This window comes from Streptomyces sp. NPDC051909, assembly GCF_040681095.1.
GTDB lineage: Bacteria > Actinomycetota > Actinomycetes > Streptomycetales > Streptomycetaceae > Streptomyces.
In genome coordinates this window covers 1-95,251 of record NZ_JBFAYA010000024.1, presented here as the reverse complement: position 1 = coordinate 95,251, position 95,251 = coordinate 1, and the positions used below count along the sequence as shown (strand labels likewise).

Here is a 95,251-nt window from a genome sequence, read left to right as displayed (position 1 = left end):
CCCGTCGTCTTCGACTGGCCACCGCGCGGGGGCCCTTCGCCGTGCTCGACACCGTTCCCGAGGGACCCCGGCACGGCTTCCGATCTGGTGGCCCGGGTCAGGCGGCCGGCGGCGGGGGCGCGGGCGGGTCGGAGGGGCCCGCCGGGCCCTCGTCCTTGTGGGCGAGGCGGTCGATGGCGTGCTTCGCCTTGCCGGTGCCCGACTCGATCTTGTCGCTGTACTTGCCCTTGGTCTTCTCGTCGACCTTCCTGGCAGCCTTCTCCAGGCCGTGCTCCACCTTGTCTCCGTGCTTCTCGGCGAGGCCGGAGACCTGACCGGAGACCTTGTCCTTGGCCGGGCCGAGCTTGGCCTTCAGTGAATCCAGGAGACCCATGGGGTCACCGTCCCTCCGCGTTCCTCGTGCCCTCTTCGGGGCCTACTTGCGGGCGCCTTCGCCGGCCGCCCCGCTGTCCGCGGCCTCCTCCGCCGACTGCTGCTTCGGGATCTCCACCGTCCCGTCCTTCACCATCGGGGCGGGGTCCTCGGAGGCCGCGTCGGACACCTCGGCGGCGGGCTCCGGCGCCTCGGCCCCGGCCTCCGCCGTCTCCTCGGCCGCCTCCGTCTGCGTCTCCTCCGTCACGGATACGTTCTCCGCGGCGTCCTTGCTCTTACGGCGAAACAGTGCGAAAACGCCCATATCTGCTCCCTAGCCTACTCAGGGTCGTCACTTCGCAACAGGCAACGAAGCCGGGCGAGGGCCGTCACGTCGCTCATTCGGGGACACGCCCCGAGGTTTGCGAGACTGGGGCGGTGAGAAGTGCAGCTCCCGCCTCGCGGGTCATCGCCGTCGTCGGCCCCACCGCGGCCGGAAAGTCCGATCTGGGCGTCTTCCTCGCCCAGGAGCTCGGCGGCGAGGTCGTCAACGCCGATTCCATGCAGCTCTACCGGGGGATGGACATCGGCACCGCCAAGCTGACGACGGAGGAGCGCGGCGGCGTCCCGCACCACCTCCTCGACATCTGGGAGGTGACCGAGGCCGCCAGCGTCGCCGAGTACCAGCGGCTCGCCCGCGCCGAGATCGACCGGCTGCTCGCCGAGGGCAAGGTGCCGATCCTGGTCGGCGGCTCCGGCCTGTACGTGCGCGGGGCCCTGGACGTCATGGAGTTCCCCGGCACCGACCCCGAGCTCCGGGCCCGCCTGGAGGCCGAGCTGGAGGAGCGCGGCTCCGGCGTGCTGCACGCGCGCCTCGCCGCCGCCGACCCCGAGGCGGCCCGCGCGATCCTGCCCAGCAACGGGCGGCGGATCGTCCGTGCCCTGGAGGTCATCGAGATCACCGGCAAGCCCTTCACGGCCAACCTGCCGGGCCACGACTCCGTCTACGACACCGTGCAGATCGGCGTCGACGTCGCCCGCCCCGAGCTCGACGAGCGGATCGCCACCCGGGTGGACCGCATGTGGGAGGCCGGACTCGTCGACGAGGTGCGCGCCCTGGAGGCGCTCGGTCTGCGCGAGGGGCGCACGGCGGCCCGCGCGCTCGGCTACCAGCAGGTGCTCGCGGCGCTCGCGGGGGACTGCACCGAGGAGGAGGCCCGGGCCGAGACCGTGCGTGCCACCAAGCGCTTCGCACGTCGTCAGGACTCGTGGTTCCGGCGTGATCCCCGGGTGCACTGGCTCAGCGGGGCCGCCGAGGACCGCGGGGAACTCCCGGGGCGGGCCGTGACGTTGGTCGAACGAGCGGTCACAGCCTGATCACGTGATGGCATCGGGACGTCATGCGCGTCATTCCGGGGGTGCGGAGCGTGCCATCATCGAGCATCGATCGACCAAGTGGAGTCCGAGTTGGGAGGGCGCGTGGCGATGGAGGCCGGCCCTCGCGACACCGATCAGCAGGCCGCCGTCCGGGGTGAAGTCCCCGGTGAGGCGCCCGGTCTGACGCCGGACGGTCCGGACGAGGCCGAGGGCAGCGCCGTCGAGGTGGACGCCGCCGAGGTCGAGGTGGAACTGCGCCCGCAGCGCCGCCTGAGGATCTGGCAGCTCGCCCCGATCGTCGCGCTCGCGGCCGTCGGCTCGCTGATGTTCGCCTTCCCGCTCGCCTTCGGCTCGGGCGACGGCGGCGCCGTCGTCGCCATGCTCGGGCTGCTGATCAGTTCCTGCGCGGCCGGCTGGGGCATGATGGCGGCCCGCCGGGTCGGCTACACCTGGCCGGGCCTTCCGGTGCGGGGCTCCGGCGAGCGCCCGAACTGGCGCGCCCTCGCCCTGTACGTGCTCCTCAGCGGCGTCCTGGTCGCCCTGGCCGTCTGGCGCGTCGCCCGGCTCCGCTGAGCCCCCCCGGTCGCACACGGGACGGTTCGCCGCCCCGGGCCCCGCCCCCCCGCGCCGTACCGCATGCCGGGCCGTCCGGGCCCCTCGCCGTACCCGCCCCGTACAGTTGATCTCATGACCAGCGCGCAGACCTCGCCGCTCGCCTTCCTCAAGGGCCACGGCACCGAGAACGACTTCGTGATCGTCCCCGACGCCGACAACGCCGTCGACCTGCCCCCCGCCGCCGTCGCGCGGCTGTGCGACCGGCGGGCCGGGATCGGCGGGGACGGGGTGCTGCACGTCGTGCGCAGCGCCGCGCACCCCGAGGCGCGGGAGATGGCCGGCGAGGCCGAGTGGTTCATGGACTACCGCAACGCCGACGGCTCGGTCGCCGAGATGTGCGGCAACGGCGTCCGGGTCTTCGCCCGCTACCTCCAGCACGCCGGACACGTCACCGCCGGCGAGGTCGCCGTCGCCACCCGCGGCGGGATCAAGCGGGTGCACCTCGACAAGGACGGCTCCGTGACCGTCCGCATGGGCAGGGCCCTGCTGCCCGCGGACGGCGTCACCGTGACCGTGGACGGGCGCAGCTGGCCCGCCCGCAACGTGAACATGGGCAACCCGCACGCGGTCGCCTTCGTCGAGTCCCTCGACCACGCCGGCAACCTCTACGACGAGCCGCCGTACGAGCCCGCCGCCGTCTTCCCGGACGGCGTCAACATCGAGTTCGTCGCCGACCGCGGCCCCCGGCACGTCGCCATGCGCGTCCACGAGCGCGGCGCCGCCGAGACCCGCTCCTGCGGCACCGGCGCCTGCGCCGTGGCCGTCGCCACCGCCCGCCGGGACGGTGTCGACCCGGCCGAGACCGGCGCCCCCGTCACGTACACCGTGGACGTCCTCGGCGGCACCCTGGTGATCACCGAGCACCCCGACGGGGAGATCGAGATGACCGGCCCCGCGGTGATCGTCGCCGAGGGCACCGTCGAGCCCGAGTGGTTCGCCGGCTCCTGACGCCCGCCGCCCGCCGCCCGACGGGATGGACCCGAAGGGTGATCCGTTCCTTCTGAGACGGTTGGAATCGAAACCGTCAACGACTGATTCGTCCCTCGAATGGGTGATCCCGTTCACGCTCGGCGAGAGCGGGACTGCGCCACGTGGTGGGGTCGGTAGCATCAAGCACCGGCCCGCCGGGCACGCCTTGCCCGGCCTCCGCCGGTCGACGCCGCCGGAGGTGCCCCATGAGCGCAGAGGCCGCCAACCCCGTGAGCGACGCCGAGGCCGCCGGCCCGGACGCTCCCGGGCGCAGACGAGCCCGCCCCAGGATCGATCTGCGCCGCCTCGGCCGCGCCGCGCTGCTCGGCGCGACCGCCGGACCGGCCGCCCGCGACCGCCTGCCCGACGCCATCGGGCATGTCGCCGAGGCCCACCGCGCCCACCACCCGGACGCCGACCTGGCCGTGCTGCGCCGCGCCTACGTGCTCGCCGAGTCCTCGCACCGGGGCCAGTTCCGCAAGAGCGGCGAGCCGTACATCACCCACCCGCTCGCGGTCACCCTGATCCTCGCCGAACTCGGCGCCGAGACCACCACGCTGACCGCCGCGCTGCTCCACGACACCGTCGAGGACACCGAGGTGACGCTCGACCAGGTGCGCCGCGAGTTCGGCGACGAGGTCGCCTATCTCGTCGACGGCGTCACCAAACTGGAGAAGGTCGACTACGGCGCCGCCGCCGAGCCCGAGACCTTCCGCAAGATGCTCGTCGCCACCGGCAACGACGTGCGCGTGATGTCGATCAAACTCGCCGACCGGCTGCACAACATGCGCACCCTCGGCGTGATGCGCCCCGAGAAACAGGCCCGCATCGCCAAGGTCACCCGCGACGTCCTCATCCCGCTCGCCGAACGCCTCGGCGTCCAGGCCCTCAAGACCGAGCTGGAGGACCTGGTCTTCGCCATCCTCCACCCCGAGGAGTACGAGACCACCCGCGCCCTCATCGCCGGCACCCCCGGCGCCGCCGACGCCCTCGCCGGCATCGCCGAACAGGTCTCCGGCGTGCTGCGCGAGGCCGACATCGGCGCCGAAGTCCTCGTCCGGCCCCGGCACTTCGTCTCCGTCCACCGGGTCCGCCTCAAGCGCGGCGAACTGCGCGGCAGCGACTTCGGCCGGCTCCTCGTCCTGGTCGCCGAGGACGCCGACTGCTACGCCGTCCTCGGCGAGCTGCACACCTGCTTCACCCCGGTGGTCTCCGAGTTCAAGGACTTCATCGCCGCCCCCAAGTTCAACCTCTACCAGTCGCTGCACACCGCCGTCGCCGCCCCCGACGGCGCCGTCGCCGAGGTCCTCATCCGCACCCACCGGATGCACAAGGTCGCCGAGGCCGGCGTGGTCGCCCTCGGCAACCCGTACAGCGGGCCGGAGCCGGGCGAGCCCGCCGAGGACGGCGAGCGCGTCGACCCCACCCGCCCCGGCTGGCTCTCCCGGCTCCTCGACTGGCAGCAGTCCGCACCCGACCCCGACACCTTCTGGACCTCGCTGCGCGCCGACCTCGCCCAGGACCACGAGATCACCGTGTTCCGCACCGACGGCGGCACCCTGGGCCTGCCCGCCGGCGCCACCTGCGTCGACGCCGCCTACGCCGAGCACGGCGAGGCCGCCCACAGCTGTCTCGGCGCCCGCGTCAACGGCCGGCTCGCCCCGCTGAGCACCGTCCTCCACGACGGCGACACCGTCCAGCTGCTGCTCGCCCAGGACTCCACCTCCGGGCCCTCCCCGCAGTGGCTCGACCACGCCCGCACCCCCGCCGCCCGGATCGCCATCACCGGCTGGCTCCAGGCCCACCCCGAGGCCGCCAAGGTGCCCGCCGCCGCGCCCCGCCCGCCCGTCAGCGTCACCGCCGACCGGCGCACCGGCAGCCGGCTGCGCGCCGAGCTGCCCGGCGGACCGGACGGCGCCGCGCCCCCCGCCGTACGCCCCGCGGGCTGCTGCACCCCCGTACCCCCGGACGAGATCACCGGCTTCGTGGTCCGCGGCGGCGCCGTCACCGTGCACCGCACCGGCTGCGCCTCCGCCGACACCATGAGAGGCCTCGGCCGCGAACCCGTCACCGTGCACTGGGGCGACACCGCCGAATGCCGGGTCACCCTCGTCGCCGAGTCCTTCGGCCGCCCCCGGCTGCTCGCCGACCTCACCGAGGCCATCGCGGCGGAGGGCGTCGGCGTCGTCGCCGCCACCGTCGAACCGCCCAGCGAACAGCGGGTCCGCCACACCTACACCCTCCAGCTCCCCGACGCCGCCGGGCTGCCCGCCCTCATGCGGGCCATGCGCGACGTGCCCGGGGTCTACGACGTGAGCCGCGCCCAGCACCCCGCCACGCCCCAGATGTGAAGGCCGGCGGAGGCCCGCCGGGGATGACACCTTCGGGTGGCGTCCGCGCGCGCCGTACCGGGGAGCGGCCCCGGCCCTGGTAGCGGTAGCGCATGTCGCTCCCCTCCCGTGCCGTCCCCGCCCCGCAGCCGCCGCCCCCACGCGCGCGTGCGCCACGACCGGTCCCCCGACGGGCGCCACGCGCGCGTGCGCTGCGCTCCGCCGTGCTCGTCGCCCTCTCCGCGGGCCTGGTCGCCGCCGCCCTGCCCGCCCCCGCACCGCTCGGCATCGGCGACCCGCTCTTCCCGCAGCTGGGCAATCCCGGCTACGACGTCCTGTCGTACGACATCGCGCTGAACTACCCCGGCCGGAACGACCGGCCGCTCGCCGGAACCACCACCATCGAGGCGCTGGCCACCGACGAGCTGGAACGGATCAACCTCGACTTCACCCACGGCACCGTCTCCGCCGTCACCGTCGACGGCGAGCCCGCCGAGTTCGCGAGCAGCGGCGAGGACCTGGTGATCACCCCGGCCCGCCCGGTGGAGCCCGGCGAGGCGGTCGAGATCGCCGTCACCCACACCAGCGACCCCCGCGGCCCGGCCGACTCCGGCGGCTGGGTCCGCACCGGCGACGGCCTCGCGATGGCCAACCAGGCCGACGCCGCCCACCGGGTCTTCCCGTCCAACGACCACCCCTCCGACAAGGCGTACTTCACCTTCCGGATCACCGTCCCCGACCGCCTCACCGCCGTCGCCAACGGCCTGCCCCAGAGCCGGGAGCGGCACGACGGCAGCACCACCTGGACCTATCGCACCGTCCACCCCATGGCCACCGAGCTCGCCCAGGTCTCCATCGGCGAGTCGACCGTCGTGCACCGCCACGGCCCGCACGGCCTGTCCGTCCGCGACGTGGTCCCCGCCGCCGACAAGGAGCGCCTGGAACCCTGGCTGGCGCGCACCCCCGGACACCTGGAGTGGCTGGAGAGCCGGGTCGGCCCGTACCCCTTCGAGAACTACGGGGTGCTGATCGCCGACGCCGACACCGGCTTCGAGCTGGAGACCCAGACCCTGTCGCTCTTCGAGCGCCGCCTGTTCACCCAGCCCGGCTTCCCCGAGTGGTACGTCGAGTCCGTCATGGTCCACGAGCTCGCCCACCAGTGGTTCGGCGACAGCGTCTCCCCGCGCGCGTGGTCCGACCTGTGGCTCAACGAGGGGCACGCCACCTGGTACGAGGCCCTGTACGCGGAGGAGAACGGCGGACCCACCCTGGACCGGCGCATGAAGTCCGCCTACGCCGCCTCCGACCAGTGGCGCGCCGACGGCGGCCCGCCCGCCGCGCCGAAGCCGCCCGCCCCCGGCGAGAAGATCAGCCTCTTCCGCCCCGTCGTCTACGACGGCGCCGCCCTGGCCCTCTACGCGCTGCGCGAGGAGATCGGCACCGAGGCCTTCGACCTCCTCCAGCGCCGCTGGGTGGCCCAGCACAAGGACGGCACCGCCACCACCGCCGACTTCACCGCGCTGGCCGGCGAGGTCGCCGGGCGCGACCTGAGCGCCTTCCTGCACGCCTGGCTGTACGCGGCGAAGACCCCGCCCATGCCAGGGCACCCCGACTGGAAGGCGCGGCAGCCGATCTCCGAGCGGCCGCCGAAGGCGGCGAAACCGGGGTGACGGGCCCCCTCCGGCCGTGTCACCATCGTCGGGTCGGCGACGCGGCCGGACGGGCGGGAATTCTCCCGCCGTGTCACGCGTTGTGACCGGCACAACGGATTTCTCTTCGACGTAAGGATCAAATGACCTCCTCTTCATCCCCTTCCCAGGACAAGCAGAGCTTCGCGGACACCCGCCGCACCGAGAGCCTTCGGGCCGATGCCCTGATGGAAGAGGACGTCGCCTGGAGCCACGAGATCGACGGAGAGCGGGACGGCGAGCAGTTCGACCGCTCCGAGCGCGCGGCCCTCCGCCGTGTCGCGGGCCTCTCCACCGAGCTCGAGGACGTCACCGAGGTCGAGTACCGGCAGCTGCGCCTGGAGCGCGTCGTGCTCGTCGGTGTGTGGACCTCGGGGACGGTGCAGGACGCGGAGAACTCGCTCGCCGAGCTCGCGGCCCTCGCCGAGACGGCGGGCGCCCTCGTGCTCGACGGCGTCATCCAGCGCCGTGACAAGCCGGACCCGGCCACCTTCATCGGCTCGGGCAAGGCCCAGGAGCTGCGGGACATCGTGCTGGAGACCGGCGCCGACACCGTCGTCTGCGACGGCGAGCTCAGCCCCGGCCAGCTCATCGCCCTCGAGGACGTCGTCAAGGTGAAGGTGGTCGACCGGACCGCCCTCATCCTCGACATCTTCGCCCAGCACGCCAAGTCGCGAGAGGGCAAGGCCCAGGTCGCCCTCGCGCAGATGCAGTACATGCTGCCGCGACTGCGCGGCTGGGGTCAGTCGCTGTCCCGTCAGATGGGTGGCGGCGGCGGTGGCGGCATGGCCACCCGTGGTCCCGGTGAGACCAAGATCGAGACGGACCGGCGACGGATCCGCGAGAAGATGGCGAAGATGCGCCGGGAGATCGCGGAGATGAAGACCGGCCGCGACGTCAAGCGCCAGGAGCGCCGGCGCAACAAGGTGCCCTCGGTCGCCATCGCCGGATACACCAACGCCGGCAAGTCGTCCCTGCTCAACCGCCTCACGGGCGCGGGCGTGCTGGTGGAGAACGCGCTGTTCGCCACCCTCGACCCGACCGTGCGCCGGGCCGAGACGCCGACCGGCCGGGTCTACACCCTGGCCGACACCGTCGGCTTCGTCCGGCACCTGCCCCACCACCTGGTCGAGGCCTTCCGCTCCACCATGGAGGAGGTCGCCGACTCCGACCTCATCGTGCACGTGGTGGACGGCTCGCACCCGGCCCCCGAGGAGCAGCTCGCCGCCGTGCGCGAGGTGTTCCGCGAGGTCGGCGCGGTCGACGTGCCGGAGATCGTGGTGATCAACAAGGCGGACGCGGCGGACCCGCTCGTCCTCCAGCGGCTGCTGCGGATCGAGAAGCACTCGATGGCCGTCTCCGCCCGCACGGGCGAGGGCATCCCCGAGCTGCTCGCGCTGATCGACGCCGAGCTGCCGCGCCCGCAGATCGAGATCGAGGCCCTCGTGCCGTACACGCAGGGCGGTCTGGTCTCGCGGGTGCACAGCGAGGGCGAGGTGATCTCCGAGGAGCACACCGCGGAGGGCACCCTGATCAAGGCCCGGGTGCACGAGGAACTGGCGGCGCACCTCGCGTCGTACGTTCCCGCCGCGCACTGAGCGGACAGACACGAAGAAGGCGCCGGCCGCCTCCCGCGAGGGAGACGGCCGGCGCCTTCGTCATGCCGGGCACGCGCGAATCAGCGTGCCGATCAGCGGGCGAACTTCTTGCTGACCATCTCGTGGGCGTTCTTGGCGCCCTTGCCCAGCTGCGGTCCGGCCAGCCAGCCGTTGCCGCCCGCCGGGCCGATCGAGGTGTTCGACACCAGCGCCGTGGTGCCGTTGGGCAGCACCCGGAACCAGCCGCCGCCCGAGGAACCACCGGTCATCGTGCAGCCGATCCGGTACATCACCGGAGTGACCGGCGCCGTGGTCAGCCGCGTGGCCCGGTCCAGGCACTTGTGCATGATCATGCCGTTGTACGGGGGCGCGGCCGGGTAGCCCCAGGCGCCGATGGTGCCGGCCTGCGCGGGCTGCGGCGCGGAGAAGTCGATCGGCAGCGCGGCGCCGACGGTCTCCTCCAGGGACTTGCGGCCGTTCTGCGGCTGCACGTGCAGCACCGCGTAGTCGTACGGCCAGGCCTGGTTGGTGCCGCCGCCCTGGATCCACTCGCCGGAGGTCACGGCCCAGTCGGCCCAGTACTGGCCGTACGGGTAGACCTGCTGCGCCGTCGCGTTGCGCAGCGCGGCCGGGGACTTGCCCAGGTCGTTGAAGGCCGGCGCGAACATGATGTTGCGGTACCAGCCGCCCTTCTTGCCGGCGTGCACGCAGTGGCCGGCCGTCCACACCAGGTTGGACTTCCCGGGGTGGCGCGGGTCCTTCACGATCGTGCCGGAGCAGACCATGGAGCCCTGCGGCGCGTCGAAGAAGATCTTGCCGACGGGGGCCGCGTAGCGGTGGTACGGGGTCTTCTCGCGCTGCGCGGTGACCGGCCGGGGCGTGGGGTCGCTGCCCCCGGTGGTCGCCTGCGTCTCGACGGTCTGGTCGGGGCTCGTGGCGGACTGCGCCCGGGACGGGGTCCAGAGGTCCTCGATCACCGGGTTGACGAAGTCCTCGGCCTCACGGAGCCAGGTGTCCTGGTTCCAGTTCTTCCACTCGCCGCCCTTCCACTTGTCCAGGTCGACGCCGTGCTTCTTCAGCTTGTCGGCGAGGTCCTTGGGAAGGCCGGACGTGGAACCGGAGTCGGAGCCGCCGTCGGACGGGCTCGCGCTCGCGGTCTGGTCGGCGGGCTTGTCGGCCGCCGGAGTCTCCGTCGGGCCGCAGGCCGTGGCGGTCAGCGCCAGCGCGAGCGCGGCCGCGACGCCGCCGGCGGCGGGCAGGAGTCGTATGGAACGCATGAAGTGGTGTCCCCCTGGGATGTCCGGCGCGTCCGGCCGGGAGGGCGCGGCCGGTCGCCGCTGCCGCCCTGTCGCCATGGACGCGTCACATTGCGGTGCACAGTATGCCCGTGGATGCCCTTGGAGCCGGGCGGGACCGAGGGCCCCGCCCGACTTCGCACAAGGTCTTACTGGTTCGCGTACTTCTTGCTCACACCGTCGTACAGCGCCTTGGCCTCGGCGCCCAGCCGCGGACCGGCCAGCCAGCCCGCCGTCACCGGACCGATCGACGTGTTCGACACCAGCGCCGGCTTGCCGTCCTTGCCGGTGGCCACCCAGCCGCCGCCGGACGAACCGCCCGTCATCGTGCAGCCGATGCGGTACATCGTCGGCTGCTCGGCCTTGATGGACAGCCGGCCCGGCTTGTCCGCGCACTGGAACATCTTCTGCCCGTCGAAGGGCTTGCCCGCCGGGTAGCCGGTCGCCGTCATGCTCGCGATCTTCGGCACCGCCGGCGCGTTGAACTCCACCGGGAGCGCCGAACCGACCGTCTCCTCAAGAGACTTGCCGTTCCCGCCCTTCTCCGGCGTCACGTGCAGCACCGCGAAGTCGTACGGCGCGCCCTTGCCGCCGGTCTGGCCGCCCTCGTCGATCCACTGCTGCGAGGTCTGCGCCCAGTCGCTCCACCACACGCCGTAGGGAGCGATCTCCTCGCGAGTGGCGTTCTCCAGCGCGGAGGTCGGCTTGCCGGCGTTGTTGTACGACGGCACGAAGGCGATGTTGCGGTACCAGCCGCCCTTCTGCCCGGCGTGCACACAATGCCCGGCCGTCCAGACCATGTTGGACTTCCCCGGGTGCGCCGGGTCCTGCACGACCGTCGCCGAGCAGACCATCGAGCCCTCGGGGCCGTCGAAGAACACCTTGCCGGAGGCCGGGGAGTTCTCGTGGTACGGCGGCCGCACGGCCTTCGCGGGCACCTTGGCCGGCGTCGGGTCGGTCACGCCCTTGTCGCCCGAGATGTCCTCCTCCTCGACCGGCTTGTCGGGGCGCTCGGCGTCCCGCATCCGGTCCGGGTCCCAGAGGTCCTCGATGATCGGGTTGACGAAGTCCTTCGCCTCGCGCAGCCACTTGTCGCGGTCCCAGTTCTTCCACTCGCCGCCGCGCCACTTGTCGACGTCGATCCCGTGCTCCTTCAGACGGTCCTTCAGGTCGTCCGGAATCGTGATCTTGCCGTCGGCGGAAGGCGTCACGGCGCTGGGCTTGTCACCCCCCGCGTTGTCCTCGGTCGGACCGCAGGCGGTGGCCGTCAGCGTCAGCGCCGCGACGGCGGACGCTGCGGCCAGCAGCGGACGAATCGATCGCATCTCGTGATCCCCCTGGGACTACGTCAACTTGTGCATCAGTGAACAGCGGCGGCACGGACGGGAACGGACGTGCGACAGACGTGCCGCGTGAAGCCCCCACTATGCCGGTGCCGGAGGGGACGGTACGACGCAGGTCCGCGGTTCCGGCACCGGCACGGCCGTTGCCGTGCCGTGATCCGGGACACGCCAAGGAACTTGGGTCCGGCCCGTGATCCCCGGCAGGCACCGTCGTTGGTACGTACGGGGGACACACCGGCAGCCTTCAGGACGCCCTTTCCGGGCCGCCCCGCACCGTGCCGATGTGCAACGCAACCGTTACAGCGGGAGGACACCGAGCCGTGGCCGTGACCGAACCAGCTCCGGCCGTGGGGCCGGGCGCACGGAGCCGTGAGGAGCAGCGCGCGACCGGTGAGGGGGGCGCCCACGAGGGCATCCTGCGCCGCCAGGCGCAGCGCGAATCCGCCGCGCGCACCTATGCGCGGTCGCTGCCGATCGTCCCCGTCCGGGCCCGGGGGCTCACCATCGAGGGCGCCGACGGGCGCCGTTACCTCGACTGCCTGTCCGGCGCGGGCACCCTCGCCCTCGGGCACAACCACCCGGTGGTCCTGGAGGCCGTCCGCAAGGTCCTCGACTCCGGCGCGCCGCTGCACGTCCTGGACCTCGCCACCCCGGTCAAGGACGCCTTCGTCACCGAGCTGTTCGCCACCCTGCCGGCCAAGCTCGCCGCCGACGCCCGCATCCAGTTCTGCGGCCCGGCCGGCACCGACGCCGTCGAGGCCGCGCTCAAACTCGTCCGCACCGCCACCGGCCGGCGCGGCCTCCTCGCCTTCAGCGGCGCCTACCACGGCATGACGGCCGGCGCCCTCGACGTCTCCGGCGGCGCCGACGACGTCCGGGTCGCCCGGCTGCCCTACCCGCGCGACTACCGCTGCCCGTTCGGCGTCGGCGGCGAGCGCGGCGCCGAACTCGCCGCCCGCTGGACCGAGACGGTCCTCGACGATCCGAAGAGCGGCATCCCCGACCCCGCCGGGATGATCCTCGAACCCGTCCAGGGCGAGGGCGGCGTCATCCCCGCGCCGGACGCCTGGCTGCGCCGGATGCGCGAGCTCACCGAGGCCCGCTCGATCCCGCTGATCGCCGACGAGATCCAGACCGGCGTCGGCCGCACCGGCGCCTTCTGGGCGGTCGACCACGCCGGCGTCGTCCCCGACGTGATGGTCCTGTCCAAGGCCATCGGCGGCTCCCTCCCGCTCGCCGTCGTCGTCTATCGCGCGGAGCTCGACGCCTGGGAACCGGGCGCCCACGCCGGCACCTTCCGCGGCAACCAGCTCGCCATGGCCGCGGGCGCCGCCACCCTCGCGTACGTCCGGGAGAACGGTCTCGCCGAGCGCGCCGGCCTGCTCGGCGCCCGTCTGATCGGACGCCTCCAGGGCCTCGCCGCCGCCCACCCGTGCGTCGGAGACGTACGGGGCCGCGGGCTGATGCTCGGCGTCGAACTCGTCGACCCGGAGTACGGGACCGGGCCCGGGGGCGGTGGCGGTGCGGGGGGCGCCGGGGCTGCCGGTCCCGGGTCGTACGGTTCCGGTGCGTACGGCTCCGGGAGCGCCGGCCCGGGGGGCGCGGGTCCTGGGATCGCGGGTCCCGGGGTCGAGAGGCCTGGGACCAACGGTCCCGGGTCCGGGGACGCGTGGGTCACCGGCCCCCGTACCACCGGCCCCCGTACCACCGGCGCCTCCGACCTCACCCCGCCGCCCGACCCGGCGCTCGCCGCCGAGGTGCAGCGCCAGTGCCTCGACCGGGGCCTGATCGTCGAACTCGGCGGCCGGCACAACGCCGTCGTCCGGCTGCTGCCCCCGCTCACCCTCACCGACGAGCAGGCAGAAGCCGTCCTCGACCGCTTCGCCGACGCCCTGGCCGCGGCCGAACGCGCCCACCGCTCCCGCCCGTCCGGACCGTCCCGCTGAACACCGGACCGATTCCCGCCCGGTCCCCTCCCCCTCCCGAGGAAGTCCCGTGAACCCCACCACGACCCCCACGTCCGCCCCGAGCACCGGCTCCGCGACCGCGACCGTCGACGGACCGCCGAGCACCGCCACGGTGCCGATCCCGCACCAGTTCCCGCACCAGTTCCCGGGCCCGCACCCCGGCCCGTACACCGGCGGGCAGACCGACCCGCAGACCGACCCGCTGGACGACGCCGACCCCGTGCGCGCCGCCGACGCCGCGGCCGTCGAGAACCTGCTGCGCTGCTGGGTGCGGGAGAAGAACCTGCCGGCGCCGGAGCCCGGCGCCGGCGACACCCTGCGCATCCCGCTCGACGCCAGCGGCACCACCCTCCTCGTCCCGGTCCGCCACTGGTCGCCCACCGGCTGGCACCGCTTCGGCGCGCCCGCCCTGGAAGGCCTCCCCGGCACCGCGCCCGCCGTCGACGCCGTCACCCTCGCCGCCCTGCTCGGCCGCGAGACCGGCGGCTCGGGCGGCACCGAGGCCACCGAACTCGTCGGCCGGGTCGCCGACTCCGCCCGCCGCACCGCCGAGTTCATCGCCGAACGGCGCCGCGACCCCCGCCCCGCCCCCGGCGCCGACCTGTTCCTCACCGCCGAGCAGTCCCTGCTGCTCGGCCACCCCCTCCACCCCACTCCCAAGAGCCGCGAGGGACTCTCCGAGGCCGAGGCCCGGCTCTACTCGCCCGAACTGCACGGCTCCTTCCCGTTGCACTGGATGGCCGTCGACACCGCCGTCCTGGCCACCGACTCCGCCTGGACCGAGCAGGGCCGCCCGGTCGCCGCCGCCCAGCTCACCGCGGGCCTCGCCGAAGGGCTCGACCTCCCGGCCGGTACCACCGCCCTGCCGCTGCACCCCTGGCAGGCCCGCGAGCTGCGGCACCGCCCCGCCGTCGCCGCCCTCCTCGACGCCGGACTGCTCCACGACCTCGGCCCGTACGGGGACCCTTGGTACCCCACCTCCTCGGTGCGCACCGTGCACCGACCCGGCGCCCGCGCCATGCTCAAGCTCTCCCTCGGCGTCCGCATCACCAACTCCCGCCGCGAGAACCTCCGCAAGGAACTGCACCGCGGCGTCGAGGTCCACCGGCTCCTGCGCACCGGGCTCGTCGACCGCTGGCAGGCCGCCCACCCCGGCTTCGACATCGTCCGCGACCCGGCGTGGCTCGCCGTCGACACCCCCGACGGGCAGCCGCTGCCCGGCCTCGACGTGATGATCCGGCACAACCCCTTCGGCCCCGCCGACGACGCCGTCTGCCTCGCCGGGCTCACCGCCCCGCGACCCTGGCCCGGCTCGTCCCGGATGCGCTCCCGCCTCGCCGACCTCGTCCTGCGGCTCGCCGCCCGCACCGGCCGTCCCACCACGGCCGTCGCGACCGAATGGTTCCTGCGCTACCTCGACCTCGTGGTCCGCCCGATCCTGTGGCTCGACGGGCACGCCGGCATCGCCCTGGAGGCCCACCAGCAGAACACCCTGGTCCTCCTCGACGCCGAGGGCTGGCCCACCGGCGGCCGCTACCGCGACAACCAGGGCTACTACTTCCGCGAGTCCCACCGCGACGAACTGGAGAGCCGGCTGCCCGGCATCGGCTCCGTCAGCGACACCTTCGTCTCCGACCAGGTCACCGACGAACGCTTCGCCTACTACCTCGGCATCAACAACGTCCTCGGCCTGATCGGCGCCTTCGGCTCCCAGCACCTCGCCGACGAACGCGTGCTGCTCGCCGCCCTGCGCCGCTTCCTCACCGGCGCCACCGGCCTCGGCTCCCCGCTGCCGCACCGGCTCCTGGAAGCCGCCACCCTGCGCTGCAAGGCCAACCTGCTCACCCGGCTGCACGGCCTCGACGAGCTCGTCGGTCCCGTCGACACCCAGTCCGTCTACGTCACCGTGACCAACCCGCTGCGCGCCTGACCGGTCCCCCCCCCCGCCGCCCACCCCGACCGCCGACAGGAGAGCGCCCCGTGCCTCCCACCGAAGCGCGCCCCGGCACCGCGAACCCGCCCGGTGCCGCGCCGCCACCCGTCACCGGGCCGAGCCCGGACGACACCCTCGACCTGCACCTGCCCGAGGACTTCCTCGCCCTCCTCGCCGCCGGCGAGCGGTTCCCGGCCGCCCCCGGCGACGACGACCTGCTCGACCACGTCGCCGACTGGCGGCCCGCCGACACCCCGGCCGGGCGCTTCGCGCTCGTCCCCGTACGGCTCGACCACGACCTGCCGCTCGTCGCGGGCTGGATGAACGACCCGGCGGTGGCCGCCTTCTGGGAGCTCCAGGGCCCCGAGAGCACGACCGCCGACCACATCCGCGCCCAACTCGACGGCGACGGACGCAGCGTGCCCTGCCTCGGCGTCCTCGACGGCACCCCCATGAGCTACTTCGAGATCTACCGCGCCGACCTCGACCCGCTCGCCCGCCACTATCCGGCGCGCCCGCACGACACCGGCGTCCACCTGCTCATCGGCGGCGCCCGCGACCGCGGCCGCGGCATCGGCACCACCCTGCTGCGCGCCGTCGCCGACCTCGTCCTCGACCACCGGCCCCGGTGCACCCGGGTCCTCGCCGAACCCGACCTGCGCAACACCCCGTCCGTCGCCGCCTTCCTCGGCGCCGGATTCCGGCTGTCCGCGGAGGTCGACCTGCCCGACAAGCGCGCCGCGCTCATGGTCCGCGACCGGGACCTGCGCCACGCGCTGTGACACCCCACGCAGGTCCGTGACCGGGACCTGCGCCGTGCCCACGCCTCAGCCCCACCGCGCGACCCACCGCGGTGCCCACCCCGAGGAGTCCTCGTGTCGACGTCCCCTGCACCCCACGACTCCGCCCCGCCGGCCCTGCTCAGCCCCCCGGAACTGACCGCCGGGGCCTGGGCGCGGGCCGGCGCCCGGCTGCTCGCCAAGACCGTGGCCGAGTTCGCGTACGAGGGCATCGTCCAGCCCGTGCCGGTACGGCCCGGACCGGACGGCCACTACGCCCTCGCCCTCGACGACGGCGCCGTGCTCGCGTTCACGGCCCGCCGCGGCGCGTACGACAGCTGGCGGATCACGCCCGGCTCGCTCACCCTCGACGGCACGCCGGCCACCGACCCGCTCGACTTCCTGGTCCGGGCCCGCCGTCTGCTCGACCTCGACGGCGCCACCCTCGGCCACCTCATCCGCGAGCTCACCACCACCCTGGCCGCCGACACCCGGCTCGACCACACCGCGCTGCCCGCCGCCCGGCTCGCCGAGCTCGGATACGCGGAACTCGAAGGCCACCAGACCGGGCACCCCTGGCTCGTCCTCAACAAGGGCCGGATCGGTTTCTCCGCCGGCGACGCCGCCCACTGGGCCCCCGAGGCCCGCCGCCCCGCCCGGCTCCCGTGGATCGCCGTCAGCAGCCGGATGGCCGCCTACCGGGGCGTGGCCGGCCTCGACACCCCCGACCGGCTGTACGAGCGCGAGCTCGACCCCGAGGTCCGCGCCGCCTTCCACGGGGCGCTGCGCGAGCGCGGCCTCGACCCCGACGGCTACCTCCTGCTGCCCGTCCACCCCTGGCAGTGGGACGAGATCCTGCTGCCGCTGTTCGCCCCCGCCATCGCCTCCGGAGCGGTCGTCCCGCTCCCCGCCGACGGCGACCTCCGGCTGCCGCAGCAGTCGATCCGTACCTTCCTCAACACCAGCCGCCCCGACCGCCACACGGTCAAACTTCCGCTCTCCGTCCTCAACACCCTGGTCTGGCGCGGACTGCCCACCGAGCGGACCCTCGCCGCCCCCGCCGTCACCACCTGGGTGCACGGACTGCGCGACGCCGACCCCTTCCTGCGTGAGGAATGCGGCGTGATCCTCCTCGGCGAGGTCGCCTCCGTCACCGTCGAGCACCCGCTCTACGACCGGCTGCCGGAAGTGCCGTACCAGTACAAGGAACTCCTCGGCGCGATCTGGCGCGAACCCCTCAAGCTGCCCCCGGGCGAACGCGCCCGCACCCTCGCGTCCCTGCTGCACACCGACCCCGACGGCAGGGCCTTCGCCGCCGAGCTCGTCGAGCGCTCCGGCCTCGCCCCGCGGGCCTGGCTCCAGCGCCTCTTCGCCGCCCTGCTGCCGCCGCTGCTCCACTTCCTCTACCGGTACGGCACGGTCTTCTCCCCGCACGGCGAGAACGCGATCGTGGTCTACGACGAGCAGGACGTGCCTGTCCGCCTCGCGATCAAGGACTTCGTCGACGACGTCAACGTCAGCGCCGTGCCCCTGCCCGAGCACGCCACCATGCCCGACGACGTACGGGCCGTGCTGCTCACCGAGGAGCCCGACTTCCTCACCCAGTTCATCCATTCGGGCCTTTTCGTGGGCGTCTTCCGCTACCTGGCGCCGCTGTGCGAGGAGCAACTCGGCGTCCCGGAGGAGGAGTTCTGGACCCTGGTGCGCGCCGAGATCCTGCGCCACCAGGGCCGCTTCCCGGAGCTCAAGGAGCGCTTCGAGCTGTTCGATCTCCTGGTGCCGCGGATCGAGCGGCTCTGTCTCAACCGCAACCGGCTGCACCTCGACGGCTACCGCGACCGCCCCGAGCGGCCGCACGCGGCCGTCGACGGCAGCGTCCCGAACCCGCTCGCCTGAGGGCCGGGAGGGACCGCGGTGTCAGTGCCGCCCCGTAGGGTGGAAGGGCTATGACGAAGCCATCCCTCCCCGATCTCCTCCACGCCGCCGTCTCCGCCGTCGGCGGTGTGGAGCGCCCCGGCCAGGTCACCATGGCCGAGGCCGTGGCCGAGGCCATCGACGACGGTTCCCACCTCCTCGTCCAGGCCGGCACCGGCACCGGCAAGTCCCTCGGCTATCTCGTGCCGGCCCTCGCCCACGGGGAGCGCGTGGTGGTCGCCACGGCCACGCTGGCGCTCCAGCGCCAGCTGGTCGAGCGCGACCTGCCGCGGACGGTCGAGTCGCTGCACCCGCAGCTGCGCCGCCGCCCGGAGTTCGCCATGCTCAAGGGCCGGTCGAACTATCTGTGTCTGCACCGGCTCCACGAGGGCGTGCCGCAGGACGAGGAGGAGGGCCTCTTCGACCCGTTCGAGGCGGCGGCCCCCACCAGCAAGCTCGGCCAGGACCTGCTGCGGCTGCGCGACTGGTCGGACGAGACGGAGACCGGCGACCGGGACGACCTGACGCCGGGCGTCTCCGACCGGGCCTGGGCCCAGGTCTCGGTCTCCTCGCGGGAGTGTCTGGGCGCGAGCAAGTGCGCGTACGGCGCGGAGTGCTTCGCCGAGGCGGCCCGCGAGCGCGCCAAGCTCGCCGAGGTCGTCGTCACCAACCACGCGCTGCTCGCCATCGACGCCATCGAGGGCGCCCCGGTGCTGCCGCAGCACGAGGTGCTGATCGTCGACGAGGCGCACGAGCTGGTCTCCCGGGTCACCGGGGTGGCCACCGGCGAGCTCACCCCGGGACAGGTGAACCGGGCGGTGCGCCGGGCGGCCAAGCTGGTCGACGAGAAGGTCGCCGACCAGCTCCAGACCGCCGCCGAGGGCTTCGAGAAGCTGATGGAGCTGGCTCTGCCGGGCCGGCTGGAGGAGATCCCGGAGGACCTGGGCTACGCCCTGATGGCGCTGCGGGACGCCTCCCGCGCGGTGATCACCGCGCTCGGCTCCACCCGCGACCGCTCCGTGCAGGACGAGGACGCCGTGCGCAAGCAGGCGCTCGCCTCGGTGGAGACGGTGCACGGGGTCGCGGAGCGGATCACCCAGGGCTCGGAGTGGGACGTCGTCTGGTACGAGCGCCATGACCCCCGCGGCGGAGCCGCACATCGATACAGTGGGGCCTCCCTGCGGGTCGCGCCGCTGAGCGTCTCCGGGCTGCTCCGGGAGAAGCTGTTCGCGGACCGCTCGGTGGTGCTGACCTCCGCCACCCTCAAGCTCGGCGGCGACTTCAACGGGGTGGGCGCCTCGCTGGGCCTCGCCCCCGAGGGCACCCAGGGCGAGGACGTGCCGGTGTGGAAGGGCATCGACGTCGGCTCGCCGTTCGACTATCCCAAGCAGGGCATCCTCTATGTCGCCAAGCATCTGAACCGGCCCGCCCGGGACGGCGAGCGCGGCGACATGCTGACCGAGCTGACCGAGCTGATCGCGGCCGCCGGCGGACGCACGCTCGGCCTGTTCTCCTCGATGCGCGCGGCCCAGCAGGCGGCGGAGGAGCTGCGCACCCGGATCCCCGAGCTGCCGATCCTGCTCCAGGGCGAGGACACCCTCGGCGAGCTGATCAAGAACTTCGCGGCGGACCCGAAGACCTGTCTGTTCGGCACGCTCTCCCTCTGGCAGGGCGTGGACGTGCCGGGGCCGAACTGCCAGCTGGTCGTCATGGACAAGATCCCCTTCCCGCGCCCGGACGACCCGCTGATGAGCGCCCGGCAGAAGGCGGTCGAGGACACCGGGGGCAACGGCTTCATGGCGGTCGCGGCGACGCACGCGGCGCTGCTCATGGCGCAGGGCGCCGGCCGTCTCGTACGGGCGACGGGGGACCGGGGCGTGGTCGCGGTGCTCGACCCGCGCCTCGCGACCGCCCGCTACGGCAGCTATCTGAAGGCCTCGCTGCCGGACTTCTGGTACACGACGGACCGTAATCAGGTCCGTAAGAGCCTGGCCGCGATCGACGCGGCGGCCACCAAGGCGGCTGCCGAACCGCGCCCCTGAAAACAGCAGGGCCCCGGGACCGGCGCAGTGGGTCCCGGGGCCCGGTTCAGGGCCGACGAGGCGGGGTCACACCCGTCGCAGCACGGCGACGACCTTGCCGAGGATGGTGGCCTCGTCGCCGGGGATCGGCTGGTAAGCCGAGTTGTGGGGGAGCAGCCAGACGTGCCCGTCCTCGCGCTTGAAGCGCTTGACGGTGGCCTCGCCGTCGAGCATGGCGGCGACGATGTCGCCGTTCTCGGCGACGGGCTGGCGGCGGACCGTGACCCAGTCGCCGTCACAGATCGCGGCCTCGATCATGGAGTCGCCGACCACCTTGAGGACGAACAGCTCACCGTCGCCGACCAGCTGCCGGGGGAGCGGGAAGACGTCCTCGACGGACTCCTCGGCCAGGATGGGCCCACCGGCCGCGATGCGGCCGACCAGGGGGACGTAGGAGGCGGCGGGCTTGCCGGTGGTGTCGGTGGGCTGGGTGCTGGGCTGGTCCGAGCCGCGCACCTCGTACGCACGGGGGCGGTGCGGGTCGCGGCGCAGGAAGCCCTTGCGCTCCAGGGCCATCAGCTGGTGCGCCACGGAGGAGGTGCTGGAGAGGCCGACGGCCTGGCCGATCTCGCGCATCGACGGCGGGTAGCCGCGGCGCTGGACGGAGTCGCGGATGACCTCGATCACCCGGCGCTGGCGGTCGGTGAGGCCGGAGCTGTCGGCCCGGATGCCTGGAGGTCGTCCGGGGAGCGAGCGCGCGGGTCGACCCGGCTCCTCCCCGCTCATGGCGGCGTCATTCATCGCATGCACCGTCTCGAGTCGGCCCTGGGAGCGGCCCTGGGCAGTGATGGTGGCACTGTCTGCGGTGGTGGTCACGTCGTCGGCCCCTCTCGAATGTTCTCCCTGGCTGGCACAACGGTAGTGGCTTTCGAAAGGTTGCGCCAAACACACGTTCGAGTGAAAATTCGCAGTTCGCCTTACGTATGTACGAGGGCGGGTGTATACGCAGATCCGGACGCCTTCTCGAATCTGCCTCAATCGGTCATTACGGTAACCTTCGCCGTCGGGCCGAAGGGGCCTCCGGCACCCCTCTGCGCCCCGCTGTGCGGGTCCGGGAGCCGGCTGCACAGTCTGGCACCGGCGACCCCGGGAACGGCGCCGCCGCGCCCTTCCCGTACCCTCTTGGCCGGTCGCGTGAGGGCTCGCGGAGCCCCTCCGGCGCACGACACGCGCAGGGCGCCGAAATGCCGACCGACCCAAGATCTAGTGGTTGTATGGCATCAGCCACCCACAAGTAGTGGTCCCCGGTCTGTCGGGGCAGCTCGGATCGCCTATGCTGGTGGTCGCTTCGCAGGGCCTTGACGGGCCGGGCGGGGCTATTCAGTCGTGCCTTGAGGGAGGGTCGGAACCACATGCACTGCCCCTTCTGCAGGCACCCCGACAGCCGCGTCGTCGACAGTCGCACCACCGACGACGGGACGTCGATCCGCCGCCGTCGCCAGTGTCCGGACTGCTCCCGTCGTTTCACGACGGTGGAGACCTGTTCGCTCATGGTGGTGAAGCGGTCCGGGGTCACCGAACCCTTCAGCCGTACCAAGGTCATCTCCGGCGTGCGCAAGGCCTGCCAGGGGCGGCCCGTCACCGAGGACGCCCTCGCCAAGCTCGGCCAGCGGGTCGAGGAGGCGGTGCGCGCCACCGGAAGCGCCGAGCTGACCACCCACGACGTGGGCCTGGCCATCCTCGGCCCGCTGCAGGAGCTCGACCTCGTCGCGTACCTGCGCTTCGCGTCCGTGTACAAGGCTTTCGACAGCCTCGAAGACTTCGAGGCCGCCATCGCGGAACTCCGCGAGCGGCCTCCCGCCGGGAACGGCGAGCACGGGGCTGCCCCCGCGGTCCCCGTTCCCGCCCACGCCGCCGACTGAGCGGCGCGCCGGACCCCGACGGTCCGGCTGCCGGCCGCCGCGCGGCCGGACGGAAGACCTGCCCCGAGCGGTCCGTGAGGCGCTCGTGGCAATTGCACTACATAACGCAGTACAGAAGACGGCGCCCTGGAATTTTCTGGGCGCTCCAGGGTGTTTTGCCCGTATATGGGAGGCGGCATGACAGAGACGGCGAGCGGTCCGGCACGTGGTTCCCGCACCAAGGGAGCCAAGGCGGCGAGCAAGGGCCTGCGTATCGAGCGCATCCACACCACCCCCGGCGTGCATCCGTACGACGAGGTGAACTGGGAGCGCCGTGACGTCGTCATGACCAACTGGCGCGACGGCTCGATCAACTTCGAGCAGCGTGGCGTCGAGTTCCCCGACTTCTGGTCGGTGAACGCGGTCAACATCGTCACCAGCAAGTACTTCCGCGGGGCCGTCGGCACCCCGCAGCGCGAGACCGGTCTCAAGCAGCTCATCGACCGGATCGTGAAGACCTACACCAAGGCCGGCGAGGAGCACGGCTACTTCGCCTCGCCCGCCGACTCCGAGATCTTCGAGCACGAGCTGGCCTACGCCCTCCTGCACCAGATCTTCAGCTTCAACAGCCCGGTGTGGTTCAACGTCGGCACCCCGCAGCCCCAGCAGGTCTCCGCCTGCTTCATCCTGTCCGTCGACGACTCCATGGAGTCGATCCTCGACTGGTACAAGGAAGAGGGCATGATCTTCAAGGGCGGCTCCGGCGCCGGCCTGAACCTCTCCCGCATCCGCTCCTCCAAGGAGCTGCTCTCCTCCGGCGGCAACGCCTCCGGCCCGGTCTCCTTCATGCGCGGCGCCGACGCCTCCGCGGGAACGATCAAGTCGGGCGGTGCCACCCGCCGCGCCGCCAAGATGGTCATCCTCGACGTCGACCACCCGGACATCGAGGACTTCATCGAGACCAAGGTCAAGGAGGAGGAGAAGATCCGCGCCCTCCGTGACGCGGGCTTCGACATGGACCTGGGCGGCGACGACATCACGTCCGTCCAGTACCAGAACGCCAACAACTCCGTCCGCGTGAACGACGAGTTCATGAAGGCCGTCGAGTCCGGCGGGAAGTTCGGTCTGCGCGCCCGCATGACCGGCGAGGTCATCGAGGAGGTCGACGCCAAGGCGCTCTTCCGCAAGATGGCCGAGGCCGCGTGGGCCTGCGCCGACCCGGGCATCCAGTACGACGACACGATCAACCGCTGGCACACCTGCCCCGAGTCCGGCCGCATCAACGGCTCGAACCCGTGCAGCGAGTACATGCACCTGGACAACACGTCCTGCAACCTCGCCTCGCTGAACCTGATGAAGTTCCTCAAGGACGACGGCAAGGGCAACCAGTCCTTCGACGTCGAGCGCTTCGCCAAGGTCGTCGAGCTCGTCATCACCGCGATGGACATCTCCATCTGCTTCGCCGACTTCCCCACCCAGAAGATCGGCGAGAACACCCGCGCCTTCCGCCAGCTCGGCATCGGCTACGCCAACCTCGGCGCCCTGCTGATGGCGACCGGTCACGCGTACGACTCCGACGGAGGCCGCGCCCTCGCCGGTGCCATCACCTCCCTGATGACCGGCACCTCGTACAAGCGCTCCGCCGAGCTCGCCGCGGTCGTCGGCGCGTACGACGGCTACGCCCGCAACGCCGAGCCGCACCAGCGCGTCATGAAGCAGCACGCCGACGCCAACGAGACCGCCGTCCGCATGGACGACCTCGACTCGCCGATCTGGGCCGCCGCCACGGAGGCCTGGCAGGACGTGATCCGCCTCGGCGCCAAGAACGGCTTCCGCAACGCGCAGGCCTCGGTCATCGCCCCGACCGGCACCATCGGTCTCGCGATGTCCTGCGACACCACCGGCCTCGAGCCCGACCTCGCCCTGGTCAAGTTCAAGAAGCTGGTCGGCGGCGGCTCGATGCAGATCGTCAACGGCACCGTCCCGCAGGCCCTGCGCCGCCTGGGTTACCAGGAGGAGCAGATCGAGGCGATCGTCGCCCACATCGCCGAGCACGGCAACGTGATCGACGCCCCCGGCCTGAAGACCGAGCACTACGAGGTCTTCGACTGCGCCATGGGCGAGCGTTCCATCTCCGCGATGGGCCACGTCCGCATGATGGCCGCCATCCAGCCCTGGATCTCCGGCGCCCTCTCCAAGACCGTCAACCTGCCGGAGACGGCCACGGTCGAGGACGTCGAGGAGGTCTACTTCGAGGCCTGGAAGATGGGCGTCAAGGCGCTCGCCATCTACCGCGACAACTGCAAGGTCGGCCAGCCGCTCTCCGCCAAGAAGAAGGAGGACGAGAAGGCCGAGGTCACCGCGAAGTCCGAGGCGACGATCCGCGAGGCCGTCGAGAAGGTCGTCGAGTACCGCCCGGTCCGCAAGCGCCTCCCGAAGGGCCGCCCGGGGATCACCACCTCCTTCACCGTGGGTGGCGCCGAGGGCTACATGACCGCCAACTCCTACCCGGACGACGGTCTCGGCGAGGTCTTCCTGAAGATGTCGAAGCAGGGCTCGACCCTCGCGGGCATGATGGACGCGTTCTCCATCGCCGTCTCCGTGGGTCTGCAGTACGGCGTGCCGCTGGAGACGTACGTCTCGAAGTTCACCAACATGCGCTTCGAGCCGGCCGGCATGACGGACGACCCGGACGTGCGGATGGCGCAGTCGATCGTCGACTACATCTTCCGCCGCCTGGCGCTCGACTTCCTGCCCTTCGAGACCCGCTCCGCCCTCGGCATCCACTCCGCCGAGGAGCGCCAGCGCCACCTGGAGACCGGCTCGTACGAGGCATCCATCGACGATGCCGAGGTCGATGTCGAGGGCCTGGCCCAGTCGGCCCCGCGCGCCCAGGAGCTGAAGGCCGTCGCCGCCCCCGCCGCCGTCAAGGCCGAGGTCCCGGCCCCGAAGCAGGCGCACACCTCCGCGGAGCTCGTCGAGATGCAGCTCGGCATCAGCGCCGACGCCCCGCTCTGCTTCTCCTGCGGCACCAAGATGCAGCGCGCCGGCTCCTGCTACATCTGCGAGGGCTGCGGCTCGACCAGCGGCTGCAGCTGACACGGGGCGGAATTGCGTCTGATGCAACATTGAGCACCTCCTGCTGAGGGCGCTGATCTGCACTTGAGGGAGGGTGCCGGCCATTGGCCGGCACCCTCTGTGGCGTCTCGGATCTGCGGAGATTCAAGCCGTCGCGTAACCGTTGCATCGATGTTGCGTTGAATGCATCGTGACGAGAGCAGCTGATTTGCCGGGGTCGGCGTCCTTGGTGCTGGCCGCCGGCGTTTTACACATCGATCCCGAACCGGCCGTGTTCAAGGCGATGCTCGATGGCTGGGCTATGCAGCAGCGGACTCGTTTTCTGAAGGCGCAGACGATCCAGTCCCGCGTCGACCTGGTACGACGCTTCGCGGCCTTCACAAACGAGTACCCGTGGCAGTGGCAGGCCTCAGAGGTCGAAGCGTTCATCTACCACCTGCGGTCGGGACAGCGGCCCATCGTGGTCTCGACCGCCCGCGGCTACCAGAACGCCCTACGGCTGTTCATGGAGTACGTCACCGACGCCCGATATGCGTGGCCGCGGGAGTGCGAGGAGAAGTTCGGCCAAGCGCCCGTACAGATCCTGCATGAGTGGAACACGGTCGCCCACGTTGCGGAGTACGAAGGCGATCCCCGACGGCGCCCATTGACCTATGACGAGGTTCAGGCCCTGTTTGACGCGGCGGACGCGCGCGTGGAGGAGATCAGGGCCCGGCGACGCAAAGGTGCGCTCGCTGCGATACGCGATGCCGTGCTCTTGAAGACGGTTTACGCCTACGGGCTACGCCGTCGCGAGGCGTGGGGTCTGGACCTGGCCGACCTACGGCATAACCCGAAGGCGAAGCAGTACGGGCGATTCGGTGCCCTATATGTCCGCTGGGGGAAGTCGTCAAAGGGCAGCCCGCCCAAGCGTCGAACCGTGCTCACCGTCCCGGAAATGGACTGGATCGTGCCCGCCCTGGAGCAATGGCTCGATGAGATTCGCCCTGCCGTCATCCCCGGGCGGCTCTCGGCCCTGTGGGTGACCGAGCGCCAAAGCCGTCTTTCGCGGCGGTCGGTGAACGAGGCATTCGAGGCAGCACGCGACGCGGCCGGTTTGCCGGCGGAACTCGATTTGCACTGCCTACGCCACTCGTACGTGACGCACCTGATCGAGTTCGACTACCCGGAACGGTTCGTCCAGGACCAGGTCGGTCACGCATACGCCTCCACCACCGCGCTCTACACGGGCGTTAGCGACGAGTACCGCAACCGCCTGCTGCAACGTTCGTTGCAGCGTCACCAAGAACTGTGGGGCACCTCGTGATCCGCAAGATGGGCTATCAGTGGCACCTGCGCAAACTCATGGCTGACCGGGGCATGTTCGCCACCACGGACCTCGTGCCCCTGCTCGCGGAGCGCGGAGTGCACCTGTCACGGGAACAGGTCTTCCGGCTCGTGACGCAGCCGCCGCAGCGTATGTCGATGGACACGCTCGCGGCGCTCTGTGACCTCCTTGAGTGTCAGGTCCAGGAGCTCATCGAGATCACGGTGGTCAACCAGCAGATTCGCAAGACCGGCACTGGCAACAGCAGCCAGTCGGCACCGCAGGTGCGGCGGACCGCCATCCGGCGCCCGGAGGGCCTGTGACTTCGCCTCCGGACACGCTTGCTGCCATCGTGGAAATGCTAGCTGAAGCCGTGCCTGAAGCAGACCCTGAGGCCCTCACCGTCCTCGTTGCGGAGCTGCGATTGAACCGTTCCATGGCTCGTGAACTGTTGGGCGATTTCCGCGAATTTCCAGATTCTCTGTTCTCGGGCCGCTCCGATGGCCCTCCCGCCAGGCTGCGACTGTTGGACATGCTTGCCGAGAGCTACCCCACCGTCCAGCGAGCTCAGTGCATTCGCTGCGGTCGGAGCAAGACTCTGCATCACCGGCTGGATGGGGGCCGGGTTTGCGGGGCTTGCTACAACCGGCAACGAGTCGAGACATGTGCCCGTTGTGGCGCCATGCGTCAGATCGCCCGCCGCGAGGCCGACGGCGGAGCTGTGTGCCATCAGTGCAAGCGCCGTGACACTTCCCTTTGGCACGAGTGCTGTGTCTGCGGCAAGTCCGCCCCAGTTGTCGCGCGACGGGACGGCCGGCCGCTCTGCCAGAACTGCCATCCCCGGCCTCCACGCACCTGCTCAACTTGCGGACTTTCCCGGCCTGTGGGCGCCGAGACACCCCAAGGGCCCATCTGTACGAACTGTGCCAGACGGGCCAGGGCTGCGGCCTGCGCCGAGTGCGGGCGGGTAACCCCCAACCGCCGCCGCGACCTGGACAACGGAAAGCTGGTGTGTGAGCGCTGCTGGAATCCGCCTATCGCGACCTGCGTCGACTGCGGTGAGCAACGGCCGTGCCCGCGTGGACAGAAGACGGGCGAGCCACGCTGCGAGCTGTGCCGCTCTCGTCGACGTCCGCGCCGCCCCTGTTTCCGTTGCGGCAAGGTCCTTCATGTTCATGCCCGCCTGCCGCTCGGGGGCGTATGCCAGAGCTGTCACACGAAGATCCGACGTCGTCCCGGAGCCTGTGCCTGCTGCGGCAACACCCGTCCCCTGATCGGCACTGATACCAAGGGCAGGGAGATCTGCGGTCCGTGCGCCGGTGATACCCGGAATTGGAACTGCCGACGATGCGGCCGCTTCGATGCGCTGTTCGCTGACGGTCTGTGCCCGCGGTGCGTCGCCCACGACCGGCTACGTCGGGTGTTGTCCGGACCGGACGGCCAGGTGCGTACCAAACTGACGCCCCTGCTGGACCTACTCGATGCCGAAGCGGACCCCTATCAGATCCTGCTCTGGGCCTCCCAATCCGACTGGGGCAGGCTCCTGGGGCGCCTCTCCGACGAGCACGAGGAAGTCACTCACGAACTGCTCGACAGCTTCCCCTCCCACCTGAAGCACGTCCAGAACCTGCGCAAGGTCCTCGTCACTGCAAGCATCCTTCCCGCCCGCGATGAACACCTCGACGGCATCCCACCCTGGCTGGACACCCTCCTCGTCACGCAACCCGCGCACATTGCCACTCTCATCCGTCCGTACGCGTCGTGGTCGGTCCTACGCCGAGCCCGAGGCCGCAGCATGCGCCGAGCATCGAATACGAGCGTTCGCCGGTACGCCCGCGCCCGCATCCTCATCGCGGTCCGCTTCCTGAACTGGCTCGACGAACAGCAACTGACCCTGGCCACGGCTACTCAAGCGCATGTGGATGCATGGCTGGACGAGGGCACCACCAGCCACCATCGTCTTCGCGACTTCCTCAGGTGGGCCCGCAGCCGTCGTCTGGCTCCCGATCTTGACGTCCCCTGGATTCGTCCCCGTGACGATCCCCACGACATCTTGGACGATCAGGAACGCTGGCGGCTCCTACGCCGCTGCTTCACGGGCGAGGACATTCCACTCCACCACCGAGTCGCAGGTGCCCTCGTTCTGCTCTATGGCCAACACCCACAGCACATCGTCACGCTTACCCGCTCCCACCTCTCCACACGTGACGCGCACACATATCTCACCCTCGATCAACACCCCGTACTGCTGCCGCCGCCGCTCGCGCAGATCGTTCAACGCCTAGCCGATGCCGACTCGTTCAGCCCCCGCTCGGTACTGCGGAACCTACCGGACACCGAGCTACTGTTTCCCGGCGCACGGCCCGGCCATCCGATGGACGATGCACGACTGACCCGCCACCTCAACGTCCTCGGCATCTGGATCCGCCCCGCCCGCAACGGTGCCCTGTGCTCCCTGGCAGGCGACCTGCCAGCCGCCGTGCTCGCGGACCTGCTCGGCGTCCACATCACCACTGCTGTCCGATGGAGCAGGCTCGTCAAACGGGATTGGACCAGCTACCTCGCGGCCCGTGCCGACAGCGGCAGGGGAGTGCCGGAGACCTGGAGTGAATAGTCTCCACCAGTGTTCTGCGCGCCACTCAGGCATGAATTACCTGTCCAGGGCGGTGGAGCCGGTCTCGCGGCCCCAACTGGCCATCATGGCGCTGGCGCACCATGTCACTGCCCGCGCGAGCCGACCCGGCGGGGCTCAGCAGTCGTAGCGGTGGGTGTACGGGGTGTCGGGGCAGGTGCGGCAGACGAAGAAGTACATGCCGCCGAGGTCGCCCAGGCACATGTCGTGCCCGAATGTGTCGAGGGCGGCGGGATTGGCCTCGGCCCGCCAGGACGGGACCGCCGCCCCGTCCTGGCGTGGGTCCCGGTCGTCCAGGGGGAGCCAACGGCCCATGCCCGGTTCGGTCGCGGTGACGCTGAGCAGGTGTTCCATGCGGGTGCCGCAGCCTGCGCAGTCGGGCCAGTCAGGCTGCTGCGTCCACCCCGGGTAGCCGCCGACCTTGCTCTGCTGTGTAGTGGCCACCTCGAAGTAGTCGTAGCCCTGTTCCTCCTTGAGGTCCTCAAACCGCTCGTCGAGCAGATCGCCGAGCCCCTCCGGCAGGTCCCAGTTCGGGTACTCCACGGCCGCAGTGGGGGACACCGTGCACGGGCGGGGCAGATAGTCCCCCTCCGCGGTGTGCGGGCGCGGCGGTTCCCCGGCGACGGCGCCGGCGGTCGTCAGCGCCGCGCTGCGCCAGTGGAGCCGGGGGTTGGCCGCGTACTGGTCGTCCTCGTGAACGAGCGGGCACCACAGGATCTGCAACAGGTCGGTGCCGGCCGGGAAGACTAGGCCGGGCACATCCCGTGCGTACAGCTGGACTACCGGGACCATCGCGACCGGCTCGGGTCCGACGGGCGCGCCGAGCGGCTTGTAGTGGTCCGGTTCGGCGCACATCGGCCAGGGCTCGTCAGCCGGCCACAGGAGCGGCCCGCCGATGGAGCTGTCACCCGGGCCCGGCTGCCCGGCCCGGGGGTAGAGGAGGGTGACTTCACGGGACGTACCGGTCAGCTCCGGAAAGACTGCCTCGACGTTGAAGGGGATCGGCGCCAGCGGCCGGGGCTCGGTCGGCTGGGCCTGGGCGGCGTCCTGCTGCGTGTGCCATGACGGCATGGGGTCTCCTGCTGGTGGTCGGACGCCGCTGACCCTAGCCCCCGCCTCCGACACTCGGTGCGTCCCGCCCCAACCTCCCGAGCGCTCCGGGCGTCATGCCTTGAGGTGCTCAACCGAGAAGAGTGGACCCAGGCGCACGCGCCGGGCTTGTGGCGGATGCCAACCCGGCCAGAATCCGAGGCATAGCGCGTGCCAGGAATAAGTGACCTCCGCCAGTACGCGCTGACGGCTGACCGGTAGCGAGACATCGGTGGCGAGACGAAGGGGACCGACCGTGGAGGTCGGTCCCCTTCGTCGTGCCCGGTCCCCGGCCCCCGCGACCGCTACCGGCCGCTCCTCGCCCGGTGTCAGGCCCGGTGCTCGCCCATGACGGCGCCGAAGGTGCTCGGGTCGATGTCGAAGCCCCGCAGCAGCGGCCGGAACAGCCACTCCGCGGAGGGCCCGCCCTCGTCCCGGACGAACTCGGCGATCGTCGCGGCGGTCGCGTCCGCCACCGAGTCGAGGGCGTCTTCCAGCAGATCGGTGTAGCCCTCGCGCACCCGCACCCCGGTCCGCGCGACCTGGCCGAACGTCAGCCGCCCGCCGCCCTGCTGTATGGCCACGCCCACCACCACGCGCGCGTACCGCGCGGCGAGCCGGGTGAGCTCCACGGTCATCGCCTCGTCGTAGCCGAGGCCCTGTCCCGTACGGCTGTCGCGGTGGAGGGTGATCGTGCCGTCGGGGGAGCGGCTGTCGAAGTGCACCAGATAGGCCGGGGGGCCGTACGGGGCGTCCGCCGCGTAGACCGCCGCGACGAGGTCCAGGTCGTGCGCGGGGGAACCGGCCGGACTGGGGTCCCACTTGAGCGCGACCTCGACCTTGCCGACCCCCTTGTTGAGCCCGCTCACGGTCAATCCCCTCTCTTTGTGCGGTTCCTGACGAGCTGTTCATGGTGTCATGTGATCAACATGTCATCGGTGGAGGGGGAGTGCCGCATGTGGGGCGGGGAAGAGCTGGATCTGGACGCATATCTGGCGCGGATCGGGTACTCGGGAGAGGTCGCCGCCGATCTCGCGACCCTGCGCGCCGTGCACCGCGCGCATGTGGAGACCATGCCCTTCGAGAACCTCGACGTGGCGCTCGGGCGCCGGATCCCCCTCGACGTGAAGAGCCTGCAGGCCAAGCTCGTCGGCCGGCGCCGCGGCGGCTACTGCTACGAGCAGAACTCGCTGCTCGCCGCCGCCCTGGAGCGGATCGGCTTCACGGTGTCCGGGCGCGGCGCCCGGAACCGTACCCGCGGCGACGCGCTGACGCCGATCACCCACGCACTGCTCGTCGTCACGGTCGACGGGCAGCCCTGGCTGGCCGACGCCGGGTTCGGCTGGCAGGGCCCGCTGGAGCCGGTGCCACTGGTCGACGGCGCGCGCGTCGAGCAGGACGGCTGGGTCTTCGGCGTCGGTACGGAGCGGGTCGGCACCGAACGCGCCGACACGGAGCCTGTCGGTACGGAGCGGGTCGGCGTCGAGCGTGTCGGTGCGGAGGCGGAGGGCGTCCATGTGCTGCGGGCGCTTCGCCCGGAGGGGTGGACCGATCTCTACTCCTTCGCCCCGCACGCCCTGTACCCGGTCGACTTCGAGCTCATGAACCACTACAGCTCCAGCCATCCCCGGTCGCGCTTCATCGGCCAGGTGGTGGCCCACCGGCCCGGCGCGGTCGTGCGGCGGGCGCTGGTCCGCGACGGCCTGACCTCGGTGCGCGTGGACGGGACCCGGGAGGAACGCCGGGTGGGGCCGGAGGAGTTGACGGAGGTCCTGGCCGAGGTGTTCGGCATCGAACCGGACGCCGAGGAGGCCGCGGGCCTGGTGCGTGTGCAGCGGGCGCACTCCGCGGAGGTCTGACGGCGCGTCGCTCCGCCCCGTACCATGGCGCGGTGCTGGTCAAGTGGATTCGCTGCACCGTGGTGGACCGTCGAGGGTTCGAGCGGGGGCAGCGGAAGTGGGCGGGGCTGCTCGGTGAGCCGGGATTCCGGGGGCAGGGCGGGGGATGGAGCCGGCGGCGGCCGGACGTCGCCCATGTCTTCGCGTTCTGGGAGAGCCGCGCCTTCTACGACTCGTTCATGGCGCGCTCGCACGACCGGCTCGCGGCCGCGCAGGCCGGCACCTTTCGGAACGCGCAGGTCAAGCTGTTCGACCACCGCTTCGACGTGAAGACCGGCTTCGAGCCGCGGTTCGCGGACGCCGACGTGGCCCGGGTCGCGCACTGCCGGGTGCACGAGGAGCGGGTGGAGCACTTCGCGCTGATGCAGGAGAAGGTGTGGAACCCGGCGATGGCCGGGTCCCCCGGCATGCTCCGGGGCCTGTTCGGTGAGGCGCCCGGGAACGAGTTCCTGGTCCTGTCGATGTGGAACTCGGCGGCGGAGCACGGGAAGTACCGGGTGGAGCGGATCGAACGGCTCGGCCTGCGGGCGCAGACCGAGGCCGACGTCGCCGCGATGAGCGGCGACGTGGTGCAGCTCGAACCGACCTGGGCGGTCTGAGGCCCCGCCCGCCCCTCTCGCCCGCCCGTCCCTCTCGCCCGGCCGTCCCTCTCGCCCGGGTGGAGCCGGGGCTGGCGGCCGGGGCGCCGGCCCCGCCCCACCTGCGGCGTACGCCGGATGGACGCCGGACGACGGGCCGACTGAGCCGCCCGGGCGAGCCTTGTCTAGGGTCGAGCCATGGCACGACCACGGCGCATCGTCCTCGTACGGCACGGCGAATCCGAGGGCAACGTGGACGACACGGTGTACGAGCGGGAGCCCGACCACGCCCTCCGGCTCACCGACACCGGGTGGCGCCAGGCCGAGGAGACGGGAGAGCGGCTGCGGGAGGTGTTCGGCGAGGAGCCGGTCAGCGTCTACGTCTCCCCGTACCGCCGCACCCACGAGACGCTGCGCGCGTTCCGGCTCGACCCGGGGCTGGTCCGGGTCCGGGAGGAGCCCCGGCTGCGCGAGCAGGACTGGGGCAACTGGCAGGAGCGCGAGGACGTGCGCCTCCAGAAGGCCTACCGGGACGCCTACGGCCACTTCTTCTACCGCTTCGCCCAGGGCGAGTCGGGCGCCGACGTCTACGACCGGGTCGGCGCCTTCCTGGAGAGCCTCTACCGCAGCTTCGAGGCCCCCGACCACCCGCCGAACGTCCTGCTCGTCACCCACGGACTGACCATGCGCCTGTTCTGCATGCGCTGGTTCCACTGGTCGGTCGCCGAGTTCGAGTCCCTGTCGAACCCGGGCAACGCGGAGACCCGCACCCTGCTGCTCGGCGAGGACGGGAAATACCGACTCGACCGGCCCTTCGAACGCTGGCGTACCCCGGAACCGTACGGTCCCACCGGATAGAGTGGCTGGTCGATGACCGCTGACTCCACTCTCGACCGGCGCTTCGCACGCGCCCTGGCCAGCCTGCGCGGGCTGTCCGTGGGAGACGCCCTGGGCTCCCAGTACTTCGTTCCCGCCAACTATCCCCTGCTCAAGCGGCACGAGCCGCCGACCGGTCCCTGGCAGTGGACCGACGACACGGAGATGGCCTGCTCGGTCCTCGCCGTGCTCGCGAGCCACGGACGCATCGACCAGGACGCCCTGGCGCAGTCCTTCGCCCACCACCACGACTTCGACCGCGGCTACGGCCCCGCCGTCAACCGGATGCTCCGGCTCGTGCGCGAGGGAGGGGACTGGCGGCAGCTGGCGGCGGAGCTCTTCAACGGGCAGGGCTCGTGGGGCAACGGCGCCGCCATGCGGATCGCGCCGCTCGGGGCCTGGTACGCCGACGACCCGGAGCAGGCCACCCACCAGGCCGAGATCTCCGCGTACACCACCCACCAGCACCGCGAGGCCGTCGTCGGCACCATGGCCGTCGCCGCGGCCGCCGCCCTCGTCGCCGACCCGGCCGGCCCGCCCACGCCCGAGGCACTGCTCGACGGCGTCATCGCACTCGTCCCGCGCAGCGCCGTCGGGGCCGGGCTGCGCCGGGCGCGCGACATGCTCGACTACGGCGACGCGGGCACCGTCGCCGCGGTCCTCGGCAGCGGCCGCCGCACCAGCGCGCACGACACGGTGCCGTTCGCCCTCTGGTCCGCGGCCCGCGGCCTCGGCGACTTCGAGCGGGTGTTCTGGACGACCGCCGGAGTCGGCGGCGATGTCGACACCACCTGCGCCATCGCCTGTGGCGTGGTCGCGGCCGGCCCGGGCGGCACGCCGCCCGCCGCATGGCTGGAGCAGACCGAGGACCTGCCCGACTGGGTGCCCGCCGCGGCCGGCTCGTAGGGCGCGTCCGGCCGGCGGAGCCGGGGCCACCCGCCCCGGTTCTTCCGGATCCGGCCGCTCCGTAAGTGTCACGGTCCTGCCACAGCTGGGGCAGGACCGGTCCGGCACGGTCTGCCGCCGTTAAAGTCGGCCACTCGCAGCGCTGATCATGACAAGCAGCGTGCCGACGAGACACCCGGGACGCCGTGGGCCGCACGGCCCGGCGCACCGGGCCGGGAGGGGGTCCCGTGACCGACACACCGTCCGCAGAGAAGCCGTCCGAGCAGCCCGAGCAGCCCGAGCAGCCCGAGCCGTCCGAGCAGCCCGAGGACAGCCCGCCGCCGAGCGTTCCGCCCGCCGGCGCCCCGGCGAGCCCGCCCGCCGCGGCCGTACCGCCCCAGGGGGCCCACGGGCCCCGCGCCCATCCGCCGGGGGCGTACCCGCCGGGCGCGTACCCGCCGGGCGCGTACCCGCCGGGGGCCTACGCGCCGTACCAGGCCTGGGCGCCGCACCGGAAGCCGCCGCCCAGCAAGCTCCGGCCCCCGGCACCGGCCCGGCCGACCTCCGCCACGCTCTGGGCGATCCTGGCCGCCGCCCTGGCCGCCGCCCTGCTCCTCAGCGACGGCGCGGGCGCCAACCTGCTGCTCGTGGCCGTGCCCGCCACCGCCGCCGGCGCCCTCGCCGCCCGGGCGGCCGGCCGCCGGCTGCGCCCCTGGACGCTGGTGTGGGCCGTCGGCGGGGCCGCGCTGCTCGTCGTACCCGTCCTCAGCGACGCGGGCTGGCCCACCTTCCTCGCCGTCGTCACCGCCATCGGCCTCACCGGCTACGCGCTGCACGGCGGCCGCGGCTGGAGCAGCGTGCTCTTCGGGCCCCTCGGACTCTTCGACTCCGTCGGCAGCGGCATGCTGTGGACCTGGCAGGGGGCGCGGCAGAGCGCCGGCGGCGCGCAGGGCCGCTTCGGGGCGCTGCTGCGCCCGATCCTGATCGCCCTGGGCCTGCTGGTGGTGTTCGGCGCGCTGTTCGCCGGTGCCGACGCCGCCTTCGCCGACCTCCTCGGCGGCCTCATGCCGGACATCTCGCTCGACCAGGCGCCCTGGCGGCTGCTCTGCTTCCTGTTCGGCCTGTTCGGCGCGATCGCCGTCGCCCGCACCGCCGCCGCCCCGCTGCGCTGGGACCGGCTCACGTTCAGCCCGGGCCGGCCCCGCGCCCGCCTGGAATGGGCACTTCCGCTCGTCGTCCTCTGCCTGCTCTTCGCCGCGTTCAACGCCGTCCAGCTCACCGTGCTCTTCGGCGGCTACGACAAGGTCCTCAGCGAGACCGGGCTGACCTACTCCGAATACGCCCGCCAGGGCTTCTGGCAACTCCTCTTCGCCACCCTGCTCACCCTCGTCGTGATCGGCCTCGCGCTGCGCTGGGCGCCCCGCGGCACCCCCGGCGACACCCGCCTGGTCCGCTCCGTCCTCGGCGCCCTGTGCGTCCTCACCCTGGTCGTCGTGGCCTCGGCGCTGCGCCGCATGGACCTGTACGTGGACGCGTACGGCCTCACCCGGCTGCGCATCTCGGTGACCGCCATGGAGATCTGGCTCGGAGTGGTGATCCTGCTGATCATGGCGGCCGGGATCTGGGGCGCCAAGCTGCTGCCCCGCGCCCTGGCCGTGAGCGCCGCGGGCTTCGTCCTCGCCTTCGGGCTGCTCCAGCCGGACGCCGTGATCGCCGAACAGAACGTCCAGCGCTACGAGCAGGACCGCAAGATCGACGTGAACTACCTCTCCGGGCTGTCCGCCGACGCCGCACCGGCCCTCGACCGGCTCCCCGAGCGGCTGCGCGCCTGCGCCCTCGGCGAACTCGACGACCGCTTCGAGCGCACGGAGGACGAGCCCTGGTTCGCGACCAGCCGCTCCGAGGCCCGCGCCCGCGCCATCCTCGAACAGCGCCCCGCGACCGACTCCGTCTTCTGCGGCGAGCCCACCCGTGACGAGGAGTACGACCCGGACGCCGATCCCTACGCGCCCTAGGCCCGTCGCGCCCCGAACACACGGCTTGTGGCGGCCACTTCACGAACGCGACGGAAGGGCCGCCCGACGGCTCCAGTAGCCCGTAACGTAGCCGTTCTCGGCCTGGTCGACGTACCCCTGTCGGGTGTGCGACAGCGAATCGGCCGTCCCTGCCCGCCCGGGCGGGCAGGGACGAGGGGAATCCGGGTACCGAGGGAGGTATCCGTCGGCGTAACCTGTGTTGCGCCATGCCGTACGAACCACCCACACACACCGTCGAGCGTTCGATCCGGGCCACGACCGGCGCCAGGATCGTCGCCGGTGTCGACGAGGTCGGACGCGGGGCATGGGCCGGTCCCGTCACCGTGTGCGCCGCCGTCACCGGGCTGCGCCGCCCGCCCGCCGGGCTCACCGACTCCAAGCTCCTCACCCCCAAGCGCCGCACCGCGCTCGCCGCCGAACTCGAGGGCTGGGTCACCGCGTACGCGCTGGGCGACGCCTCGCCCGCCGAGATCGACGAACTCGGCATGACCGCCGCCCTCCGGCTGGCCGCGACCCGCGCCCTGGAGGGCCTGCCGGTCCGCCCCGACGCGGTGATCCTCGACGGCAAGCACGACTACCTGGGCAGCCCCTGGCAGGTCCGCACGGTGATCAAGGGCGACCAGTCCTGCGTCGCCGTCGCCGCCGCCTCCGTGATCGCCAAGGTCCGCCGCGACACCCTGATGGCCGGCCTGGAGGGCACGTCGGAGCAGTACGCGGCGTACGCCTTCGAGGCCAACGCGGGCTACCCCTCGCCGGTCCACAAGGCCGCGCTGGAGGAGCTGGGGCCCACCCCGTACCACCGGCTCTCCTGGGCCTACCTCGACGCCATGCCCCGCTGGCGGCACCTCAAGAAGGTCCGCCTCTCGGCCGAGGCCGCCGCACTCGAAAGCGGGGGACAACTCGGCTTCGACTTCTGATCTTCCGGCTTCTGGCATGTCCGGCGGGATCCCGGGGAAACCCTCCCGCCGGACTCGTGCGAGGAGTCGGGGCGCCCCTGTGCGCCCACCCGCCCGAGCCCGGTGCGACGGCGTTTGATAGACATCCACCCATGCCTCTCATCCCCGAGGAGCCTCAGATTCACGAGAGTGCCCAGGGTCCCCGCGCGGCCGCAGGCCGCCCCGTGCCGACCCCACGACCCGTACCCGGCCCGCGTTCCGCGGCCTCTCCGCGACCCGGGCGTCCCGGCCCCGGTCCGGCCAGGCCCGCACCGCCGGCCCCGCGCCCGCCCGCTGCCGGAACGGCTTCCCCCGCCCGTACGGAGAATCGTTCCGACCAGCGGACCGAACCGCAGATCCAGCTGATCCCCGCGCCCGTCGACGGAGCCCTCGACGCCGCCGAGGAAGCGGTGGACCTGCTCCTGGAGAACGGCCGCGCCCCCGGCGACGTCCTGGTCCTCACCACCGGCGAGCAGCACCCCTGGGCGGCGCACGAGCTGTCCTTCGGCGAGGCCGGCTACTGGGCGCAGCAGGACACCCGCGAGGACGTGTTCTTCGCGGACGCCGCCGCCGTGGACCGGGCCGCCGCCCGGCCCGTGGTGGTCGTCGCGGTCAACGGCGGTGCCGACGCGGACGTCGCCCGCCGGCTGCCCGAGGCGATGCGCCGGGCGACCGCCCTGCTGATCGTCTGCGGTGACCCGCAGCGGGTCAACGCCGCGCTCGGCGCGGGCGTCTGACCCGTCGGCATCATCCGCCCCGCCCGTCCGGGCCCCGGCCGCCCACCGGCCGGGCCGCCCGGCGGTGCGGCCGTGTCCCCTTCGGGTGCGGCGCGGACGGGGTGGGGCAGGCGCTGGGCGGCGTACGGGAAGAGCCGTGTACGGAGGGTGTGCACGGGTAGGGCTGTGTACGGGCCGTGTACGGGCTGTGTACGGAGAGGCCGGCGCCGTCCGTACGGCGGCGGGGCCGCGGCCTTACGGACCGGGCCCCGCACCATCGTGCCGAGGCCCGGCGGACGCTCAGCGGGCCGCGGCCCGGCGCAGCGGCTCGGGGGCGCCGCTCGCGATCCGCGGCACCAGCCGGTCGAGCGCGGAGTCCTCGCCCAGCGGCGCCGGCCGCGAACCGGAGCTGGGCCTGCGCCCGCCCCGGCCCTCGCCGAGCACCTGCCAGCCGCCGCCGGTCAGCGTGATGTACGCCCCGCAGCGCAGCCCGTGCAAGGTGCACGCGTCGCGCAGGCCCCACATCCAGGCCCCGTCCTCCTCGGTCCAGCGTTCGTCGCCCTCGCGGCAGTAGAGCAGCACCGCCGTGCGCACCGGCGCACGCCGGCGCAGATCGTGCGGGATGACCCGGCGCAGATGCGCGAGGAGCGCGTTGCGGAACTCCCAGCCGTCCGCCGGAGCGGCCCGGCGGGTGAACGAGGCACTGGCCGCGAGCCGTTCCTCGTGGTCGAGCACCGCGACCACGGCCGTGGACGGCGTGGGCCGGTGACGGGAGTGCAGGCCGCTGACGACCTCACGCGGATTGCGCAGGAGCGGGATCCCGGCCGAGGCCCACTCGGCCGGTTCGAGCATCCGAGCGAGGCGGCTGGCCGACCCGGACGACGAGTTCGCCGGAGCGGTCGAGGGCGGAGCGAATCCGAGGGTCACGATCCTCCCTTCGGATACGCGCCCGCTCCGCGGGCAGGGTCGGATGAGGGCGCACCACGGCATGGCCAACGGGCCGCGTTGGGCGTGCGGGGTGGATGACCAATTCTTCCCTGGCCCGTGCGCGGGCGGCAACGAGCAATTGGCGCCGCTGACTGGAATCAGCCGGTATGACTCTCATATCCCTGCCCAGTTGCCCATTGTTCACGCTCTGTTCCACCAACGGACGTGCGACAGGGCAAGCGCCGGGTCACCGGCCGTCACACGGGGTGAAGTGGCCGATTGTCAGTCCCATCGGGTTGCATGGGGTTCATGGACAACCTGGACCTCCGGACCGAAGCAGACACCGTACTCGCCGAGCTCGTCGGCGACCCGGGCGGCGCGGCCAGACTGCGCGAGGACCAGTGGCAGGCCGTCGCCGCCCTCGTCGAGGACCGCCGGCGCGCGCTCGTCGTCCAGCGCACCGGCTGGGGCAAGTCCGCGGTCTACTTCGTGGCCACCGCCCTGCTGCGCCGCCGCGGCGCCGGACCCACCGTCATCGTCTCCCCGCTGCTCGCCCTGATGCGCAATCAGGTCGAGGCGGCGGAGCGGGCCGGCATCAGGGCACGCACCATCAACTCGGCCAACCCGGAGGAGTGGGACACCATCCACCAGGAGGTCGAGCGGGGCGAGACCGACGTCCTGCTCGTCAGCCCGGAGCGGCTCAACTCCGTCGACTTCCGCGAGCAGTTGCTGCCCAAGCTCGCCGCCACCACCGGCCTCCTCGTGGTCGACGAGGCGCACTGCATCTCCGACTGGGGACACGACTTCAGGCCCGACTACCGGCGCCTGCGGGCGATGCTGGCCGAGCTCGCGCCCGGCGTGCCGGTCCTCGCCACGACGGCCACGGCCAACGCAAGGGTCACCGCCGACGTCGCCGAACAGCTCGGCACCGGCGCCGGCGAGGCCCTGGTGCTGCGCGGCACCCTGGAGCGGGAGAGCCTCCGCCTCGGCGTGGTCCGGCTGCCGGACGCCGCCCACCGGCTGGCCTGGCTGGCCGAGCACCTCGACGAGCTGCCCGGCTCCGGCATCATCTACGCGCTGACCGTCGCGGCCGCCGAGGAGGCCACCGCCTACCTCCGCCAGCGCGGCTTCCCGGTCGCCTCGTACACCGGCCGCACGGAGAACGCCGACCGGCTGCAGGCCGAGTCCGACCTCCTGCGGAACCGGGTCAAGGCCCTGGTCGCCACCTCCGCCCTCGGCATGGGTTTCGACAAGCCCGACCTCGGCTTCGTGCTCCACCTCGGCTCGCCGTCCTCCCCGATCGCCTACTACCAGCAGGTCGGCCGTGCCGGCCGCGGCGTCGACCACGCCGACGTGCTGCTGCTGCCGGGCAAGGAGGACGAGGCGATCTGGCGCTACTTCGCCGACACCGCCTTCCCGCCCGAGGCCCAGGTCCGCCAGACCCTCGCCGCCCTCGCCGAGGCGGGCGGCAGGCCGCTGTCCGTGCCCGCCCTCGAAGCCGCCGTCGACCTTCGGCGCAGCCGCCTGGAGACCATGCTGAAGGTGCTTGACGTGGACGGCGCCGTCAAGCGGGTCAAGGGCGGCTGGATCGCCACCGGCGCCCCCTGGGTGTACGACGCGGAGCGCTACGCCTGGGTCGCCCGGCAGCGCGCCGCCGAACAGCAGGCCATGCGCGACTACGTGGGCACCACCGCCTGCCGCATGGAGTTCCTGCGCCGCCAGCTGGACGACGAGGGCGCCGTCCCGTGCGGCCGCTGCGACAACTGCGCGGGCCCCTGGGCCGATTCCACGGTCTCCGCGGAGACCCTGACGGCCGCCGAGAAGGAACTCGACCGCCCCGGCGTGGAGATCGAGCCCCGCCGCATGTGGCCCACCGGCATGCCCGCCCTCGGCTTCGACCTCAAGGGCCGGATCCCGGCCGGCGAGCAGTGCGCCCCCGGCCGCGCCCTGGGCCGCCTCTCCGACATCGGCTGGGGCAACCGGCTCCGCCCGCTGCTCGCCGACCACGCACCGGACGGCCCCGTCCCCGACGACGTGCTGCGGGCCGCCGTCGCCGTCCTCGCCGACTGGGCCCGCTCGCCCGGCGGCTGGGCCTCCGGCGCCCCGGACGCCCCGGAGCGCCCGGTCGGCGTCGTGGCCCTGCCGTCGCTCACCCGGCCGCAGCTGGTCGGCTCGCTGGCCCGGGGCATCGCCACCGTCGGCCGGCTGCCCTTCCTCGGCACGCTCGCGTACGTCACGGAGGACGGCGCGCACGCGGCCCGCCGCAGCAACTCCGCCCAGCGCCTGCGCGCCCTGTCCGGCGCCCTCGACGTGCCCGGGGAACTGGCCGCCGCCCTGCGCGAGGCCCCCGGCCCGGTCCTCCTCGTCGACGACTCCACCGACTCCGGCTGGACCCTCGCGGTCGCAGCCCGCCTGCTCCGCCGAGCCGGCAGCGGGCCCGTGCTGCCGCTGGTCCTGGCCGCGGCGGGCTGACCGGGCGGCTGGTCAGGCAGGCGGGCCGGCCGGCGGGCAGCCCGGTGGGTGGGGTGCCCGGCGGCCGGTCCGCCTGACCGGCGGGTGAGGTGCTGTTCGGCCGGTCCGCCTGACCGGCGGGTGGGGTGCCGGTCGGCCGGTCGGAGTGACCGGCGGGTGAGGTGCCGGTCGGCCGGTCGGAGTGACCGGCGGGTGAGGTGCCGCCCCGACGGCAGACCTCCCATCGAAGCGCATCCGGCGGCCCCGCGCGACCACCCCGCCGGGGCCTGTGGACAACTCCCGGACACCCCAACCGGGAGTTATCCACAGGGGTTTCGCGATCGCGGAGATCGCGGGACCGTCGTGACCATGAACACGAACCGCCACGAATCCCACAACTCCTCCGCACCCCAGCAGATCACCCTGCGCGGCCCCGCCGAGCTCGCCGACGCGCTCCCCTTCATGCTCGGCTTCCACCCCAGCGACTCCGTGGTCCTCGTCGCACTCCACGGCGAGCGCGGCCGCTTCGGCGGCCGGGTCAGGGTCGGCATCCCGGGCTCGCCCCGCGAATGGCCCGCCACCCCAGAGCACTTGGCCGAATGCCTCGTCGAGGGCGCCGGCCGCCGTGGCGAACGGCCCGACGCCATCGTCGTCTTCCTCTGCCAGGAGCCCCGCCCGGGCGAGACCGCCCAGCGCGTCATGGAACGGCTGCGCCCCTTCGCCCAGCGCCTGCGCACCACGTGCGGCGCACTCGACATCCCGGTCCTCGAAGCCCTCTGCATCTCCGACGGCCTGTACTTCTCCTACTGCTGCCCCGACGTCCGCTGCTGCCCACCCGACGGCCTGCCCCTCGCCCTCTCCGGCACCTCGGTCATGGCCGCCTCCGCCGCCTACGCGGGGATCCAGGTGCGCGGCACCCTCAAGGACATGGAGGCCCGGCTGAAGCCCCGCACCGAGGACGACGCGGCACAGCGAGCCGCCCTGAACGAGGCGGCGACGGTCATCGTGCCGAGGATCCTCGACACCCCCGCGAGCGGCCTCGGCCGCCGCGAGACCCGCGAGACCACCCTCGGCCTCGCCCGGCGCCTCCTCGAACGCTTCGCCGCCGCGCCCGGCGGCCCCGCACCCCGGCCCCACCCCGGAGGCGCCGCCCTGCCGCCCGCGCTCACCGCATCCCTGACGGCACCGACGACCGGCGACGACCGGGACGACGCGCTCCTCTCACCCGACGAGGCCGCCACCCTCATCCTCGGACTGCAGGACCGCGACACCCGCGACCAGGCCGCCGAATGGATGGAGGGCCCGGAAGCCGCGCCCGCGCTCCGGCTCTGGCGGGCGCTGTCCCGACGCTGCGTGCCGCCCTACCAGGAGTACGCGGCGGCCCCGCTGACCCTGGCCGGCTGGGTCGCCTGGTCCACCGGCGACGAGCCCTCCGCCCGGGTCGCCCTCGGACTCGCCCTGGAGGCCGACCCCGAATACCTCTTCGCCCGGCTGCTGCACCAGGCGTGCAACGAGGGCCTGGACCCGGAGGCCCTGCGCGTCTGTCTGCGCCAGGAACGGGACACGCGGCTCGCCGCCGAGACGGGCGCCGACGCGGCCGAGGACCCGGACGACCCCGCTCCGGCCGACCCTGCTCCGACCGGCCCCGCTCCGGCCGCGATCTCTCCCGCCGCCGAGGTCCGCGCCCGGCAGCGGGCCCGGCAGACCGCACGCCGCACCGCACGGCAGGCCGGGCTGCGCACCACCGGGGCGGCCCGGCGGCGCGCGACCGAACCCCGGCCGCCCCGGCGGCCCGTGGTGCGGCGCACCCGGCGGCCCGGCCGGGCGAGGAGCGGGGCATGAGGGCCGTGACCCGTCGGCCCGCGGCGGCGTTCACGTCTGTGGCGGTCGCGCAGGAGCGGAACCGCCGTTCCACGGCCGGACGAGCGGACCGCCGGGACCGCCCGCGCGGGCCCGGCCACGGCCCCGCCCGGGCCCGGCCGCACCGCCCGGACCGCACAGAGAGCGCCGCCGACCCGTCATGGTCCCCAGCACCGCCCAGGCCCCCGGACCCGCCGCCGGACACCCACCCCACCCCGGCGAACTGCCGCCCGTGCACGACACCCTCGTCGGCGTCGCCCTGCCCGCCCTCGCCATCAGCAACCGGCACGGCCAACTCACCGGCACCGGCCTCGAAGGCGTCTTCCAGCACGGCCGCCGGCTCCTCGCCCGCTGCGTCCTGCGCGTCGCCGGACGCGAACCCGTCCCGCTCCGCAGTCGCGCGGACGGCGCGGAACGAACCGAGTTCCTCGGCGCCCTGCGCGCACCCGGCGACCTCGGACCCGACCCCGGCCTCCTCGTCGAGCGCACCCGCGACGCCGACGGCACCGAACGCATCACCCTGCGCAGCTCCGCACCCCGGCCGGCGCGGATTCCGGTGGAGCTCGCCCTGGGCACGGATCTCGCGGACCTGGGCGCGGTGGCGGCAGGCCGCCCCGGACCCGAGCTCACCGCGAGCGTCCATGGCACCGGGCTCCGCTGGACCGCCTCCGACGGGACCGCCGTCAGCGTCCTCGCCGACCCGGCGCCCAGCGTGGCGCTGGGCGCGGCCGGACTCCTCCGCTGGGACGCCGAACCCGCCCCCGGCGCCCCCTTCGTCCTCACCCTGCGCGTCCGCTGCGAGCGCGCCGGCCGGACTCAGGCGTCCGGCGCGGGAAGGCCCGGCGGACACGTCCTGGCCGACCCCGTCGCCGAGGGCGACGACGTCCGCCTCGGACCGCTGCTGCGGGCCTGCGTCGCCGATCTGCGCGCGCTGCTCCAGCGCGACCCCGCGCACCCGGCCGACGTGTATCTCGCGGCCGGCGTCCCCTGGCGCCTGGGGCCCGTCACCGCCGAGGCCCTGTGGGCCGCCCGGATGGCCCTCCCGCTCGGCACCCGGCTCGCCGCCACCACCCTGCGCGCCCTCGCCCGCACCCAACTCCCCGGCCTCGGGCCCGAGTCCGGGCGCATCCCCGGACCGCTCAGGGACGCGGGCCCGCTCCTCCCGCCCCGCTGCACCGGCGTCGAGGCCACCCTCGCCTTCCCCGCCGTGCTCGCCGAGGCCCGCCGATGGGGCCTGCCCGAGCAGGACCTCGCGGAACTGCTGCCCGCCGCCGAGCGCTGCCTGGACTGGCTGCGCGGCGCCGTCGACACCAACGGGTTCGTGCCGGACCCGTGGCCCGCCGGACCCGCGCGGGCCGAGACCCAGGCCCACGCGCACCGCGCGGCCGCGCTCGGCGCCGACCTCCTCGACGCCTGCGGGCGGCCCGGAGGGGAGGCCTGGCGGGAATGGGCCCGGGCGCTGCGCGAGCGGTTCCGCGGCCGGTTCTGGCAGGACGACCCGGCGGGCGGGCGCCCGTTGCTCGCTCGGCTGCCCGACGGGCGCCCGCTGCCCCACCTGGGCGGCTGGGCCGCGCATCTCCTCGACACCGGCCTGGGCGGGGCCGGGCGGCAGGCGCCCGGGCTGCTCGACAAGGCGCAGACCGAGCGCCTGGCCCGGCTGCTCGCCGCCCCGGCGCTCGATTCCGGCTGGGGGCTGCGGGGCCTCGGCGAGAAGGAGCCCGGGTACAGCCCGTTCGGGCACCGCTCGGGCGCGGTGCGGGTGCACGAGACGGCGGTAGCCGTCGCGGGACTCGCCGCCGCCGGGCACGAGCGCGAGGCCGCGGCGCTGCTCCGCGGTGTGCTCGACGCCGCGGAGGCCTTCGACCTGAGGCTCCCGGAGATGTACGCGGGAGAGCGACGCGCTCCCGGCGCTCCACCGGTGCCGCACCCGGCCGCCTGCCGGCCCGCCGCGGTCGCCGCGGCCTCCGGCGTCCACCTCCTGGCCGCCGCCCTGGGCATCCGCCCCGACGCCCCGGGCCGCACGGTCGCCCTCCACCCCCTGCGCTCCGCCCCCCTCGGCGAGCTCCGCCTCTCCGGCCTACGCCTCGCCGGCGAGCCCTTCGCCGCCCGGGTCGGCCGCCTGGGCCTGGGCGTGGTGGAGGAGGCGGCACCGGGGCTGCAGCTGGGGGTGTGAGGGGCGGGGCTTCGAACCGGGGGCGGGGGTGAGGGCGGGGGAGGGGGGAGGGCGGGGGAGGGGGGAGGGGGAAGCCCCCCGGAAGAAGTGGAGGCGGATCCTTCCGGCGGGCGTGTTTATCGTCAGGAAGACGACTATGATCGCGGGCATGTCTCCCTACGACCCGTCGGCCTTTCCGCCCTTCGCTGTCACCGTCGATCTGGTCGTCCTCACCGTGCGGCGCCACGCGCTGTGCGCGCTGATCGTGAGACGGGGGGAGGCGCCGTTCCAGGGGCGCTGGGCGCTGCCCGGCGGTTTCGTCCGGGACGACGAGGATCTCGACGCCGCCGCCGCGCGCGAGCTGGTGGAGGAGACCGGGCTGTGCGTGCACGACCCCGGGGCGCCGGAGCCGGTGCCGGGGCATGGTGCGCACCTGGAGCAGTTGGCGACGTACGGGGCGCCCGACCGGGATCCGCGGATGCGGGTGGTCAGCGTGGCGCATCTCGCGCTCGCCCCGGACCTGCCCGCTCCGCGGGCCGGCGGGGACGCCCACAGCGCGCGCTGGGCGCCGGTGGAGGAGCTGCTCGGCGAGGACGGTACGGCGGAGCGTGAGGGCGAGCCGGTGCCGCTGGCGTTCGACCACGCGAGGATCCTGGCCGACGGGGTGGAGCGGGCCCGTTCGAAGATCGAGTACTCGTCGCTGGCGACGGCCTTCTGCCCGCCCGAGTTCACGGTCGGCGAGCTGCGCAGGGTGTACGAGGCGGTCTGGGGCGTGGCCCTTGACCCGCGCAACTTCCACCGCAAGGTGACCGGCACGCCCGGCTTCCTGGTGCCGGCGGGCGGGACCACGACCCGTCAGGGCGGGCGCCCCGCCCAGCTGTTCCGTGCTGGTGGGGCGACACTGCTGAACCCGCCGATGCTCCGCCCGGAGGTCTGACGGGCGGTCGCGGGGCCGCCCCGAGGCGCCAACCCTGCGCCAAAAGTCCGAAATGTGGCGTTATCTTGCTGGGACAGCCGCCCTGCCGCGGAGCGGTCTCACCTACCCGCGAGAGAAGCGATGCTCCAGGCCATCGGACTCACCAGCACCCCCCGCCCGGGCCGCCCGGCCGCCGTGGACGACCTCACCTTCGAGGCCCTGCCGGGCACGGTCACCGCCCTGCTCGGACCCGCCGGCGCGGGCAAGACCACGGCCCTGCGCCTCATGCTCCAGCTCGAACCGGGCCGTGGCGTCACCTACTTCCGGGGCCGTCCGCTGCACCGTGTCGCCCAGCCAGCCCGTGAGGTCGGCGTGCTGCTCGGCGACGTGCCCGGCCATCCCTCCCGCACCCTGCGCAGTCAGCTGCGCATGCTGTGCGCCGCCGCCGGGGTGCCCGGTTCGCGCGCGGAGGACCTGCTCGGGGCGGTCGGACTCACCGGTCTCCACGACCAGCGCGTCGGCACCCTCTCGCTCGGCATGGACCGCCGACTGGGCCTGGCCTCCGCCCTGTTGGGCGACCCCCACACCCTGCTCCTCGACGAGCCCGCCGCCGGGCTCTCCGTACGCGAGAGCGCCTGGCTGTACGACCTCCTGCGCGCCCACGCGGACGAGGGCGGGACGGTCCTCTACACCACCGCCGACCCCAAGGACGCGGCCCGCAACGCCGACCGGGTCGTCACCCTCGACGGCGGGCGGCTCGCCGCCGACCAGGACGCCGCCGAGTTCGCCCGTACGCGCCTTCGCCCCCGGGTCGCCGTGCGCACCCCGCACGCCGCCCGGCTCGCCGCCGTCCTCACCCAGGAGTCGCGGTCCGCCCGGCGGCCCGTGGAGGTGGTGACCGAGGGCGGCAACCGGCTCTCCGTCTACGGCAGCGACTGCGCGACCGTCGGCGAGAGCGCCTTCCGCAACGGTGTCCTCATCCACCGGCTCGCCGACGAGACCGGCGACACCCACGACACCCACGACAGCCACGACACCCGCCCCACCCCCGAGCCTCCGCGGCCCGCTGGGGCCGCGCCCGCGGAGCCCGTATCCGCGGAGGCGGCGCCCGCCGGTGCCGAGCCCGCGCCCCGCGCGTACCGCAAGCACCGCGTGCCCCACCGCTCGCCGTTGCGCCCCCTGCGCTACGAGATCCGCCGACTGCTCGGCGTGCCCTCCACGCCGCTCGTCGCGGCCGGTGTGCTGCTGGTGTCCGTCACCCTCGCCGTGCTGCTCGCCCGCAGCGGGCGCACGCCGCTGCCCGCCGTCCTGGCCGGCTGGCCGGGGATCTCGCCGCTGCCGCCCGCCGCCCTGGGGGCCGGGCTGCTCGGCGCCTTCTCCTTCGGGGAGGAGTACCGCTACCCGGCGCTCACCACCGGCCGGGGCGCCGTGCCGCGCCGGCTCGGTCTGCTGCTCGCCAAGCTGGCGGTCGCGGCGGGCGTCGGGGCGGTCCTCGGGGTGCTGGCCGTCGTGGCCGATCTGGAGGCCGTGCGGTTCGTCTACGGCGGCGAGTTGATCCCCGTACCGCAGAACTGGCCGACCCTCTGCGCGAATTGGTTCGGCCTGGTGATCGGCTGCGCCTGGGCCGGGCTGCTCGGCGCCGGGGTGTTCCGGGCCGCGGCCGCCGGTGTCGCGGCGGTGCTCGCGGTGCCCGTGGTCTTCGCGCCGCCGCTGCAGCGGATGCTCGCGGGCGTGCCCCGCCGCTCGGTCGCCGGACTCCCGGCCCGGATCCGCGAGTTCGCGAGCGTGGAGTGGTCCTCGGCCGCCGACCGCTGGGTGATGGGGGTGCTGCGGGTGGTCGGGCAGCCCGTGGGAGTGGCCCTCACCCTGACGTTGACGGTCCTGCTGTGTGCCTATGTGCTCACCGGTCGCCACGGCAGGGCGCGTTGGTGATCACAATCGGACTGAAAGCTTCCGTTTCGCTGGCAACTCCCTTGGGAATTGCCGTTAATGTCCGATAAATCGTCAATTGCCCAGGGGGTGCCGATCACCCTTTCGTGTGCTTTTCACCAAAGACCTCAAGGGGCACGGGGGCCACGCCGACAAAGGATGCGTGACTACCCTTGCGCACACGATGATGACCTCCGCCCGTTCCGTCGAGTCCGGCCTCGGCGCCCCGGGCGACCTCGACCGCTACCCCTACGCGGAGGCGCCCGGGGCCGACCGCGTCGGACCGCCCGCCTGGGAGCCGACGGAGGAGCTCGGCCGGGTCGGCCGCAGGGCCGCCGGCAGCCGCGGTCGCGGACTCCACGGCCAGCTCGTCCAGCAGCTCGGCCAGATGATCGTCTCCGGCGACCTCGGCGCCGACCGCCCTCTCGTGCCCGAGGAGATCGGCCAGCGCTTCGAGGTGTCGCGCACCGTGGTCCGCGAGTCGCTGCGCGTACTGGAGGCCAAGGGTCTGGTCAGCGCCCGCCCCAACGTCGGCACCCGGGTCCGTCCGGTCAGCGACTGGAACCTGCTCGACCCCGACATCATCGAGTGGCGCGCCTTCGGCCCGCAGCGCGACGACCAGCGCCGCGAGCTCAACCAGCTGCGCTGGACCATCGAGCCGCTGGCCGCCCGGCTCGCCGCCGGTCACGGCCGCGAGGACATCCAGCAGCGCCTCGCCGACATGGTCGAGATCATGAGCCACGCGTACGCGCAGGGTGACGGGATCACCTTCTCCCGGGCCGACGCCGAGTTCCACGCCCTGCTGATCCAGCTCGCCGGCAACCGCATGCTGGAGCACCTCTCCGGCATCGTCGGTGCCGCCCTCCAGGTCTCCGGCGCCGCCGCCACCGGCTGCGACCGGCCGAGCGAGAGCTGCCTCGCCCACCACGCCCGGATCGTCGACGCGCTGGCCGCCGGCGACGCCAACGGCGCCGAGGCCGCCATGCGGCAGCTGCTGACCGTCCACCCCGAGGAGGGGCGCGTCGTGCCCGCCCCGCGCGGGAACTGATCCGCCGACCGTGACCAGCAGCGCCGAGACGCACGCAGCGCGTGCCGCCGGACCCGAGTGGAGCCCGGGGATCACCGCAGTCCCCGGGCGCGCCGGGGTCGGGCGGCACGGCCTCGTGTCATTTCGGACGTTTTGCGGCGGATTCACCGCACATGAGGTGTGACTCGGGCCACGCGGATTGGGCGTAACACTCTTCGAAGCCGCGCGATGACCTAAGAGGTGACAGCCGAGGAAGGAATACAGCAGCCGCTCAGGGCGCTGTGCAGTTCCCCGGTCCAGCCCGCGCCGTCGGCACATTCCCGGCCGACGGTCGTCGGCCCCAGCCTGATCCAGGGCGGGGCCGGAAGCCGTTTTCCATCGTTCCGAGAGGTTGTTCGTGTCGGCCAGCACATCCCGTACGCTCCCGCCGGAGATCGCCGAGTCCGAGTCTGTGATGGCGCTCATCGAGCGGGGAAAGGCTGATGGGCAGATCGCCGGCGATGACGTGCGTCGGGCCTTCGAGGCTGACCAGATTCCGCCAACCCAGTGGAAGAATGTTCTGCGCAGCCTCAATCAGATCCTCGAGGAAGAGGGTGTGACGCTGATGGTCAGTGCAGCGGAGTCGCCGAAGCGCGCCCGCAAGAGCGTCGCAGCGAAGAGCCCGGCCAAGCGCACCGCCACCAAGACCGTCACCGCCAGGACGACCGTGACGAAGACCGTCTCGGCCGCCACCGCGGCCCCGGCGGCCGAGAGCGCGGACCCGGCCGACGAGGCCGGAGCGCCGGCCAAGAAGGCCGCGGCCAAGAAGACCGCCGCGAAGAAGACGGTGGCGAAGAAGGCCGCCGTCAAGAAGACCGCCGCCAAGAAGACCGCGGCGAAGAAGGACGACGAAGAGCTGCTCGAGGGCGAGGAGCTGCTCGAGGACGTCGCGCCCGGCAAGGACGAGGAGGAGTCCGAGGGCGAGAGCAAGGGCTTCGTCCTGTCCGACGAGGACGAGGACGACGCGCCCGCTCAGCAGGTCGCCGTCGCCGGTGCCACCGCGGACCCGGTGAAGGACTACCTCAAGCAGATCGGCAAGGTCCCGCTGCTCAACGCCGAGCAGGAGGTCGAGCTCGCCAAGCGCATCGAGGCCGGTCTGTTCGCCGAGGACAAGCTGGCGAACTCCGACAAGATCGCCCCCAAGCTCAAGCGCGAGCTGGAGATCATCGCCGAGGACGGGCGCCGCGCCAAGAACCACCTCCTGGAGGCCAACCTCCGTCTGGTGGTCTCGCTGGCCAAGCGCTACACCGGCCGCGGCATGCTCTTCCTGGACCTGATCCAGGAGGGCAACCTGGGTCTGATCCGCGCCGTCGAGAAGTTCGACTACACCAAGGGCTACAAGTTCTCCACGTACGCCACCTGGTGGATCCGTCAGGCGATCACCCGCGCCATGGCCGACCAGGCCCGCACCATCCGTATCCCGGTGCACATGGTCGAGGTCATCAACAAGCTCGCCCGTGTGCAGCGCCAGATGCTCCAGGACCTGGGCCGCGAGCCCACCCCGGAGGAGCTGGCCAAGGAGCTCGACATGACCCCGGAGAAGGTCATCGAGGTCCAGAAGTACGGCCGTGAGCCGATCTCGCTGCACACCCCGCTGGGCGAGGACGGCGACAGCGAGTTCGGTGACCTCATCGAGGACTCCGAGGCGGTCGTCCCGGCCGACGCGGTCAGCTTCACCCTGCTCCAGGAGCAGCTGCACTCGGTCCTCGACACGCTCTCCGAGCGCGAGGCCGGCGTCGTCTCCATGCGCTTCGGCCTGACCGACGGCCAGCCGAAGACCCTCGACGAGATCGGCAAGGTCTACGGCGTGACGCGTGAGCGCATCCGCCAGATCGAGTCGAAGACGATGTCGAAGCTGCGTCACCCGTCCCGCTCGCAGGTGCTGCGCGACTACCTCGACTGACCGGCCCGTCCCGTCGAGGGGCGCGTGAGTCGTACGAAGGACCCGGTTCCCCGTTCGGGGGGCCGGGTCCTTCGCGCATGAGCGCCCGGTCCCTCGCGCATGAGTGCGGGTGCGCGGTGGGCGGGCCTGGACGACGCTGGGTGAAAGGATGTCAGCGGAGAGTCAGGAGGCTTCATGCGTCGTCCCATCGCCGGTGTCTTGACCGGAGTCCTGGGCCTGATCGCGGCGGCGGCCGGGCCGCTCGGCGCGGCCGGCACCGCGCGCGCCGACAGTGTCGTGGTCGGCGGGCAGCCGGCCGGGATCACCGAGTCGCCGTGGGTCGTGGCCCTGTCCAGCCGTGACCGGTTCGGGGGTACCCGGGCGGGGCAGTTCTGCGGCGGGGTCGTGGTGGCCCCCACCAAGGTGCTCACCGCGGCGCACTGCCTGGGCCGCGAGGTGCTGGGCGGGACGCCGGGGCAGCTGGCCGACTTCTCGGTGATCGCCGGGCGCACGTCGCTGCGCGGGCACGGCGGCCGGGAGGTGCGGGTGGCGGACACCTGGGTGAACCCGGACTACGACCCGTCGACCAACTCGGGCGACCTGGCGGTGCTCACGCTCGCGAAGGCGCTGCCGGCCGAGTACGCGATCGAGGTGGCCCGCCCGGGCGACGCGGCGCTCGCGGAGGGCACGCCGGCGGACGTGTACGGCTGGGGGGACACGACGGGCAACGGGACGTACGCGATGTCGCTGCGCTCGGCGCGGGTGCAGGTGCTGCCCGACACGGCCTGTGAGCGGGCGTATCCGGGCGGTTTCGGCGCCTCTTACCGCGGCGACACCATGCTGTGCGCGGGTGACCCCCGCGGGGGCCATGACGCCTGCCAGGGCGACAGCGGCGGGCCGTTGGTGGCCCGGGGCCGGCTGATCGGTCTGGTGTCCTGGGGGAGCGGCTGCGGGCAGGCGGAGAACCCCGGTGTCTACACCCGGGTCTCGGCGCTGCTGCCACGGCACTTCTGAGGGCGCGGCCCGCGCGGTTTCCCGGAGACCGCTCCGAGGAAGCGGCTCGTGCGTGCGAGAACGGGCGTACGAGAACGGGCGGCCACCCCCTGAGACTGCGGGGGTGGCCGCCCGTCGGCCGGTCGTCAGGAACCGGCCCGTGGCTCGTCGGGGATGCGAGGCGTCAGTGGTCGTCGCCCTGGGTGCGGGCCGGCACGTCGGTGAGCCGGTCCGTCTCATCCTGTATCTCTGCGGCGATCTTCTTGAGTTCCGGCTCGAACTTGCGCCCGTGGTGGGCACAGAAGAGCAAGTCACCGCCGCTGACAAGGACGACACGCAGGTAAGCCTGGGCGCCGCAGCGGTCGCAGCGGTCAGCGGCCGTCAGGGGGCTCGCGGGGGTCAGAACAGTAGTCACGTCGCCTCTTCTCTAGCTCGACGAGCTGTCGTACCAGGGTCAACATCCAACCAGGCCGGAAACGTTCCCGCTCGTGGCTTTTCCTCGAAACTTTTTCCCAAGGTGGCTGTCTGCTGCCGGTTGGCGGCGAATGAGCCGTATTGCTTCGCTCTACGGGTTTCGCATTGCTGTGTGTGGTCGTGCCCTCCCGGCGGGTTGCCGGTTGTTCATGAGGACGTGCCCGGAGCCTAAATGGTTCATGCCTGGAAGGGAACGTGATGTTCGCGTCACCCTATCGAGGGATCGAACATCCATACGACTCTGGACTAGCATGAGGATTCAGGAGGGTGGCGTGACAACCGCTCTACCAGGGCTCTGTACCCTCTGAACCGGTGAAGGCCGCCGTGCCTTACCCACCGGGCCAGATTTCAAATTCAGCGAGGAGCGAACCGCGTGACCGCCGAGACGTCCGTGCCGTCCAGTGCGCTGCTGACCGCAGACCGTGACGGTTCCAACTACACCGCGCGGCACCTGCTCGTCCTCGAAGGGCTCGAAGCCGTCCGCAAGCGCCCCGGCATGTACATCGGGTCGACCGACAGCCGCGGCCTGATGCACTGCCTCTGGGAGATCATCGACAACTCCGTCGACGAGGCCCTCGGCGGCTACTGCGACCACATCGACGTCATCCTCCACGACGACGGCTCCGTCGAGGTCCGCGACAACGGGCGCGGCATCCCCGTCGACGTCGAGCCCAAGACCGGTCTGTCCGGCGTCGAGGTCGTCATGACCAAGCTGCACGCCGGCGGCAAGTTCGGCGGCGGCTCGTACGCGGCCTCCGGCGGTCTGCACGGCGTGGGCGCCTCCGTGGTGAACGCGCTCTCCGCCCGCCTCGACGTCGAGGTCGACCGCAACGGTGCCACGCACGCCATCAGCTTCCGCCGCGGCGTACCCGGCATCTTCACCGAGCAGGGCCCCGACAGCCCCTTCGACCCGTCCGGCGGCCTCCTCAAGGCCAAGCGCGTCCCCAAGACCCGCACCGGCACCCGCGTGCGCTACTGGGCGGACCGGCAGATCTTCCTCAAGGACGCCAAGCTCTCCCTGGACACGCTGCACCAGCGCGCCCGGCAGACCGCCTTCCTCGTTCCCGGCCTCACCATCGTGGTCCGCGACGAGCGCGACCTGGACGGCATCGGCAAGAGCGAGGAGACCTTCCGCTTCGACGGCGGCATCAGCGAGTTCTGCGAGTTCCTCGCCCAGGACAAGGCCGTCTGCGACGTGCTGCGCCTCACCGGCCAGGGCACCTTCAAGGAGACCGTCCCGGTCCTCGACGACCGCGGCCACATGACCCCGACCGAGGTCACCCGTGAGCTCGGTGTCGACGTCGCCCTGCGCTGGGGCACCGGGTACGACACCACGGTCCGCTCCTTCGTGAACATCATCGCCACGCCCAAGGGCGGCACCCATGTGTCCGGCTTCGAGCAGGCGATCACCAAGACGGTCAACGAGGTGCTGCGCTCGGCCAAGCTGCTGCGCGTCGCCGAGGACGACATCGTCAAGGACGACGCGCTCGAAGGCCTCACCGCCGTCGTGACCGTGCGCCTCGCCGAGCCGCAGTTCGAGGGCCAGACCAAGGAGGTGCTCGGCACCTCCGCGGCCCGCCGGATCGTCTCCACCGTGGTCGCCCGCGAGCTGAAGGCCTTCCTGACCTCCACCAAGCGGGACGCCAAGGCGCAGGCCCGCGCCGTCCTGGAGAAGGCCGCCGCCGCCGCCCGCACCCGGATCGCGGCCCGCCAGCACAAGGAGGCGCAGCGCAGGAAGACCGCCCTGGAGTCCTCCTCGCTGCCCGCCAAGCTCGCCGACTGCCGCAGCGACGACGTGGAGCGCAGCGAGCTCTTCATCGTCGAGGGAGACTCCGCGCTCGGCACCGCCAAGCTCGCCCGGAACAGCGAGTTCCAGGCGCTGCTGCCGATCCGCGGCAAGATCCTCAACGTCCAGAAGTCCTCCGTCTCGGACATGCTGAAGAACGCCGAGTGCGGAGCGATCATCCAGGTCATAGGAGCGGGCTCGGGCCGCACCTTCGACATCGACGCCGCGCGGTACGGGAAGGTCATCATGATGACCGACGCCGACGTCGACGGCTCCCACATCCGCACCCTGCTGCTGACCCTGTTCCAGCGCTACATGCGCCCCATGGTCGAGCAGGGCCGGGTCTTCGCCGCCGTGCCGCCGCTGCACCGGATCGAGCTGATCCAGCCCAAGAAGGGCCAGGACAAGTACGTGTACACGTACTCGGACAACGAGCTGCGGCAGACCCTGCTCGAGTTCGAGCGCAAGGGGGTCCGCTACAAGGACGCCATCCAGCGCTACAAGGGTCTCGGCGAGATGGACGCCGACCAGCTGGCGGAGACCACCATGGACCCCCGCCACCGCACCCTGCGCCGGATCAACATCGGCGACCTGGAGGCGGCCGAGCAGGTCTTCGACCTGCTCATGGGCAACGACGTGGCGCCCCGCAAGGAGTTCATCACCAGCTCCGCCGCGACCCTGGACCGCTCGCGCATCGACGCCTGACACACGGGGCCGGCTCACCGGCCCGCGCATCTCTCCACCGGCCGGCCCGCCCGATACGACGTATCGACGGGCCGGTCAGTCGTGCCCGGAAACTCGTCACCTGATGGAGTGAAGAAGACGGGAGAAGAGTCCGGGATCCGCCCAGTCTGTCCATCCTTGGGCACGCGGCCGAAACGGTTCGCTGACAAGGAGAGTTCACCGGTGGAGAAGCACGACGGGAGCGGATCCGCGGAGGTGCGGATCGACGACCCCTGGTACGACGAGCTCGCCGCCGGCTGGGGCGAGCATCACGGGGACGGGACGCCGCCCGGCGCCGTCCCCCACCAGCAGGCCCCGGCCCCGGCCGGCGGCCACAGCGCCGCGGACGTCTATCTGGAGGTCCAGCGAAGCCCCGCCTTCCAGGAAGTACGCCGCCGATACCGCCGCTTCGTCTTCCCGGCCTCGCTCGCCTTCCTGCTCTGGTACCTGGCGTACGTCGTCGCCGCCACCGCCGCCCCCGGCCTGATGGCCCGCCCGGTCGCCGGCGCGGTCAACGTCGCCATGGTCGCCGGACTCGGCCAGTTCGCCACCACCTTCCTGCTGACCTGGGCCTACGCCCGGCACGCCCGGCTGCGCCGGGACCGGGCCGCGCTCGAACTGCGCTGGGACACCCAGGAGATGACCCGGGGAGTGCGGCGATGACCGGAGACCACCAGACCCTCGCGCTGCTGCTGTTCAGCGCGTTCATCGCGGCCACCCTCGGCATCACCACCTGGGTCAGTCGCCACCGGCACGGCTCCGCCGAGGAGTTCTACGCCGGGGGACGGCTCTTCTCGCCCCTGGAGAACGGATTCGCCATCGCCGGCGACTACATGTCCGCCGCCTCCTTCCTCGGCATCTCCGGCCTCATCGCCCTCTTCGGCTACGACGGCATGCTCTACTCCGTCGGCTTCCTCGTCGCCTGGCTGGTCGTGCTCCTGCTGGTCGCCGAACTCGTCCGCAACTGCGGCCGCTTCACCCTCGCCGATGTCGTCGCCGCCCGGATGGCCGAGCGCCCCGTCCGGATCGCCGTCGGCACCTCGTCCGTCACCGTCTCCGTGCTCTACCTGGTGGCGCAGATGGTCGGCGCCGGCAGCCTGGTCGCCCTGCTGCTCGGCGGCACCAGCGACGCCGCCCGCGCCTGGACGGTGATCGGCGTCGGCGCCCTGATGGTCGTGTACGTGTCGCTCGGCGGCATGCGCGCCACCACCTGGATCCAGATCGTCAAGGCCGTGCTGCTCATGGCCGGCACGATCGCCCTCACCGTGCTCGTCCTGACGCGCTTCCACTTCGACGTCGACCAGCTGCTCAGCACCGCCGCCGAACGCAGCGGCCACGGCCGGGACTTCCTGGCGCCCGGACTGCGCTACGGCGGCGACTGGACCGCCCGGGCCGACTTCGTCAGCCTCGGTCTCGCGCTCGTCCTCGGCACCGCCGGACTGCCGCACATCCTGTCCCGGTTCTACACCGTGCCCACCGCGCGGGCCGCCCGCCGCTCGGTCGTCTGGTCCATCGGCCTCATCGGCGGCTTCTACCTGATGACGATCGTCCTCGGCTTCGGCGCCGCCGCCCTCGTCGGCCCCGACACCGTCCGCGCCTCCAACGCCGCCGGCAACACCGCCGTGCCGCTGCTCGCCCTCGACCTCGGCGGCGGGGCCGGATCCACCGGCGGCACCGTCCTGTTCGCGGTCGTCGCCGCCGTCGCCTTCGCGACCATCCTCGCCGTGGTCGCCGGCATCACCCTCGCGTCCTCGGCCTCCGTCGCGCACGACCTCTACGCCTCGCTGCGCCGCCGGAGCACCAAGCAGCACGGCGAGGTGGCCGTCGCCAAGCTCGCCGCCGCGGGCATCGGGGTCGCCGCGATCGCCCTCGGCCTGCTCGCCCGCGACCTCAACGTGGCCTTCCTGGTCGGCCTCGCCTTCGCCGTCGCGGCCTCCGCCAATCTGCCCGCGCTGCTCTACTCGCTGTTCTGGCGCCGCTTCACCACCCGCGGCGCGGTCTGGTCGGTGTACGGCGGACTCGTCCCCGCCGTCCTGCTCGTGGTGGTCTCGCCGGTCGTCTCCGGCAGCCCCGAATCGCTTTTCCCCGGCGTCGACTTCCAGCTCTTCCCGCTGCAGAACCCCGGGGTGGTGTCCATCCCGCTGGGCTTCCTCGCGGGCTGGCTCGGTACCGTGACCTCCCCGGAACCGCCGGACGATGCCCGGCACGCCGAGACGGAGGTACGGGCCCTCACGGGCGCGGGAGCCGTCTGACGAGCCCCGTGGCTCGCTCCCGGCGGTGGCTCAGCGGGCCGCTGCCGGGCCCGCCCACGCGTACCGGTGCTCGGGGCGGCCCGTCTCGCCGTACTTCAGTGAGAGCCGCACCCGGCCGGTGCGCTCCAGGAGCTTGAGATAGCGCTGGGCGGTCTGCCGGCTCACCCCGGCCCGCTCGGCGATCTCCTGCGCCGACAGCGGTCCGTCCGCCGCGAGCAGCACCTGCCGCACCAGCTCGGCCGTGGTGGGGGAGTGGCCCTTGGGCAGGTCCGGGACGACGGAGCCGGCCGACAGGGCGCCGAAGATCCGGTCCACCTCGGCCTGCTCCGCCTCGCCGCCGCCGTCGAGGGTGCGGCGCAGCGCCGCGTACGCCTCCAGCTTGGCGCGCAGGCCGGCGAAACCGAAGGGCTTCACCAGGTACTGCAGCGCCCCGTGCCGCATCGCCGCCTGGACGGTCGCCACGTCACGCGCCGCGGTCACCATGATCACGTCGGTCTGCAGGCCGCGAGCGCGCAGCTCCCGTACGACCGCGAGACCGTTGCCGTCCGGCAGGTGGTGGTCGAGCAGCACCAGGTCCACGGCGGGCTCCGGCGCGGTCAGCGCGGTCAGCGCCTCCGCCGCCGTGTGGGCCACCCCGACCACCCGGAAGCCCGGCACCTTGGCCACATAGGCGGCGTTGACCCGCGCCACGCGTACGTCGTCGTCGACGACCAGGACACCGATCACCGTGTCTCCTCCGCGACCACGGGCGCGAGCGCGCCGTCCGCCTCGGCGAGCGCGTCCGGCAGCAGCACCGTGAACTCGGCGCCGCCGTCCGGCCCGGTGCCGACCACGGCGCCGCCGCCCCGCCGCTCCGCGAGCCGGCGCACCAGCGGCAGTCCGAGGCCCCGCTTGCCGTGGGCGGGCGGCTCCTTGGTGCTCCAGCCCTCCGTGAAGATCAGCTCGCGCCGCCCCTCGGGCACGCCGGGGCCGCTGTCGCCGACCCTCAGGACCACGGTGCGCCCCTCGGCGCGCAGCTCCACCTCCACGCGCGCGTGCGGCGTGCCGGAGGCGGCGTCCAGGGCGTTGTCGACCAGGTTGCCCACGACCGTGACCAGCTCGCGCGGGTCGACCAGGCGGTCCGGCAGCAGCGAGCCGGGGGCGATGCGCAGCGAGACGCCGCGCTCGGCGGCCACGGCGGCCTTGCCGACGAGCAGCGCGGCAAGCAGCGGGTCGTGGACCTTCTCGGTGACCTGCTCGGCCGTCGCCCGGTGCACGCCGACCACCTCGGTGACGAACTCGACGGCCTCCTCGTACATCTCCAGTTCGAGCAGCCCGAGCAGGGTGTGCATGCGGTTGGCGTGCTCGTGGTCCTGGGCGCGCAGCGCGTCGATCAGACCGCGCGTGGAGTCCAGCTCGCGGCCGAGGCGTTCGAGTTCGGTGCGGTCGCGGAGGGTGGCGACGGCGCCGCCGTCGTGGGTGGGCATCCGGTTGGCGATCAGCACCCGGCTGCCGCGCACCGTGACCAGGTCCTCGCCGGTGGCCCGGCCCGCGAGCACGTCGGTGGTGCGGCCCGCGCCGAGCACCTCCTCCAGGGGACGGCCGGTGGCCTCCGGGCCGATCCCGAGGAGCCGCTGCGCCTCGTCGTTCATCAGCCGGATCCTGCCCGCGCCGTCGAGCGCCACGACGCCCTCGCGGATGCCGTGCAGCATCGCCTCGCGCTCGGCGAGCAGCGCCGAGATGTCGGAGAAGGCCAGGTCGTGGGTCCGCCGCTGGAGCCTCCGGGAGATCAGATACGCGGCGAGTGCGCCCGCCGCGAGGGCGCCGCCGGCGTAGCGCAGCAGGCCGGGGATCGCCGCGACGAGCCGGTCGCGCACGCTGTCGTACTCGATGCCGACCGACACCGCGCCGACGATCTCGCCGCGCCGGTCCCGCAGCGGTGCCTTGCCGCGGGCGGAGCGGCCGAGGGTGCCGCTGTCGATCTCCATCACGGCATGCCCGGCGAGCGCGGCGCTGGGGTCGGTGGAGACGCGCCGGCCGATCTGGGCGGGGTCGGTGTGCGACCACCGGATACCGGCGGTATCCATCACCACCACGTACTCGGCGCCGGTCGAGCGCCGGATCCGCTCGGCCTCCGTCTGCACCGGGCCGTCGGGCGACGGCCGGGTCGTCGCGAGTCCGGCGGCCATCTCCGGGGAGGCCGTGGTCTGCGCGATCGCCAGGGCGCGGCGCATCGCCTGGTCGTCCAGCTGGGCACTGAGCGGGGCGAGGAAGAGCCCGGTGGCGAGCACCGTCACGCCCGTGGCGATGGCCAGCTGCATCAGCAGGACCTGCGAGAACACCCGCCGCGGCCACCCGATCCTGCGCCGGCGGCCGGGCGGCCGCGCGGGGGAGGAGGGTGCGGGGCTCATGCCGAAACGGTACGGGGACGAGTGCGCCGAGCGGAAATGCGGCCGGCGCTGCCGCTGCGGCTGCCGCCCCGGTCCGCTCCAGGTCCGCCCCGGGCCGGCCGGGGGCCGAGGCCTGGCCGCCGGGCGCGGCTCCCCGCTCCGGCGCCATGCGATGTTCCGCCCGGCCCAGGCGGGCCTGGCGGCTCGGGCGGGCCTGGCGGGCCCGGGGCGGCCCCGGGCCCCGACGCCCGCGGATCGCCCGACTTCGGCCCGCGCGACACGCCCCGACCCGGTCGGGTGCTCAGTCCGCACGACACGGCTCCGCGAGGCCGGCCGCCTATCCTGGGGGCTTCGCACGCGCAGGCATCGACGGCCCGGAGGCATGACCCTTGACCACCCAGCCCATCCGGCAGATTCCCGTCATCGTCCTGGCCGGGTTTCTCGGGGCGGGGAAGACCACCCTGCTCAACCATCTGCTGCGGAGCGCGCGCGGGACGCGGATCGGGGTCATGGTCAACGACTTCGGCGACATCGGCATCGACGCCATGACCGTGGCCGGACAGGTCGGCTCCACCGTGTCCCTCGGCAACGGCTGTCTGTGCTGCGCGGTGGACGCGAGCGAACTGGACACCTATCTGGAGGTGCTGGCCCGGCCCGAGGCCCGGCTCGACGTGATCGTGATCGAGGCGAGCGGTCTGGCCGAGCCGCAGGAACTGGTCCGCATGGTGCTGGCCAGCGACAACGAGCGGATCGTGTACGGCGGCCTGGTCGAGGTCGTCGACGCGGCCGAGTTCGCCGCGACCCGCACCCGCCACCCGGAGACGGACCGCCACCTCGCGGTCGCCGACCTCGTCGTGGTGAACAAGGCCGACCGGGTGGCGGCGGAGGAGCTCCGTACCGTACGGGAGGCGGTCGCCGCCCTCGCGGCGCGGGCGGCGGTCGTCGAGGCCGCGCACGGGCGGATCGACCCGGAGCTGCTCTTCGACCGGGTGGTGCCCGAGGGCGAGATCGCCGGCCAGATGTCGATCGAGGACATCCTGTACGGCTCCGAGGAGGAGCACGCCCACCCGCACGCCGCCTACGACACCGTCTCGGTGAGCACGGCGGTCCCGCTGCACCCGCGCCGGCTCATGGCGTTCCTGGACGCGCGGCCGGAAGGCCTCTACCGCCTGAAGGGATTCGTCGACTTCGGCGCCGCCGACCCGGCCAACCGCTACGCCGTCCACGCCGTCGGCCGCTTCCTGCGCTTCCACCCCGAGCCCTGGCCCGCCGGCGAGGAGCGCCTGACCCAGCTGGTCCTGATCGGCTCCGGCATCGACGCGGCGGGCCTGCGCAAGGAACTCGCCGGCTGTGAGCTGGACGGCCCGGACGACACGCCCGACGAGCACGCCATGTGGGGCGTCCTTCGCTATGTCCCCGGCACCGAGGACGACCCGACCGCCCCCACGGAGCCGACGTCCTAGACCCGCGCCGGTATCGGGTCGGGTGCAGGGGCCGCGCCCAGGGTGGCCAGGTGGGCGGTGAGGCCCGTGGGGGTGGTGCCCGCCCAGCCGATGTAGCCGTCCGGGCGGACCAGGAAGAGACCGGTGCCGTACGCCTCGTACGCCGACAGGTGCGCCGTGCGCAGCGACGGGGACGCGGGGACGGGCGGGAGCGGGACGCCGACCGCGAGCAGGGTCAGGTGGGGGCCGCGGAAGAGGTCGAAGAGGCGGCCCTCGCCTGACGGGCCGTACGGGCCGTCAGGTGCCCGGTCGCCCGCGCGCAGGGCGTCCTCGGGGAGACCGGGGCGGGTCTCCACGGAGCACGGCGAGTCGCGGTAGCCGAGGCCGAGTTGCTGGACCTCGGCGCCGCGCTGGGTGGTGCGGCCGGCGGCGCTCGCGCGGTGGATGCGGGTGCTGAGGCCGAGGACGTCGGCGGCGACGGGCTGGCGCTCGGCCTCGTAGGAGTCGAGCAGGGCGGCCGGGGCGCCGTGCCGCAGGACGCGGCCGAGCTTCCAGCCCAGGTTGTAGGCGTCCTGGACACCGGTGTTGAGGCCCTGGCCGCCGGCGGGGGAGTGCACATGGGCCGCGTCCCCGGCGAGGAAGACCCGGCCGTCCCGGAACCGGTCCGCCATCGCCGCGCGGGCCCGGAAGTCGGAGGACCAGCGGACCTCGGCCACGTCCTCCGCGGTCAGCGGGGTGCGTGCCGCGAGCAGCGCGCGGACCCCCTCCGCCGAGGTGTCCACGGCGGCCGACTCGTCCTCGAACCCGGCCACGAGCTGGAAGAGTTCGTCACCGGGTCCGCCGCCGGGCAGCGGGCACAGCGCCACGCCGCCGCCGGGCGCCGTGGCCCACAGGTGCCAGTTGCCGCGGTCGACGGCGGCGCCGGGCGAGAGCCGCACGTCCGCGACGAGCATCGGGCGCGGGTCGACGGTCTCCCCGGTCATGCCGATGCCGAGCGCGCGGCGCACGGTGGAGCGGCCGCCGTCGCAGGCCACCAGATACGCGGCCCGTACCGTCTCGCCGGTGGACAGCTCCGCCTCCACGGCGTCCGTGGTCTGCCGGACGCCGGTGAGCGCCGTGCCGAAGCGGACCGCGCCGCCCAGTTCGAGGAGCCGCTCGTACAGCAGTTCCTGGGTGCGGAACTGCGGGACGAGCAGCACGTTCGCGTACGGGACCTGCTCGGTCGGCTCCGAGCGGGCCATCATGTCCCACTCGCCCTGCGGCTCGGCGCCCTCCCAGCCGCGCATCAGCGGGTACGGCGCGCCCGCGGCCAGGACCGCGGGCAGCACGCCCAGGTCGTCGAGCACCTCCAGACTGCGTGGCTGCAGCCCCTTCCCCCGGGAGCCGGGGAAGAGGACCTCGGCCTTCTCGACCAGCAGGGCGCGCACGCCCCGGCGCGCGAGGTCGATGGCGAGCACCAGTCCCGTGGGCCCCGCTCCGACGATGACGACATCCGTGTCCATGGCCGCTCCTCCAAGTCCTTAACGCCGTTAAGTTCCGATGGGTCGAGCATCCCCTTAACGTCGTTAAGCTGTCAAGGGGATAACGTGGCGGCGTGGCGACCAAGAAGACGAACCGGCTCCAGCCCGAGACCGTGGCGGAGACCGCGCTGCGCCTGCTGAACGAGCGCGGCCTCGAAGGGCTCACGCTGCGCGCGATCGCCCAGGAACTGCACGTCCAGGCCCCGGCGCTGTACTGGCACTTCAAGAACAAGCAGGCGCTGCTCGACGAGATGGCGACGGTCATGTACCGGCAGATGGTCACCGACCCGGACGCCCGGCCCGCCGGGGACGTGAGCTGGCAGGAGCGGATCCTCGCGGTCAACCGGGGCCTGCGCGCCGGGCTGCTGCGCTACCGCGACGGCGCCAAGGTCTACAGCGGCGCCCGCTTCACCGGGACCGACCACGCCGAGGACATGGAGCGCGAACTGGGCGCGCTGGTCGACGCGGGCTTCTCGCTGCGCGACGCGGTGCGGGCGAGCACCACCGCGTATCTCTTCACCCTCGGCTTCGTCACCGAGGAACAGGGCACCGAACCGGTGCCGGGCGAGCGCCGCGAGGGCTTCGACGTGGCCGAGCGCGCCGAGCGGCTGGCCGCCTACCCGCTCGCCGCCCAGGCCGGGGCGGAGATCTTCGGCGACTACGACAGCCGCTTCGAGGAAGGCCTGCGGATCATCGTCGCCGGCATCGCGGCCACCTACGGACCGCGGGACTGACCGTACGACGACGCCCCCGGTCCCGCGCGAAGAGGCGCGGGACCGGGGGCGTCGTCGGGGATCCGGTCAGAGGGCCGGGCCGGCCACCACCTCGACCGGCTTCGCCAGCGGCGTGCCCGAGCCGTCGCGGCGCGGGTCCGGCTCCGGAAGCTCGGACGGCGTGCCGTTCTGCTGCGCGGCGCGCGCCGGGGCGGCGCCCGCCCAGGCGAACACCAGCAGGTCCTCGCCCTTCAGGAAGCGCTGGCAGCGCACGCCGCCGGTGGCGCGTCCCTTGCGAGGGTACTGGTCGAACGGGGTCAGCTTCGCCGAGGAGCCGGCCGAGGCGTCCAGCGTGCCGGTCGAACCGGCCACCGTGAACACCACCGCGTCCACGGCCGGGTCCACCGCCGTGAAGGAGAGCACCTCCGCGCCGGCCGTCAGCTTGATGCCGGCCATGCCGCCCGCCGGACGGCCCTGCGGCCGCACCTGGGAGGCCTGGTAGCGCAGCAGCTGGGCGTCGGAGGTGATGAAGACCAGGTCCTCGTCACCGGTGCGCAGCTCGGTCGCGCCGACGATCCGGTCGCCGTCCTTGAGGGTGATGACCTCCAGCTCGTCCTTGTTCGCCGGGTAGTCCGGCACGACGCGCTTGACCACGCCCTGCAGGGTGCCGAGGGCGAGGCCCGGCGAGGACTCGTCGAGCGAGGTCAGGCAGACCACGGTCTCGTCGTCCTCCAGGGAGAGGAACTCCGCGAGCGGCGCGCCGCCCGACAGGTTCGGCGCGGCCGCCGTGTCGGGCAGCTGCGGCAGGTCGATCACCGCGACGCGCAGCAGCCGGCCGGACGAGGTCACCGCGCCGACGTCACCGCGCTGGGTGGCCGCCACCGAGGAGACGATCAGGTCGTGCTTGACGCGCTTGGCCTCCGGGTCGGCCGGCGGCAGCTCCGCCGTCGCCGTCCGGGCGAGCAGGCCGGTGGAGGACAGCAGCACCCGGCACGGGTCGTCCGCGACCTCCAGGGAGACCGCCGTGGCCGGCGCGCCCGCCGACTCGAGCAGGACCGTGCGCCGGTCGGTGCCGAACTTCTTCGCGACGGCCGCGAGCTCCGCCGACACCAGCTTGCGCAGCTCGGAGTCGGACTCCAGGATCCCGGTCAACTCGTCGATCTCGCCGGTGAGCCGGTCGCGCTCGGTCTCCAGCTCCAGGCGGTCGAACTTGGTGAGCCGGCGCAGCGGGGTGTCCAGGATGTACTGCGTCTGGATCTCGCTCAGCGAGAAGCGCTCCATCAGGCGCGCCTTGGCCTCCGCGGAGTTCTCGCTCTCCCGGATCAGCCGGATGACCTCGTCGATGTCCAGCAGCGCGACGAGCAGGCCCTCCACCAGGTGGAGCCGGTCGCGCTTCTTGCCGCGGCGGAACTCGGAGCGGCGCCGCACGACCTCGAAGCGGTGGTCGAGATAGACCTCCAGGAGCTCCTTGAGGCCGAGGGTGAGCGGCTGGCCGTCGACCAGCGCCACGTTGTTGATGCCGAAGGACTCCTCCATCGGCGTCAGCTTGTAGAGCTGCTCCAGGACCGCCTCCGGCACGAAGCCGTTCTTGACCTCGATGACCAGGCGCAGGCCGTGGGCGCGGTCGGTGAGGTCCTTGACGTCGGCGATGCCCTGCAGCTTCTTCGAGCCGACCAGGTCCTTGATCTTGGAGATGACCTTCTCGGGGCCGACCGTGAAGGGCAGTTCGGTGACGACGATGCCCTTGCGGCGGGCGGTCACCGTCTCGATCGAGGTGGTGGCGCGGATCTTGAAGGTGCCTCGGCCCGACTCGTAGGCGTCCTTGATGCCGGACAGGCCGACGATCCGGCCGCCGGTGGGCAGGTCCGGACCGGGCACGAAGCGCATCAGCGCCTCCAGGTCCGCGTTCGGGTAGCGGATCAGGTGGCGGGCGGCGGCGACGACCTCGCCCAGGTTGTGCGGGGGCATGTTGGTCGCCATGCCGACCGCGATTCCGGACGCGCCGTTGACCAGCAGGTTCGGATACGCGGCGGGGAGCGCGACCGGCTCCTGCTCCTGGCCGTCGTAGTTCGGCGCGAAGTCGACGGTGTCCTCGTCGATGGACTCCGTCATCAGCAGGGCCGCCGGAGCCATCTTCGACTCCGTGTACCGCATGGCGGCCGGCGGGTCGTCGTTGCCGAGCGAGCCGAAGTTGCCGTGGCCGTCGACCAGCGGCACCCGCATGGAGAACGGCTGCGCCATGCGCACCATCGCGTCGTAGATGGACGCGTCGCCGTGCGGGTGGAGCTTGCCCATGACCTCGCCGACGACGCGGGCGCACTTGACGAAGCCCCGGTCGGGCCGCAGGCCCATCTCGTTCATCTGGTAGACGATGCGCCGCTGCACCGGCTTCATGCCGTCGCGGGCGTCGGGCAGCGCACGCGAGTAGATCACCGAGTACGCGTACTCGAGGAAGGAGCCCTGCATCTCGTCAACGACGTCGATGTCGAGGATTCGCTCCTCGAACGCGTCGTCCGGCGGCGGTGTCTTCGTGCTGCGGCGGGCCATCGCGGCTGCGGCTCCTTCACCAACAAGGTTGATCTGACGCGGACCATTGTGGACCGTGGCACCGACAACGCCGACCGCGACCCGGAAGAGGGACATCCGGGAGGGCCGGGAACTTCGCCAGGTGTCGGCGCGCTTGCATACAGTGGCAGGACTTTTTCCCGATCGCGATCGAAGGGGACACATGCCCATGGGTCACACGGCTGCGGCCGAGGCCGGCTCCGGCGGCCTGACAGCGACCGAGCACCGGTTGGCCAACGGCCTGCGCGTGGTGCTGTCCGAGGACCACCTGACCCCGGTCGCCGCGGTCTGCCTCTGGTACGACGTCGGCTCCCGGCACGAGGTCAAGGGCCGCACCGGTCTCGCCCACCTCTTCGAGCACCTGATGTTCCAGGGCTCGAAGCAGGTCCACGGCAACGGCCACTTCGAGCTGGTACAGGGCGCGGGCGGCTCGCTCAACGGCACCACGAGCTTCGAGCGCACCAACTACTTCGAGACGATGCCCGCCCACCAGCTGGAGCTCGCGCTCTGGCTGGAGGCCGACCGGATGGGCTCGCTGCTCGCCGCCCTGGACGACGAGTCCATGGAGAACCAGCGGGACGTCGTCAAGAACGAGCGCCGCCAGCGCTACGACAACGTGCCCTACGGCACCGCGTTCGAGCGGCTCACCGCCCTCGCCTACCCGGACGGACACCCGTACCACCACACCCCGATCGGCTCGATGGCCGACCTGGACGCGGCCACCCTGGAGGACGCGCGGAGCTTCTTCCGCACGTACTACGCGCCGAACAACGCGGTCCTCTCGGTGGTCGGCGACATCGACCCCGAGCAGACCCTCGCCTGGGTGGAGAAGTACTTCGGCTCCATCCCCGGGCACGACGGCAAGCCCGAGCCGCGCCCCGGCGACCTGCCCGAGGTCATCGGCGGACAGCTGCGCGAGGTCGTCGAGGAGGAGGTCCCGGCCCGCGCGCTGATGGCCGCCTACCGGCTGCCGCACGACGGCACGCGCGCGTGCGACGCGGCCGACCTCGCCCTGACCGTCCTCGGCGGTGGCGAGTCCTCCCGGCTGCACAACCGCCTGGTCCGCCGCGACCGCACCGCCGTCGCCGCCGGCTTCGGCCTGCTGCGCCTTGCCGGCGCGCCCTCGCTCGGCTGGCTGGACGTCAAGACCTCCGGCGGCGTCGAGGTGCCGCAGATCGAGGCGGCCGTCGACGAGGAGCTGGCCCGGTTCGCCGCCGAGGGCCCGACCGCCGAGGAGATGGAGCGCGCCCAGGCCCGGCTGGAGCGCGAGTGGCTGGACCGGCTCGGCACGGTCGCCGGCCGCGCCGACGAACTCTGCCGCTTCGCGGTGCTGTTCGGCGACCCGCAGCTGGCCCTGACCGCCGTCGACCGGGTCCTCGACATCACCGCGGACGAGGTCCGCGAGGCCGCCGCCGCCCAGCTGCGGCCCGACAACCGCGCCGTGCTCGTCTACGAGCCGGTGGGCGGCACGGCCGAGGAGACCGACAGCGACGAGGAAGAGGGAGCGGACCAGTGACCGACGCTGCCGCGTCTTTGACGAGCATGACGTTCCACCCCCAGCCGCAGGCCGGCGAGGCCAAGCCCTGGGCCTTCCCGACCCCGGAGCGCGGCGCGCTCGACAACGGGCTCACGGTGCTGCGCTGCCACCGCCCCGGCCAGCAGGTGGTGGCCGTCGAGGTCTTCGTCGACGCGCCGCTGGACGCCGAGCCCGAGGGCCTCGACGGCGTGGCCACCATCATGGCCCGGGCCCTGTCCGAGGGCACCGACCGGCACACCGCGGAGGAGTTCGCGGCCGAGCTCGAGCGCTGCGGCGCCACGCTCGACGCGGCCGCCGACCACCCCGGCGTACAGGTCTCCCTGGAGGTCCCGGTCTCCCGGCTGCCCAAGGCGCTCGGCCTGCTCTCCGAGGCCCTGATCGCCCCGGCGTTCGTCGAGACCGAGGTCGAGCGCCTGGTGCGCAACCGCCTCGACGAGATCCCGCACGAGACGGCCAACCCGGCCCGCCGCGCCGCCAAGCAGCTCTCCAAGGAGCTGTTCCCGGCCGCCTCGCGCATGTCCCGGCCGCGCCAGGGCACCGAGGAGACCGTCGCAGCGATCGACGCCGCCGCCGTCCGCGCCTTCTACGACGCGCACGTCCGCCCGGCCGCCGCCACCGCCGTCGTGGTCGGCGACCTCACCGGCGTCGACCTGGACCAGGTGCTCGCCGACACCCTGGGCACCTGGAGCGGCAAGCCCGCCGCCCCGCGCCCGATGCCGCCGGTCACCGCCGACGACACCGGACGGGTCGTCATCGTGGACCGGCCGGGCGCCGTCCAGACGCAGCTGCTCATCGGCCGCGTCGGCGCCGACCGCCACGACAGCGTCTGGGCGGCGCAGGTGCTCGGCACGTACTGCCTCGGCGGCACCCTCACCTCCCGCCTGGACCGTGTCCTGCGCGAGGAGAAGGGATACACCTACGGCGTACGGGCGTTCGGCCAGGTGCTGCGTTCCGACGGCGAGGGCAACGGCGCTTCGCTGCTCGCCATCAGCGGCTCGGTCGACACCCCCAACACCGGCCCGGCGCTCGACGACCTGTGGAAGGTGCTGCGCACCCTCGCCGCCGAGGGGCTGAACGACGCGGAGCGTGACGTCGCCGTGCAGAACCTGGTGGGCGTGGCCCCGCTGAAGTACGAGACGGCCGCCTCCGTCGCAGGGACGCTCGCCGACCAGGTCGAGCAGCACCTCCCGGACGACTACCAGGCGCACCTGTACGCGCGGCTGGCCGCCACCGGCACCGTGGAGGCGACCGCCGCGGTGGTCAACGCCTTCCCCGTGGACCGGCTGGTGACCGTGCTCGTCGGCGACGCGGCGCAGATCGCGGAGCCGGTGCGGGCGCTCGGCATCGGTGAAGTGAGCGTCGTCACCGGCTGATCGAGCTGCTGTCACCCGCTGTCTGAGACACCGTCACGAGACCCCGGCGACCTGGTTCGTCGGGGTCCTCCCATTTGTCCGTATTGCAGATGAGTGGGAGTGAATGCCCTGTGGCATGTCTTACAAAAACCCGTGTCCGTTTGGTTATTGAAAGGTGATCGGCCTAGCGTCGACGCGGCTGTCCGGCCACTGCTCGACGCCGCATCCGCGGCAACGGACAGTCATCGCCGAGTCCCCGCAAGGCGCGAGCCTGGGGAGCCGGGGACCCACACGCAGTCCCTGGGGTGAATCGGACGCCTTCGCTCCGCGCGGAGGGGCCCGTAGGAGACCTTCCTGCTCCGAACCCGTCAGCTAACCCGGTAGGCGAGAGGGAAGGAAAGGATCAGCCACTACATGGCGTTCACCCGTGCCACCGGGAAGCACCGTGCCCCGAGCCGGCTGGCGCGCCGCAGCGCCGGCATCGCCGGCGTCGCGACGCTCGCCACCACCGGTGTCATCGGCACCCTGGCCTCCCCGGCGCTCGCCGCCGACACGGAAGGCGCCTCCCCGGAGGACACCGGCCTCACCCAGGTCATCGTCGACGAGTCCCTCTCCGAGCGGGTCGACGCCCAGGCCGCCGCCCAGGAGAAGGCCGCCGCCGAGGAGGCCGCCCGCATCCAGGCCGCCGCCGAGGCCAAGCGCAAGGCCGAGGCCCGCGCCAAGGAGATCCGCGAGGCCAAGGAGCGCGCCGCCCGCGAGGCCGAGCGCAAGCGCCTCGCCTCCTTCCAGCTCCCCGTGGCCGGCTCGTACGTGAGCACCGGCTACAAGGCCGGCGGCTCGCTCTGGTCCTCCGGCAGCCACTCCGGCATCGACTTCCACGCCGCCTACGGCACCAAGGTCGTCTCCGTCGGCTCCGGCACCGTCGTCGAGGCCGGCTGGGGCGGCGCGTACGGCAACAACATCGTGATCCGGATGAACGACGGCACGTACACCCAGTACGGCCACCTCTCCGCCATCACCGTCTCCGTCGGCCAGAAGGTCACCCCCGGCGAGCGGATCGGCATCTCCGGCTCCTCCGGCAACTCCACCGGCCCGCACCTCCACTTCGAGGCGCGCACCACCGCGGAGTACGGCTCCGACATCAACCCGATCAGCTACCTCCGCGCCCGCGGCGTGAACGTCTGACGGTCCGGAGCGGCCCGCGCGGCCCGCTCCGGTGAAAGGCCCCGGTCTCGAAACGAGCCGGGGCTTTTTTGCGTCCTTTTCCACCGGGCGCCGTCGGAAATTCCGGCGTCCTGCAATAGAGTCGCCGGACAGGCGGCGCTCGACGGGGTCTCGGGCGGCGGAAAACGGAGGTCGGAGATGCGCATTCCCGCGCAATCGGTATGCACGGCGATCCGGGACGACATCGTCTCCGGGGTGTACGCGCGGGGCGCCCGGCTGACGGAGGAACAGCTGGCCCGCCGCTACGGCGTCTCCCGCGTCCCGGTCCGCGAGGCGCTGCGCACTCTGGAGTCCGAGGGCTTCGTGGTGACCCGTCGGCACGCCGGCGCCCATGTCGCCGAGCCCGGCGAGCAGGAGGCCGCCGACCTGCTCGACATGCGCTCCCTGCTCGAACCGCTGGGCGCCGCCCGGGCCGCGCAGCGGCGCACCGAGGCCCACCTCAAGGTGCTGCGCGGCCTGGTCAGGCTCGGTCAGGAGCGGGCCAGGGGCGGGCGCGGCGAGGATCTGGCCGCGCTCGACGGCTGGTTCCACGAGACGCTGGCCCAGGCCTCGGACAGCCCGCCGCTCACCGCGCTGCTCACCCAGCTGCGGCACAAGATCGCCTGGATGTACGCGGTCGAGCCGGCCGAGCGGCCCGCCGAGGTCTGGGCCGAGCACGGCGCGATCGTGGACGCGGTGGCCCGCCGGGACGCCGAACGGGCCCGGGCGCTCACCGCGCTGCATGTGGAGCGGGCCCTGTCGCGGCACCGCCCGAAACACGGCGACCGGGCGCGGGTGAGGATTTCGCAACATGCCGTACACAGTGCGGGACCGCGGAATTAACACGGGCACCGTATACAAAGAGTCTGGAATTCCAGGGTCTTTTTCGTGCTGCCCGAACGCGATTCATTCACGCGTGCGCCGGGTGGTGAAATCCCGTGGGAATTCCCCTGCCGCTTTCCGGGAGCTTCCGGCGAGCCCCGGGGAAGGCGAACGGCCGCGTCCGCCGGGAGAACCGGGGACGCGGCCGCCGTGCGATCCGTCGTCGGGGAGGTGACGGGTCGTCGGGGGTCAGACGGTCTCGGGGAGCTCGTCGAGGCCCTCGGCCACGAGCCGAGCGAGGCGGTCGAGCGCGGCCTCGGCGCCGTCGGCGTCCGAAGCGAGCACGATCTCCTCGCCGCCCTGCGCACCCAGGCCGAGCACCGCGAGCATCGACGCGGCGTTGACCGGGCTGCTGTCGGCCTTGGCGATCGTCACGGGGACGCCGGAGGCCGTGGCGGCACGGACGAAGATGGAGGCGGGGCGGGCGTGCAGGCCCTCGGCCCACCCGACGTTGACGCGGCGCTCAGCCATGGTGGTAGCCCTTCAACTTTCAGCGGTTGTCTAGACCAGTCTCTCACGGGTTTCGGCGTGCTCCCGTACCGACCTTCGGCCCCGGCCGGACGGCCGTTCGGCGATCCCTACCTTGCCCGGCGGACCAGGGCCGCGCGACCCGTGCCACGGTCCGACCCCACCCGTAGGCTGGGCCCCATGCAGAGCGGGTCTGAGCAGTCGGGGCAGCCGGAGCGCGCGTACTCGGGGCAGCCGGAACACGCGTATCCGGACCACTGGGAAGCGGACGTGGTCCTCCGGGACGGCGGCACCGCGCGGATCCGGCCGATCACCGCCGACGACGCCGGCCGCCTGGTCAGCTTCTACGAGCAGGTCTCGGACGAGTCGAAGTACTACCGCTTCTTCGCGCCCTACCCGCGCCTGTCCGCCAAGGACGTGCACCGCTTCACCCACCACGACTTCGTGGACCGGGTCGGCCTCGCGGCGACCGTCGGCGGCGAGTTCATCGCCACCGTGCGCTACGACCGGATCAACGACCAGGGCCGGCCCGCCTCCGCGCCGGCCGACGAGGCCGAGGTCGCCTTCCTGGTCCAGGACGCCCACCAGGGCCGGGGCGTCGCCTCCGCCCTGCTCGAACACATCGCGGCCGTCGCCCGCGAGCGCGGCATCCGGCGCTTCGCCGCCGAGGTGCTGCCCGCCAACAGCAAGATGATCAAGGTGTTCACCGACGCCGGCTACACCCAGAAGCGCAGCTTCGAGGACGGCGCCGTCCGTCTCAACCTCGACCTGGAGCCCACCGACCGCTCCCTCGCCGTCCAGCGCGCCCGCGAGCAGCGCGCCGAGGCCCGCTCCGTACAGCGGCTCCTCGCCCCCGGCTCCGTCGCCGTCATCGGCGTCGGCCGCGCCCCCGGCGGCGTCGGCCGCACCGTGCTGCGCAACCTCCTCGACGCCGGCTACACCGGCCGCGTCCACGCGGTCAACGCCGCCCTCGGCGAGGGACCGCACGAGCTGGAGGGCGTCCCCGCCGTCCGCTCCGTCGCCGCCATCGGTGCCCCCGTCGACCTGGCCGTCGTCGCCGTCCCCGCCGAGCGCGTCCCCGAGGCCGTCGCCGCCTGCGGCGAGCACGGTGTGCGCGGCCTGGTCGTGCTCTCCGCCGGATACGCCGAGAGCGGCCCCGAGGGCCGCGAGCGCCAGCGCGCCCTGGTCCGCCAGGCCCGCTCGTACGGCATGCGGGTCATCGGGCCCAACGCCTTCGGAATCATCAATACGGCCGAGTCCGTCCGGCTGAACGCCTCCCTCGCCCCGCAGATGCCGGCCGCCGGAAGGATCGGGCTCTTCACCCAGTCCGGCGCCATCGGCATCGCCCTGCTGGCCGGACTGCACCGGCGCGGCGCGGGCCTCTCCTCCTTCCTCTCCGCCGGCAACCGCGCCGACGTCTCCGGCAACGACCTCCTCCAGCACTGGTACGACGACCCGGCCACCGACGTCGTCCTCCTCTACCTGGAGTCCATCGGCAACCCCCGGAAGTTCACCCGGCTCGCCCGCCGCACCGCCGCCGTCAAGCCCGTCGTGGTCGTCAAGGGCGCCCGGCACAGCGGCAGCGCCCCGCCCGGCCACCGCGTCCCCGTCACCCGCATCCCGCACGCCACCGTCTCGGCGCTGCTGCGGCAGGCCGGTGTGATCCGCGTCGACACCGTCACCGAACTCGTCGACGCCGGCCTGCTCCTCGCCGAGCAGCCGCTGCCCGCCGGCCCCCGCGTCGCCATCCTCGGCAACTCCGAGTCCCTCGGCCTGCTCGCCTACGACGCCTGCCTCACCGAGGGCCTGCGCCCGCTGCGGCCCCGCGACCTCACCACCGGCGCCACCCCCGCCGACTTCCGGGCCGCGCTCACCGCCGCCCTCGCCTCCGACGCCTGCGACGCGGTCGTCGTCACCGCCATCCCCTGGGTGGGGGAGAACGGGGCCACCGAGTCCGGCGACGGCGAGGTCCTCGCCGCGGCCCTGCGGTCCGCCGTCGCCGCCGCGCCCGGACCCGCCAAGCCCGTGGTCGTCGTCCACGTCGAGATGGGCGCCCTCGCCGAGGCCCTGTCCGAGGCCACCCGCACCGCCCCGGCCCGCCGCACGGCCCCCGCGCCCGCGCCCGGTGCGCCCGCACCGGCCACCGCGCCCGCCACCCCGCCCGTACCGCCGGGATCCGTCGCTCCGGGAGCCGCGCCGCAGGACACCGCGCCGCAGGACACCGCGCCGCAGGACACCGCGCCGCAGGACACCGCACCGCCGGACACCCCCGAGCCCGGCGTCATCCCCGCGTATCCCGCCGCCGAACGCGCCGTCCGCGCGCTCGCCGAGTCCGTCCGCTACGCCCAGTGGCGCCGGCAGGCCGCCGACCCCGGCCGCGTCCCCGAGTTCGACCGCATCGACGAGGCCGGTGCCGCCGCCCTCGTCGAGCGGGCCCTCGGCGGACCGGATCCCGACCCGCGCGGCGTCACCCTCGACGCCGACACCACCCGCGCGCTGCTCGGCCACTACGGCATCGAGGTGCTGCCCACGCTGCCCGCGCCCGGCCCCGACGAGGCCGTACGGGCCGCCGCCCGGCTCGGCTACCCCGTCGCCCTCAAGACCACCGCGCCCCACCTGCGCCACCGCCCCGACCTCGGCGGGGTCCGCCTCGACCTGGCCACCGAGGAGCAACTGCGCACCGCCTACGCCGAGCTCGCCGAGACCCTCGGCAAGCCCGAGGAGCTCCAGCCGGTCGTCCAGGCCATGGTGCCCCGCGGCGTCGACACCGTCGTCCGCTCCGCCATCGACCCCGCCGTCGGCGCCGTCCTCTCCTTCGGCCTGGCCGGCGCCGCCTCCGAACTCCTCGGCGACACCTCCCACCGGCTCGTCCCCGCCACCGACCGGGACGCCGCCGAACTCGTCCGCTCCATCCGCACCGCCCCCCTCCTCTTCGGCTGGCGCGGCTCCGCCCCCGTCGACACCCCCGCCCTGGAGGAGCTGCTGCTGCGCGTCTCCCGCCTCGTCGACGACCACCCCGAGGTCGTCGCCGTCTCCCTCGAACCCGTGGTCGTCGCCCCGCGCGGCCTCTCCGTCCTCGGCGCCACCGTCCGCCTCGCCCCGCCCCCGCCCCGCACCGACCTCGGCCCGCGCAGCCTCCCCGTATACGAAGGCCCGTCGTGACCGGCGCCACGGGCGGGCCGCAGGGGCCGGAGGGGGCCCCGCAGCCCCGTAGGATGGAGTCCATGGCGAAGACCGGTACGACGACCCAGGGGCTGCGCGCGGCGATCGAGCGCAGCGGCTACTACCCGGCCCTCGTGGCCGAGGCGGTGGAGGCCGCTGTCGGCGGCGAGGCCGTCACGTCGTACGTGGTCCACCAGGAGACCACCTTCGACGCCAACGAGGTGCGGCGGCACGTCACCGTCCTCGTCCTCACGGCCAACCGGTTCATCGTCAGCCACACCGACGAGCAGTCCGCCGACAGCAGCTCCCCGACGCCGTACGCCACGACCTCCACCGAGTCCGTGAAGCTCGACCGGATCTCCTCGATCGTCGTCAGCCGCGTCGTCGCCAACCCCGAGGCCTACACCCCGGGCACCCTGCCCCGCGAGGTCGTCCTCACCATCGGTTGGGGCGCCGTCTCCCGGATCGACCTGGAGCCGGCCGCCTGCGGCGACCCCAACTGCGACGCCGACCACGGCTACACCGGCAGCTCCACCGCCGACGACCTCAGCCTCCGGGTCAGCGACGCCGGCGACGGACCGGACACCGTCAAGCAGACCCTCGCCTTCGCCCAGGCGCTCTCCGAGGCCACCGCGACGACCCCGGCCGCCCGCTGATGGTGCAGCCCACCGCCGTCGCACAGGGCTGGCCGGACGAACCGGTGCCGCTCGACCCCGCCACCGCGCCGCTCCCGGAGTACGGCACCGGCTCGCTCGGCGACCTGCTGCCGACCCTGGTCGCCGGACAGGGCGTGCCCGGCTGCACGCCGCGGATCGCGGAGCTCGCGCCCGCCGACCGCAACTGCGTCTTCCTCATCGACGGGCTCGGCTGGGAGCAGATACTCGCCCACCCGGACGAGGCGCCCTATCTGACCTCGCTGCTCGGCTCCTCCCGCGGCGGCACCGGCCGCCCGATCACCGCCGGCTTCCCCGCCACCACCGCGACCTCGCTCGCCTCGGTCGGCACCGGACGCTTCCCCGGCACCCACGGACTGCCCGGCTACACCGTGCGCAACCCGGACACCGGCGAGCTGATGAACCAGCTGCGCTGGAAGCCGTGGACCCCGCCGCAGGTCTGGCAGCCGTACCCGACCGTCTTCCGGCTCGCCGACAAGGCCGGGATCCACACCGCCCAGGTCTCCTCGCCCGCCTTCCGGGACACCCCGCTCACCAAGATCGCGCTGAGCGGCGGCAGCTTCCACGGGCGCCTCTCCGGCGAGGAGCGGATGGACCTGGCCGCCGAGCAGCTGGCCGCCGGCGACCGCTCGCTGGTCTACACGTACTACAGCGAACTCGACGGCGCCGGACACCGCTTCGGCATCGACTCCGACGCCTGGCGCGGCCAGCTGATGTTCGTCGACCGGCTGGCCCAGCGGCTCGCCGAACAGCTCCCGCCGCGCTCCGCGCTCTATGTCACCGCCGACCACGGCATGGTGGACATCCCCTTCGACGAGGACCACCGGATCGACTTCGACGAGGACTGGGAGCTGCGGGCCGGCGTCGCCCTGCTCGGCGGCGAGGGCCGCGCCCGGCACGTCTACGCCGTCCCCGGCGCCGCGTCCGACGTCCTGACCTGCTGGCAGGAGGTCATCGGCGACCGCTTCTGGGTGGCGAGCCGCGAGGAGGCCGTCGCGCTCGGCTGGTTCGGCGACACGGTCGACGAGCGGGTGTACGGACGGATCGGCGACGTGGTCGCCGCCGCCCAGGACGACCTCGCCATCACCGCCTCCGTCAACGAGCCCAACGAGTCCGCCATGACCGGCATGCACGGCTCCATGACCCCGGCGGAGCAGCTGGTGCCGCTGCTCGAAGTGCGCACCTGAGGCCCTGCGGCCCCCGACTCCCTCCTCCCTGTTCCTCCCCGATCTCGAAAGGTCTCCGACCTCCCATGCCCGAGCTGGTGTTCTTCTCCGGAACGATGGACTGCGGAAAGAGCACCCTCGCTCTTCAGATCGAACACAACCGCTCCGCCCGCGGCCTCGAGGGCATGATCTTCACCCGCGACGACCGGGCCGGCGAGGGCAAGCTGTCCTCCCGGCTCGGCCTGGTCACCGACGCCGTCGAGGCGGCCGAGGGCTTCGACTTCTACGCGTACCTCGTCACCCATCTGTCGAAGGGCGGGCGCTGCGACTACGTCATCTGCGACGAGGCCCAGTTCCTCGCCCCCGAGCAGATCGACCAGCTCGCCCGGGTGGTCGACGACCTGGAGCTCGACGTCTTCGCCTTCGGCATCACCACCGACTTCCGCTCCAAGCTGTTCCCCGGCTCGCAGCGCCTGGTCGAGCTCGCCGACCGGGTGGAGGTGCTCCAGGTCGAGGCCCTGTGCTGGTGCGGTGCCCGGGCCACGCACAACGCGCGCACCGTCGGCGGCGCCATGGTCGTGGAGGGCGCGCAGGTCGTGGTCGGTGACGTGAACGCGGGCGACGAGGTCGGCTACGAGGTGCTGTGCCGCCGCCACCACCGCAAGCGGATGACGAGCGCGACGGCGCGCGCCGCGGCCCTGTCGCCCGACGTCCTGCCGGTCACGATGGGCTGAGGCATCGCCCGGGGCGCCGGTGCGGGCTCGCCCGGTGCGCGGCCGGGACGCCCCCGCGTCACGTCGTGTTCCCCGGAAATTCTGCTCTGCGGAATCTTCTGTTCGGTCGGGGTGCCCGCAGGCACCGTGTGGCCATGAGCACAGCAACGAGCGGCCCCGCCGAAGCGGCCGCGCCCTGGAGACCGGCCGCCCTCGTCATCGGGTTGTGCTGGTTGATCGTCGTCTTCGACGGCTACGACCTCATCGTCTACGGCACGACCATCCCGGCCCTCCTCAAGGAGCCGGGCTGGCAGCTCACGCCCGGCCAGGCCGGCACCATCGGCAGCCTCGCGTTCGCCGGCATGCTCGTCGGTGCGCTGTTCGCCGGCAACCTCGCCGACCGGCTGGGCCGGCGGCGCACCATCCTCGCCTGCGTCACCTGGTTCACGCTGTTCACCGGGCTGTGCGGCCTCGCGCCGAACGCGGAGGTCTTCGGCGTGCTGCGCTTCGTCGCCGGCATCGGCCTCGGCGGCCTGGTGCCGTCCGCGAACGCGCTCGCCGCCGAGTTCGTCCCGCCCCGGTTCCGCTCGGTCGGCGCCACCGCGATGATGTCCGGCGTCCCCATCGGCGGCGCGCTCGCCGCGATCATCGGCATCCCCACCCTGCCGGCGCTCGGCTGGGAGGCGCTCTACCTGTTCGCCTTCAGCGGCTTCCTGCTCGTCGCGGCCCTCGGCCGCTGGCTTCCGGAGTCGGCCGCCTGGCTGCGCAGCAAGAACCGCGTCGACGAGGCCCGGGCCGTCGAGGCGCGCTACGGACTCGGCGCTGCCGACGAGACCGCCGCCGACGCCCCCGCTGCCGTCCCTGGCGCCGCCCCCGGTTCCGCCGCCCCGGCCTACCGTCCCTCCCTGAGCACCGTCCTCCGTGCGCCGTTCCTGCAGGCGACGCTGCTGTTCGGCGCCGCGACGGTCGCGACCCTGTTCGCCTGGTACGGCCTGGGTACGTGGCTGCCGAAGCTGACCGCCGGCGAGCCGCGCTTCGACCTCGGCAGCAACCCGCTCACCTATCTGCTCGCCCTCAACCTGGGCGCGGTCGCGGGATCGGCGATCACCGCGTGGGTGGCCACCCGGATCGGCCCGCTGCGCAGCGCGATCATCGGCGCCGCCTGCGCCGCCCTCGGGCTTGCCTCGCTGGTGACCTACCCGTCCTCGATCCTCGTCGTGTACGGAGCGCTGATCCTCGCCGGCGTCGGGACCCACGGCACCCAGTGCCTCATCATCTCGGCGGTCGCGGGGCACTACCCGCCGATCCTGCGCGGCACGGCCCTCGGCTTCGCGCTCGGCGCCGGCCGGATCGGTGCCGTGATCGCCCCGACCACGGCCGGCTGGCTGCTCGACGGCGGCTACGGCGTGAGCTCCAACTTCCTGCTCTTCGCCGGCGCCTCCGCGCTGTCGGCCGTCCTGCTCGTCGCGCCGTACCTGCTCACCCGTTCCGCGCGTACGGCCGAGCCCGCCGGAGCACTCGCCCCCTGAGGGGTCCCCTGAGGCCCTGTCTCAGCTCCTCTCTCCGGTCAGGGTCTCGCCCACCACCTCCGCGAAGGCCTGTGCCTGCGGGGTGCCGCTCCGGCGGCGGAGGACCACGCCCAGCAGGGAGTCCGGGAGGCCCTCGACCGGGACGAAGACGATGGATCCGCGATGGCCGTGGTACTCGGCCGTCGAACGGCAGAGCAGCATCGCGCCCCGGTCCGCGGCCGTCAGCGAGAGACCTTCCTGCAGGGTGTTGACCTGGGGGCCGGCCGGGATCGGCCGGCCCCCAGGAGTCTCGCGGGGTGCCTGCGCCAGGCGCCAGTACTCGGGCGCCGAGTCCTGGATGCCGATCAGCCGGCAGTCCGCGAGCTCCTCCGCCGAGACCGACGCGCGCCCCGCCAGGGGATGCCGGGCGGAGACCGCCAGGGTCTGCGGCTGCCGGGAGAACACCGGGCCCAGCAGCAGGTCCTCCTCCGCCACCGGCAGCAGGACCACGGCGCAGTCCACCTCCTTGCGGCGCACCGGCCCGAACGGATCGGACAGCGCGATCTCCGCCACCTCGATGGCGCACTTCGGGTAGCGCTCCTCGAACCCCGAGATGGCACGGGCCAGATAGTCGTCCACCGTGCCCTGGAAGCCGATCCGCAGCACGCCGTCGAAGTTCCGGGCGGCCGCCCGGGCCTCGTCGACGGAGCCCCGCAGCGCCTCGTACGCCGGCCGCAGCGAGGACAGGAAGGACTCGCCCAGCGGGGTCAGGCCCACTCGGCGGCTCGTCCGCTCCACCAGCGGGGCACCGATCCGGCCCTCCAGGGAGCGGAGCAGCTGGCTGACCCGGCTCTGGGACACATAGAGCCGCTCGCCCGCCCGGCCGAAGTGCAGCTCCTCGGCGAGCACGAGGAAGGCCTCCAGCTCGCGGATGTCCAGACTGCTCATGGTCTCCCCTTCTGCGCCGCGGTCGCGCTCCCCGCTCCCCAGCGATGTCTACCCGGGCGGGCGGCCGGTCCGCCAGGCGGGCCGGAGGAATCGATCAAGTAGCCGGGCTCATCGAAGCATGAGGGATTGGGCGTTGTTCCCGCAGGTCGCGGCGGGTTGGCTGAACTCATGGCACAGACAGAGGAAATCGCAGGGGTGACGCCGGACGTTCCGGAGCCCCGGGGCGGCGGCTGGCCCGCCGTGGTCGCCGTCGCCGGCGCGACGTTCACCGTGGTCACGTCCGAGATGCTGCCGGTGGGGCTGCTCACGCCCATCGGCGAGGCGCTGAAGGTGACGGAGGGCACGGCCGGACTGACCCTGACCATCACGGGTCTGGTCGGTGCGGTGTCCGCGCCGCTGCTCACCCCGGCGCTCGGCCGCTTCGACCGGCGCCCGGTGCTGTGCGGTCTGATGGCGGTGCTGATCGTCGGCAATCTGCTGGCCGCCTGGTCCCCGCACTTCGCCGTCATGGTGGCGGCCCGGGTCCTGGTCGGCATCGGCATGGGCGGGGTGTGGGCCATCGCGGCCGGTCTCGCGGTACGGCTCGTCCCGGGGAAGTCCGTGGGCCCGGCCACCTCGCTGGTCTTCAGCGGGATCGCGGTCGCCTCGGTGCTCGGTGTACCGGCCGGCACGTACATCGGCGAACTCGCCGACTGGAAGACGGCGTTCGTCACCGTCGCCGGGCTCGCGCTCGTGGTGCTCGCGGCTCTGGCGGTGCTGCTGCCGAAGCTGCCCGCCGAGCAGGAGATCCGGCTCGGCGGCGTGCTGCGGCTGGTCGGCGACCCACGGGTGGCGACGGGCCTCGGCGTGGTGCTGCTCCTGGTCACCGGCCACTTCGCCGCGTACACCTACGTACGGCCCGCCCTGGAGGAGATCTCGGGAGCGAGCGCGTCCGTGATCGGCACCCTGCTGCTGGTGTACGGCGTGGCCGGCGTGCTCGGCAACTTCGCCTCGGGCGCCCTCGCCTCGCGCTCCCCGCGCGGCGCGCTCCTGGCGATCAGCCTGGTGCTCGCCGCCACGGTCTGCCTGATGCCGCTGATCGGCGGGTCGGTGGTCACGGCCACCGTGCTGCTCGCGGTCTGGGGCCTGTCGTACGGCGGGGTCTCGGTGTCCACCCAGACCTGGCTGCTCGCGTCGGCCCCCGAGGCCCGGGAGTCCGCGTCCGCGCTGTTCGTCGGCGTGTTCAACGGCTCCATCGCCCTTGGCGCGTTCGTCGGCGGCCTCGCCGCGGACGGCTCCGGCATCGAGGCCGTCATGTACCTGGGAGCGGCCCTCGCCGTCGGCGCCCTCGTGGTCACGGCCGTGGGCCGCGCACCGGCCGCCGAGCGCCACTGACCGGCGCGAAACCCCCCTGAACCGGCGGCGCTCCGGGGTACACCCCCGTCCCCGGAGCGCCGCCAACCCGCCCGCCACCGGCCGGAGGGGTCACACCCCGAGGCCGTCGAGGAACTCCCGGACCAGCGCGGCCCATTCGGCCGGCCGCTCGGCGGCGATGGCGTGCCCGCAGTCCAGGTCCGCGAGCCTCGCCCCCGGAATACCGTTCGCGAGTTCACGGGAGTGAAGAGGTGTGATGAGGAGATCCCGAGTCGGGGAGACGACCAGGACGGGCACCCGGATCCGGGCCAGGTCGGGCCGTACGTCGATGTGCTCGAACAGCGCGAGCTGGGCGTCCGCGCCCGGCGGCATGCCCGCGGCGAACAGCCCGAGCTGCTCCTCGATCTCCGCGCCGGAGCGCTCGTCCAGCCAGTCGGGCCCGCCGACCATCAGCGACAGATAGGCGGCCAGCTCCCGGCCCGCGGGATCGCGGCGGCCCAGCGAGCGCCAGGTGTCGATCGCGAGCCGCAACCGTGGATTGGGGAAGGCGAAGCCGGCGGAAAGCACGAGGGCGGTCACCCGTTCCGGATGCCGCACCGCGGCCCGTACCGCCACCGTGGTGCCCATCGAGAAACCGGAAATGGCGAAGGAGTGCACGCCGGATTGCGCGGCGCTTTCCACGATTTCGTCGGCGAGTATGTCAAGACTCAATGCGCGGTCCGCGAGAGGGGTGGAACCGGAGCCCGGGAAATCCGGACCGACCACGGTCCTGGATTCGGCGAGAGAGGCGATCACGGGGCCGAAGCTGTCCTGCACATCACTGCCTGCACCGTGCGCGAGCAGCAGGCCAGGGCCGCTGCCCCACACGGAGCGGGACAACGAGGAAGGAGGTGAAGGGGTCATGGCGACGATGCTAGCGAATCACCCTGCTATTCCTCGGAATTATCCGTCGACTTCACGCCACCGTGACAGACCGCTACTTGATCGAGTGGTCGGCGACTACTCGATCGAGTAGTGGTGGATCGGATCACGTGAAACGTAGGCTCACGAGCATCGGGCAACGAAAATTCCCTGAGCCTGAATTATCGAAGGAAGGCCGATGCTCACTTCACGTCAGCTCCCGCTGTCCGCCTACCAGCGCGATATCTGGGCTGCCGAATCCGCCACCGCCGCCGACCCTCAGTTCAACGTCCTTCTTCACGAACGGCTGGACGGGGAGCTGGACACCGATGTCCTGTGCGCCTCCCTGGAGCAGGTGCTCCGGGCCAACGACGCCTTCTCCCTGCGCTTCGACGACAGCGCCGGCGTCCCCTTCCAGTGGCTCGCGACCGAGGACACCGCCCCCTGGGTGGAGTACGCCGACCACTCCGACGCGCCCGCCCCCGCCGCGGCCTGCGCCGCCCGCCGGCGCGACTCCTTCAACCGGCCCTTCACGCTTCGCCGTTCGCGGTTGTTCACGGCCACCGTGCTGCGCGAGAGCGAGCGCGTGGTCCACCTCCTCCTGAACGTCCACCACCTGATCGCGGACGCCTGGGCGCTGAACCTCGTGCTGCGGCAGGTGCACGACGAGTACCTCCGCCGGACCGGCGTCGAGGCCGTCGCCGCCGCCTCGCCCACTCCTTCTGTCACGACCCTGCTTGACGCCGAGGCCGCGTACCGCGCCTCCGCCGCCCCCGAGGAGGACCGCGCCCACCACCGCGAGGCCCTCGCCGGTGTCGCGCCCGCGCTCTTCACCCGTACCGTCGCCGCCGGCGAGGCGCCGGTGCTCCGCGGCCGCCACAGCGTCACCGTGGACGCCGCCCTGGTGCGCCGGATCCGCGCCCTCGGCGGCTCGCCCTTCGCCTTCGTCGCCGCCGCCTTCGCCACCTACCTCGCCCGGGCGCACCGCGCCGACGAGGCCGTGCTCGGCGTGCCGTTCCTCAACCGTCCGTCCGCGGCCGAGCAGGAGGTCGTCGGCCAGGTCGCCAACAGCCTTCCGGTCCGGGTGACCGTCGACGCCGGGGCGAGCCTGCCGGAGCTCGCCGCCCGGATCCGCACCGGCACCGACACCCTGCGCCGCCACGAGCGCCTCGCCCTCGGTGACGTGCTGCGCGAACTCCCCGCCACCGGGGCCGGATCCCGCCGTCTCTTCGACGTGACCCTGTCCTATCTGCGCTTCCCGCGCCCTGCGGCCCTGCCCGGCGTGACGGCCGAGACGGCCGTCCAGGCGCCCGTCCACGCCCAGGACGCGCTGTCGGTGATGATCCACGCCTTCGACGACGACGCCGACCTGCGCCTCGACCTCGACTACGCGCTCGACGTCTTCGACGAGGACCTGCCGATCACGGCCGTCGCGGACCAGCTGCTCACCCTCCTCCGCGCCGGTGTCGAGCGGCCCGGACAGCCGGCCGTCACCCTGCCGCTGCTGAGCGAGGCCGGATACGCAGGGCTCGTCCACGACTCCCGCGGCCCTCGGGTCCCGTACGCCGACGACACCACCGTGCACGCGCTGATCGCCGCGCAGGCCGCCCGCACCCCGGACCGCACCGCCGTCACCGGCGCCGACGGCACCGACGCCCTGACCTACGGCGAACTCGAGGCCCGCTCCAACCAGGTGGCCCGCGGGCTGCGCGCCCACGGCGTCGCCACCGGCGACCGGGTCGCCGTCCTGATGGAGCGCTCGCCGAGGCTGCTCGTCGCCCTGCTCGGCGTACTGAAGGCGGGCGGCGCCTATGTGCCCGTCGACCCCGGCTACCCGGCCGAGCGGATCGGCCTCCTCCTGGAGGACAGCCGGGCCGCCGCCGTCCTCGTCGACCCCGGCACCGCCCTGCCCGAGGCGGCGGCCGGCAAGCCGCCGCTGACCGTGGCGGAACTGCTCACCGGGCCCGACGGACCGCTCCCGCCGCACGCCGGGCCGCGCGACCTCGCGTACGTCATCTACACCTCCGGCTCCACCGGGCGGCCCAAGGGCGTGATGGTCGAGCACCACTCCGTGGTCAACCGACTGGCCTGGATGCAGCGGGCCCACCCGGTCGGGGCGGACGACGTGCTGCTCCAGAAGACGCCGATCTCCTTCGACGTGTCCGTCTGGGAGCTGTTCTGGTGGGCGATCGAGGGCGCGGGCCTCGCCCTGCTGCCCGTCGGCGGCCAGCGCGACCCGCGGCAGATCCTCGCGACGATCGAGGACCGCCGGGTGACGGTGCTGCACTTCGTGCCCTCCACGCTCGGCCCCTTCCTCGACCTCCTGGAGATCTCGCCGGAGCTGCGCGCCCGGGCCGGCTCGCTGCGCACCGTCTTCTGCAGCGGCGAGGCCCTGCCGGCGGCGCGCGTCGAGCAGTTCAACCGGGTGTTCGGCACAGGCAACGGCACCGGCACAGGCACCGGCACAGGCACCGGCACAGGCACCGGACCGGGCTCAGACCCCGGCGTCCCGCGCCTGGTCAACCTGTACGGGCCCACCGAGGCGACGGTCGACGTGTCGTACCACGCCTGCCCCGGCGCGGCCGACGAGCCGGTCCGCCGGGTGCCCATCGGCCTGCCCATCGACAACACCGTCCTGTACGTGGTGGACGCGCACGGCGGCCTCCAGCCCCCCGGCCTCCCAGGCGAGCTGTGCATCGGCGGCGTCGGCGTGGCCCGCGGCTATCTGGACCGGGCGGAGCTCACGGCGGAGAAGTTCATCGAGGACCCCTTCCCCGCACGCCACGCCACGGGCGAGGAGCCCTTCACCCCGGAGCGCCGGATCTACCGCACCGGGGACCTCGCCCGCCGGCTCGCCGACGGCGGGATCGAGTACCTGGGCCGGATCGACGGCCAGGTCAAGATCCGCGGCAACCGCGTCGAGCTGGGCGAGGTGCAGAACCGTCTCGCCTCCCTCGCCGGGGTCCGCGACGCCCTGGTCGTGGACCGCGAGACGGCGGCCCGCGGCACCGTGCTCGTCGCCTACTACGTCGCCGACGAGGCCCTCGACCCGGCCCGGCTGCGCACCGAACTCGCCGCCCGCCTGCCCGAGTTCATGATCCCGTCGTACTTCGTGCCGATCGACCGAATACCCCTCACGCCCAACGGCAAGGCCGACCGGCGCGCCCTGCCCGCCCCGGTCACCGGCTCCGGTGCCGAAGGGGGCGGGGACGGGGACGGGAACGCCGGCGGTGTCGCCGAGCCGCCCCGGAACGCCACCGAGGAGACCCTGCTGCGCATCTGGTCCGAGATCCTGGAGACCTCGCCCGGCCGGATCGGCGTCCACGACGACTACTACGCCCTCGGCGGCGACTCCATCACCCTGCTGCGCATCCAGGCGCAGGCCGAGAAGGCCGGCATCCGCTTCTCGCCGACCGACCTCATGAACCACCCCACCGTTGCCCAGCTGGCCGCCCGGGCGACCACCGGCGCCCCCGCCGCGGACCGGGCCGAGCTCGCGCCCTTCGCCCTGGTCTCCCAGGTGGACCGGGCCCGCCTCGAAGGCCGCGCCGACGCGCATCCGCTCACCCGCCTCCAGCTCGGGCTGCTCTACCACAGCCGGGCCGAGGAGCGTTCGGCCGTCTACCACGACGTCTTCCAGTACAGCCTGGTGCTCGACTGGGACGAGGCCCGCTTCCGGGAGGCCTTCGACCGGCTGGTCGACCGCCACCCCGTGCTGCGCTCCTCCTTCGACCTCGGCTCCTTCTCCGAGCCGCTGCAGATCGTCGACCACGCCGTCGACGGCGGCCTCGCGGTCCTGGACCTGCGCGGCCGCCCCGGGTCCGAGGCGCGGGCGGAGATCGCCGCCCACGTCGAGGAACGCCGCTTCCACCGTTACGTGTTCGAGCGCGCGCCGCTGTACCTCTTCCGCGCGCACGTCCTGGACGACACCGTCGAGCTGGTGCTCAGCTTCCACCACGCGATCCTCGACGGCGGCAGCGTCGCCACCCTCCTGCGCGAACTCCTCCAGGACTATCTGCACCTCCTCGGCCACCCCATCGCGGCCGTCCCGGACACCGCCCTGCCCTCCGGCGCCCACCATGTGCTCGCCGAGCGCCGGGCCCTGGAGTCGGCGGACACCCGGCGGTTCTGGCAGGAACGCCTTGCGGACGCGCCGCTGCCGCAACTGGAGGCCTTCCGCCCGCACGAGACCCCGCGCGACGCCGAGCAGCTCACCCGGCTCGTCGACCTGCCCAGGGAACTCACCGACGAGGCGCGGGACTTCGGCGCCGCGCGTGGGCTGCCGATCAAGTCGGTGCTGTTCGCGGCGCACTGCCTCACCCTGCGGCTCTACTCCGGCCAGGCCGATGTCACCACCGGCCTGGTCACCCACGGCCGCCCCGAGATCGAGGGCGCCGACCGCACCGCCGGCCTCTTCCTCAACACCATGCCCGTGCGCCTCGACACCGGGGCCGCCGCCGACTGGGCCGGCGTGGTCCGCGCGGCCTTCGAGCAGGAGCGGCTCAGCCACGAGCACCGCCGCTACCCGCTCAGCGCCATCCAGGAGGACCGCGGCGCGACCGTCCTGGAGACCGCCTTCAACTACATCCACTTCCGGCAGCTCGCCGCCGTCCTCGAACTGCCCGGCGTGCGCATGCTCGACTTCCGGACCTGGGAGGAGACCAACTTCCAGCTGCTCGTCAACGCCATGACCGACCCGGTCGAGGGGACCGTGCGGCTGCGCATGGACTTCCACGGCCAGACCTTCACCCCGGGCCAGGCGGAGCTGTACGCCGACACGTTCACGGCCGTGCTCGACCGCATCGTCCGGCACCCCGACGAGCCCGCGGACCTTGGCTTCCTCAGCCCGGCGCCGTACGAGGCAGCCGACGCCGCCGAAGCCACCGACGCCCCCGAGGTCCCCTTCCAGGACGTGGCCCGCACCGTCGCCGAGCGGACCCGGCAGACCCCGGACGCGGTCGCCGTCGTCTGCGGGCCGCGCCGATGGACGTACGCCGAAGTCGGCCGCGCCGCCGACCGGGTGGCCGCCCGGCTGCTCGCCCTCGGCTCCCGGCCCGGCGACCGGGTGGGCATCGCCCTGCCCCGCTCCCCGGAGACCGTCGCCGTCATCCTGGGCGTGATGCGGGCCGGGGCCACGACCGTGCCCCTCGACGTGGGCTATCCGGTCGAGCGCCTGACCTCGATGGTGGGGCAGGCCCGGCCCTTCCGGATCGTCGCGGGCGCCGAACACGTCGGCGCGCTCGGCGAACTGGCCCCGGTCCTGTCCGCCGAGGAGCTCTTCGCCGACCCCGCGGACACGCCCGAAGGACCGGCCGGCGTCGGCATCGCGCCCGTCGACATCGCGCCCGCCGACATCGCGTACATCCTCTTCACCTCCGGCTCCACCGGCGCCCCCAAGGGCGTCGCCATGCCGCACCGCTCGCTCGCGAACCTCGTGGCCTGGCAGAACTCCGTACCGAGCGGCGTCGTGGGCGGCACCACCGCCCAGTACGCGCCCCTCAGCTTCGACGTCTCCTTCCAGGAGATCTTCTCGACGCTCTGCGGCGGCGGCACCCTGCACCTCCTCTCCGAGGACGAGCGCCGCGACATGCCCGCACTGCTCCGCCTCCTCGACCGCGAGGGAGTCGAGCGTCTGTATCTGCCGTACGTCGCCCTCCAGCAGCTCGCCGAGGCCGCGACCGCGCTCGACCTGGCGCCGCACGGCCTGAAGGCCCTGCTCTCCTCCGGCGAGCAGCTGCGCGTCACCGACGAGATCCGGCGGCTGTGCGCGGCGCTGCCCGGGGTGATCCTGGAGAACCAGTACGGGCCCACCGAGTCCCATGTGATCACCGCGTACACCATGCAGGGCGACCCGGCCGCCTTCCCGGCGCTGCCGCCCATCGGCCACCCCGTCGACCGGTCCGGGGTGCACGTCCTCGACGGACGGGGCCGCCCGGTGCCGCCCGGCGTCAAGGGCGAGCTGTATCTGGCCGGCGACTGCCTCGCCGAGGGGTACGTGGGCCGGGCCGACCTGACCGCCGAGCGGTTCACCGTCCACCCGGTCACCGGGGAGCGCCTGTACCGCAGCGGCGACCTGGGCATGCGGCTGCCCGGCGGCGACATCGTGTGCCTGGGCCGGGCCGACTCCCAGGTCAAGGTGCGCGGTTACCGGGTGGAGCCGGCCGAGGTGGAGCTGGCCGTCGGCCGCTTCGCCGCCGGACACCCCGGCATCCAGGAGGTCGCCGTCGTCGCCCGCCGGCGCGAGGGCGACGACTCCTTCCTGGCCGCCTTCCTCACCGGCGACCGCGACGGCGCCGACCTGGTCCTGCTGCGCAAGCAGCTGCGCACCGTGCTGCCCGACTACATGACGCCCTCGCACTTCGAGTGGCTGCCCGCCCTCCCGCTCACCCCGAGCGGCAAGCGGGACGACGCCGCGCTGCGCCGGACGCCGCTGACCGCCGACACGGCGGCCGACGAGGCCGAGCCGCTCGACGCGTACGAGCGGACGCTGACCGCGATGCTCGCCGACCTGCTCCAGCTGCCGGCGGTGGGCCCGCACCAGAACATCTTCGACCTCGGCGGCACCTCGCTCACCGCGATGCGCCTGGTCGTGCAGATCGAGCAGCGGTACGGCACGAGCATCCCGCTCTCGGACTTCGTCGCCGCCCCCACCGCCGCGGCGCTCGCGGCCCGGCTGCGCTCGGGCGAGGCCCGGACCGCGTTCGACCCGCTGGTGCCCATCCGTCCCGACGGCGACCGGCGCCCGATGTTCTTCGTGCACCCCATGGGCGGCAACGTGCTCTGCTACGTGCGCTTCGCCAAGCACCTGCCGGACGACCAGCCCTTCTACGCGCTCCAGGCGGCCGGCGCCGACCCGGGCACCGAGGCGCTGCGCAGCGTGGAGGACATCGCCGCCGGCTACGTCGAGGCGATCCGCCGGGTGCAGCCCAGTGGCCCGTACGTGATCGGCGGCTGGTCCTTCGGCGGCTTCGTCGCCTTCGAGATGGCCCGCCAACTGCGCGCGGCGGGCGAGGAGATCGCCCGTCTGGTGCTGCTCGACACCACCGCGCTCAACCCCGGACGGCGGCTGAACACCGGGGACGAGGCGCTGCTCGGCTGGTTCTTCTGGGAGCTGCTCTGGCTGCGCCGCGGCGGGGACTCCCCGCTGGAGCTGATCCCGGCGGAACTGGGCACGCTGGAGGAGAAGTTCGACTTCATCGCCCAGCTGGCCATCGACGAGGGCGTGCTGCCGGCCGGCAGCACGGGAGCGGTGGTCCGGCGCCTGTTCCAGGTGTACGAGGCGAACTGGAAGGCGGCCTTCGCCTACCGCCCCGAGGTGGTGGACCAGGACATGGTCCTCGTCCACGCCTCGGAGCCGCTGCCGGAGGTCCTCAACTCGATGCACACCGCGATCGAGAGCATGCACAAGGACCCGACGAACGGCTGGCGCGAGCGCACGAGTGGCGTCCTCGACGTGGTCGACGTCCCCGGCGACCACCTCACGATCATGGAGGAACCGCATGTCGGCCACATGGTCAGGACCGTCGTCGAACTGATCGGCGAATGACATGACCACCCCTCAGAGCACCCCTCAGAGCAACCCTCAGGCCACCCCTCACACAGACACCGGGAAGGACACGGACGGCACCATGGGGCAGAGCGGCGACGGCACGGCACGGAAGGCGCCGGGGAAGGCGCCACGGAAGGCGATCGTCCTCGGCGCGGGCATCGGCGGTCTCACCGCCGCCGTCGCCCTGCGCGAGGCGGGCCTCGACGTCGAGGTGTACGAGCGGGCCGGCGAGCTGCGCGCCGCGGGCTCCGGCCTCTCGGTCATGAGCAACGCCGTCGGCGCCCTGGACTCCCTCGGGGTGGGCATCGACCTGGAGAGGCGGGGCACGGCCCTGGAGTCGTACCACGTCAGGACCGCGCGGGGCCGGCTGATCCGGGAGTTCCCCTTCCCGGAGATCATCGGGCGGCTCGGCGTGCCCAGCGTGCTGATCACCCGCCCCGACCTCCAGGCGGCCCTCCTCGAAGCGGCCGACGGCATCCCGCTCCGTCTCGGCGCCACCGCCACCGGTTACGAGACCGGCGAGGACCCCGGCGACGGGGTGCGGGTGCGCTTCGAGGACGGGCGCGAGGCCCACGGCGACGTGCTGATCGGCGCCGACGGCTTCCACTCCGTGGTCCGCCGGCAGCTCGTCGGCCCCGAGGAGTCCCAGGACAGCGGCTACATCTGCTGGCTGGCCGTGGTGCCCTTCGCCCACCCGAGGTTCGCCCCGGGCTCGGTCACCCACTACTGGGGCAGCGGCAGGCGCTTCGGCATGGTCGACATGGGCGGCGGCCGGCTCTACTGGTGGGGCACGAAGAACATGCCCGCCGAGCGCTCCGCGAACTGGCGGGGCGGCAAGGACGAGATCCTCGCCGCCTACGCCGGCTGGGCGGACGAGGTCCAGGAGGCCGTCCGGGTCACCCCCGAGGCGGACATCATCGCGGTGCCCTCCCGGGACCGGGCCTTCCTGGAGCGCTGGGGCCGCGGCCCGGTCACCCTGCTCGGCGACGCCGCCCACCCGATGCTCACCAGCCTGGGCCAGGGCTCGGGCATGGCCATCGAGGACGCCGTCGTGCTCGGCCGGGCCCTCAAGGGTGCCACCGACCTCCCGCGCGCCCTGCGCCGTTACGAGGACGAGCGCCGGGAGCGCACCCGCGGCATGGTGGCCGCCTCCCGCGGCATCAGCACCTTCGAGCAGTCGGAGGACCCGGTGCGCCGGCCCGTACGGGACGCGTACTTCCGGTTCATGCCGGCGCGGAGGCTGGTCCGCACCCTGGAGGACTCGCTCACCTTCCCGCTGAGCCCCGCAGCGGTGTGACCGCCGCCGGACGACCGAAGGATCAGGAGAGACATCACATGGCAGGACATCTCGGCGCCCTCACACCGCACGGCAGGTCCGTGCTCGTCACCGGCGCCTCCTCGGGGCTCGGCCGGGTCTGTGTGCTCGTCCTGGAGCGCGCCGGCTTCCGGGTGTTCGCGGGCGTGCGCAAGGAGGCCGACGGCGAGGCGCTCGCCCAGGACGCGGCGTACGGCAGGATCACCCCGGTCCGTATCGACGTGAACGAGGAGAAGAGCATCGCGGCGGCGGCCGAACAGGTCGCCGGGACCGCCGGCGACGGCGGCCTGTGGGGACTCGTCAACAACGCGGGCATCTGCGTCTCGGCGCCGCTCGAATGCGTCGCGCCGGAACAGCTCCGCCGGCAGCTGGACATCAACGTGGTCGGCCAGCTCGCCGTCACCCAGGCGCTCCTGCCCCAGCTGCGGCGCGCCCGGGGCCGGGTGGTCAACGTGACCTCGGGGCTCGGCAGCGTGGCCATCCCCTATCTGGGGGCCTACGCCTCGGCCCAGTTCGCCAAGGAGGCCCTAACCGACGTGCTGCGGCGCGAGCTGCGGCCGCACGGCGTGGACGTGAGTGTGGTCCAGCCCGGGGCGATCATGACCCCGATCTGGGGGAAGGTCACCGAGACCGCCCGGGCCGCCATGGACGGGGTCCCCGAGCCGGTCGCCGACCTCTACCGCATCCCGTTCCACCGCTTCCTGCACGCCAACGAGCGCCAGGCCAGGGACAGCAGGACCCGTCCCGAGGACTTCGCGCGCACCGTCGGACAGGCGCTCACCGCCCGGCGGCCCCGGTCGCGCTACCGGGTCGGCGCGGACGCCCGCACCGTGAGCGTCCTCGCCCGGGCCCTGCCCGACGCGGCGCTCGACCGCTACCTGCGCCCGATCACGCGGTAGCGGACCGGACCGGACCGGACCGGAACCGACCGGAACCGACCGGCGCGGACCGGATCCGACCGGACCGGGCCGGGCCGGACCACCCGTAGGAAACAGGCCAGCCGACGGGCCCGCCCGACCGCCTTCCCGTAGGGATCACGCCATGATCGTGACCGGAACTCCATGTCCCGGACATGTCATGGATGCTCCGCTTTCGTCCCCCGGGAAGGCCGGGCGGGCCCGTCAAGGCCCCCCGCAACCACGAGCGTTCGCGGGCTGCGGCGCCCCTCGGCGCGCGGCCGGCCCGCGGCGCCCGGCGCGGCGGGCGTGAACGAAACGTCAAGTCGACGCACTGACCGAGTTTGCTGTGGAACCGGCGATCCCCGTACGACAAGGATGAAGATCATGGCCCGCACCACTCCCCACCCTTCCCCCACCGAGGCCGCCGCCCCGGCGCGCCTGATCGCCCGGCACCGGACCACCCTGGACCGGGCCCTGACCGCCGTCCGCACCCGTGAGCACTGGTCGCCCTACCCCGAGGACACCCGGGTCTACGGACCCGGCGGCGCCGCCGACGGCGAGGCCTCCTTACGCGCCCTGCTGGGGCGGCCGCTGGAGCTCGGCCAGCCCGGCCGCGACGGCACGGTCGGCCCGGCGCCCGACCGGGGCGGCGAGCGCTCCCCGTACGGCTTCGAGCTCGGCGTCTCCTACGCCCACCACGACCCCGCGGTCCTGCTGCCCGCCATGGCGGCCGCGCTGCCGGCCTGGCGGGACGCGGGGCCCGAGGTCCGGGCCGCCGTCTGCCTGGAGATCCTGGACCGGATCAACGCCCGCAGCCCCGAGTTCGCGGCCGCCGCCGAGCACACCAGCGGCCACAACCCCGTCATGGCCTTCCACGCCGGCGCCGTCCACGCCCAGGACCGCGGCCTGGAGGCCGTCGCCTGCGCCTACGCCGAGCAGACCCGGCTGCCCGCGAGCGCGCACTGGCGCAAACCCCTGGGCCCGGGCCGGGTGATCGACATCCACAAGCGGTTCACGGCCGTGCCCCGCGGGATCGCCCTCGTCATCGGCAACAGCGTCTTCCCCGCCTGGAACGGCTACCCCGGCCTGTTCGCCTCCCTGGCCACCGGCAACCCCGTCCTGGTCAAACCGCACCCCGCCGCCGTTCTCCCGCTCGCGCTCACCGTCCGGCTCGCCCGGGAGGTGCTCGCCGAGACCGGCTTCGACCCGAACCTGGTGTGCCTGGTCCCCGAGCACCCCGGCGAAGGGCTCGCCCGGCGCCTCGCGACCGCCCCCGAGGTGCGCCTGGTGGACTACTCGGGACGCACCGCCTTCGCCGACTGGCTCCACGAACACGCCCGCCAGGCCCGGGTCTTCACCGCCGTCTCCGCCGTCAACTCGCTGCTCGTCGAGTCCACCGACGACTACCGCGACATGCTCGCCAACCTGGCCTTCTCCGTCTCCCTCTACAGCGGCCAGCTCTGCACCAGCCCACAGAACCTGCTGATCCCGCGCGGCGGCATCGCCACCGACGAGGGACACAAGACGTACGACGAGGTGGTCGCCGACCTCGGCACCGCCCTGGACTCCCTGCTCGGCGACGACCACGCGGCCTGCGAGGTCCTGGGCGCGCTGCTCGGCCCCGAGGTCCGCTCCCGGGTGGACCTCGCGATGTCCGGCGCCCTGGGCCCGGTCGGCGTGCCCGCCCGGACCGTTCGGCACCCCGCGCACCCGGACGCGGCCGTCCGTACCCCCGTCGTCGTGAAGCTCGACGCCGCCCGGGACGCGGACCGCGCGACCCTGCTCGCCGAGTGGCTCGGACCGGTCTGCTTCGCCGTGGCCGTGGACTCCGCGGCGGCGGGCGTGGACCTCGTCGCGGAGACCACCCGGACCCGCGGCGCGCTCTCCGTCGGCCTGTACTCCGTCTCCGAGGAGGTGACGGAGGCGATGACGGCCGCCTGCGCCGAGGCCGGCGTGATGCTCTCCACGAACCTGATGGGGGACTGGTACATCTCGCAGTCCGCCGTCTACTCCGATCTGCACGGCACCGGCATGAACCCCGCCGGCAACGCGGTGTACAGCGACGGCGCCTTCGTGGCGGATCGTTTCCGTACGGTGGTCGTACGACGCTACGGCGGTGCCACATGAACACCGTCCTGGCCCCGGAGGCGCCGCTGCGCGGCCGGGAAAGCGAACTGGCCCTCATCCGCGAGGTCCTTGAGCACGGGCGCCGCGGCGGCAGCGCCGTGCTCGCCGTCGAGGGCATGCCGGGCATCGGCAAGACCCGCCTGCTGAGCGAGGCGGCGGCCCTCGCCCGGGAGCTCGGCTACCAGCCCGCGCGCCGCCCGCACGGCCGGGAGGCGCGACACCACCGCCCGTCCGCCGCCCGCACCGGCGGCCGGACCGGCGCGCGGCCCGCCGGGCCTCATCTGACGATCCTCGACGACCCGTGCGGGACCCCAGACCGCCCCGCGCACCGGACCCGCGTCCCCGCACCCCGCGGCCGCTCCGGCCCGGGCCGCGGCGTGCTGCTGATCGCCCACCGGCCCGGCGAGGCCGCGACGCTGCCCGGCCCCCTGCTCGCCGACCCGGCCGTCCGCACCGAACGCCTCGTCCTCGGACCGCTGGCCCCCGCCGACACCCACCGGCTCGCCCAGGACCTCCTCGGCGCGCCGCCCGCCCGGTCCCTGGCGCCGCTGGTCGACGACACCGGAGGACACCCCCGGCTGCTCATCGAGCTGCTGACCGGCCTGCGCGAGGAGAGCGGCGTCCAGCTGACCGGCGGCGAGGCGGAACTGCTCACCGAGAGCCTGCCGGACCGGCTCGCCGCCCGCGTCCGGGCCACCCTGGAGCGCTACTCGCCCGCCTGCCGCCAACTCCTCTGCGTGGCGGCCGTCCTGGGCGACGAGGTCGTGTACGGCGAACTCGCCCTGATGATGCACACCTCCGTCTCGGCCCTGCTGCCCACCCTGGAGGAGGTGTGCGCCACCGGCGCGGTCCGCGCCGTCGGCACCCGCGCCGTCTTCCAGAGCGCCCTGCTGCGCCGCCTCGTCGCGGAGTCCGTACCGGCCCCCGTACGGCTGGCCCTGGAACAGGAGGCCGCGGCACTCCGCTCCGCGCGCCGTGGCCAGCGCCAGAGCCCCCAGACGCCGACCCGGCACGGCGAACCCAGCGGCCGGCAGCGAGCCCTGGTGGCCCTGGTCGCGGAGGGCATGACCAACCAGCAGATCGCCAACCGGCTCGCCCTGTCGCCGCACACCGTCAACTACCACCTCCGCAAGCTGTTCAAGCACTACGGAGTGAGCTCGCGGATCGACCTGCTGCGGGCCGCCGCACGCGCCCACTAGGGCGTGTGTCGGAAGTCCCGTCTGCCGGGAGGCGCCCTGCGCGCACGCTCGCCGCGTTGTCAGTCGTCGGAGCAGCACGCTGCGCTCTCTCCCCCTGGGCCTGGCGGCCCGGGAGGTGCCCCCACCCTCCGCCTTGCGATCGCACGCACCGGACGCCTCCCGGCCC

At 73.2% G+C, this 95,251-nt stretch carries 67 protein-coding genes and 1 riboswitch; of the genes, 51 read left to right on the top strand and 16 right to left on the bottom strand.

The annotated features are described in order from the left end of the window. Window positions 1-97: 97 nt before the first annotated feature. A complete protein-coding gene (locus AB0M18_RS29820; RefSeq protein WP_365763423.1) occupies window positions 98-373 on the bottom strand; it encodes an antitoxin in 276 nt (91 codons plus the stop codon). A gap of 42 nt (window positions 374-415) precedes the next feature. After that, window positions 416-676, bottom strand: a complete 261-nt coding sequence (locus AB0M18_RS29815; protein WP_365763421.1) for a hypothetical protein — start codon at window positions 674-676, stop codon at window positions 416-418. A gap of 113 nt (window positions 677-789) precedes the next feature. On the opposite strand from AB0M18_RS29815, the gene miaA reads away from it, so the two are divergent. From miaA to hflX, 6 genes are all read left to right on the top strand, one after another. Next, on the top strand, window positions 790-1,728 hold the full coding sequence (miaA, locus tag AB0M18_RS29810) for a tRNA (adenosine(37)-N6)-dimethylallyltransferase MiaA (RefSeq protein ID WP_365763419.1): 939 nt from the start codon (window positions 790-792) through the stop codon (window positions 1,726-1,728). Between the two features lie 108 nt (window positions 1,729-1,836). Then, window positions 1,837-2,301, top strand: coding sequence for a hypothetical protein (locus tag AB0M18_RS29805; RefSeq protein WP_365763427.1), 465 nt, complete (start codon window positions 1,837-1,839; stop codon window positions 2,299-2,301). A 114-nt stretch (window positions 2,302-2,415) separates the two neighbouring features. After that, window positions 2,416-3,291 (top strand): diaminopimelate epimerase, encoded by an 876-nt coding sequence (gene dapF, locus AB0M18_RS29800; protein ID WP_365763417.1) that lies wholly within the window; start codon window positions 2,416-2,418, stop codon window positions 3,289-3,291. 227 nt (window positions 3,292-3,518) lie between these two features. Next, on the top strand, window positions 3,519-5,663 hold the full coding sequence (locus AB0M18_RS29795; protein ID WP_365763415.1) for an HD domain-containing protein: 2,145 nt from the start codon (window positions 3,519-3,521) through the stop codon (window positions 5,661-5,663). Between the two features lie 92 nt (window positions 5,664-5,755). Continuing rightward, window positions 5,756-7,312, top strand: coding sequence for a M1 family metallopeptidase (locus tag AB0M18_RS29790; protein WP_365763413.1), 1,557 nt, complete (start codon window positions 5,756-5,758; stop codon window positions 7,310-7,312). 122 nt (window positions 7,313-7,434) lie between these two features. Further along, window positions 7,435-8,928, top strand: a complete 1,494-nt coding sequence (gene hflX / locus AB0M18_RS29785; RefSeq protein ID WP_365763411.1) for a GTPase HflX — start codon at window positions 7,435-7,437, stop codon at window positions 8,926-8,928. 92 nt (window positions 8,929-9,020) lie between these two features. Here hflX and AB0M18_RS29780 read toward each other — a convergent pair whose 3' ends face one another. Together AB0M18_RS29780 and AB0M18_RS29775 are read right to left on the bottom strand one after the other, a co-directional pair. Next, the gene (locus tag AB0M18_RS29780; RefSeq protein ID WP_365763409.1) at window positions 9,021-10,205 is read right to left on the bottom strand and encodes a hypothetical protein; all 1,185 of its coding nucleotides are present in this window, start codon (window positions 10,203-10,205) and stop codon (window positions 9,021-9,023) included. Between the two features lie 167 nt (window positions 10,206-10,372). Then, window positions 10,373-11,548, bottom strand: coding sequence for a hypothetical protein (locus tag AB0M18_RS29775; RefSeq protein ID WP_365763407.1), 1,176 nt, complete (start codon window positions 11,546-11,548; stop codon window positions 10,373-10,375). 365 nt (window positions 11,549-11,913) lie between these two features. Here AB0M18_RS29775 and AB0M18_RS29770 point away from each other — a divergent pair, with 365 nt between their 5' ends. From AB0M18_RS29770 to AB0M18_RS29750, 5 genes are all read left to right on the top strand, one after another. After that, a complete protein-coding gene (locus tag AB0M18_RS29770; RefSeq protein ID WP_365763425.1) occupies window positions 11,914-13,512 on the top strand; it encodes a diaminobutyrate--2-oxoglutarate transaminase family protein in 1,599 nt (532 codons plus the stop codon). A gap of 49 nt (window positions 13,513-13,561) precedes the next feature. Beyond that, window positions 13,562-15,463 (top strand): IucA/IucC family protein, encoded by a 1,902-nt coding sequence (locus tag AB0M18_RS29765; protein ID WP_365763405.1) that lies wholly within the window; start codon window positions 13,562-13,564, stop codon window positions 15,461-15,463. A 50-nt stretch (window positions 15,464-15,513) separates the two neighbouring features. Beyond that, entirely contained in the window at window positions 15,514-16,248 is a 735-nt protein-coding gene (locus tag AB0M18_RS29760; protein ID WP_365763403.1) for a GNAT family N-acetyltransferase, read from the top strand. A 93-nt stretch (window positions 16,249-16,341) separates the two neighbouring features. Further along, complete coding sequence (locus tag AB0M18_RS29755) at window positions 16,342-18,141, top strand: IucA/IucC family siderophore biosynthesis protein (RefSeq protein WP_365763401.1); 1,800 nt, start codon at window positions 16,342-16,344, stop codon at window positions 18,139-18,141. A gap of 50 nt (window positions 18,142-18,191) precedes the next feature. Further along, on the top strand, window positions 18,192-20,201 hold the full coding sequence (locus AB0M18_RS29750) for an ATP-dependent DNA helicase (protein WP_365763399.1): 2,010 nt from the start codon (window positions 18,192-18,194) through the stop codon (window positions 20,199-20,201). 66 nt (window positions 20,202-20,267) lie between these two features. On the opposite strand, the gene lexA is transcribed toward AB0M18_RS29750, so the two are convergent. Further along, on the bottom strand, window positions 20,268-21,056 hold the full coding sequence (lexA, locus tag AB0M18_RS29745) for a transcriptional repressor LexA (RefSeq protein ID WP_265864878.1): 789 nt from the start codon (window positions 21,054-21,056) through the stop codon (window positions 20,268-20,270). Between the two features lie 536 nt (window positions 21,057-21,592). Between lexA and nrdR the strand changes: the two genes are divergently transcribed. The 5 genes from nrdR (at window position 21,593) to AB0M18_RS29720 (ending at window position 29,079) form a co-directional block, all read left to right on the top strand. Beyond that, window positions 21,593-22,102, top strand: a complete 510-nt coding sequence (gene nrdR / locus AB0M18_RS29740) for a transcriptional regulator NrdR (RefSeq protein WP_365763397.1) — start codon at window positions 21,593-21,595, stop codon at window positions 22,100-22,102. A 177-nt stretch (window positions 22,103-22,279) separates the two neighbouring features. Then, window positions 22,280-25,180 (top strand): vitamin B12-dependent ribonucleotide reductase, encoded by a 2,901-nt coding sequence (locus tag AB0M18_RS29735; RefSeq protein WP_365763395.1) that lies wholly within the window; start codon window positions 22,280-22,282, stop codon window positions 25,178-25,180. 169 nt (window positions 25,181-25,349) lie between these two features. Beyond that, complete coding sequence (locus AB0M18_RS29730; RefSeq protein ID WP_365763393.1) at window positions 25,350-26,465, top strand: tyrosine-type recombinase/integrase; 1,116 nt, start codon at window positions 25,350-25,352, stop codon at window positions 26,463-26,465. Continuing rightward, entirely contained in the window at window positions 26,462-26,788 is a 327-nt protein-coding gene (locus tag AB0M18_RS29725) for a helix-turn-helix transcriptional regulator (protein WP_365763391.1), read from the top strand. The genes AB0M18_RS29730 and AB0M18_RS29725 overlap by 4 nt, the downstream gene beginning before the upstream one ends. Before the next feature lie 1,121 nt (window positions 26,789-27,909). Beyond that, window positions 27,910-29,079 (top strand): hypothetical protein, encoded by a 1,170-nt coding sequence (locus AB0M18_RS29720; RefSeq protein WP_365763389.1) that lies wholly within the window; start codon window positions 27,910-27,912, stop codon window positions 29,077-29,079. A 135-nt stretch (window positions 29,080-29,214) separates the two neighbouring features. Here the strand turns inward: AB0M18_RS29720 and AB0M18_RS29715 are convergent, their stop codons facing one another. Both AB0M18_RS29715 and AB0M18_RS29710 read right to left on the bottom strand, forming a co-directional pair. Then, a complete protein-coding gene (locus AB0M18_RS29715) occupies window positions 29,215-30,168 on the bottom strand; it encodes a hypothetical protein (RefSeq protein WP_365763387.1) in 954 nt (317 codons plus the stop codon). Window positions 30,169-30,515: 347 nt separating this feature from the next. Continuing rightward, on the bottom strand, window positions 30,516-31,055 hold the full coding sequence (locus AB0M18_RS29710) for a TerD family protein (protein ID WP_365763385.1): 540 nt from the start codon (window positions 31,053-31,055) through the stop codon (window positions 30,516-30,518). Between the two features lie 87 nt (window positions 31,056-31,142). Here AB0M18_RS29710 and AB0M18_RS29705 point away from each other — a divergent pair, with 87 nt between their 5' ends. From AB0M18_RS29705 to AB0M18_RS29675, 7 genes are all read left to right on the top strand, one after another. Beyond that, on the top strand, window positions 31,143-32,045 hold the full coding sequence (locus AB0M18_RS29705; RefSeq protein ID WP_365763383.1) for an arylamine N-acetyltransferase: 903 nt from the start codon (window positions 31,143-31,145) through the stop codon (window positions 32,043-32,045). Window positions 32,046-32,077: 32 nt separating this feature from the next. Next, window positions 32,078-32,683, top strand: coding sequence for a YdbC family protein (locus tag AB0M18_RS29700; RefSeq protein ID WP_365763381.1), 606 nt, complete (start codon window positions 32,078-32,080; stop codon window positions 32,681-32,683). Between the two features lie 177 nt (window positions 32,684-32,860). Continuing rightward, the gene (locus tag AB0M18_RS29695) at window positions 32,861-33,520 is read left to right on the top strand and encodes a histidine phosphatase family protein (RefSeq protein ID WP_365763379.1); all 660 of its coding nucleotides are present in this window, start codon (window positions 32,861-32,863) and stop codon (window positions 33,518-33,520) included. Window positions 33,521-33,532: 12 nt separating this feature from the next. Then, window positions 33,533-34,444, top strand: a complete 912-nt coding sequence (locus AB0M18_RS29690; protein WP_365763377.1) for an ADP-ribosylglycohydrolase family protein — start codon at window positions 33,533-33,535, stop codon at window positions 34,442-34,444. Window positions 34,445-34,671: 227 nt separating this feature from the next. Continuing rightward, on the top strand, window positions 34,672-36,438 hold the full coding sequence (locus AB0M18_RS29685) for a DUF4173 domain-containing protein (protein WP_365763375.1): 1,767 nt from the start codon (window positions 34,672-34,674) through the stop codon (window positions 36,436-36,438). Window positions 36,439-36,665: 227 nt separating this feature from the next. Further along, window positions 36,666-37,376 carry a ribonuclease HII gene (locus AB0M18_RS29680; protein ID WP_365763373.1) on the top strand — a complete coding sequence of 237 codons (711 nt, stop codon included), beginning with the start codon at window positions 36,666-36,668 and terminating at the stop codon, window positions 37,374-37,376. Between the two features lie 131 nt (window positions 37,377-37,507). Continuing rightward, window positions 37,508-38,131 (top strand): hypothetical protein, encoded by a 624-nt coding sequence (locus AB0M18_RS29675; RefSeq protein ID WP_365763371.1) that lies wholly within the window; start codon window positions 37,508-37,510, stop codon window positions 38,129-38,131. Between the two features lie 279 nt (window positions 38,132-38,410). On the opposite strand, the gene AB0M18_RS29670 is transcribed toward AB0M18_RS29675, so the two are convergent. Further along, on the bottom strand, window positions 38,411-39,037 hold the full coding sequence (locus AB0M18_RS29670; protein WP_365763369.1) for a hypothetical protein: 627 nt from the start codon (window positions 39,035-39,037) through the stop codon (window positions 38,411-38,413). A 309-nt stretch (window positions 39,038-39,346) separates the two neighbouring features. On the opposite strand from AB0M18_RS29670, the gene AB0M18_RS29665 reads away from it, so the two are divergent. From AB0M18_RS29665 to AB0M18_RS29630, 8 genes are all read left to right on the top strand, one after another. Continuing rightward, on the top strand, window positions 39,347-41,509 hold the full coding sequence (locus tag AB0M18_RS29665; RefSeq protein ID WP_365763367.1) for a RecQ family ATP-dependent DNA helicase: 2,163 nt from the start codon (window positions 39,347-39,349) through the stop codon (window positions 41,507-41,509). A 348-nt stretch (window positions 41,510-41,857) separates the two neighbouring features. Continuing rightward, window positions 41,858-43,330, top strand: a complete 1,473-nt coding sequence (locus AB0M18_RS29660) for a DUF4192 domain-containing protein (protein WP_365763365.1) — start codon at window positions 41,858-41,860, stop codon at window positions 43,328-43,330. Between the two features lie 178 nt (window positions 43,331-43,508). Then, complete coding sequence (locus AB0M18_RS29655; RefSeq protein WP_365763363.1) at window positions 43,509-45,521, top strand: glycogen debranching N-terminal domain-containing protein; 2,013 nt, start codon at window positions 43,509-43,511, stop codon at window positions 45,519-45,521. 148 nt (window positions 45,522-45,669) lie between these two features. Beyond that, window positions 45,670-46,437: an NUDIX domain-containing protein gene (locus AB0M18_RS29650; protein ID WP_365763361.1), complete on the top strand. Its 768-nt coding sequence runs from the start codon at window positions 45,670-45,672 to the stop codon at window positions 46,435-46,437. 120 nt (window positions 46,438-46,557) lie between these two features. Next, window positions 46,558-48,348 carry an ABC transporter ATP-binding protein gene (locus tag AB0M18_RS29645; protein WP_365763359.1) on the top strand — a complete coding sequence of 597 codons (1,791 nt, stop codon included), beginning with the start codon at window positions 46,558-46,560 and terminating at the stop codon, window positions 48,346-48,348. A 106-nt stretch (window positions 48,349-48,454) separates the two neighbouring features. Further along, window positions 48,455-49,393 carry a FadR/GntR family transcriptional regulator gene (locus AB0M18_RS29640; protein ID WP_365763357.1) on the top strand — a complete coding sequence of 313 codons (939 nt, stop codon included), beginning with the start codon at window positions 48,455-48,457 and terminating at the stop codon, window positions 49,391-49,393. A gap of 376 nt (window positions 49,394-49,769) precedes the next feature. After that, on the top strand, window positions 49,770-51,314 hold the full coding sequence (locus AB0M18_RS29635; RefSeq protein ID WP_265864901.1) for an RNA polymerase sigma factor: 1,545 nt from the start codon (window positions 49,770-49,772) through the stop codon (window positions 51,312-51,314). A 174-nt stretch (window positions 51,315-51,488) separates the two neighbouring features. Further along, window positions 51,489-52,307, top strand: a complete 819-nt coding sequence (locus tag AB0M18_RS29630) for a serine protease (RefSeq protein ID WP_365763355.1) — start codon at window positions 51,489-51,491, stop codon at window positions 52,305-52,307. A gap of 163 nt (window positions 52,308-52,470) precedes the next feature. Here the strand turns inward: AB0M18_RS29630 and AB0M18_RS29625 are convergent, their stop codons facing one another. Then, the gene (locus AB0M18_RS29625; RefSeq protein ID WP_265864903.1) at window positions 52,471-52,701 is read right to left on the bottom strand and encodes a hypothetical protein; all 231 of its coding nucleotides are present in this window, start codon (window positions 52,699-52,701) and stop codon (window positions 52,471-52,473) included. Window positions 52,702-53,133: 432 nt separating this feature from the next. Here AB0M18_RS29625 and AB0M18_RS29620 point away from each other — a divergent pair, with 432 nt between their 5' ends. From AB0M18_RS29620 to AB0M18_RS29610, 3 genes are all read left to right on the top strand, one after another. After that, on the top strand, window positions 53,134-55,251 hold the full coding sequence (locus AB0M18_RS29620; RefSeq protein WP_365763353.1) for a DNA topoisomerase IV subunit B: 2,118 nt from the start codon (window positions 53,134-53,136) through the stop codon (window positions 55,249-55,251). Window positions 55,252-55,452: 201 nt separating this feature from the next. Next, window positions 55,453-55,932, top strand: coding sequence for a DUF485 domain-containing protein (locus AB0M18_RS29615; RefSeq protein ID WP_365763351.1), 480 nt, complete (start codon window positions 55,453-55,455; stop codon window positions 55,930-55,932). Then, on the top strand, window positions 55,929-57,521 hold the full coding sequence (locus tag AB0M18_RS29610; RefSeq protein ID WP_365763349.1) for a cation acetate symporter: 1,593 nt from the start codon (window positions 55,929-55,931) through the stop codon (window positions 57,519-57,521). The genes AB0M18_RS29615 and AB0M18_RS29610 overlap by 4 nt, the downstream gene beginning before the upstream one ends. Before the next feature lie 30 nt (window positions 57,522-57,551). On the opposite strand, the gene AB0M18_RS29605 is transcribed toward AB0M18_RS29610, so the two are convergent. Continuing rightward, a complete protein-coding gene (locus tag AB0M18_RS29605) occupies window positions 57,552-58,247 on the bottom strand; it encodes a response regulator (protein WP_365763347.1) in 696 nt (231 codons plus the stop codon). Continuing rightward, on the bottom strand, window positions 58,244-59,911 hold the full coding sequence (locus AB0M18_RS29600) for a sensor histidine kinase (protein ID WP_365763345.1): 1,668 nt from the start codon (window positions 59,909-59,911) through the stop codon (window positions 58,244-58,246). The genes AB0M18_RS29605 and AB0M18_RS29600 overlap by 4 nt, the downstream gene beginning before the upstream one ends. 368 nt (window positions 59,912-60,279) lie before the next feature. Here AB0M18_RS29600 and AB0M18_RS29595 point away from each other — a divergent pair, with 368 nt between their 5' ends. After that, entirely contained in the window at window positions 60,280-61,353 is a 1,074-nt protein-coding gene (locus AB0M18_RS29595) for a GTP-binding protein (RefSeq protein WP_365763343.1), read from the top strand. On the opposite strand, the gene AB0M18_RS29590 is transcribed toward AB0M18_RS29595, so the two are convergent. Further along, window positions 61,350-62,834, bottom strand: coding sequence for an FAD-dependent monooxygenase (locus tag AB0M18_RS29590; RefSeq protein WP_365763341.1), 1,485 nt, complete (start codon window positions 62,832-62,834; stop codon window positions 61,350-61,352). The genes AB0M18_RS29595 and AB0M18_RS29590 overlap by 4 nt on opposite strands. Before the next feature lie 92 nt (window positions 62,835-62,926). Between AB0M18_RS29590 and AB0M18_RS29585 the strand changes: the two genes are divergently transcribed. Beyond that, the gene (locus AB0M18_RS29585; RefSeq protein ID WP_365763339.1) at window positions 62,927-63,586 is read left to right on the top strand and encodes a TetR/AcrR family transcriptional regulator C-terminal domain-containing protein; all 660 of its coding nucleotides are present in this window, start codon (window positions 62,927-62,929) and stop codon (window positions 63,584-63,586) included. Between the two features lie 66 nt (window positions 63,587-63,652). Here the strand turns inward: AB0M18_RS29585 and AB0M18_RS29580 are convergent, their stop codons facing one another. Continuing rightward, window positions 63,653-66,112 (bottom strand): DNA topoisomerase IV subunit A, encoded by a 2,460-nt coding sequence (locus AB0M18_RS29580; RefSeq protein ID WP_365763337.1) that lies wholly within the window; start codon window positions 66,110-66,112, stop codon window positions 63,653-63,655. Between the two features lie 187 nt (window positions 66,113-66,299). On the opposite strand from AB0M18_RS29580, the gene AB0M18_RS29575 reads away from it, so the two are divergent. The 4 genes from AB0M18_RS29575 to AB0M18_RS29560 all read left to right on the top strand — a co-directional run bounded on the left by AB0M18_RS29575 (window position 66,300) and on the right by AB0M18_RS29560 (window position 71,065). After that, complete coding sequence (locus AB0M18_RS29575; protein ID WP_365763335.1) at window positions 66,300-67,646, top strand: pitrilysin family protein; 1,347 nt, start codon at window positions 66,300-66,302, stop codon at window positions 67,644-67,646. Between the two features lie 26 nt (window positions 67,647-67,672). Continuing rightward, window positions 67,673-69,040: a pitrilysin family protein gene (locus tag AB0M18_RS29570; protein WP_365763333.1), complete on the top strand. Its 1,368-nt coding sequence runs from the start codon at window positions 67,673-67,675 to the stop codon at window positions 69,038-69,040. Window positions 69,041-69,255: 215 nt separating this feature from the next. Then, window positions 69,256-69,421, top strand: a riboswitch (cyclic di-AMP (ydaO/yuaA leader). Between the two features lie 12 nt (window positions 69,422-69,433). Further along, window positions 69,434-70,204, top strand: a complete 771-nt coding sequence (locus AB0M18_RS29565) for a M23 family metallopeptidase (protein ID WP_365763331.1) — start codon at window positions 69,434-69,436, stop codon at window positions 70,202-70,204. A gap of 177 nt (window positions 70,205-70,381) precedes the next feature. Further along, window positions 70,382-71,065, top strand: a complete 684-nt coding sequence (locus tag AB0M18_RS29560) for a GntR family transcriptional regulator (protein WP_365763329.1) — start codon at window positions 70,382-70,384, stop codon at window positions 71,063-71,065. Window positions 71,066-71,293: 228 nt separating this feature from the next. Here the strand turns inward: AB0M18_RS29560 and AB0M18_RS29555 are convergent, their stop codons facing one another. Next, complete coding sequence (locus AB0M18_RS29555) at window positions 71,294-71,575, bottom strand: HPr family phosphocarrier protein (protein WP_365763327.1); 282 nt, start codon at window positions 71,573-71,575, stop codon at window positions 71,294-71,296. A 177-nt stretch (window positions 71,576-71,752) separates the two neighbouring features. Between AB0M18_RS29555 and AB0M18_RS29550 the strand changes: the two genes are divergently transcribed. The 5 genes from AB0M18_RS29550 (at window position 71,753) to AB0M18_RS29530 (ending at window position 78,816) form a co-directional block, all read left to right on the top strand. Next, window positions 71,753-74,734, top strand: a complete 2,982-nt coding sequence (locus tag AB0M18_RS29550) for a GNAT family N-acetyltransferase (RefSeq protein WP_365763325.1) — start codon at window positions 71,753-71,755, stop codon at window positions 74,732-74,734. Between the two features lie 62 nt (window positions 74,735-74,796). After that, window positions 74,797-75,390, top strand: coding sequence for a DUF5998 family protein (locus AB0M18_RS29545; protein ID WP_365763324.1), 594 nt, complete (start codon window positions 74,797-74,799; stop codon window positions 75,388-75,390). Then, window positions 75,390-76,595, top strand: a complete 1,206-nt coding sequence (locus AB0M18_RS29540) for a nucleotide pyrophosphatase/phosphodiesterase family protein (protein ID WP_365763322.1) — start codon at window positions 75,390-75,392, stop codon at window positions 76,593-76,595. The genes AB0M18_RS29545 and AB0M18_RS29540 overlap by 1 nt, the downstream gene beginning before the upstream one ends. Before the next feature lie 65 nt (window positions 76,596-76,660). Then, on the top strand, window positions 76,661-77,308 hold the full coding sequence (locus AB0M18_RS29535; protein WP_365763320.1) for a thymidine kinase: 648 nt from the start codon (window positions 76,661-76,663) through the stop codon (window positions 77,306-77,308). Between the two features lie 134 nt (window positions 77,309-77,442). After that, window positions 77,443-78,816 (top strand): aromatic acid/H+ symport family MFS transporter, encoded by a 1,374-nt coding sequence (locus tag AB0M18_RS29530; protein WP_365763318.1) that lies wholly within the window; start codon window positions 77,443-77,445, stop codon window positions 78,814-78,816. Window positions 78,817-78,837: 21 nt separating this feature from the next. On the opposite strand, the gene AB0M18_RS29525 is transcribed toward AB0M18_RS29530, so the two are convergent. After that, window positions 78,838-79,743, bottom strand: a complete 906-nt coding sequence (locus AB0M18_RS29525) for a LysR family transcriptional regulator (RefSeq protein ID WP_365763316.1) — start codon at window positions 79,741-79,743, stop codon at window positions 78,838-78,840. A 168-nt stretch (window positions 79,744-79,911) separates the two neighbouring features. Here AB0M18_RS29525 and AB0M18_RS29520 point away from each other — a divergent pair, with 168 nt between their 5' ends. Next, complete coding sequence (locus AB0M18_RS29520; RefSeq protein WP_365763314.1) at window positions 79,912-81,117, top strand: MFS transporter; 1,206 nt, start codon at window positions 79,912-79,914, stop codon at window positions 81,115-81,117. A gap of 90 nt (window positions 81,118-81,207) precedes the next feature. Here AB0M18_RS29520 and AB0M18_RS29515 read toward each other — a convergent pair whose 3' ends face one another. After that, on the bottom strand, window positions 81,208-81,999 hold the full coding sequence (locus tag AB0M18_RS29515) for an alpha/beta hydrolase (protein ID WP_365763312.1): 792 nt from the start codon (window positions 81,997-81,999) through the stop codon (window positions 81,208-81,210). 196 nt (window positions 82,000-82,195) lie between these two features. On the opposite strand from AB0M18_RS29515, the gene AB0M18_RS29510 reads away from it, so the two are divergent. The 5 genes from AB0M18_RS29510 to AB0M18_RS29490 all read left to right on the top strand — a co-directional run bounded on the left by AB0M18_RS29510 (window position 82,196) and on the right by AB0M18_RS29490 (window position 95,085). Then, a complete protein-coding gene (locus AB0M18_RS29510) occupies window positions 82,196-89,542 on the top strand; it encodes an amino acid adenylation domain-containing protein (RefSeq protein WP_365763310.1) in 7,347 nt (2,448 codons plus the stop codon). Between the two features lie 82 nt (window positions 89,543-89,624). Beyond that, the gene (locus tag AB0M18_RS29505; RefSeq protein ID WP_365763308.1) at window positions 89,625-90,842 is read left to right on the top strand and encodes an FAD-dependent monooxygenase; all 1,218 of its coding nucleotides are present in this window, start codon (window positions 89,625-89,627) and stop codon (window positions 90,840-90,842) included. 38 nt (window positions 90,843-90,880) lie between these two features. Continuing rightward, complete coding sequence (locus AB0M18_RS29500) at window positions 90,881-91,759, top strand: SDR family oxidoreductase (RefSeq protein ID WP_365763306.1); 879 nt, start codon at window positions 90,881-90,883, stop codon at window positions 91,757-91,759. A gap of 384 nt (window positions 91,760-92,143) precedes the next feature. Beyond that, entirely contained in the window at window positions 92,144-93,886 is a 1,743-nt protein-coding gene (gene paaN / locus AB0M18_RS29495; protein WP_365763304.1) for a phenylacetic acid degradation protein PaaN, read from the top strand. Continuing rightward, window positions 93,883-95,085 (top strand): LuxR C-terminal-related transcriptional regulator, encoded by a 1,203-nt coding sequence (locus AB0M18_RS29490; RefSeq protein WP_365763302.1) that lies wholly within the window; start codon window positions 93,883-93,885, stop codon window positions 95,083-95,085. Before paaN ends, AB0M18_RS29490 begins: the two co-directional genes overlap by 4 nt. Window positions 95,086-95,251 lie beyond the last annotated feature (166 nt).

Excerpts from the sequence above, each read along its gene's own strand:
- AB0M18_RS29820 (WP_365763423.1), bottom strand. The coding sequence starts at position 373 with ATGGGTCTCCTGGATTCACTGAAGGCCAAGCTCGGCCCGGCCAAGGAC.
- AB0M18_RS29815 (WP_365763421.1), bottom strand. The coding sequence starts at position 676 with ATGGGCGTTTTCGCACTGTTTCGCCGTAAGAGCAAGGACGCCGCGGAG.
- AB0M18_RS29805 (WP_365763427.1), top strand. The coding sequence starts at position 1,837 with ATGGAGGCCGGCCCTCGCGACACCGATCAGCAGGCCGCCGTCCGGGGT.
- dapF (WP_365763417.1), top strand. The coding sequence starts at position 2,416 with ATGACCAGCGCGCAGACCTCGCCGCTCGCCTTCCTCAAGGGCCACGGC.
- AB0M18_RS29795 (WP_365763415.1), top strand. The coding sequence starts at position 3,519 with ATGAGCGCAGAGGCCGCCAACCCCGTGAGCGACGCCGAGGCCGCCGGC.
- AB0M18_RS29790 (WP_365763413.1), top strand. The coding sequence starts at position 5,756 with ATGTCGCTCCCCTCCCGTGCCGTCCCCGCCCCGCAGCCGCCGCCCCCA.
- hflX (WP_365763411.1), top strand. The coding sequence starts at position 7,435 with ATGACCTCCTCTTCATCCCCTTCCCAGGACAAGCAGAGCTTCGCGGAC.
- AB0M18_RS29780 (WP_365763409.1), bottom strand. The coding sequence starts at position 10,205 with ATGCGTTCCATACGACTCCTGCCCGCCGCCGGCGGCGTCGCGGCCGCG.
- AB0M18_RS29775 (WP_365763407.1), bottom strand. The coding sequence starts at position 11,548 with ATGCGATCGATTCGTCCGCTGCTGGCCGCAGCGTCCGCCGTCGCGGCG.
- AB0M18_RS29750 (WP_365763399.1), top strand. The coding sequence starts at position 18,192 with ATGACGAAGCCATCCCTCCCCGATCTCCTCCACGCCGCCGTCTCCGCC.
- nrdR (WP_365763397.1), top strand. The coding sequence starts at position 21,593 with ATGCACTGCCCCTTCTGCAGGCACCCCGACAGCCGCGTCGTCGACAGT.
- AB0M18_RS29735 (WP_365763395.1), top strand. The coding sequence starts at position 22,280 with ATGACAGAGACGGCGAGCGGTCCGGCACGTGGTTCCCGCACCAAGGGA.
- AB0M18_RS29715 (WP_365763387.1), bottom strand. The coding sequence starts at position 30,168 with ATGCCGTCATGGCACACGCAGCAGGACGCCGCCCAGGCCCAGCCGACC.
- AB0M18_RS29705 (WP_365763383.1), top strand. The coding sequence starts at position 31,143 with ATGTGGGGCGGGGAAGAGCTGGATCTGGACGCATATCTGGCGCGGATC.
- AB0M18_RS29695 (WP_365763379.1), top strand. The coding sequence starts at position 32,861 with ATGGCACGACCACGGCGCATCGTCCTCGTACGGCACGGCGAATCCGAG.
- AB0M18_RS29690 (WP_365763377.1), top strand. The coding sequence starts at position 33,533 with ATGACCGCTGACTCCACTCTCGACCGGCGCTTCGCACGCGCCCTGGCC.
- AB0M18_RS29680 (WP_365763373.1), top strand. The coding sequence starts at position 36,666 with ATGCCGTACGAACCACCCACACACACCGTCGAGCGTTCGATCCGGGCC.
- AB0M18_RS29675 (WP_365763371.1), top strand. The coding sequence starts at position 37,508 with ATGCCTCTCATCCCCGAGGAGCCTCAGATTCACGAGAGTGCCCAGGGT.
- AB0M18_RS29665 (WP_365763367.1), top strand. The coding sequence starts at position 39,347 with ATGGACAACCTGGACCTCCGGACCGAAGCAGACACCGTACTCGCCGAG.
- AB0M18_RS29660 (WP_365763365.1), top strand. The coding sequence starts at position 41,858 with ATGAACACGAACCGCCACGAATCCCACAACTCCTCCGCACCCCAGCAG.
- AB0M18_RS29655 (WP_365763363.1), top strand. The coding sequence starts at position 43,509 with ATGGTCCCCAGCACCGCCCAGGCCCCCGGACCCGCCGCCGGACACCCA.
- AB0M18_RS29650 (WP_365763361.1), top strand. The coding sequence starts at position 45,670 with ATGTCTCCCTACGACCCGTCGGCCTTTCCGCCCTTCGCTGTCACCGTC.
- AB0M18_RS29645 (WP_365763359.1), top strand. The coding sequence starts at position 46,558 with ATGCTCCAGGCCATCGGACTCACCAGCACCCCCCGCCCGGGCCGCCCG.
- AB0M18_RS29630 (WP_365763355.1), top strand. The coding sequence starts at position 51,489 with ATGCGTCGTCCCATCGCCGGTGTCTTGACCGGAGTCCTGGGCCTGATC.
- AB0M18_RS29610 (WP_365763349.1), top strand. The coding sequence starts at position 55,929 with ATGACCGGAGACCACCAGACCCTCGCGCTGCTGCTGTTCAGCGCGTTC.
- AB0M18_RS29600 (WP_365763345.1), bottom strand. The coding sequence starts at position 59,911 with ATGAGCCCCGCACCCTCCTCCCCCGCGCGGCCGCCCGGCCGCCGGCGC.
- AB0M18_RS29590 (WP_365763341.1), bottom strand. The coding sequence starts at position 62,834 with ATGGACACGGATGTCGTCATCGTCGGAGCGGGGCCCACGGGACTGGTG.
- AB0M18_RS29580 (WP_365763337.1), bottom strand. The coding sequence starts at position 66,112 with ATGGCCCGCCGCAGCACGAAGACACCGCCGCCGGACGACGCGTTCGAG.
- AB0M18_RS29575 (WP_365763335.1), top strand. The coding sequence starts at position 66,300 with ATGGGTCACACGGCTGCGGCCGAGGCCGGCTCCGGCGGCCTGACAGCG.
- AB0M18_RS29570 (WP_365763333.1), top strand. The coding sequence starts at position 67,673 with ATGACGTTCCACCCCCAGCCGCAGGCCGGCGAGGCCAAGCCCTGGGCC.
- AB0M18_RS29565 (WP_365763331.1), top strand. The coding sequence starts at position 69,434 with ATGGCGTTCACCCGTGCCACCGGGAAGCACCGTGCCCCGAGCCGGCTG.
- AB0M18_RS29560 (WP_365763329.1), top strand. The coding sequence starts at position 70,382 with ATGCGCATTCCCGCGCAATCGGTATGCACGGCGATCCGGGACGACATC.
- AB0M18_RS29555 (WP_365763327.1), bottom strand. The coding sequence starts at position 71,575 with ATGGCTGAGCGCCGCGTCAACGTCGGGTGGGCCGAGGGCCTGCACGCC.
- AB0M18_RS29550 (WP_365763325.1), top strand. The coding sequence starts at position 71,753 with ATGCAGAGCGGGTCTGAGCAGTCGGGGCAGCCGGAGCGCGCGTACTCG.
- AB0M18_RS29545 (WP_365763324.1), top strand. The coding sequence starts at position 74,797 with ATGGCGAAGACCGGTACGACGACCCAGGGGCTGCGCGCGGCGATCGAG.
- AB0M18_RS29540 (WP_365763322.1), top strand. The coding sequence starts at position 75,390 with ATGGTGCAGCCCACCGCCGTCGCACAGGGCTGGCCGGACGAACCGGTG.
- AB0M18_RS29535 (WP_365763320.1), top strand. The coding sequence starts at position 76,661 with ATGCCCGAGCTGGTGTTCTTCTCCGGAACGATGGACTGCGGAAAGAGC.
- AB0M18_RS29530 (WP_365763318.1), top strand. The coding sequence starts at position 77,443 with ATGAGCACAGCAACGAGCGGCCCCGCCGAAGCGGCCGCGCCCTGGAGA.
- AB0M18_RS29525 (WP_365763316.1), bottom strand. The coding sequence starts at position 79,743 with ATGAGCAGTCTGGACATCCGCGAGCTGGAGGCCTTCCTCGTGCTCGCC.
- AB0M18_RS29520 (WP_365763314.1), top strand. The coding sequence starts at position 79,912 with ATGGCACAGACAGAGGAAATCGCAGGGGTGACGCCGGACGTTCCGGAG.
- AB0M18_RS29515 (WP_365763312.1), bottom strand. The coding sequence starts at position 81,999 with ATGACCCCTTCACCTCCTTCCTCGTTGTCCCGCTCCGTGTGGGGCAGC.
- AB0M18_RS29510 (WP_365763310.1), top strand. The coding sequence starts at position 82,196 with ATGCTCACTTCACGTCAGCTCCCGCTGTCCGCCTACCAGCGCGATATC.
- AB0M18_RS29505 (WP_365763308.1), top strand. The coding sequence starts at position 89,625 with ATGGGGCAGAGCGGCGACGGCACGGCACGGAAGGCGCCGGGGAAGGCG.
- AB0M18_RS29500 (WP_365763306.1), top strand. The coding sequence starts at position 90,881 with ATGGCAGGACATCTCGGCGCCCTCACACCGCACGGCAGGTCCGTGCTC.
- paaN (WP_365763304.1), top strand. The coding sequence starts at position 92,144 with ATGGCCCGCACCACTCCCCACCCTTCCCCCACCGAGGCCGCCGCCCCG.
- AB0M18_RS29490 (WP_365763302.1), top strand. The coding sequence starts at position 93,883 with ATGAACACCGTCCTGGCCCCGGAGGCGCCGCTGCGCGGCCGGGAAAGC.